The 87,870-nt window shown below is 73.7% G+C and carries 74 protein-coding genes and 2 pseudogenes (1 of these 76 cut by a window edge); 40 read left to right on the top strand and 36 right to left on the bottom strand.

Going from position 1 to position 87,870, the window contains the following annotated elements; genetic code table 11:
• Nucleotides 1-318 precede the first annotated feature (318 nt).
• The 6 genes from ACZ4W9_RS22145 to ACZ4W9_RS22120 all read right to left on the bottom strand — a co-directional run bounded on the left by ACZ4W9_RS22145 (nucleotide 319) and on the right by ACZ4W9_RS22120 (nucleotide 7,883).
• A complete protein-coding gene (locus ACZ4W9_RS22145; RefSeq protein WP_467938375.1) occupies nucleotides 319-810 on the bottom strand; it encodes a methylated-DNA--[protein]-cysteine S-methyltransferase in 492 nt (163 codons plus the stop codon).
• 124 nt (nucleotides 811-934) lie between these two features.
• A complete protein-coding gene (locus tag ACZ4W9_RS22140) occupies nucleotides 935-2,272 on the bottom strand; it encodes a bifunctional transcriptional activator/DNA repair enzyme AdaA (RefSeq protein WP_467938373.1) in 1,338 nt (445 codons plus the stop codon).
• Nucleotides 2,273-2,324: 52 nt separating this feature from the next.
• Nucleotides 2,325-3,419: a ribosome small subunit-dependent GTPase A gene (rsgA, locus tag ACZ4W9_RS22135; protein ID WP_467938371.1), complete on the bottom strand. Its 1,095-nt coding sequence runs from the start codon at nucleotides 3,417-3,419 to the stop codon at nucleotides 2,325-2,327.
• A 235-nt stretch (nucleotides 3,420-3,654) separates the two neighbouring features.
• The gene (locus ACZ4W9_RS22130) at nucleotides 3,655-5,244 is read right to left on the bottom strand and encodes a cellulose binding domain-containing protein (RefSeq protein ID WP_467938369.1); all 1,590 of its coding nucleotides are present in this window, start codon (nucleotides 5,242-5,244) and stop codon (nucleotides 3,655-3,657) included.
• A gap of 118 nt (nucleotides 5,245-5,362) precedes the next feature.
• The gene (locus tag ACZ4W9_RS22125; RefSeq protein WP_467938367.1) at nucleotides 5,363-6,721 is read right to left on the bottom strand and encodes a radical SAM protein; all 1,359 of its coding nucleotides are present in this window, start codon (nucleotides 6,719-6,721) and stop codon (nucleotides 5,363-5,365) included.
• 154 nt (nucleotides 6,722-6,875) lie between these two features.
• Entirely contained in the window at nucleotides 6,876-7,883 is a 1,008-nt protein-coding gene (locus tag ACZ4W9_RS22120) for a hydroxyacid dehydrogenase (protein ID WP_467938365.1), read from the bottom strand.
• Nucleotides 7,884-7,985: 102 nt separating this feature from the next.
• On the opposite strand from ACZ4W9_RS22120, the gene ACZ4W9_RS22115 reads away from it, so the two are divergent.
• The 9 genes from ACZ4W9_RS22115 to ACZ4W9_RS22075 all read left to right on the top strand — a co-directional run bounded on the left by ACZ4W9_RS22115 (nucleotide 7,986) and on the right by ACZ4W9_RS22075 (nucleotide 19,619).
• A complete protein-coding gene (locus ACZ4W9_RS22115; RefSeq protein WP_467938363.1) occupies nucleotides 7,986-9,239 on the top strand; it encodes an FAD-binding protein in 1,254 nt (417 codons plus the stop codon).
• A gap of 138 nt (nucleotides 9,240-9,377) precedes the next feature.
• The gene (locus ACZ4W9_RS22110) at nucleotides 9,378-10,619 is read left to right on the top strand and encodes an ROK family transcriptional regulator (protein WP_467938361.1); all 1,242 of its coding nucleotides are present in this window, start codon (nucleotides 9,378-9,380) and stop codon (nucleotides 10,617-10,619) included.
• A 306-nt stretch (nucleotides 10,620-10,925) separates the two neighbouring features.
• Nucleotides 10,926-12,188, top strand: a complete 1,263-nt coding sequence (locus ACZ4W9_RS22105; RefSeq protein ID WP_467938359.1) for an ABC transporter substrate-binding protein — start codon at nucleotides 10,926-10,928, stop codon at nucleotides 12,186-12,188.
• A 20-nt stretch (nucleotides 12,189-12,208) separates the two neighbouring features.
• Nucleotides 12,209-13,156 carry a carbohydrate ABC transporter permease gene (locus ACZ4W9_RS22100; RefSeq protein WP_467938357.1) on the top strand — a complete coding sequence of 316 codons (948 nt, stop codon included), beginning with the start codon at nucleotides 12,209-12,211 and terminating at the stop codon, nucleotides 13,154-13,156.
• A complete protein-coding gene (locus ACZ4W9_RS22095) occupies nucleotides 13,153-14,019 on the top strand; it encodes a carbohydrate ABC transporter permease (protein ID WP_467938355.1) in 867 nt (288 codons plus the stop codon). The genes ACZ4W9_RS22100 and ACZ4W9_RS22095 overlap by 4 nt, the downstream gene beginning before the upstream one ends.
• 12 nt (nucleotides 14,020-14,031) lie before the next feature.
• A complete protein-coding gene (locus tag ACZ4W9_RS22090; RefSeq protein ID WP_467938352.1) occupies nucleotides 14,032-16,911 on the top strand; it encodes a glycoside hydrolase family 2 TIM barrel-domain containing protein in 2,880 nt (959 codons plus the stop codon).
• A 40-nt stretch (nucleotides 16,912-16,951) separates the two neighbouring features.
• The gene (locus ACZ4W9_RS22085; protein WP_467938381.1) at nucleotides 16,952-18,268 is read left to right on the top strand and encodes a jacalin-like lectin; all 1,317 of its coding nucleotides are present in this window, start codon (nucleotides 16,952-16,954) and stop codon (nucleotides 18,266-18,268) included.
• A 57-nt stretch (nucleotides 18,269-18,325) separates the two neighbouring features.
• Nucleotides 18,326-18,910 carry a TetR/AcrR family transcriptional regulator gene (locus tag ACZ4W9_RS22080; protein WP_467938350.1) on the top strand — a complete coding sequence of 195 codons (585 nt, stop codon included), beginning with the start codon at nucleotides 18,326-18,328 and terminating at the stop codon, nucleotides 18,908-18,910.
• Complete coding sequence (locus ACZ4W9_RS22075) at nucleotides 18,903-19,619, top strand: alpha/beta fold hydrolase (RefSeq protein WP_467938348.1); 717 nt, start codon at nucleotides 18,903-18,905, stop codon at nucleotides 19,617-19,619. The genes ACZ4W9_RS22080 and ACZ4W9_RS22075 overlap by 8 nt, the downstream gene beginning before the upstream one ends.
• Before the next feature lie 79 nt (nucleotides 19,620-19,698).
• On the opposite strand, the gene ACZ4W9_RS22070 is transcribed toward ACZ4W9_RS22075, so the two are convergent.
• Together ACZ4W9_RS22070 and ACZ4W9_RS22065 are read right to left on the bottom strand one after the other, a co-directional pair.
• Nucleotides 19,699-21,402 (bottom strand): DUF2264 domain-containing protein, encoded by a 1,704-nt coding sequence (locus ACZ4W9_RS22070; protein WP_467938379.1) that lies wholly within the window; start codon nucleotides 21,400-21,402, stop codon nucleotides 19,699-19,701.
• Between the two features lie 70 nt (nucleotides 21,403-21,472).
• Nucleotides 21,473-22,522: a rhamnogalacturonan acetylesterase gene (locus ACZ4W9_RS22065; protein ID WP_467938346.1), complete on the bottom strand. Its 1,050-nt coding sequence runs from the start codon at nucleotides 22,520-22,522 to the stop codon at nucleotides 21,473-21,475.
• Between the two features lie 190 nt (nucleotides 22,523-22,712).
• Between ACZ4W9_RS22065 and ACZ4W9_RS22060 the strand changes: the two genes are divergently transcribed.
• On the top strand, nucleotides 22,713-24,392 hold the full coding sequence (locus ACZ4W9_RS22060; protein ID WP_467938344.1) for a rhamnogalacturonan lyase B N-terminal domain-containing protein: 1,680 nt from the start codon (nucleotides 22,713-22,715) through the stop codon (nucleotides 24,390-24,392).
• 7 nt (nucleotides 24,393-24,399) lie between these two features.
• Here ACZ4W9_RS22060 and ACZ4W9_RS22055 read toward each other — a convergent pair whose 3' ends face one another.
• Nucleotides 24,400-25,809, bottom strand: coding sequence for an RICIN domain-containing protein (locus tag ACZ4W9_RS22055; protein WP_467938342.1), 1,410 nt, complete (start codon nucleotides 25,807-25,809; stop codon nucleotides 24,400-24,402).
• Between the two features lies 1 nt (nucleotide 25,810).
• Nucleotides 25,811-26,920 (bottom strand): glycoside hydrolase family 43 protein, encoded by a 1,110-nt coding sequence (locus ACZ4W9_RS22050; RefSeq protein WP_467938340.1) that lies wholly within the window; start codon nucleotides 26,918-26,920, stop codon nucleotides 25,811-25,813.
• A 147-nt stretch (nucleotides 26,921-27,067) separates the two neighbouring features.
• Between ACZ4W9_RS22050 and mmuM the strand changes: the two genes are divergently transcribed.
• The 3 genes from mmuM to ACZ4W9_RS22035 all read left to right on the top strand — a co-directional run bounded on the left by mmuM (nucleotide 27,068) and on the right by ACZ4W9_RS22035 (nucleotide 29,716).
• The gene (mmuM, locus tag ACZ4W9_RS22045) at nucleotides 27,068-27,994 is read left to right on the top strand and encodes a homocysteine S-methyltransferase (protein ID WP_467938338.1); all 927 of its coding nucleotides are present in this window, start codon (nucleotides 27,068-27,070) and stop codon (nucleotides 27,992-27,994) included.
• Between the two features lie 352 nt (nucleotides 27,995-28,346).
• The gene (locus tag ACZ4W9_RS22040) at nucleotides 28,347-29,438 is read left to right on the top strand and encodes a LacI family DNA-binding transcriptional regulator (RefSeq protein ID WP_467938336.1); all 1,092 of its coding nucleotides are present in this window, start codon (nucleotides 28,347-28,349) and stop codon (nucleotides 29,436-29,438) included.
• 62 nt (nucleotides 29,439-29,500) lie between these two features.
• A complete protein-coding gene (locus ACZ4W9_RS22035) occupies nucleotides 29,501-29,716 on the top strand; it encodes a hypothetical protein (RefSeq protein ID WP_467938334.1) in 216 nt (71 codons plus the stop codon).
• Nucleotides 29,717-29,788: 72 nt separating this feature from the next.
• On the opposite strand, the gene ACZ4W9_RS22030 is transcribed toward ACZ4W9_RS22035, so the two are convergent.
• From ACZ4W9_RS22030 to ACZ4W9_RS22010, 5 genes are all read right to left on the bottom strand, one after another.
• Entirely contained in the window at nucleotides 29,789-30,046 is a 258-nt protein-coding gene (locus tag ACZ4W9_RS22030) for a hypothetical protein (RefSeq protein WP_467938332.1), read from the bottom strand.
• Complete coding sequence (locus tag ACZ4W9_RS22025; RefSeq protein ID WP_467938330.1) at nucleotides 30,043-30,906, bottom strand: isocitrate lyase/PEP mutase family protein; 864 nt, start codon at nucleotides 30,904-30,906, stop codon at nucleotides 30,043-30,045. Before ACZ4W9_RS22025 ends, ACZ4W9_RS22030 begins: the two co-directional genes overlap by 4 nt.
• A gap of 156 nt (nucleotides 30,907-31,062) precedes the next feature.
• Nucleotides 31,063-31,719 carry a ThuA domain-containing protein gene (locus ACZ4W9_RS22020; RefSeq protein ID WP_467938328.1) on the bottom strand — a complete coding sequence of 219 codons (657 nt, stop codon included), beginning with the start codon at nucleotides 31,717-31,719 and terminating at the stop codon, nucleotides 31,063-31,065.
• A gap of 197 nt (nucleotides 31,720-31,916) precedes the next feature.
• Complete coding sequence (locus ACZ4W9_RS22015; RefSeq protein ID WP_467938326.1) at nucleotides 31,917-32,507, bottom strand: membrane lipoprotein; 591 nt, start codon at nucleotides 32,505-32,507, stop codon at nucleotides 31,917-31,919.
• Nucleotides 32,508-32,696: 189 nt separating this feature from the next.
• Nucleotides 32,697-34,154 (bottom strand): amidase, encoded by a 1,458-nt coding sequence (locus ACZ4W9_RS22010; protein WP_467938324.1) that lies wholly within the window; start codon nucleotides 34,152-34,154, stop codon nucleotides 32,697-32,699.
• A gap of 127 nt (nucleotides 34,155-34,281) precedes the next feature.
• Here ACZ4W9_RS22010 and ACZ4W9_RS22005 point away from each other — a divergent pair, with 127 nt between their 5' ends.
• Complete coding sequence (locus tag ACZ4W9_RS22005; RefSeq protein ID WP_467938322.1) at nucleotides 34,282-34,917, top strand: TetR/AcrR family transcriptional regulator; 636 nt, start codon at nucleotides 34,282-34,284, stop codon at nucleotides 34,915-34,917.
• 374 nt (nucleotides 34,918-35,291) lie between these two features.
• Here ACZ4W9_RS22005 and ACZ4W9_RS22000 read toward each other — a convergent pair whose 3' ends face one another.
• Both ACZ4W9_RS22000 and ACZ4W9_RS21995 read right to left on the bottom strand, forming a co-directional pair.
• Nucleotides 35,292-36,218 (bottom strand): VC0807 family protein, encoded by a 927-nt coding sequence (locus ACZ4W9_RS22000; protein ID WP_467938320.1) that lies wholly within the window; start codon nucleotides 36,216-36,218, stop codon nucleotides 35,292-35,294.
• 618 nt (nucleotides 36,219-36,836) lie between these two features.
• Nucleotides 36,837-37,970: pseudogene (locus ACZ4W9_RS21995) on the bottom strand (YihY/virulence factor BrkB family protein); the annotation flags it as partial.
• Nucleotides 37,971-38,212: 242 nt separating this feature from the next.
• On the opposite strand from ACZ4W9_RS21995, the gene ACZ4W9_RS21990 reads away from it, so the two are divergent.
• The 15 genes from ACZ4W9_RS21990 (at nucleotide 38,213) to ACZ4W9_RS21920 (ending at nucleotide 53,344) form a co-directional block, all read left to right on the top strand.
• Complete coding sequence (locus tag ACZ4W9_RS21990; RefSeq protein WP_467938318.1) at nucleotides 38,213-39,847, top strand: acyl-CoA dehydrogenase family protein; 1,635 nt, start codon at nucleotides 38,213-38,215, stop codon at nucleotides 39,845-39,847.
• 325 nt (nucleotides 39,848-40,172) lie between these two features.
• Complete coding sequence (locus ACZ4W9_RS21985; RefSeq protein WP_467938316.1) at nucleotides 40,173-41,462, top strand: GAF domain-containing protein; 1,290 nt, start codon at nucleotides 40,173-40,175, stop codon at nucleotides 41,460-41,462.
• 158 nt (nucleotides 41,463-41,620) lie between these two features.
• Complete coding sequence (locus ACZ4W9_RS21980; RefSeq protein ID WP_467938314.1) at nucleotides 41,621-42,952, top strand: hypothetical protein; 1,332 nt, start codon at nucleotides 41,621-41,623, stop codon at nucleotides 42,950-42,952.
• 255 nt (nucleotides 42,953-43,207) lie between these two features.
• On the top strand, nucleotides 43,208-43,780 hold the full coding sequence (locus ACZ4W9_RS21975; protein WP_467938311.1) for a GNAT family N-acetyltransferase: 573 nt from the start codon (nucleotides 43,208-43,210) through the stop codon (nucleotides 43,778-43,780).
• A 127-nt stretch (nucleotides 43,781-43,907) separates the two neighbouring features.
• Nucleotides 43,908-43,991 (top strand): putative leader peptide, encoded by an 84-nt coding sequence (locus ACZ4W9_RS21970; protein WP_345942706.1) that lies wholly within the window; start codon nucleotides 43,908-43,910, stop codon nucleotides 43,989-43,991.
• 124 nt (nucleotides 43,992-44,115) lie between these two features.
• Nucleotides 44,116-45,816 carry a nitrite/sulfite reductase gene (locus ACZ4W9_RS21965; RefSeq protein WP_467938307.1) on the top strand — a complete coding sequence of 567 codons (1,701 nt, stop codon included), beginning with the start codon at nucleotides 44,116-44,118 and terminating at the stop codon, nucleotides 45,814-45,816.
• Nucleotides 45,813-45,995, top strand: a complete 183-nt coding sequence (locus ACZ4W9_RS21960) for a hypothetical protein (protein ID WP_467938305.1) — start codon at nucleotides 45,813-45,815, stop codon at nucleotides 45,993-45,995. Before ACZ4W9_RS21965 ends, ACZ4W9_RS21960 begins: the two co-directional genes overlap by 4 nt.
• Complete coding sequence (locus ACZ4W9_RS21955) at nucleotides 45,992-46,702, top strand: phosphoadenylyl-sulfate reductase (protein ID WP_467938303.1); 711 nt, start codon at nucleotides 45,992-45,994, stop codon at nucleotides 46,700-46,702. The genes ACZ4W9_RS21960 and ACZ4W9_RS21955 overlap by 4 nt, the downstream gene beginning before the upstream one ends.
• A gap of 26 nt (nucleotides 46,703-46,728) precedes the next feature.
• A complete protein-coding gene (gene cysC / locus ACZ4W9_RS21950; protein ID WP_467938301.1) occupies nucleotides 46,729-47,265 on the top strand; it encodes an adenylyl-sulfate kinase in 537 nt (178 codons plus the stop codon).
• Complete coding sequence (gene cysD, locus ACZ4W9_RS21945) at nucleotides 47,262-48,197, top strand: sulfate adenylyltransferase subunit CysD (RefSeq protein WP_467938298.1); 936 nt, start codon at nucleotides 47,262-47,264, stop codon at nucleotides 48,195-48,197. The genes cysC and cysD overlap by 4 nt, the downstream gene beginning before the upstream one ends.
• A gap of 2 nt (nucleotides 48,198-48,199) precedes the next feature.
• On the top strand, nucleotides 48,200-49,534 hold the full coding sequence (locus ACZ4W9_RS21940) for a sulfate adenylyltransferase subunit 1 (protein WP_467938294.1): 1,335 nt from the start codon (nucleotides 48,200-48,202) through the stop codon (nucleotides 49,532-49,534).
• 272 nt (nucleotides 49,535-49,806) lie between these two features.
• On the top strand, nucleotides 49,807-50,916 hold the full coding sequence (locus ACZ4W9_RS21935; protein WP_467938290.1) for an aliphatic sulfonate ABC transporter substrate-binding protein: 1,110 nt from the start codon (nucleotides 49,807-49,809) through the stop codon (nucleotides 50,914-50,916).
• A gap of 36 nt (nucleotides 50,917-50,952) precedes the next feature.
• Nucleotides 50,953-51,732 carry an ABC transporter ATP-binding protein gene (locus tag ACZ4W9_RS21930; protein WP_467938287.1) on the top strand — a complete coding sequence of 260 codons (780 nt, stop codon included), beginning with the start codon at nucleotides 50,953-50,955 and terminating at the stop codon, nucleotides 51,730-51,732.
• Nucleotides 51,719-52,597, top strand: a complete 879-nt coding sequence (locus tag ACZ4W9_RS21925) for an ABC transporter permease (protein ID WP_467938285.1) — start codon at nucleotides 51,719-51,721, stop codon at nucleotides 52,595-52,597. Before ACZ4W9_RS21930 ends, ACZ4W9_RS21925 begins: the two co-directional genes overlap by 14 nt.
• Nucleotides 52,598-52,603: 6 nt before the next feature.
• Complete coding sequence (locus tag ACZ4W9_RS21920; protein WP_467938283.1) at nucleotides 52,604-53,344, top strand: sirohydrochlorin chelatase; 741 nt, start codon at nucleotides 52,604-52,606, stop codon at nucleotides 53,342-53,344.
• Nucleotides 53,345-53,497: 153 nt separating this feature from the next.
• Here the strand turns inward: ACZ4W9_RS21920 and ACZ4W9_RS21915 are convergent, their stop codons facing one another.
• The 5 genes from ACZ4W9_RS21915 to ACZ4W9_RS21895 form a co-directional block, all read right to left on the bottom strand.
• The gene (locus ACZ4W9_RS21915) at nucleotides 53,498-53,800 is read right to left on the bottom strand and encodes a hypothetical protein (RefSeq protein WP_030607071.1); all 303 of its coding nucleotides are present in this window, start codon (nucleotides 53,798-53,800) and stop codon (nucleotides 53,498-53,500) included.
• Nucleotides 53,801-54,480: 680 nt separating this feature from the next.
• Nucleotides 54,481-55,695, bottom strand: coding sequence for a macrolide-inactivating glycosyltransferase (gene mgt, locus ACZ4W9_RS21910; protein WP_467938279.1), 1,215 nt, complete (start codon nucleotides 55,693-55,695; stop codon nucleotides 54,481-54,483).
• 77 nt (nucleotides 55,696-55,772) lie between these two features.
• Nucleotides 55,773-57,053, bottom strand: coding sequence for an ABC transporter substrate-binding protein (locus ACZ4W9_RS21905; RefSeq protein WP_467938275.1), 1,281 nt, complete (start codon nucleotides 57,051-57,053; stop codon nucleotides 55,773-55,775).
• A complete protein-coding gene (locus ACZ4W9_RS21900) occupies nucleotides 57,053-57,904 on the bottom strand; it encodes a carbohydrate ABC transporter permease (RefSeq protein ID WP_467938273.1) in 852 nt (283 codons plus the stop codon). The genes ACZ4W9_RS21905 and ACZ4W9_RS21900 overlap by 1 nt, the downstream gene beginning before the upstream one ends.
• Nucleotides 57,901-58,812, bottom strand: coding sequence for a carbohydrate ABC transporter permease (locus tag ACZ4W9_RS21895; protein WP_467938271.1), 912 nt, complete (start codon nucleotides 58,810-58,812; stop codon nucleotides 57,901-57,903). The genes ACZ4W9_RS21900 and ACZ4W9_RS21895 overlap by 4 nt, the downstream gene beginning before the upstream one ends.
• A gap of 157 nt (nucleotides 58,813-58,969) precedes the next feature.
• Between ACZ4W9_RS21895 and ACZ4W9_RS21890 the strand changes: the two genes are divergently transcribed.
• A complete protein-coding gene (locus ACZ4W9_RS21890; protein WP_467938269.1) occupies nucleotides 58,970-59,833 on the top strand; it encodes a phosphotransferase in 864 nt (287 codons plus the stop codon).
• Between the two features lie 58 nt (nucleotides 59,834-59,891).
• On the opposite strand, the gene ACZ4W9_RS21885 is transcribed toward ACZ4W9_RS21890, so the two are convergent.
• The 3 genes and pseudogenes from ACZ4W9_RS21885 to ACZ4W9_RS21875 form a co-directional block, all read right to left on the bottom strand.
• Entirely contained in the window at nucleotides 59,892-60,617 is a 726-nt protein-coding gene (locus ACZ4W9_RS21885; RefSeq protein WP_467938267.1) for an exonuclease domain-containing protein, read from the bottom strand.
• Nucleotides 60,618-60,718: 101 nt separating this feature from the next.
• The gene (locus tag ACZ4W9_RS21880) at nucleotides 60,719-61,957 is read right to left on the bottom strand and encodes an SAV2148 family HEPN domain-containing protein (RefSeq protein ID WP_467938265.1); all 1,239 of its coding nucleotides are present in this window, start codon (nucleotides 61,955-61,957) and stop codon (nucleotides 60,719-60,721) included.
• Nucleotides 61,958-62,070: 113 nt separating this feature from the next.
• Nucleotides 62,071-62,239, bottom strand: a pseudogene (locus ACZ4W9_RS21875) (copper amine oxidase); the annotation flags it as partial.
• A gap of 262 nt (nucleotides 62,240-62,501) precedes the next feature.
• Here ACZ4W9_RS21875 and glgX point away from each other — a divergent pair.
• Both glgX and ACZ4W9_RS21865 read left to right on the top strand, forming a co-directional pair.
• Nucleotides 62,502-64,619, top strand: a complete 2,118-nt coding sequence (gene glgX / locus ACZ4W9_RS21870; protein WP_467938263.1) for a glycogen debranching protein GlgX — start codon at nucleotides 62,502-62,504, stop codon at nucleotides 64,617-64,619.
• A 336-nt stretch (nucleotides 64,620-64,955) separates the two neighbouring features.
• A complete protein-coding gene (locus tag ACZ4W9_RS21865; protein WP_467938261.1) occupies nucleotides 64,956-65,207 on the top strand; it encodes a hypothetical protein in 252 nt (83 codons plus the stop codon).
• Nucleotides 65,208-65,236: 29 nt separating this feature from the next.
• Here ACZ4W9_RS21865 and ACZ4W9_RS21860 read toward each other — a convergent pair whose 3' ends face one another.
• Complete coding sequence (locus ACZ4W9_RS21860) at nucleotides 65,237-65,827, bottom strand: hypothetical protein (RefSeq protein ID WP_467938259.1); 591 nt, start codon at nucleotides 65,825-65,827, stop codon at nucleotides 65,237-65,239.
• A gap of 297 nt (nucleotides 65,828-66,124) precedes the next feature.
• Between ACZ4W9_RS21860 and treY the strand changes: the two genes are divergently transcribed.
• Both treY and ACZ4W9_RS21850 read left to right on the top strand, forming a co-directional pair.
• Nucleotides 66,125-68,491, top strand: a complete 2,367-nt coding sequence (gene treY, locus ACZ4W9_RS21855; RefSeq protein WP_467938257.1) for a malto-oligosyltrehalose synthase — start codon at nucleotides 66,125-66,127, stop codon at nucleotides 68,489-68,491.
• Nucleotides 68,492-68,856: 365 nt separating this feature from the next.
• Nucleotides 68,857-70,107: a M14 family zinc carboxypeptidase gene (locus ACZ4W9_RS21850; protein WP_467938255.1), complete on the top strand. Its 1,251-nt coding sequence runs from the start codon at nucleotides 68,857-68,859 to the stop codon at nucleotides 70,105-70,107.
• 105 nt (nucleotides 70,108-70,212) lie between these two features.
• Here ACZ4W9_RS21850 and ACZ4W9_RS21845 read toward each other — a convergent pair whose 3' ends face one another.
• On the bottom strand, nucleotides 70,213-70,626 hold the full coding sequence (locus tag ACZ4W9_RS21845) for an SSI family serine proteinase inhibitor (RefSeq protein ID WP_467938253.1): 414 nt from the start codon (nucleotides 70,624-70,626) through the stop codon (nucleotides 70,213-70,215).
• A 106-nt stretch (nucleotides 70,627-70,732) separates the two neighbouring features.
• On the bottom strand, nucleotides 70,733-71,284 hold the full coding sequence (locus tag ACZ4W9_RS21840; RefSeq protein WP_467938251.1) for an FHA domain-containing protein: 552 nt from the start codon (nucleotides 71,282-71,284) through the stop codon (nucleotides 70,733-70,735).
• Nucleotides 71,285-71,462: 178 nt separating this feature from the next.
• On the opposite strand from ACZ4W9_RS21840, the gene treZ reads away from it, so the two are divergent.
• Nucleotides 71,463-73,208: a malto-oligosyltrehalose trehalohydrolase gene (gene treZ, locus ACZ4W9_RS21835; RefSeq protein ID WP_467938249.1), complete on the top strand. Its 1,746-nt coding sequence runs from the start codon at nucleotides 71,463-71,465 to the stop codon at nucleotides 73,206-73,208.
• 15 nt (nucleotides 73,209-73,223) lie between these two features.
• Here treZ and ACZ4W9_RS21830 read toward each other — a convergent pair whose 3' ends face one another.
• The 5 genes from ACZ4W9_RS21830 to cyc2 form a co-directional block, all read right to left on the bottom strand.
• Nucleotides 73,224-74,159, bottom strand: coding sequence for an aminoglycoside phosphotransferase family protein (locus ACZ4W9_RS21830; RefSeq protein ID WP_467938247.1), 936 nt, complete (start codon nucleotides 74,157-74,159; stop codon nucleotides 73,224-73,226).
• Nucleotides 74,160-74,212: 53 nt separating this feature from the next.
• Nucleotides 74,213-75,340: an aminopeptidase P family protein gene (locus ACZ4W9_RS21825; RefSeq protein WP_467938245.1), complete on the bottom strand. Its 1,128-nt coding sequence runs from the start codon at nucleotides 75,338-75,340 to the stop codon at nucleotides 74,213-74,215.
• Nucleotides 75,341-75,554: 214 nt separating this feature from the next.
• Nucleotides 75,555-76,100: a PDZ domain-containing protein gene (locus ACZ4W9_RS21820; RefSeq protein ID WP_467938243.1), complete on the bottom strand. Its 546-nt coding sequence runs from the start codon at nucleotides 76,098-76,100 to the stop codon at nucleotides 75,555-75,557.
• A gap of 382 nt (nucleotides 76,101-76,482) precedes the next feature.
• Nucleotides 76,483-78,351 carry an O-aminophenol oxidase PhsA gene (phsA, locus tag ACZ4W9_RS21815; RefSeq protein ID WP_467938241.1) on the bottom strand — a complete coding sequence of 623 codons (1,869 nt, stop codon included), beginning with the start codon at nucleotides 78,349-78,351 and terminating at the stop codon, nucleotides 76,483-76,485.
• A gap of 113 nt (nucleotides 78,352-78,464) precedes the next feature.
• On the bottom strand, nucleotides 78,465-80,627 hold the full coding sequence (gene cyc2, locus ACZ4W9_RS21810) for a germacradienol/geosmin synthase Cyc2 (RefSeq protein ID WP_467938239.1): 2,163 nt from the start codon (nucleotides 80,625-80,627) through the stop codon (nucleotides 78,465-78,467).
• A 151-nt stretch (nucleotides 80,628-80,778) separates the two neighbouring features.
• Here cyc2 and ACZ4W9_RS21805 point away from each other — a divergent pair, with 151 nt between their 5' ends.
• Together ACZ4W9_RS21805 and ACZ4W9_RS21800 are read left to right on the top strand one after the other, a co-directional pair.
• Nucleotides 80,779-81,588, top strand: coding sequence for an alpha/beta fold hydrolase (locus ACZ4W9_RS21805; protein WP_467938237.1), 810 nt, complete (start codon nucleotides 80,779-80,781; stop codon nucleotides 81,586-81,588).
• The gene (locus ACZ4W9_RS21800) at nucleotides 81,585-82,850 is read left to right on the top strand and encodes a cytochrome P450 (RefSeq protein WP_467938235.1); all 1,266 of its coding nucleotides are present in this window, start codon (nucleotides 81,585-81,587) and stop codon (nucleotides 82,848-82,850) included. The genes ACZ4W9_RS21805 and ACZ4W9_RS21800 overlap by 4 nt, the downstream gene beginning before the upstream one ends.
• 117 nt (nucleotides 82,851-82,967) lie before the next feature.
• On the opposite strand, the gene ACZ4W9_RS21795 is transcribed toward ACZ4W9_RS21800, so the two are convergent.
• Both ACZ4W9_RS21795 and ACZ4W9_RS21790 read right to left on the bottom strand, forming a co-directional pair.
• The gene (locus ACZ4W9_RS21795) at nucleotides 82,968-83,615 is read right to left on the bottom strand and encodes a ScbR family autoregulator-binding transcription factor (protein WP_467938233.1); all 648 of its coding nucleotides are present in this window, start codon (nucleotides 83,613-83,615) and stop codon (nucleotides 82,968-82,970) included.
• A 410-nt stretch (nucleotides 83,616-84,025) separates the two neighbouring features.
• Complete coding sequence (locus ACZ4W9_RS21790) at nucleotides 84,026-84,676, bottom strand: Tat pathway signal sequence domain protein (protein WP_467938231.1); 651 nt, start codon at nucleotides 84,674-84,676, stop codon at nucleotides 84,026-84,028.
• Nucleotides 84,677-85,296: 620 nt separating this feature from the next.
• On the opposite strand from ACZ4W9_RS21790, the gene ACZ4W9_RS21785 reads away from it, so the two are divergent.
• The 3 genes from ACZ4W9_RS21785 (at nucleotide 85,297) to ACZ4W9_RS21775 (ending at nucleotide 87,061) form a co-directional block, all read left to right on the top strand.
• On the top strand, nucleotides 85,297-85,995 hold the full coding sequence (locus ACZ4W9_RS21785) for a DUF6230 family protein (RefSeq protein ID WP_467938228.1): 699 nt from the start codon (nucleotides 85,297-85,299) through the stop codon (nucleotides 85,993-85,995).
• 5 nt (nucleotides 85,996-86,000) lie between these two features.
• The gene (locus ACZ4W9_RS21780; protein ID WP_467938226.1) at nucleotides 86,001-86,450 is read left to right on the top strand and encodes a DUF6114 domain-containing protein; all 450 of its coding nucleotides are present in this window, start codon (nucleotides 86,001-86,003) and stop codon (nucleotides 86,448-86,450) included.
• Nucleotides 86,451-86,605: 155 nt separating this feature from the next.
• Nucleotides 86,606-87,061 (top strand): tellurite resistance TerB family protein, encoded by a 456-nt coding sequence (locus ACZ4W9_RS21775; RefSeq protein ID WP_467938222.1) that lies wholly within the window; start codon nucleotides 86,606-86,608, stop codon nucleotides 87,059-87,061.
• 81 nt (nucleotides 87,062-87,142) lie between these two features.
• Here ACZ4W9_RS21775 and ACZ4W9_RS21770 read toward each other — a convergent pair whose 3' ends face one another.
• Nucleotides 87,143-87,870: the 3' portion of an ABC transporter substrate-binding protein gene (locus ACZ4W9_RS21770; protein WP_467938218.1), read on the bottom strand. 226 nt of this gene lie beyond the right edge of the window; the window shows 728 of its 954 coding nt (coding positions 227-954); the start codon falls outside the window, past its right edge; the stop codon is at nucleotides 87,143-87,145.

The following is an 87,870-nucleotide window of genomic DNA, read 5'->3' as shown; positions in this document are numbered from 1 at the left end:
GGGGGGGGGACGCAACTGTGCCGGGGGGGGGGTGGGGGGGGGGGGGAGGGGGGGGGGGGGGAGGGGGGGGGGGGGGGGGGGGGGGAGAGACCCCCCCCCCCCCCCCCCCCCCGGCCTCGGTCCTGCTCCCGGTGCGGCTCCGGGGCGGACCGGGAGCAGGACCGGGCGGGCCGGGTGGAGACGACCGCGGACGTCACCGAAGTCGTTGTGGAGACGGGGCTGCTCGGGTGGGTCGGGCGGGGAGTCGCGGGCGTGGCGCGGCTGGTGGTACGGGCGCTCGACTGACCGCACGCTCACGAGTACCGCGGACGCGCACGGCTACTGGCGCAGGACGCCCTCCAGGGTGAGCAGCCGTACCTTGCCTTCGAGTCCCCCCGCGTACCCGGTCATCGCCCCGTTCGCGCCGACGACCCGGTGGCAGGGGCGCAGGATCAGCAGCGGATTGGCGCCGATCGCGCCGCCGACCGCGCGCACGGCGGCGCGGGGCGCGCCGACGCGAGCGGCGATCTCCCCGTAGGTGACGGTGGTGCCGTAGGGCACGTCGTCCAGCGCGGCCCACACCCGCTCGCGGAACGCGGTGCCGACGGCCCGCAGCGGCAGCCGGAACTCCGTCCGCTCGCCCGCGAAGTAGGCGGCGAGCTGGTCGGCGGCGGCCCGGAAGGGCCCGGCGTCCGGCCGCCAGCCGTCCAGTACGGTCCGCCCGCCCTTCTGCCCGGGCACGGACAGCGAGGTGAGCGCGCCGTCCGCGTCCGCGGTGAGCAGCAGCGGCCCGACGGGGGCGTCCAGGTGGGTGTAGTACACGGTGGTCATCGGGCCGGTGTTCCTCACTTCTCGGGTGCCGGGGAGTCCGACGGTGCCGGGGCGGGGCCGGGCTTCAGGGGATCCGCTCCCCCGCCACCCGCAGGTGCCGGACGGCGTACGAGCGCCAGGGCCGTCAGGCGTCGGGGAGGCCGGCGCCGGGCGGTGCCGCGTCGGGGTCGCCGAGGGCGCGGACGCGGAGGGTGGCGACGGTGTCCGGGTCCATGCCGGGCAGGGCGAGCAGGGCCTCCTCGGCGGTGTGCCGGTCGGCGCCCGGGTCCAGCCGTACCGTGCCGTCGGCGAGGGCGGCGGCGAGCGCGCCCAGCGGGCCGTCGGGCTCGGCCTCGGCGAGCGCGGCGGGCTCGGGGAAGAGGTGGGTGAGGCCGCGGTGCGGCGCGTCGAGCGGCTTGCCGTACCGGCGTGCCAGTTCCCCGGCGCCCTCGGGTCCGGCCAGGGCGCGGGCGGCGGTCTCCAGGGGGTCCACGGCGCCGGGCGAGCGCAGCCCGGGGCGGGCGGCGACCAGCGGGGCGAGCCGGGGGTCGGCGCCGAGCCGTTCGTCGACGGCGTACGGGTCGGCGTCCAGGTCGAACAGCCGGCGCAGCCGCTGCACGGCGGTGGTGAGGTCCCTGGGGTCGGTGAGGTGCAGCCGGGCGTCGAGCCAGCCGCCCGGGTGGGTGCCGCCGCCGGCGCGTGCCGCGCGGGCGCGTTCCCGGACGGCGGCGACCCCGGTGCCGTAGGGCAGCCGCAGGGTGCGCCGGTAGGTGCGGGTGCCCGGCGCGCCGGTCACCTCCTCGACACCGGGTACGGCCTCCCCGGCGAGCTGGTCGAAGACGGCGGCCGTCTGGTAGGGGCCGCGGTGGGCGAGCCGGAGCGGGATACCCGCGCCGGGCGCGGCCCGGCGGGCGGCGCGGTCCCCGAGGGCGGCGGCCCGCAGCTCGGTCGGCGTCGCGGCGTACACCTCGCGGATGGTGTCGTTGAACTGCCGCACGCTGGCGAACCCGGACGCGAACGCGATCTCGGTCACCGGCAGGCCGGTGGTCTGGAGCAGCACGCGCGCGGTGTGCGCACGCTGCGTCCGGGCGAGCGCCACCGGCCCGGCGCCCAGTTCGGCGGTGAGCTGCCGCTGGACCTGCCGGGCGCTGTAGCCGAGCCGCGCGGCGAGCCCGGCGACGCCCTCGCGGTCCACGACGCCGTCGGCGATCAGGCGCATGGCCCGGCCGGTGACGTCCGCGCGGACGTTCCACTCCGCGGAGCCCGGCACGGCGTCCGGCCGGCACCGCCGGCAGGCCCGGAAACCGGAGCCCTGCGCGGCGGCGGCCGTCGCGAAGAACCGCACGTTGTGCCGTTTCGGTGTGACGGCCGGGCAGCTGGGACGGCAGTAGATGCCGGTGGTCTCGACGGCGAAGAAGAACACCCCGTCGAACCGCGCGTCCCGGCTGCGTACCGCCTCGTACCTGCTGTCCTCGTCCTTCACGTCTCCCAGTGTGGTCCCGGCCGCGGGGCACGGGCCAGCGGGAATCGGACGCCTAGCTCCAGCGTCCGCGCTTGGCCTCCATGGCCGCCCGGCCCTCGGCTCCCTTCCGTTTCCAGTCCCGGCGCAGTTCCGCGCGGACCCGGGCGTCGGTCTTGGCCGCGATCCACTGGTTCTCCCGCATCAGCTTGCGGTAGCTCTCCAGCCGCCGCTCGGGAAGCGCGCCGTCCGCGACGGCGGAGCGCACCGCGCACCCCGGCTCGCTCTCGTGGGCGCAGTCGTGGAACCGGCACCGCCGGGCCAGCTCCTCGATCTCGGCGAACACCTGCCCGACGCCCTCCCCGGCGTCGAAGAGGCCGACGCCGCGCAGCCCGGGGGTGTCGATGAGCACCCCGCCGGTGGGCAGGGCGAGCAGGTTGCGGGTGGTCGTGGTGTGCCGGCCCTTGCCGTCGACGTCCCGGGCGGCCCGGACGTCCATGACGTCCGCGCCGACGAGCGCGTTGGCGAGGGTGGACTTGCCGGCGCCGGACTGGCCGAGCAGCACGCTCGTACCGGAGCCGACGAGCGCCACGAGCACGTCGAGTCCGTCGCCGTGCAGGGCGCTGACGGTGAGCACGGGCACGCCGGGCGCGCTGGTCTCCACGTCCTGCACGAGGTGGCCGAGGGTGGCCGGGTCGGGCACGAGGTCGGCCTTGGTGAGGACGACGACGGGCTGGGCCCCGGACTCCCAGGCGAGGGCGAGGAACCGTTCGACGCGGCCGAGGTCGAGTTCCACGGCGAGGGAGACGGCGACGACGGCGTGGTCGACGTTGGCGGCGAGGATCTGTCCCTCGGACCGCTTGGAGGAGGTGGAGCGGACGAAGGCGGTGCGGCGGGGCAGATAGGCCCGCACGTAGCGCGGGTCGCCCTCGGGATCGACGGCGACCCAGTCCCCGGTGCACACGACCTTCATCGGGTCGCGGGGCACGACGTACTCGGTGTCGGCGCGGAGGGTGCCGGCCGCGGTGACGACGTCGCACTGGCCCCGGTCGACCCGCACGACCCGGCCGGGCAGCAGCCCGTCGGCCGCGAACGGGGCGAACGCGTCGGCCCAGTCCTCGTCCCAGCCGTAGGGGGCGAGGGCGGAGAACACAGCAGAGGTGGAAGACAAGGGGAGAGACCCTTCACAAGGGTGGCCCCGGGCACACGCGCACGCTGCGCGGTGGGTTCAGCCGGCGGCCACGGAGGTGGACTTGAGGAGTTCCTGGATGCGGGCAGCGCCCGGCACAGTGACAGCCATCGGTCGACACCTCCTCGTTCTCTCTCGTGTTCGCACGCCGCCTCGGCGTGTGGGGCAACTGTAGCCCGCGGGCGGGTCGGTGCGTCAAAGCATTTTCGCCGGGTCCTCAACTCGCGGCGCAGGACGCCCCGTCGAGCCGGAAGTCGGACGGGACGCGGTTCTGTTGCCGCCAGGTGCCGAGGAACCCGAAGGACAGGGTGGAGCGGGCCGGGGCCGTTCCCGCGTAGTCGGCGGCGGTGGCGGTGACCCGGGTGCCGTCCTGGTGGGCGGTGGCGTTCCAGGTCTGGCCGATGCGCTGGCCGTCGGGGAAGGTCCAGGAGAGCCGGCGGCCGGTGGGGGCCCGGTCGGTGGTGACGGTGACCGTGGCCTGGAAGCCGCCGGGCCACTGGCCGTCCAGGCGGTAGACGACCCGGCAGCCGGCGGACGGGGCGGAGGCGCCGGCCCCGCGGGAGGCGGCGGAGGCGCCCCCGGGCCCGGGGCCCGGCGTCCCGTCGGCACCCGCCTTCCCGCCGGCGGTCGCTTCCCCGCCGGCGTGCGGTTTGTCTCCGGGGGACGGTTTCCCTTCGAGGGACGGTTTCTCTTCGGCGGACGGTGCCGCGTCGGCGGAGGGAATCCCGGTCGGGGTGGGCGGGGCGGCGGGGGTGCCGCCGCCGGTGGGGTGGGGGGCGGTGCGGGAGGCGTCCGAGGCGGCGGCCGGGGGGCGGGCGTCGCGGGCCGCGGTGTCCTCGCGCACGGCGGCGGTGTCCTCGGGGGGCGCCGTGCCGTCGCCGGAGCCGCCGAACCGTGTCAGTGACGCCCCGAGCGCCAGCGCCGACAGTACGACGGCGGTCAGCAGCGGCCCGCCGCGCGGCACCCGGCGGCGGCCCGGGGCCGCGTCGGCGGCGTCCGGATCGGGGCCGGCCGCGCCGAGGCGGACCTCGGAGGCGCGGCGGCGGCGTTCCAGATAGGCGAGGCCGCCCCAGCCGACGACTTGGCCGGCCAGCGCGGCGGGCAGTCCGCCGCCGTGCGGGCGCAGACAGGCGGCGGCCTCGGCGCACCGCGCGCAGGTGGCGAGGTGCCGGGAGAGGTCGGCGGGGATCTCGGCGGCCGGGGAGCGGGTGCCCCCCTCCAGCAGGCGGGCGTGGCCGCGGCAGGGCGCGGCCGGCGGGGAGTCGAGGTGGGCGCGGCGGCAGCGGTCCCGGAACAGGGCGCGGACCCGGTCCAGCGCACCGGCGGCGCCGGCCGGGTCCAGGCCGAGGCGGCGGGCCACGGTGGGCAGCGGGAGCGCCTCGACCTCGGCCAGCCACAGCAGCTCCGCGTCCGCCCTGGGGAGGTCCCTGAGGACGCGCAGGGCGATCGGGCGGCCCCGTGGCGGCCCGGCGAACCGGGCGGCGCCCTCGGAGTGGAGCCACAGCCTCAGGCCGGGGTCGAGCCGGTGTCCCCGGCCGTCGGCCTCCCAGGCCGCCGCGGTGTCGCGTACGGCGGTGAGCAGCGCCGGGATCGGCGGCAGCCCCGGGGCGCGGCGGCCCGGGCCGCGCACGGGGCCGCCGGCGGCGGCGCGGACCTCGGGCAGACCGGCGGTGAACGCCTCGGTGGCCAGGTGGTGGGCCGTCGGCGAGCCGGCGGTGCACAGGTCCGCGTAGGAGAGCACCACGTCCCAGTACTCCGAGAACGACGCGGCCTCGGTGTCGCTCCGGGGGGTCGGCAGGTCGGACATGGGACTCCCGCATCCACGAACGAGGTCAACTCTCCGGAGGGGGAAGGGGGAGTTGCGGAAAACCTCGCGGCGGGCACAGAGCCTTTCACGTCTTCGACACGACTGACAAACGGGCTGCTCACATACGGTCACCCACGGTGGCGACCGTCGTGCCCCCGGCCGGCTCCACCGGCTCGTCGGCGGGCAGGCTGTCCATGAAGGAGCTGACGGAGAACACGGCGCGGCCGGGTCCGGGCGGGCCGTAGCCGGGCGGGGAGGACAGGCCGAAGTCGTCCATGGTCCGCCGGTAGGCCTCCAGCAGCCGGATGTGGTACTCCAGCGGCGCGCCCTGCGGGTTGGCCTTGCCGAGCGGGGTGGTGGGCTCCGGGCACCAAGTGGTGAAGCGGGGCGTGATGCCGTGCGACATGAAGAAGCGCAGGCCCTCGGTGGTGGAGGCGATGGCCTCGTCGACGGTGGTGAAGCCGAACGGCTCGGCCATCTCCACGCCCGCCACGAAGTTCGGGATCACGTTCCGCGCGCCGAACACCTCGGCGGAGTCCAGGATCCGGCGGTGCCACTCGTCCCGGCCGACGTAGCGCTCCTTGCCGGGGCAGTACAGCTCGAACAGCCGGCGGTCCCACACCTCGAAGTTGGGGTGGTAGATCTGCACGCCGTAGTCCTTGAACCGCTGGACGTCCGCCTTGGGCAGCGCCTGGGCGACGACCTTGCCGATCCAGCGGCCCGGGAAGCGCTCCTCGATGGCCTTGGCGTAGTGGCCGTAGAAGTCGGCCTCGTCGCGGCCCGCCACCTTGGAAGTGATCGCGCCGCCGGTGAGGGTGTAGGCGGTGGACGCCTTCTGGGTGTCGTACCGGTCGATGATCTCCAGGGCCTCGAGGACCTCCTCGACGTCCTTCACCCCGGTGTAGGGCCGGCCGGCCGCCTTGTGCTGGCGCCAGTTGTGATTGATGTCGCAGTACTGGCACTCCTCCTTGGCGCCGAAGTACTGGCAGACCCGGAAGACGGTCAGGTAGATGAGGTAGCCCCACTGGATAGTCGGGGCGACCTCCATCACGGACTTCCCGTTGGAGAGGGTGTGCCGGTAGTACTCGGGCATCGGCGGCACGCCGACGTCGGCGATGCGGCGGCCGTCGAGGTAGAGCCCGAGCAGTCCCTCCTCGTCGGCGGCGACCCGGTAGGGCGAGGCGGGGTTCACCCGGACGGAGACGACCGTGCGCCGCAGGTCGTACGGGCCGCCGGTGAGGATGATCTCCTCCGGGGGCCGGCGCAGCGCGGCCTCGCCCAGCTCGGGCAGGGTGCCGTGGTCGAAGGAGAAGATGAAGTAGGACTTCGGCTTGACGTCCCCGTCCTCGTTGTCGCTCAGGGCGGACTCGTCGAAGGCGACACCGCCCCGGAGCAGGTCCTCTTTGAAGACGGCCTCCCGGGGGACGTGCGGGAACCGCTCCATCAGATCCTCGACCAGCGCGGTACGACTGCCCATTCGTCTTTCTCCTCCCGGTTCAGGCGTACGGCTCACACCGTATGCCCCCGTCCCGGGCCCGGCGGTGCCGGGTCCCCCGCCCGGCGCGTGACGCGGTCCGGCGCCGGGCCGGCCCGGGGGCGCCCCGGCCCCCGGTGGGCGGCGGTGCCGGGGGTCAGGCCGTCCGTTCCAGTGCCGCGTGGTCGACGGCGTGCCGCAGGGGCTCGCCGCGGGACAGCCGCTCCGCCTCCTGGACCACCGTCCGGCCGAGGCGGGCCACCTCGTTGCCCAGCGAGCCCGCCAGGTGCGGGGTGACGAAGGCGTTCGGCAGGTCGTACAGCGGGGAGCCGGCGGGCAGCGGCTCGGGGTCGGTCACGTCCAGCACGGCGCTCAGGCGCCCCGAGCGCAGGTGCGCGACCAGCGCCTCGTGGTCGACCAGGGCGCCGCGCGCGGTGTTGATCAGCACGGCCCCGTCGCGCATCAGGCCGAGTTCGCGGGCCCCGATCAGACGGCGGGTCTCGGCGGTCTGCGGGGCGTGCAGGCTGACGATGTCGCTGGTGCGCAGCAGGTCGTCCAGCGGCCGCAGCGGCACGCCGAGCCGGGCCGCCTCCGCCGTGTCCACGTACGGGTCGGCCAGGGTGACGTCGAGGTCGTGCGGGCGCAGCAGGTCGATCAGGCGGCGGCCGACCCGGGAGGCGCCGACGACGCCGACGCGGCGGCCGTGGTTGCCGACGCCGGGGAGGACGCCGTCGTAGGGGACGGCGCGCCGGGCGCGCATCGCGTCGCGCAGGGCGAAGACGTCCTTGCCGGCGAGCAGGATCATGGCGAGGGCGTACTCGGCGACGGGCAGGGCGTTGGCCTCGGCGGCCGAGGAGACGGCGATGCCCCGCCGCCACACCTCGGCCGTGGTGAAGCCCTTCACCGAGCCAGCCGCGTGCAGCACGGCCCGCAGGCGCGGTGCCGCGTCCAGGACGGCCGCCTCCAGGCGGGGGCAGCCCCAGCCGGTGACGAGGATCTCGGTCCGGGCGAGGGCCCGCCGTACCCGGGGGGCGGTGAAGTCCTCCGCCACCAGGGCGGGGTCGATGTCCACGCACGCCCGCAGCCGCCGCAGCAGTTCCGGCGGGAACACCGCCGGCACGTTCCGGGCTGTCATGGCGAACAGGGCGTACGGCCGCTCGGTCAAGGAAGGGGCCTCCCGGCTCGGTGACGCGCGGACAGCAACCGTTCTCTACGGTAGGTCCCGGCCGATGAGAGGGTCAACGGATCACCAGGTGAGGGAGTCAGGATGACGGACGTGACGGAGACGGTCACCAACTGGGCGCGCAGCGTCTCGTACACGGTCAAGGAGTTCCACCGCCCGGACACGTTCGAGGCGCTGCGGTCGGTGGTGGCCGGCAGCACGAAGGTGCGGGTCCTGGGCAGCGGGCACTCCTTCAACCGGATCGCCGACCCCGGCGAGGAAGGAGTGCTGGTGTCGATCGCCGGGCTGGAGCCGGTGATCGACGTGGACGCCACGGCCCGTACGGTCCGGGTCTCCGGTGGGGTCCGGTACGCGGAACTCGCCCGGGCGGTCCACGCCCGCGGGCTGGCCCTGCCCAACCTGGCCTCGCTGCCGCACATCTCGGTGGCGGGCTCGGTGGCGACCGGCACCCACGGCTCGGGGATGGGCAACGGTCCGCTCGCGGCGGCCGTACGGGAGGTGGAACTGCTCACCGCCGACGGCTCGGCGGTGTCGATAGGCCGCGGGGACCCCCGGTTCGACGGTGCGGTGACCTCGCTCGGCGCCCTCGGCGTGGTCACCGCGCTCACCCTGGACCTGGAGCCGGCCTACGAGGTCGAGCAGTACGTGTTCACCGACCTGCCGTTGGAGGGGCTCGACTTCGAGGCGGTGGCGGGGTCGGCGTACAGCGTGAGCCTGTTCACCGACTGGCGGCGGCCGGGCTTCGGGCAGGTGTGGGTCAAGCGCCGGACCGATCAGCCGGCGGTGGACTTCCCGTGGGCGGAGCCGGCGAGGCAGGCGCTGCATCCGGTGCCGGGGATGCCCGCGGTCAACTGCACGCTCCAGTCCGGGGTGCCGGGGCCCTGGCACGAGCGGCTGCCGCACTTCCGGGCCGAGTTCACGCCGAGCAGCGGCGAGGAGATCCAGTCGGAGTACCTGCTGCCGCGCGCGGCGGCGGTGGACGCGCTGCACGCGGTCGACGCCGTCCGGGAGACGGTCGCCGGGGTGCTCCAGACCTGCGAGGTGCGCACCATCGCCGCCGACGCGCAGTGGCTCAGCCCGGCACACGCCCGGGACTCGGTCGCGCTGCACTTCACCTGGGTGCGCGACGAGGCGGCGGTGCTGCCGGTGGTGCGCCGGCTGGAGGAGGCGCTGGCCCCGTTCGACCCGCGCCCGCACTGGGGGAAGGTGTTCGGCGTCCCGGCGGCGGACCTGCGCGAGCGGTACGCGCGGCTCGGCGACTTCCGCGCGCTGGCCCGTGCGCTGGACCCGGCGGGCACGTTCACCAACGCGTTCGTGCGCGAGCTGCTCGGGGAGTGACCCGCCCCGCCGGAGGACACTTCCTCCAGCCCCTTTCCTAACCCCTTGTCGAACGTCCCCGCAGCCCATAGCCTGACGCCCGCGCCGGTGCCCGCGCCGCCCCGGCCCGGGCCGGACGCCGATGGGAGGGGCAGCCGCGTGAAGCGCACATCGCGCGACATCCGCACCGCGAACCGCTACGAGGTGCTGCGCGAGATCATCGCCGGGTCCCCCACCTCCCGGCAGGAGCTGGCCGCGGCCACCGGGCTCAGCCTCGCCACAGTGGCCACCCTCGTCGGCGAGCTGCTGGACCTCCGCATGATCACCGAGGTGGGGTTCGAGGACTCGGCCGGGGGCCGGCCCCGGGGGCTGGTCGCCGTCAACGCGTCGGGCGGGGCGCTGATCGGCGTGGACATCGCGGAGACGTACGTCCACGTCGAGCTGTTCGACCTGGCGCTGAACGTGCTGGCCCGGGCCGAGGAGGAGACGCGGCCCGGGGAGAGCCGGCCCGAGCAGGTGGTCGGGCGGGTCGCCGCCGCCGTCGGCTCGGTGCTCGCCCAGGCCGGTGTCGAGCCGGCCCGGGTGCTCGGCGTCGGGGTGAGCGTGCCGGGGCAGGTGGACCGGGACACCGGGGTCGCCGAGTACGCCCCCAACTGGGACTGGCACGACGTGCCGTTGCTCGATCTGCTCGCCGAGCACATCGCCTACCCCCTCCACCTGGACAATCCGCTGCGCGCCTGTGCGGTGGCCGAGCTGTGGTTCGGGGCGGCGCGGGGCCGCGGGGACGCCGTCGTGGTCAACCTCGGCACCGGTGTCGGCGCCGGGCTCGCGCTCGGCGGCGGGCTGCACCGGGGGGTGAGCAACAGCGCCGGCGAATGGGGGCACACCACGCTCGTGCTGGACGGCCGGCTGTGCCATTGCGGCAACCGCGGCTGTGTGGAGACGTACGTCGGCGCGCCCGGCATCATGCGGAACCTGCGCGAACTCAGCCCGGATTCCGACCTGTTGCGCCCCGAGGACCAGACGGCGACCATCGACGCGCTGGCCCGCGCGGTGGCCGGGCGGGACCCGGTGGCGCTCCAGGTGGTCCGGGACACCGCCCGTTACCTCGGCGCGGGCATCGCCGACCTGATCAATCTGCTCAATCCCGAAGTGGTGGTGCTCAGCAGCTGGGTGGCCGCCCGGCTGGGCGAACCGCTGCTCGACGAGGTCCGGCAGGCGGTCGCCCGGCACGCGTTGCGCCGGCCGCTGGCCGCCACCGAGATCGTCCTCTCCCCGATCCCCACCGATCCGGTGTCCCTCGGCGCGGCCACGTTCGCGCTGGAGGGGGCGCTGCGGTCGGTCGGGCAGCGGGCGGTGCGGCGCACCCGGGCGGGCAGCCGCACGGCACCGCAGGCGTGACGCGCCCGGGAAGCCGCACGGCACCGTCCGCATGACGCCGCCGGGGAGCCCCGGCCGCCCTTCCGTTCCCGTGGCCCTCCTGTCGTAGCCGAGGAGGGTCCGCGGCTCCTCGAAGCCTGGCGCCCATCTCCCCTTGTCCGTAAGGCCGTTCGCGGTGCCGAACGGAGTGCAACAACTCGCGCGGGCTTCGTCCGACCCCTTGCCGAAGGATTGGGCGAAGGTTAGCGTCCCGCACCACGCCCCCTTCGGCCCACCGGCCGCCGGACGTGCGAGCCGCAGCCGCCCCCGACAGACAAGGACGTCAGCATGTCGGCACAGAGCAGCACCTGGGACCGCCGATCGATATTCCGGGCCGCCGCGGGCCTGGCCGCCGCCGGTGCGCTCGGCGCCTGCGGCGGCAACAACGGCCGTGGCGGCGGCGCGGGTCCGGGCGAGCACCTCGTCCAGTACTTCCACGCCTACGGCGAGCCGGGCACCGAGCAGGCGGTCAAGCGCTACGCGGCGGCGTACTCCAAGGCGGACGTGACCACGCGGTGGATCACCGGCTCCAACTTCGAGAGCAAGCTCTTCGCGGCCCTGCTCACCGACCAGGCGCCGGACCTGTTCGAGTTCCACCCCCAGATCCAGCTCGTCAGGAGCGGCCAGGTGGCGGACCTGACCGACCTCGTCGCGCCGGTGAAGTCCGACTTCAACCAGGCCGACATCCGGTCGCACACCGTGGACGGCAGGATCTACGGCGTGCGGATGATCGACGACCCGCAGTTCTTCTTCTACCGCAAGTCCCTGCTGGAGAAGGCGGGCGTCGAGCCGCCGCGGACGCTGGACGAACTGGTGGAGGCCGCCGCCAGGCTCACCACGAGCAAGGTCAAGGGCCTGTTCCTCGGCAACGACCTGCACGCGGTGATCAACCCGCTGTTCTGGTCGGCCGGCGCGGACACCCTGGACGAGAAGAACGAGATCGCCTACCACACGGACGCCGTGGTCGCGGGTCTGAGGACCATGCGGAAGCTGTTCACCAGCGGACATCTGCTGCTGGACGCCCCGGCCGACTTCTGGGACCCCTCGGCGCTGAACCAGGGCCTGTGCGCGATCCAGTTCTGCGGCATGTGGGCCATGCCGCAGTTCCAGCGGACCCTCGGCGACGACCTCGGCGTCATGCCGTTCCCGAAGACCGGCGACGCGGGCCGGCCGTCGGTGTACAACGGCGGCTGGTCGATGTTCGTCAACGCCAAGGGGCGGAACGTCGACGCGGCCAAGGAGTACGTGAAGTGGCTGTGGATCGACCGGAAGAAGTACCAGGAGGACTGGGCCACGTCGTACGGCTTCCACATCCCGCCGCGCGCCTCCCTCGCGCGGTCGTCCGGGAAGCTGAGGTCGGGCCTGCCGGCGGAGGGCGTGCGGCTCTTCAACGAGTACGGGCACTTCGACAACATCGGCTGGACCCAGGCGATGATCACCGCCACGGAGAACCTGTTCGCCGACTGCGTCCGCAAGGGCGGTGACCCTCAGGCCGCGCTCGACAGGTGCGACAAGACGGTGAACGCCGAGCTGAAGAAGCTGTTCGGATAGACCGGCGGACGGATCCCGAGATGCCGACCACCACCACACACGGGGCCGCGGCCCCCGCCGCGAAGACCCGGCGCCGGCCGCGCGACAGCCGCACCCTCGCCTTCTGGCTCTTCACCGGCCCGTTCCTGCTCGGGCTCGCCGTCTTCGTCTACGTCCCGATCGGCTGGAGCCTCTACCTCAGCTTCTTCGAGGCCCGCTTCACGGTGACGCCCAGCGACTTCGTGGGGCTGGGCAACTACCGGGAGATCCTGTCCGACAGCGGCTTCATGGGCTCGCTCGGCACCTTCACCGTGTTCGCCGCCTTCATCGTGCCCACCACCTGGGCGCTCGCCCTGGGCCTCGCGCTGCTGGTCGACCGGCTGCGGTTCATGCGGGCGTTCTGCCGCTCGGTGTTCTTCCTGCCGACCGCGTGCAGCTATGTCGCCGCCTCGCTGATCTGGAAGATGTCGATCTTCAACGGAGTGCGCTTCGGCCTGGCCAACACCGTCCTCGCCCTGTTCGGCGTGGACGACACCGCCTGGCTCGCCGACCCGGACCCGCCCTGGTACTGGCTGGTCGTCATCAGCGCCCGGCTGTGGCTCCAGTCCGGCTTCTACATGATCCTGTTCCTGGCCGCGCTGCGGAACATCCCCCGGGAACTGTACGAGGCCGCCGCGATCGACGGCGCCCGGCCCGGCTGGCAGACCTTCCGGCACATCACGCTGCCGCAGCTGCGGGCCACCTCGACGGCCGTGATCCTGTTGCTGCTCGTGGCCGCGTACCAGGCCTTCGACGAGTTCTTCAACCTGCTGTCCAAGACCACCTGGGGCCGCCCGCCGCTGGTCGAGCTGTACTACACCGCGCTCGGGCAGGACCAGAACTACGGCAAGGGCAGCGCGGGAGCGGTGGTACTGACCGTGCTGATCTGTGTCGTCACCCTGTTCCAGGGCCGGATCATGGGCTTCGGCAGGGGGGAGGAATCCAGGTGACCACCACCGCACCCGAGTCCCGCGGGCACGCCCGGCGCGGCGGGCTGATGAGCTCCACCGGGCTGTACCTCGCCACCGGCGTGGCCGCGCTGCTCTTCCTGGTCCCCTTCTATCTGCTGGTCCGCAACGCCCTGTCCACCGACCCCGAGATCACCGGCGAGAACTGGAAGTTCTTCCCCACGCACATCCAGTGGGGCAACATCACCGAGCCGTTCGACGACCCGACGGTGGACTTCGGCCGGGCGATGTGGAACTCGCTGGTCGTCGGCGTCCTGCACACGGCCGGCACGCTGGTCGTGTGCTCGCCGGCCGGCTACGCCCTCGCCCGCATCCCCTACCGGCACGCGGCGACGGTCTTCCACGCCGTCCTGGTGACCCTGATGGTCCCGGCCGCCGTCACCTTCGTGCCGAGTTTCGTGCTGGTGTCGTCGCTCGGCTGGGTGGACAGCTACCGGGGTCTGATCATCCCGGGGCTGTTCAGCGGTTTCACCTGCTTCCTGTTCCGGCAGTACTTCCTCGGGTTCCCCAAGGAGCTGGAGGAGGCGGCGCGCGTGGACGGGCTCGGGTACTGGGGCGCGTACTGGCGCGTCGTCGTGCCGAACTCGCTGAACTTCTTCGCGGCGATCGCCACGATCACCTTCATAGGCGGCTGGAACGCCTTCCTGTGGCCACTGGTCATCGGCCAGGACCCGAGCGCCTGGACGGTCCAGGTCGCGCTGTCGTCGTACATGACCAACCAGACCGTCAACTACCACCTGATCTTCATGGCGACCGCCATTTCGATCCTGCCCCTGCTGTTCGTGTTCCTCTTCCTCCAGCGCTGGCTGGTGCAGGGGATCGCGCAGACCGGCATCAAGGGCTGAGCGAGGAGAACCATGTCCGTGACCACCACGACCACCGAGTACGTCGAGGACGTCTCGCCGGGTTCCGGGGCGCTGCCGCCCCGCGCCTGGTACGCGTCCTCCGACGCCCCGTCCCTCTCCCTCGACGGCACCTGGCGCTTCCGGCTGTCGGACACGGCCGACGCCGAGGACGACTCCTTCGCCGAGGACGGGTACGACGCCCGTGACTGGGCCCGGATCCAGGTGCCCGGCCACTGGGTGCTCCAAGGCCATGGCTCCCCGGTCTACACCAACCACCTCTATCCGTTCCCGGTCGACCCGCCCCGGGTGCCGACCGAGAACCCGACCGGCGACCACCTGCGCGTCTTCGACCTGCCCGGCGACTGGCCGGCGGACGGCGGCGCGGTGCTGCGCTTCGACGGTGTGGAGTCCTGTGCCCGGGTCTGGCTGAACGGCACGGACATCGGCGCGTTCAAGGGCTCCCGGCTGCCGCACGAGTTCGCGGTCGGGCATCTGCTCAGGCCCGCCGGGAACGTGCTGGCCGTGCGGGTGCACCAGTGGTCGGCGGGCTCGTACCTGGAGGACCAGGACCAGTGGTGGCTGCCGGGCATCTTCCGCGGGGTCACCCTGCTGCACCGCCCGGCGGACTGCGTCCTCGACTTCTTCGTCCACGCCTCCTACGACCACACCACCGGCGCGGGCACGCTGCGGGTCGACTCCGACGTGGACGGCCGGGTCACCGTGCCGGAGCTGGGCATCGACGCGCCCACCGGGGAGCCGGTGACGGTGCCGGTCGAGCCGTGGTCGGCGGAGGCGCCCCGGCTGTACGAGGGGGTGCTGGCCACCGGGGGCGAGCGGGTGCCGCTGCGCATCGGCTTCCGCACGGTGGCGGTGACCGACGGGCTGATCAAGGTCAACGGGAAGGCGGTGCTGTTCAAGGGCGTCAACCGGCACGAGTGGCACCCGGAGCGGGGGCGGGCGCTGGACCTCGCGACCATGCGCGAGGACGTGCTGCTGATGAAGCGGCACAACATCAACGCCGTCCGCACCGCCCACTACCCCCCGCACCCGGCCTTCCTCGACCTGTGCGACGAACTCGGGCTGTGGGTGATCGACGAGTGCGACCTGGAGACCCACGGCTTCACCGAGCAGGGCTGGCGGGGCAACCCCGTGGACGACGACCGCTGGACGCCGGCCCTGCTGGACCGGGCGGCCCGGATGGTGGAGCGGGACAAGAACCATCCCTCGGTCGTCGTCTGGTCGCTGGGCAACGAGGCGGGCACCGGGCGGGGCCTGACCGCGATGGCCGAGTGGATCCGCCACCGCGACGCCTCCCGGCCGCTGCACTACGAGGGCGACGCCAACTGCCGTGACACGGACGTGTACTCCCGGATGTACGCGAGCCACGCCGAGGTGGAGCGGATCGGCCGGGGCCTGGACGGCGGGCCGCCGCACCGTCGCGAACTGCCGTTCATCCTCTGCGAGTACGCCCACGCGATGGGCAACGGCCCCGGCGGACTCGCCGACTACCAGTGGTTGTTCGAGGCCCACGCCCGGCTCCAGGGCGGCTTCGTCTGGGAGTGGATCGACCACGGCATCGCCCACCCCGCGCTGGGGTACGCCTACGGCGGCGACTTCGGCGAGGAGCTGCACGACGGCAACTTCGTCTGCGACGGCCTGCTGTTCCCCGACCGGCGGCCCTCCCCCGGCCTGGTCGAGTACAAGAAGGTGATCGAGCCCGTCGCCCTCACGGCCGACGGCGCGCAGGGCACGGTCCGGATCACCAACAAGTACGACTTCGCGGACCTGTCGGCGCTGTCGTTCTCCTGGTCGTACGAGGTCGAGGGCGAGCCGGTGGACTCCGGGGCGCTGTCGGTGCCCGCGCTGGCCCCGGGCGAGTCGGCCGAGGTCGGGCTGCCCGCCGTACCGGCCGGGGCGCCGTCCGGCGAGGCGCTGTGGACCGTCCGGGCGCGGCTCGCCGCCGGCACCGCGTGGGCGCCGGCGGGCCATGTCGTCGCCTGGGGCCAGGTCCCGGTGGCATGGCGCCGGGTGCCGTCCGTCGCGGCGAGCGCCCGGCCGGTGCCCGGTGACGGTGTGATCACGCTCGGCCCGGCCGTGTTCGACGCCCGGACCGGGGCGTTGCGGGCGATCGGCGGGGTGCCGGTGACGGGGCTGCGGCTGGACGTGTGGCGGGCCACCACCGACAACGACGACGGCGCCGCCTGGCAGAGCGATCCGCGCTACGGACTGCTGTGGCGGAAGCTGGGCCTGCACCGGATGCGGCACCGCCTGGACGCGGTCGAGGCGGACGAGGACGCCCTGACGGTCCGTACCCGGGTGGCGCCGGCCGCCCGGGAAGAGGGGCTCGCGACGGTGTACCGGTGGACGTCGGACGGCGACCGGCTCCGGCTGACGGTGTCCGTGGGCCCGCAGGGCGACTGGACCGTGCCGCTGCCCCGCCTCGGCATCCGCTTCGGGCTGCGGGCCGCCGACCGGGTGCGGTGGTACGGCGGCGGCCCGGGCGAGGCGTACCCGGACACCCGGGCGGCGGCGCTGACCGGCCGCTGGGAGGCGGCCGTGGACGACCTCCAGACGCCGTACGTCCGCCCGCAGGAGAACGGCGCCCGGATCGACGTGCGCTGGGCGGAACTGGGCGGACTGCGGATCGAGGGCGACCCGGTCTTCCAGCTCACCGCCCGCCGCTGGACCACCGAACAGCTGGACGCCGCCGCGCACCGCACCGACCTGGTGCCCGGGGACACGGTCTGGGTGAACCTCGACCACGGGCAGCACGGCATCGGCTCCCAGTCCTGCGGCCCGGCCCCGCTGCCCCGCTACCACCTGCGGGCCGAACCGGCGGAGTTCTCCTTCGTCTTCTCCCCGACCGACAGCGTTTCTGCAACCTCCCTTTGAAACCGGCGGTGCCGGCGTGACCATGGGTCGCATGCGACCCATGGGACGACTCCTCGGCACCCTCGCCGCCGGCCTGCTGACCGCCTCCGCGCTGTCCGCCTCCGCCGGTACGGCACAGGCCGCCGACTCGGGGACCTTCAGTGTCCTGACGTACAACGTGGCCGGACTGCCCGAGGGCCTCAGCTCCGGGCATCCGGCCGTCAACACCCCGCTGATCTCGCCCCGGCTGGCGGACTACGGCATCGTCAACGTCCAGGAGGACTTCAACTACCACGCGGCGCTCTACGCCGGCGACCACCACCCCCACCGCACGGCGACCAGCGGCGGCGCGGGCATCGGCGACGGCCTCAACACCCTGTCCGCCTACCCGCTCCAGGATTTCGAGCGGGTGCGGTGGAACGACTGCACCGGCACCAACTGCCTCACCCCCAAGGGCTTCACCCTGGCCCGGGTGCGGCTCGCCGAGGGCGTCTACGTCGACCTGTACAACGTGCACACCAACGCCGACGACAGCGCCGACGCCCTGGCCGCCCGGCGGGCCAACATCGCGCAGCTGTCGGCCTTCGTCCGGGACAACTCGGCGGGCAACGCGGTGATCGTGATGGGCGACACCAACACCCGCTACACCCGCGCCGGCGACACCATCCGCACCCTCGTCGACGACAACGGCCTGACCGACGCCTGGGTCCGGCTGGTCAAGGGCGGCAAGGCCCCCGCGCAGGGCGCCGATCCGCTGCTGTGCCCGGCGTCCGCGCCGCCCGACGACTGCGAGGTGGTCGACAAGGTGCTCTACCGCGGCGGCCCCCTCCTGTCCCTGACCGCCACGCGCTACCACGACGAGTGGGCGAAGTTCCTGGACGCGTCCGGCGGCAACCTCTCCGACCACTTCCCGCACACCGTCGACTTCTCCTACACGCCCGCCCCGGGGCTCCGGGCGAGCGACTTCGTCGGCGGACCGCACGGCACGGCCTTCAACGACGCCGACGACCTGCCGGCCGCGCCCGCCCCGCGCACCCTCACCCTGCGCGGCTCCGCCCGTCTGGACGCCGTGTCCCTCACCCACGACGGCGGTCCGGTCCTCGGCCACGGCGGCACGGGCGGCACGCCCGTCTCGCTCACCCTCGCCGCCGGGGAGCACCTCACCTCGGTCCGGCTCACCGAGGGCCGGAAGGACGGCCGTACCCGGGTCTTCTCGGCCGCCTTCACCACCGACCGGGGCCGGACGCTCTCGGCGGGCACCGCGACCGCCGACGGCACCACCCTCACCGCCCCGGCCGGCTGGCAGATCGTCGGCTTCACCGGCCGCTCCGGCGACGAGGTCGACAAGCTGGGAGTGCTGTACGCGCCGATCACCTGACGCGCCGCTTTCCTAGATGCTCTAGGCTGTGCCCTTGGAACTCAAGGGAGGTGGCCCATGGCCCGGGCGGGACTCACCGTCGAGCGGCTGGTGGCGGCCGCGGCGGAGCTGGCGGACGAGGCCGGATTCGACAAGCTCAGCGTCTCGGCGCTGGCCCGCCGCTTCGGCGTCAAGGACGCGAGCCTGTACTCGCACGTGCGCAATCTCCAGGACCTGCGCACCCGGCTCGCGCTGTACGCGGGCGGCGAGCTGATCGACCGGATCGCGGCGGCCGTGGCCGGCCGGGCGGGCAAGGAGGCGCTGACGGCGTTCGCCGGCGCCTACCGGGACTACGCCCTGGCGCACCCCGGCCGGTACGCGGCCACCCAGATCCGGATCGACCAGGCCCTGATCGCGGACTCCGCCGCGCTGCGCCGCACCGCCGAGATCACCTACGGCATGCTGCGCGGCTACGGCCTCGCGGAACCGGACCTGACGGACGCGGTGCGCCTGCTGCGCAGCACGTTCCACGGCTACTGCGTCCTGGAGGGCGCGGGCGGCTTCGGCGCGGACCGGGACGCACGTGCCTCCTGGGACAAGGCGGTCGACGCCCTGCACCTGGCCCTCACCCACTGGCCCCGGGAGGGGAAGAGCGATGACTGACACGCCGTACCACGACATCACGGGCCGGGGACCGGTGCTGCTGCTCCTGCCGGGCGGCGCCGGGCACCCGATGGGCCTCGGGCCGCTCACCGAGCGCCTGGCCGCGCGGTTCACCGTGGTCACGTACGACCCGCTGGGCCTCGCGCACGGCCGGCTCGGGCGGCCGGGCGGCGACCAGCGGGTCGCGGACTGGAGCGAGGGCGCGCGGCGGGTGCTGGACGCGGTCGCGCCGGCGGGCGAGCCGGCGTATGTGTTCGGCACCAGCTCGGGCGGCATCGCGGCCCTGGACCTGCTGGCGCGTCACCCCGGGCGGGTGGCGCACGCGGTCGCGCACGAACCGCCGTGCGTGACGGTCCTGCCGGACGGGGACGCGCGCCGGACGGAGCTGATCGAGCAGCTGGAGGGGGCCGGACGGCCGCCCGCCGAGGGCCCGTCGGCCACCCCGACGGGCGTCTTCCTGGCCCGTGTCCTGCGCCCCTTCACCGCGTACGTGCCCGCCGCCGCCCCGCCCCCGGGCCGGCTCACGCTCGCCTTCGGCGCCGACTCGCGCGGTCGGCTCCTGCACCGCACGGCCGAGGCCCTCGCCGAGCGGCTGGGCAGTGCGCTCGCCGAGTTCCCGGGCGGGCATCTCGGCACGCTGGACCACCCGGTGGAGTTCGCGGACCGGCTCACCGGGACGCTGCGGCCGAGCGCCCGGACGCCGGCGTAGGAGGGGGTCGTCCCGCCCGGTGGCACGGCCCTGCCGGGGCCCGGACGGTCGGTGCGCGCCGGAGCGTCCGCTTCCCCGGTCACCGTGGTGCCACCGACCACCCCGTGTCCCCGTCCGCGAAGCGGAAGGCGGCGGCCCGGCCGCCGGGCCGGTCCACCCGTACCTCCCGGTCGTCCTCCCGCACCGTCACGGACACCAGTTCGGCGAGCGGCCGGGGGCCCGTCTCCCCGGTGAGCCGGGCGAGCGCCACGAAGAGCGTGGGGCCGCCGTCCGCCCGGACGGCCCCGGTCAGCTCCGCCGACAGGCCGTGCAGCGGGACGAGTTCGGCGTTCACCCCGTCCCCGTCCGGCCAGCCCGTCACCCGGACCGGGGTCCCGGGGGCCGCGCCCGCCACCAGATGGGCCCGCACCTCCACGGCGCCGCGCACCGCCACCAGGCTGGTGACGGTGGTCCCGGCGCGCACGGTGTGCCGGGAGGCGATCCAGCCCTCGCCGATGCCGAGCGGCTCGATGCCCGTACGCCCCGGATCACCGCCGACGATCACGCTGTTGTCGTACGACGCGTCGGGCGCGGTGGCGGTGGAGTAGGCGAGCCGGGTGTAGCAGGGGTCGTACCGGACGTCCTCGCTGCCGTGGTTGTGCAGCCGGACCACGCCGTCCGCGGCGGTGGACTGGAGCAGCCAGTGGGGGGCGGGCAGCGGGTGGGCCGCGTCGGCGCGTTCGGCGGGGGCCGCCTCCTCCGGTGCCGTCCACACCTCGTGCCCGGGCGGCAGCAGCAGGCCGAGGAAGCCCTTGCTCGCCCAGTAGGGCGAGGCGGGGCCGGAGTAGCTCTGCACGAGCGAGGTGCCGGGGGCGAGCCAGCCGAGCGGGAGCAGGCCGCGCGCGTCGACCGCGCCACCGTCGAGGAAGTACCGCAGGGCACCCGAGGCCAGGCGCCGGGTCTGTCCCGGGGGCAGCGGGGTGTGTCCGCTCAGCGCGCCCAGCCACAGCGGGGCGGTGGTGGCGAACCGGTAGGTGAGGGAGCGGCCCTGGCGCAGCGGGGCGCCGTCGCCGCCGAACAGCCGGGCGTAGTCGGCGAGATGGCGGGAGAGCCGGTGGCCGTAGCGGGCGAGCAGGCCGGTGTCGCCCGCGAGCCAGGCGTGCAGGACCGGGTACAGGTGCATGGCCCAGCCGTTGTAGTAGTCGAACTTCCGGCCGTCGCCGTCGGTGTACCAGCCGTCGCCCACGTACCAGGTCTCGATCCGCTCCAGGCCCCGGTCGATCGCGGTGCGCGCCGCCTCCTGCCGGTGGCCGATCTCCGCGAGGAAGCCGCCGACGGTGACCGGGAACAGCTCCCAGTTGCACGGCCAGGGCGCGGCGGTGAGCGCGTCGGCCAGCCAGTCGGCGGTGCGCTGGCGCACGGCGTCGGCCAGCCGGTCCCACAGCAGCGGCCTGGTCAGCCGCAGGGCGAGCGCGATCGAGGCGGCCTCCACCAGCGGCTGGCTCCGGTCGGTGATCCGGGGCCAGACCCCGCCCGGCCCGGCGGCGAGGCCGTCGGCGTACCGGCCGAGGGCGGCCTCGTCGCGGCGTAACGCGGCCAGCAGCAGGGTGCGGGCGTAGCCCTCGAGGCCGTCGGAGAGGCGGCCGGAGTGGCTCACGTGGTCGCCGGGGAGGTGATAGAGGGCGCGGTCGGGGGTCGCGTACGGCTCGACGGCGGCGAGGAGGCCGTCGGCGGCGGCCTCCCAGTGGGCGCGGGTGTAGCCGGTGTACGGGCTGGACTCGCGGTCGTCGGCGGGAAGTTCGATCACGGCGGTGGCTGTCCTTCCTCGGCGGGAACCCGGGACGCCCCGGTTCCGGTCGGGGCGCCCCGGGGCCTCATTCCATCCGTACCCGGCCCGCGGGGACCAGGTGCCGGGCGAGCAGCTCGTCGCGGACCAGGCCCGCGAAGACGGTGGCGCCGTGCTCGGAGGTGTGCGTGTTGTCGCGTTTCTCGTTGTACAGGTAGAGCGCCTTGGAGCCCTCCGGGCCGAGGGACTCCACCAGTCGCCTGGTCTTCGCCGTGAGGTCGATCAGGGGGACGTCCTCGGCGGCGGCGACCGAGCGGATGACGGCCGGGTGGTCGACGCCGAGGCCGTTGACGAGCAGGGCGGTGTCGTTGTCCAGGGTGCCGTCGGCGTTGAACCAACGGCGCACGACGGGCGTGACGAGCACCGGTACGCCGCCCCGGTCCCGGACGCCGGCCACCAGGGTCTCCAGGTTGGCGCGGTAGGTGGCCCCGTCGGTGGTCTTGTCGTTGTGGGCGAGCTGGACGAGGACGAGGTCGCCGGGGCGGATCAGCGGCTGGACGGCGGCCCACAGCCGCGCGTCCCGGAGATAGGTGACCGTGCTCTCGCCGGAGTCGGCGTGGTTGGCGACGGACAGGCCCTCGCGCAGGTACTGCGGGAGCTGCTGGCCCCAGCCGGAGTAGGGGGCGGCGGGCTGGTCGCAGACCGTGGAGTCGCCGACGAGGAGGATCCGGCGGGGGTGCCGGGCCGGGGTGACCCGGATGGCGTCGAGGGCGGGTGCGGAGCCGCCGAGCACCAGGTCCAGGCCGGGGGTTCCGCCGGGTCCGGTCGGCTCGCCCTCGGGGGTGCGGACGTCGACGGTGAAGCTCCGGGTGGCGTGCCCGCCGGCCGGGACGGCGGTCTCCGGCAGCAGCGTGCGGCGCGTCTCGCCGGTGACGCGGGTGGCGGAGGCGGTGGCGGCGCCGAGCCGGACGGTCACGTCGTAGGCACCCGGCGGGACGTCGAAGTGGCAGGCGGTGGCGGTGCAGTGGTCGATGCCGGGCGGCCGGCCGGTGTGGGCCCGGGCGGGGGCCGCCGTGAGGGCCGTGCCCAGGGCGAGGGCGGCAAGGGCGGCGCCACGCAGGGCGGTGAAACGTCTCACTGGGGCTCCTCGGCGGTCGGCAAGGTCCGGCGGCTGGACGCTACCGCTTGCTGACAAGCGCTTTCTAGACCCGAGGACCAATTCCCGCGATCGCCGGCCCGGCCCGCGTGGAAGCCCTTTCGCGAAAACGATTCAACTGCCACCCTGCCAGTCACCCGCACATCCCGGACCTCCCGAAGGAGGCACCCCCATGCCCGGATCCCCCGACCGCGCGGTCACCCGCCGCGCCTTCGTGGCCGGCACCGCGGCCGTCGCCGGCTCGGCCGCCCTCGCCGGTCCGCTCGCCGGTGCCGCCGTCGCCGCCGGCTTCGGCTGGCGCGACGACGGGACGAACTACGTGGTCGACACCGGCGCGGCCCTGGTCTTCAAGGTCTCCAAGTCCACCGGCGACCTGACCTCGCTGGTCTACAAGGGCACCGAGTACCAGGGCTACGGCGGCAAGAACTCGCACATCGAGTCCGGCCTCGGCAGCTCCACGGTGACGCTGGCCCGGTCCGGCTCCACCATCCTGATCTCCGTCACCCACGGCACGCTGCGCCACTACTACGCGGCCCGCAGCGGCGAGGACCACGTCTATGTGTGGACCAACAAGGCCGACTCCTCGGTCAGCGCGACCCGCTTCATCCTGCGCGTCAGGGCGGGCCTGTTCCTGAACGACCAGCCCGACTCCTACACCTACACGACCAGCACCGTCGAGGCGTCGGACGTGTTCGCGAAGTCCGACGGGCAGACCCGCTCCAAGCACTACTCCAAGCTGCGGGTCGTCGACTACGACTACACCGGCTGGTCCGCCGGCGGCGTCGGCCTGTGGATCGTGCGCGGCAACCACGAGAAGGCCTCCGGCGGCCCCTTCTACCGGTCGCTGCTGCGCCACCAGAGCGCCGACGGCGGCGGTCTGTACGAGATCCTCTACTACGGGGAGAACCAGACGGAGCCCGAGCGCTACGGCCTCCAGGGCCCGTACGTCATCGCGTTCACCGACGGCGGGCCGCCCCCGGCCGCCCTGTACCCCGGCACGCTGACCACCCCGTGGGCCGACTCCCTGGGCATCGCCGGCTACGTGCCGGACAGCGGCCGGGGACGTGTCGCCGGGGTCGGCATCGCGGGGCGGGACCCGGCGTACCCGTACACCGTGGGCCTGGCCGGCCCCTCGGCCCAGTACTGGGCTCCGGCGCGCGCCTCGGACGGGTACTTCTCGGTCTCCCGCGTGCTGCCCGGCACGTACACGCTGACCGTCTACAAGGGTGAACTGGCCATCCACAGCGCCCAGGTGACCGTCACGGCGGGCACGACGACCACGCTGAACACGCTCACCATCCCCTCGTCCAACGACCCGTCCCGGGCGAGCGCGATCTGGCGGATCGGGGACTGGGACGGCACCCCGAGCGGATTCAAGAACGCGGACCTGATGACGTACGCCCATCCGTCCGACGTGCGGGCCGCGCCCTGGACCGGGAACGTGGTGATCGGCAGCGGCACCGAGACGTCCGGCTTCCCCTGCTACCTGTGGAAGGGCGTCAACAGCGGCCTGCTCGTCTACTTCCGGCTCACCGCCGCACAGGCCGCCGCCGCGCACACCCTGCGGATCGGCGTGACGACGGCCTACGCCAACGGCCGGCCGCAGGTCACGGTCAACGACACCTGGACCTCGGCGATCCCCTCCCCGCCCGCCCAGCCGGCCACCCGTTCCCTGACGGTGGGCTCGTACCGGGGCAACAACCACACCTTCACCTACAGCGTGCCGGCCGCCGCCTGGCGCACGGACACCGGCCAGTACAACGTGCTGCGGATCGACGTGGTGAGCGGTTCGGGGACGACGGGCTTCCTCAGCGCCGGTACGGCCGTCGACGCCATCGACCTCCTCGCCTGACGGTTTGTCAGCTACCGCGTGTCCACTGCTGATTGGCCGCACCGTTGCACGCGTAGGTGATGATCGCGGCCGAGTCGGCGGTGGACCCGCCGGAGACGTCCAGACACTCCCCGCTCACGCGGGAGGCGAGGGTGACGTACGAGCCGGACGCGGTGACCGACCACTGCTGGCCGGTGGCGCCGGTGCAGTTCTCCTGGGTGACACCACCCGCGTTCTCCTGGAGGCACAGGGAGCTGCCCCGGCCCACCAGTGCGCGGTAGCCGTTGCCGAGGTCCTTGAACCACCACTTCTGGTTGGCGCCGCCGTTGCAGGTGTACTGGCTGATCGCGGCCCCCTGCCACAGCGACTGACTCGGCACGTCGGCGCACTTGGAACTGTGCCGCGCGATCAGCGTGCTGTAGGCCGCCGAGGTGCCCGTGACGGTTCCGGCCGTGGTGTCGACGGTGATCTCCGGATACCAGGACATGGTCATCGTGGTGGCGGTCGGGAAGGCCAGCGGCAGCCACACGTACCGGGAGTCGTTCACCTTCCCGCCGAAGGAGTCGCCCCAGCGGTCGCCCAGGTACAGGTAGGAGGTGCCCGAGGTGCCCTGCACGGGAAGGACGTAGGCGGTCTGGGAGCCGTAGGCGGTGGAGTCGCCGACGTTCTTCCAGGACGTCCAGGGGCCGGCGAGGGAGCCGGCGGTGGCGTACTGCTGCTGGTTGGGGTTCCAGCCGGTGGCGCCCGAGGTGAGCATGAAGTACGTGCCGCCCCGCTTGAACAGGGCCGGTGCCTCGCGGTGGCCGCCGGGCCAGGGGTTGGCGACCAGGCCGGCGATGCCGGTGTAGTCGGCGGTGAGCCGGTAGATGTGCAGGTCGCGGTTCTCGTTGGCGGCCGAGACCATGTAGGCCGTGCCGTCGGTGTCGACGTAGGTGGTCAGGTCGCGGGACATGTACTGGCCGAGCGGGCGGAAGCTGCCCCGGTAGGTGTAGCTGCCGTCGACCGTGTCGGAGACGGCGACGGCGGCGCGGGCCTCGCCGTAGTCGGTGCCGTTCTCCTTGTGCATCCAGAGGACGAACTTCCCGGTGGCCGCGTTGTACACGACCTTGGGGCGTTCTATGTAGGCGGTGGCCAGTTCGGCGGCGGAGGTCCGGGTGAGGACGCGGGCGCGGAACTCCCAGGTGCGCAGGTCGGCGGAGCGGTAGGCGTCCACGGACCGGAAGGTGTTGTCGCTGTCGCGGTCCTCGCCGAACCAGTAGTAGTAGCCGCCGACCTTGATCACCCCGCCGCCGTGGGCGTGCACCAAATTGCCCGAGGTGTCGGTGAACTGCGTGCCGTTGGCGACGGTCCGCGGTGCCGCCTGGGCGGGTCCGGCGGTCGCCAGGGCGGCGGCGAGGGCGCAGCACAGGGCGAGCAGCAGGGCGTACGCGCGCCTCATCTCACGCTCCTTCCGGCACGGTGTCGGCCACGGGGACACCGAAGTCCGGCGTGCCGTCCGGCTTCCAGCCGAGCGTCTGGATCCGGGTGTGCCGGTTGGGGTCGTGCAGCGGGTCGCCGGTGATCTCCTTGTACTGGCGGGCGTGGTAGACGAGGACGTCGGTACGGCCGTCCTCGGCGACGGTGAAGCAGCCGTGGCCGGGGCCGTACTGCCCCGTGGCGTCGTTGCCGGTGAACACCGGGACGGGCGACTTGGCCCAGCTGCGCGCGTCCAGCAGGTCGCTGTGGGCGTCGGCGGTCAGCAGGCCCATGCAGTAGTGCCAGTCGGTGGCGCTGGCGGAGTAGGTGAGGAAGATCCGGCCGTTGCGCCGGAGGACGGACGGGCCCTCGTTGACCTTGTAGCCGACGCACTCCCAGTCGTACTCGGGCGTGGACAGGCGCACTTGGGGGCCGGTGAGGGTCCAGGGGCCGGCCATCTCCGAGATCCACAGGGCCGTGTTGTTGTCCATGCCGGGCTCGTGCTGGGCCCAGACCAGGTAGCGGGTGCCACGGTGCTGGAAGGTGGTGGCGTCCAGGGAGAAGGTCTCCCAGGCCGTCTTGATCTGCCCCCGTTCCACCCACGTCCCCTTGAAGGGGTCGGCGTGGGCGTTCTCCAGCACCCAGATGCGGATGGCCCACACGTCCTCGGCGGGGGCCGAGGCGAAGTAGACGTACCACTTGCCGCCGATGCGGTGCAGCTCGGGCGCCCAGATGTGGGCGGCCATCGGACCGGTCGCGTGGGCCCGCCAGATCACCGACTCGGCGGCCGTGGACAGCCCGTTCAGGGTGCGGGAGCGGCGCAGGACGATGCGGTCGTACTCGGGGGCGGTCGCCGTGAAGTAGTACGCGCCGTCGGTGTGGCGGGTGATGTGCGGATCGGCGCGCTGGAGGACGAGGGGGTTCACGTACGGGGCCGGCTTCGGGTTCCCCGGGTGCGGCTTCGGCTCGGCCGCCCGCGCGGGGGCCGCCTGGGCGAGGCCGGGGGTGACGGCCAGGGCACCGGCGGCGAGCGCGGCGCCCTTGAGCACCACCCTGCGGCCGGGAGAGTCGGGCAGGTCGTGATCGCGGCTCATGCGGGCTACCTCTCTGTTGTTCGATATTCCGTACAGCATCTGTGATTACGAACGCCGAAAAGGTAAGGGCGGCCCACGGGAGGGTCAATGGGGCGGACGCGTGGACTCCCCGTCCGGCCCCCTTCCGGTTCGACTAGCGTCGTGACCATGACCAGCGACACCTCCCCCAGCCTCGCCGACGCCCTCGCCGCCGGGACGGTCGTGCTCGACGGCGGCATGTCCAACCAACTGGAGGCGGCCGGGCACGACCTGAGCGACGAGCTGTGGTCGGCGCGGCTGCTCGCCGAGCGGCCCGAGGCGGTCACCGAGGCGCACCTCGCCTATTTCCGCGCGGGGGCGAGCGTGGCGATCACGGCCAGCTACCAGGCCACCTTCGAGGGCTTCGGCAAGCGCGGCGTCGGCCGCGCGGAGGCGGCGCGGCTGCTCGCGCTCAGCGTGGACCTGGCCCGCACGGCGGCCCGGCGTGCGGCGGACACCGGCATCCGGCGCCCGCTGTGGGTGGCGGCCTCGGTCGGGCCGTACGGGGCGATGCTCGCGGACGGCTCCGAGTACCGGGGCCGCTACGGGCTGGGCGTGGCCGAGCTGGAGCGGTTCCACCGGCCCCGGCTCGAGACGCTGGCCGCCGCCGCGCCGGACGTGCTGGCGCTGGAGACGGTGCCGGACGCCGACGAGGCCGCCGCGCTGCTGCGGGCGGTGCGGGGGCTCGGGGTGCCGGCCTGGCTGTCGTACACGGTCGACGGGACCCGCACCCGGGCCGGCCAGCCCCTGGCGGAGGCGTTCGCCCTCGCCGCCGACGCGGAGGAGGTGATCGCGGTCGGCGTGAACTGCTGCGCGCCCGGGGACGTGGAGCCCGCCGTGGAGATCGCGGCGCGCGTCACCGGCAAGCCGGTCGTGGTCTACCCCAACAGCGGCGAGGGCTGGGACGCCGGGGCACGCGCCTGGCGGGGCGGTACGACGTTCGGCGCGGACCGGGTCACAGCGTGGCGGGAGGCGGGCGCGCGGCTGATCGGCGGGTGCTGCCGGGTGGGTCCGCGGAGCATCGGGGAGATCGCTCGGGCGCTGGACGCGGGCTGAACGTGCCCCGCCGGGGGAGCACGGGGCACCGGGGCACCGGGGGGAGCACCGGTCGGCGCGCGGGAGAGAACGGGCGCCCTCGGCGGCGCCCCCTGGTCGAACAACGACACCGGGCGCCGATGACGTTACGTGCCCGAGTCCGTACCGTGTGTATCCGCCCGGCCTCCTCGAAAGCTCCGGCCGCCCGGACCCTCCCACCGGGCGGCCGGCTCGTTCGTCTTCCCGCCGCGTTGAGGCCCACCTATCGTAGGAAGCGCTTTCTGTCCGTGGTCGGCGATCCGTACCGGCCGCGACAGCGCGTCGGTCGCAGGTGTCGACGGCCCACGGGCGGGCCGGAGGGAGGCGGTTCGCTATGGTCCGTGCGCGGGGTGGGAACGTGGTGGCCGGGCCGACGCTGGCGGTGGTGGCCCGGGAGGCGGGCGTGTCCGTGCCCACCGCGTCGAAGGTGGTCAACGGCCGTGAGGACGTGGCGCCGGAGACCCGCCGCCGGGTGACCGAGGCGCTGGAGCGGCTCGGCTATGTGCGCCGCCCGCGCTTCGACGCGGCCCGGGCACCGGGCCTGGTGGACCTGGTGCTGCGCTCGCTGGAGAGTTCCCGGTCGGGCGCGGTGCTGCACGGGGTGGAGGCGGCGGCGTACGAGGAGGGCCTGGACGTGGTGGTGTCGGCCGCGCCCGCCCGGGGCCGGGACGCCCGCCCGGAACAGGGGTGGCTGGACAGGCTGACCGCGCGCGGCTCCTCGGGGGTGCTGTTCCACCTGGCGGAGCTGTCCGCCGCGCAGTACGCCTGGCTGGACCACCATCGCATTCCCTACGTGCTCATCGACCCGGCCCACGAGCCGCCGGCCGGCGTGGTGTCGGTCGGGGCGGCCAACTGGCAGGGCGGGGTGTGCGCGACCGAACATCTGCTGGAGCTGGGCCACGAGCGGATCGGGGTGATCGCCGCGCACCGGCGCACGATGGCCGGCGAGGCCCGGCTGGCCGGCTACCGCTCGGCACTCGCCTCGGCGGGCGTGCGGTACCGCGCCGAGTACGTGCGGCACGCGGACTCCGACGAGTCCACCGCCCGGCTGCGCACCCACGAGCTGCTGGACCTGCCCGAGCCGCCGACGGCCGTCTTCGTGTGCTCGGACCGGATGGCGCTCGGGGTGTACACGGCGCTCGCGGAGCGGGAGGTGCGGGTGCCCGACGCCATGAGCGTGGTGGGCTTCGACGACCTGCCCGAGGCCCGCTGGGCCGCACCGGCGCTGACCACCGTCCGCCAGCCGCTGGCGGAGATGGCGGCCACGGCGCTGCGGCTGCTGGTCCGCATGACACACGGCGACCGCCCCGAGGGCACCCGGACGGAGCTGTCGACCCGGCTGGTACGGCGGGCGAGCACGGCCCCGCCGGCGCCGCGCCGCCCCACCGCGTACGCGCCCGTCACCGCGGAGCGGCCATCCGCGTGACGCCCCCGGCGCGTCGGCCCCTCGTCCGGTGACCCCGTCCCCGCGGGGGTCGTTGGCCGGGCATGAACCACAGCACGCGTACCGCCACGGCCCTCGCCGTGGCCGCAGTCGCCCTGACCACCGCCTACGGCACGGCCCATGCCGCCCGGCACACCCTCGCCCCCGGACAGCAGCGCGCCACCGTGGCCTCGCCCGCCGCTTCGCCCGGCGACGAGCACGACCCGAAGGAGGACGTGGAGCTCGACGAGAACGGCCGTCCCGACACCGGGGAGGACTGAGCCCCGGCACGCGTCACACGACGACGGCCGGGCATCCCCCGCGAGGAGGTGCCCGGCCGTCGTCCGTCCCGCTCAGTCTTCGTCGTCCTGGTCGGGACCGGTGAAGAGGGCCTCCACCACGTCCACGGCGCTGCCGTCGTGGTCGCTGCCGGCGGTGCCGCTGCCGGCCTGGAGGTTGGCCGTGCGGTCGACCTCGAGCCAGGAGTCGGCCTCCGAGTTGTCGATCACGGTGATCAGGCTGTCGGACGCCGCGGCCGGCGCGGCACCGGCCCCGAGGAGCGCGGCGGCGACCGCCGCGGCCGTCCCGAGCCCGGAGACGGCACGGATCACACGCCCACGCCCTCGGGGACGAGCCGCTCACGGGCGATGTTGCGCTCCAGCAGGCTGGTGGAGGCCTTCACCCCCACACCGCTCGCGGGGTCGACCTCCGGCAGCCGGCCGTCGGCCGCCTTGAGGCCGGCGAGCGCGGAGTCCATCGCCTCGTGCGCGGCGAACAGGCACGGGGTGCTGTAGATGGCGACGTCCACGCCGAGGTCGGACAGTTCGCCGAGGGACAGGCGGGGGGACTTGCCGCCGGCGATCTGGTTGAACAGCAGCGGCTTGTCCCCGACGACCTCGCGGATCCGCTTGATCCACTCGACGCTGCGCACCCCGTCGACCAGCACGACGTCGGCGTCGGTGGCCGCCAGCCGCTCGGCGCGGTGCAGGATGTCGTGCTCGTCGGTGGCGTCCGTACGGGCGACGACGACCAGGTCCCTGCGGGTCTCCAGGACCTTCTCCAGCTTCTCCAGGTACTCGTCCAGGGGCAGCACCTGCTTGCCGTCGGCGTGGCCGCAGCGGCGGGGCCGCTTCTGGTCCTCCAGGATCACCCCGGAGGCGCCGATGCGTTCCAGCCCCTCCACGACGTGGCAGGCGACCTCGGGGTCCACGTACCCGTCGTCGATGTCCACCAGCAGGTGGTGGTGCGGGAACGCGCCGCGCAGCCGCTGGACGAAGGCCACCATGTCGGGCCAGGCGATGAACCCGATGTCGGGCAGCCCGTAGTACGAGGCCGCGAAGCCGAAGCCCGAGACGAACATCCCGTCGTAGTGCTTGGCGGCGATCGACGCCGAGTACATGTCGTACACGCCGATCAGCGGTGTTGTCCCGGGCCCGGCGATGCTCTCGCGCAGCTTCTTACCGTAAGTCAAGGTCCGGCTCCTTCTGTGGGTGGGTGACGCGGGCAGGGTGGGTCACGCGTCTCGACGCCCTTTGCCAAGACAAGAGCATCTCTAGGTAGACACATGACCATCCCTCTACGCGAGCTTTAGTCACCCCAACGGGGTAACCGGTTCACCGCAGAAACGTCACTGAGCCGGTACTGCCACCCATTCGAGTCCGCCGTTCAGGTGGGCCAGGAAGTCCGGGTCGCGGTACGCGCCGGAGGCGTGCCCCAAGGCTGTGTAAAAGACACGGCCGCCCGCCGGGCCCCGCTCGCGGCACCAGGCCAGCGGATGGTCCGCGCCCATCCCACCGCCCGCGTACGACGTCTCGTCCGCGCACAGCAGCACCCGCTCCCGGCCGCCCGGGACGCGGTCGAAGTCGTACCACTCGTCGGTGAATTCCCACGTCGGCGGCAGGTGCCGGGTGGCGGGGTGGGCGGGGTCGGCGACGAGGACGCGGCCCGGCTGGTAGGCGGGGTGCCGGGTGAAGCGGGCGCCGAGGAGTTCGCCGTAGTACGGCCACCCGTACTCGGTACAGGCCGCCGCGTGCACCCCGGCGAAGCCCCCGCCCGCCCTCGTGTACCGCTCCAGCCGGGCCCGCCCGGCCGGGGTCAGCACCTCTCCGCTGGTGGACAGGAAGACCACGACCGCGAATTCGTCCAGCGGGCGTTCGAGGTCCTCGGGATCCTCGGTGTGCTCGACGGCGAACCCGCCGAGCGCCCGGATCGCGGCGACCGCGTCCGGGATGGACTCGTGGCGGTAGTCGGCGGTGCGGGTGCAGAGGAGGAGGCGAGAAGGCATGGCAGGGCTCCGGGGGGACGAGGGAGCCGGCCGGCGTCCGGGGGTGTGCCGGCCGGATGGCGGGCGACAGCGTGGCGGCGGTCCCGGTGGCCGGTCGCGGTGGGCGGGTGGGTGTGAGGGGCCCGGTGGAGGACGGAGCGGGTGGGCGTGAGGGGCCCGGTGAGGGGCGGGAGCCGGCTCGCCGTGGACGGGGCCGGTCAGTCGCCGCCGGGGACGCTGTTGTCGGGGGCTCCGTCACCGTTGGGCGGGAGGTCGCCGCGCTCCACGGGGGCCGTCGCCGTGCGGGGCGGCGGCAGGAGGGGTGCGAGTTCCTCGGGGGCGGGGCGGTGGATGGCGTCGGCGGCCCGGCGGAGCACGTCGGCCGCGACCTTCTCCCCGTAGACCCGGACCACCTGGCCCTGGGCCGGGGCCCGGCAGACATGGCCCTCGGGGCAATCGGCGGCGCTGCCGCGTTCCGCGTAGAGGTGCAGGATGGCACCGTCCTTCGCCCAGTACGCGACGGAGAAGCCGTCGTCGCCGTTCACCCCGATGGACTGCTGGGCGAGCGTGAAGCCGGGCACGTCGGTGACGTAGACGAGTTCCGGTGCGATGCCCAGCGCCCGCAGGCGCTCGTCCATGTCGGCCCGCCCGGCGTCGGCGGACGCCGGCTGCCGGGTGCTCCCGGCAGCCGCCCTCCCGGGAGCCGAGGCAGCCGGCTCGGGACCGGAACGCTCCTTCTCGGTGCCGCACGCGGTGAGCAGTGCGGGGAGGAGCAGGAGCAGCGGCAGGGCGCGTGCGGCACGGATCATGCCGCCCATCGTGCCGCACAGGCGCACCGCGGGGCACTTCCGTTCCCACGACCTCTCGCCCGATGCACGTCGTTCCGCCGCTTCCGGACCATCTGGCGATCGCCGCACCGGACTTGGGTGGTACGGTCCCGGCCCGGAGCAGCCCGAGTCCGCCGGGCCCCGGCCGTTCGGTGGACCGGCCGGCCGTCCTCACCGGCCCCGGTCCGTGGGGTGTCCCGCCCACACCGCAGGGGTCCGGCCCGACCACGGGCCGGCCTGTTCGAGTTGGCCGGCGAGGCGGAAGAGGCGGCCTTCGAGCCCGTAACCGGCGGCGAACTGCATGCCGACGGGCAGTCCGGTCCCGGGGTCGGCCGTGACCGGTACGGACATGGCGGGGGTGCCCGTCACGTTGAACACCGCGGTGAACGGCGAGAGGTCGAACAGCCGGCGCAGCCAGCCCGGACCGTCCAGCGTCTCCGCGCCCTCGGCATGGGTGCCCAGCGGCACGGGCAGGTCGGGCAGCGTCGGGGTGAGCAGCAGGTCGTACGCCTCGAAATACCGCCCCAGGCTCCGGGCGATCCGGTTCCGGAGCGCGAGAGCGGCGACGAACTGGGCGCCGCTGACCCGCTGTCCGTAGCGATAGGCGGCGAGGACGGGCGGTTCGAGGGTCGAGGAGTCGGCGGGCCGACCGAGCGCGGCGGCCAGTTCGTCGACCGAGGCCGTGAGGTTCGCACTCCACTGGCGGGCACTGGCCAGCACGAACTCCTCCCAGTCGGCGCCCAGTCCGACTTCGGCCTCCTCCACGCGATGGCCGAGGGATTCGAGCAGGCGCACGGTGCGGGAGAGGGCGCCGACCACGGGTGCGGTGGTGCGGTGCCCGCCCCACGCCTGGGCGAGGACACCGATCCGCAACGAGCCCGGAGAGCGGGTGACTTCCTCCGCGTACGGCCGGGGCGGTTCCGGTGCGACGTAGGGGTCGCCGGGCTCCGGGCCGCGGATCTGGTCGAGCAGCACCGCGCTGTCCCGTACCGTGCGGCTGACCCCGCCCTGCACGGCCAGGCCGTTGAAGACCTCGTCGGCGTCGGGCCCCATGGAGACCCGGCCACGGGTGGGCTTCAGCCCGAACAGGCCGTTGCAGGCGGCGGGTATGCGAAGGGAACCGGCGGCGTCGGTGGCGTGTGCGACCGGGACCACCCCGGCGGCGACCGCCGCGCCCGCGCCCCCGCTGGACCCGCCCGCGCTGCGCGCCGGGTCCCAGGGGTTGCGGGTCGCGCCGTACAGCACCGGTTCCGTCGTGGTGCTGTAGGCCATCTCCGGGGTCGCGGTACGCCCGAACGTCACGAGGCCCGCGCGGCGGAAGCGCCGCATCAGGAAGGAGTCGGCGGCGGCGACGTGCCCGGCCGCGAGACGGCTGCCCAGTTCCGTCCGCCGTCCGGCCATGGTGACCCCGAGGTCCTTGATCAGGAAGGGGACACCGGCCAGCGGGGCGCTTCGGGGGGCGGGCTCGTCGTCGGCCGGCCAGGTCTCCACGACGGCGTTGATCCGCGGGTCGACCGCCCGCGCGGCCTCGCGTGCGACCGCTTCCAGCTCGGCGGGCGTCACGTCGCCCTTGGCCACCAGTTCCGCGAGCCCGACGGCGTCGAAGGTCACGTACTCGGCAACTCTCACCTGTTCACTCCCGCCAAAGAAGGATACCGAAGAGTCCCTCACGATACCGACCGGTATCGTGAGGGACGGGCTGGTACCGTAGCAGCGGGTGGAGGTCGTCACAACGGACCCAGGTCACGGAGCAGTCATGGCATCGACGGTCAGCAGGCCGACCAGGGTGGCGAAACTGCCGCCCCGCGAGCGCATCCTCGACGCGGCGGAAGAGCTCTTCCAGCGCGAGGGGATCCGACGGGTGGGCGTGCAGGCCATCGCCGAGAAGGCGGCGACCACCAAAATGGCGATCTACCGGCACTTCGAGACCAAGGACGCGCTGGTCGCGGAGTGGCTGCGGATCGTCGCCGCCGACTACCAGGCGGTGTTCGACCGGGTCGGGGCCGACCATCCCGGCCGGCCCAGGGAGCAGATCCTGGGCATCGCCCGGTTCATCGCCGAGGGGCTGCCGGCGATCTCGCACCGGGGCTGCCCGTTCATCAACTCCCTCGCCGAACTGCCCGACCGCTCCCATCCCGCCCGGCAGGTCGTCGAGCAGCACAAGGCCCTCCAGATGCGCAGGCTGGTCGGCATGTGCGCCGAGGCGGGGCTGCCCGACCCCGGACAGGCCGCTGCCGAGATCACCTTCCTCCTCGAAGGCGCGCAGGTCTGCGCCCAGAACGGCAGCGTCGATCAGGCCGGGGACCGGCTGATGGACATGGTGCGGCGGATCCTCGATCAGCCCGGTTCCTCCGTTTCCTCGCACGACGGATCGCGCACGACCACTGCCTGACGGCCCTCGGCCGCCCGTCCCCCGGACTTCGCCGTCCGGGCCCCCGAGATGCCGCAGTGACACCGCGTGGCACCCGCCAAGGGGCCGGCCAAGGACGGGTCGGGTCGGGTCGGGGGCCGCGCTACGGCAGTCGGCGCGGGCGCGGCCTCCGGTGTGAGCGAACCGGCGGCTCACCGGGACGAACCCCCGCGCGGGGCCGGACGGGCAGGGCACCGCCCCCGTACGGCCGGGTGGCCGCGGCCGGTGTCCGTTTTCTTCACGACCGGCCCGCCGGCCGCCGCCCACGGTGGTGCCATGACCGTACGTGTCGCCGTGATCGGCCTGGTCGCTTCCGGCCTGGCCGCCTCCCTCGTTCCGCGCACACGGGAGCCGGCCTACGGGCTTCCCGGCCCCGCCTGCGGTGCCGTCGCCTGCGCGGGGGCGCCGAACAGCGGGAGGGCGTGGCGTCTGCGGAAGCGGTGGGTGTGGACGGCGGTGATCGCGGCGGTCAGGGCCAGCAGGACGAGGGAGGCGGCGCGGTCGAGCAGCGGCACCGTGTCGGTCGGCAGGGTCGCGGCGGCCACGGCGCCCAGCGCGCCATCGAGGAGTTGCCCGGTTCCCCAGAGCACGGTGAGGGTGCGGAGCGCACGGCGGAAGGGCGCACTGTCCCGCCAGAGCGCGGCCCGTGCGAGGACCGCGTCGCCCCGGTGCAGCCGCTGGCCCAGCCGGAACGCCAGGGGCCTGCGGGTGAACGCGGTGGCGAGTGCCCAGCCGCCGACCGCCAGGGGCAGCGCCGCGTTCTTGAACAGCAGGACGCGGGGGCCGCCGCCGGTCAGGGACACCAGCGCGGCGGCGACCAGCAGCACCGTGAGGAGGAGGTCCACCCCGTCGGTCCGGCGGTGCCGCACGGCACCGGCCAGCAGGCGCAGGGCCGGCGGTGCGCCGCTGAGCAGCAGGGCCGGACCCTGCTCGGCGCCGACGGCGCGGGCCGCGTAGAACACGAGGAGCGGGAGGAGGACGTCCACGGCGAGGGGCAGCAGGGGGCCGTGGAAAATGCCGGGTGGCTTCGGGTGTCCCGGGGGCCTCGCGGATCCGTCCGGCCTTGGTGGCAGGGGCGATGACGGCGGCCGGGGAGACGTGGGCAGGCCGGCCGGTTCGCTCGACTCGGCTGCCCTGGTGTACCTGGTCGACAGGGGCGTCGCAGTCGGCCCGGCCGCCCCGGTCCGCCTGATCGGCCCGGCGGCGGCGCTGATCACCCCCGCTGTCCCGGCCGGCCTCCCCGTCCTGCCGCGCCGACCCTCGCGTACCGTCCGCTCCGTCATGTCCGCTGCCTCCTTGCCCGGTGCCGGAGGCCGTGCCGGGCGATGCGCGACGGCGACACCCGGCTGTCCTGCTGCGGCCGTCCGGTTCCGGCCTGTGCGATCACGCTAGGCGCGGGGCGGTCTCCGGCGGATCGGAGCACGGGTGGAGCAGCGGGTGGAGAACGAGTGGAGGGGCAACGGCGTGTTCTCCACCGACGGACCCAGCCCTCGGGTGGAGACGGTCGGCCGTCGGACGCCGGCCCTTCAGGGGGCGCCGGGCAGATGGGCGGCCGGGCTCACCCCTCACCACTCGGGGTGTGCCGGATTCCTGCCGTCCCCACCGCCGTCCACAGCGGCCGTCCCGCTGCCGTCACCACTGGCGTCGCCGGTGCGGCTGCCGCCGCCGTGGTTCCAGTGGCCCCCCTCACCGGCGCCACCGCCACCCCCGGCCCAGTACCCACCGGCCCCGCCGAAGCCGCCGCTCCCGGCATCCCCGCCGCCGCTCCCGAAGCCGCCGCCCCCGCCGAATCCACCGGAACCGCCGGCTCCACCGACGCCTTCGGGGCCGCCGGCACCCCCGGCGCCCGGACCGTCCTCGGGGCCGCCCGTGCTCCCGTTCTCCCCATCCCCCTTCGCGTTCCCGTTGCCCCGGTGCGTGTGATGCGGGTTCCGGGCATGGCCGCGCAGGCGCGCGGTCACGTCTTCCGGAGGCAGGAAGCGGGACCAGCGCTCGGGGTACTCGGAGGGCATGTCGGGGTCGTCGGGGTCGGTCTCGCGGGCCGCCGCCGCGGCACGGGCCACGTACTCGGCGACCTGTGCCTCCCGCATCCGCTCGTTGGCCTCGCGCGCCGCGGCCGTGGCCGCGGCCGGCCACACCCGGTCGATGGCCGCGTTCACGGCCGCGCCGACGAGCACGGCGAAGGCGCCCACGCCGATCCACAGCAGGACCGCGACGGCGGCGGCGAGGGAACCGTAGATCGTGGCGCCCTCGATGGTGTACGTGAGATAGATGCGCAGCAGGAAACTGCCCAGGACCCACATCGCGAGGGCGACCAGCGCGCCGGGCACGTCCTCGATCCACGGGGAGCGGACCGGCACCGAGACGTGGTACAGCGTGGTCAGGAAGGCGATGGACAGGACGATCACGACCGGCCAGTACAGAACCTGGACCACCGTCTCCGACCAGGGCACGATCCGGACCACCGCGTCCGGCCCGGCCACCATCAGCGGCAGCGCCACCGAGCCGATCAGCAGCGCCACGATGAACAGCAGGAACGCCATGATCCGGGTCTTGACGATGCCCCGGACGCCGTCGAGCCCGTACATGACGGTGATGGTGTCGATGAAGACGTTCACCGCGCGCGAGCCCGACCACAGGGCGAACAGGAAGCCTATCGAGATGACGTCCGGCCGGCCGCCTCGCATCACGTCGTGCAGGATCGGCTCGGCGATCTCCTTGACGCCCTTGTCGGACAGCACCGTGCGGGAGGCGTCCAGGAGGTTGGTCTCCAGGCTGTGGATGGTGTCCGCGCCGGTCCAGTCGTCGACGTAGCCGAGCAGGCCGATCAGGCTCAGCAGCAGCGGCGGCACGGACAGCAGCGTGAAGAACGCCGCCTCCGCCGCCAGGCCGAGGATGCGGTACTCCATGCAGGAGTTGACGGTGTCCTTGAGCAACAGCCAGGCGGTCCTGCGTTTGGAGACGTTCCGGTAGAGAGCTCTGGCCCGGTGGAAGCGGCCGGCCGGGCGCTCGGGGGATTCACTTGCTGGCTGCACGAGCCAAAGGTATCCGCAGCACGGGACCGCCCTCACCTTCCGGGGCCCGCGACCGGTTCCCCGGGGTCCGGGAATCCGGTTCCGGCCCGCCGCGCGACTCCTTTGTGCCACTCTGGGCACGGTCTCGCCGGAGAAGTCCCCCACTCCCTCCCCCGAGAAGTCCCTTGCCCCCTGCCCGGAGAAGTCCCCCATCGGCCTTCCCGGACAGGTTTCCCTTCGCCTTCCCGGGTAGGTTCCCCACCATGGCAGGCACTCCCACCCACACCGTGACGAACCAGCCGCCCCCGCTGGTCGGCTACGACGTCTTCACCGCCGACCGCGCCCTCACCGAGGCCGTCGACCGGTACACCGGAGCGGACGTGCTGGAGGAGGTGCGCGCGGAGCTGTCCGCGCTCGGCCGGGCCGTGGGTTCGGCACAGGTGCAGGAGTGGGCGGTGCGGGCGAACGAACGTCCGCCCCGGCTGCGCGGCCACGACCGGTACGGCCACCGGATCGACGAGGTGGAGTTCGACCCGGCCTGGCACCGGCTGCTCGGCAAGGGGGTCTCGGCCGGGCTGACCGGCGCCTGGAGCCGGCCCTCCGGGCAGGTGCGCCGGGCGGCCGGGTTCCTGCTGTGGACGCAGGCCGAGGCGGGCACCTGCTGCCCGCTGTCGATGACGCACGCGGCCGTGCCCGCGCTGCGCGCCGACGCGGAGCTGGCCGCCGAGTGGGAGCCCCGGCTGACGTCCACGGTCTACGACCCGCAGTTGCGGCCCGCCGGGCAGAAGCCCGGGGCGCTGTTCGGGATGGGCATGACGGAGAAGCAGGGCGGCAGCGACGTCCGCGCCAACACGACCGTCGCCCGGCCCCTCGCGGAGGCGGGCGCGTACCTGCTGACCGGGCACAAGTGGTTCTGCTCGGCGCCCATGTCCGACGCGTTCCTGGTGCTCGCGCAGGCCCCGGGCGGGCTCACCTGCTTCCTGGTCCCCCGGGTCCTGCCGGACGGCGGACGCAACGTCTTCCTGATCCAGCGGCTGAAGGACAAGCTGGGCAACCGCTCGAACGCCTCCGCCGAGGTCGAGTTCGACGGCACCTGGGCGCGCCGGGTCGGCGCGGAGGGCGACGGGGTGCGGACGATCATCGGGATGGTCGCCGCGACCCGGCTGGACTGCGCGCTCGGCTCGGCGGGGCTGATGCGGCAGGCGGTGGCCCAGGCGGTGCACCACTGCGCCCACCGGGAGGCGTTCGGCGGGAAGCTGATCGACAAGCCGCTGATGCGCAACGTGCTCGCCGATCTCGCGCTGGAGTCGGAGGCGGCGACGGCGCTCGCGCTGCGGCTCGCCGCGGCCTGCGACGACGGCGGGGAGCAGGAGCGGGCGTTCCTGCGGCTGGCGGTGCCGGCCGCCAAGTACTGGATCACCAAGCGGTGCGCGCCCGTGGCCGTGGAGGCGGCCGAGTGCCTGGGCGGCAACGGGTACGTCGAGGAATCCGGTCTGCCCCGGCTGGTGCGGGAGTCGCCGCTGAACTCCATCTGGGAGGGCGCGGGGAACGTGCAGGCGCTGGACGTGCTCCGGGCGCTGCGCCGGGAGCCGGGCGCGCTGGACGCCTGCCTGACCGAGATCGGCCGGGCGCACGGCGCGGACCACCGGCTGGACCGGGCGGTGAAGGACCTGTTCACCGAACTCGCGGACCTGGAGGGCGTCGAGGGGCGGGCCCGGCGCCTGGTGGAGCGGCTCGCGCTGGTCCTCCAGGGATCGCTGCTCGTGCGGCACGCGCCGGCGGAGGTCGCCGACGCCTTCTGCGCCTCCCGGCTGGGCCGCGACCACGGCGCGTCCTTCGGCACCCTGCCCGGGGGCCTGGACCTGGAGGCGGTGGTCGAGCGGGCGCGGCCGTCCTGACCCGCCCCGGGGCCGCTCGGTCGGGCCCCGGCCGGACCGTCATCGGCAAGGGGTGGTGCTGCGCCGACACGGCACCACCCCCACCGCACGGGCCTGTTGGGCCCCCGCGGACGCGCATCGCGTCGTGGTCAAGTCTCGGCCGCCGCCCTGTGGACCACCAGGGTTGCGGGGGGTTGCAACTTATGCGGGCACATGCGCGGAGTCTGTGCCTCCGCCATGAGCGGAGCGGCACTATGTGAGGACAGTCGGACCGGAAACCGCCGCCCGGACGGCTTGACAGGAGTGTTCGACGCCTTCCGGGAGGACCGCAGTGGGGAATCCGCCGATGAATCTGACGCGCCTGGCCGCGCGGGACGCGGCGCAGGCGGCGCGGGTGCTGAGCGAGGTGCGCGAGGCCGCGCTCGCCGGGCGGCGTGCGCGGATCGCGCCCCGTCCGGTGATCGAGCAGTCGTGGCACCGGGTGCTGCGCAGCGGTGTCGATCCCGAACGCGATGTCCGCTCCGGGCTGTTGCCCTCCGACGAGGTGCGGCGACGGCGGGAGGAGTCCCCGCTGCGGCAGGTGCTGCCGGTGCTCCGGGAGGGGCTTCTTTCGGTCGCGGACGTGGCACAGCACATCATGGTCGTCGCGGACGCCGACGGGCGGGTGCTGTGGCGGGAGGGCGCGCCCCCGGTGCTGCGCAAGGCCGACGGGCTGGGGTTCGAGATCGGCGCGGACTGGCGGGAGGACGTCGTCGGCACCAACGGGGTGGGCACTCCCGCGGTGGTGCGGCGGCCCGTCCAGGTGTTCGCCGCCGAGCACTTCGTCCGGTCGCACACGTCCTGGACGTGTACGGGCGCGCCGATCACCGACCCACGGGACGGCCGGCTGCTCGGTGTGGTGGACGTCAGCGGCCCGTTGGAGACCATGCATCCGGCCACCCTCGCCTGGGTGGACTCGGTGGCCAAGCTGGCCGAGGCCCGGCTGCGGGAGCTGCATCTGACCTCGCTGGAGCGGCTGCGGGCGGTGGCGGCGCCGGTGCTGGCCCGGCTGGCCGGACGGGCCGTGGTGGTGGACCGGGACGGCTGGGCGGCGGCGGTGACCGGGATGCCGTACGTGCGGCGGGTGCGGCTGCCCAAGTCACTGGCGCCGGGCCACCGGTGGCTGCCCTCGCTGGGCGCGTGCGCGGTGGAGCCGCTGGCCGGGGGCTGGCTGCTGCGGGCGGAGGACCGGCCGCCCGCCCCGGCCCGGATCGTGCTGGACCTCGCCGGGCGGGACCGCCGTACGGTCACGGTCACCGGCTCGGCGGGTTCCTGGTCGCGGGAGTTGAGCCCGCGCCACGCGGAACTGCTGTTCCTGCTCGCCGAACACCCCGCCGGGCGGGGGGCGGCGGGGCTGGCCGAGGATGTGTTCGACGATCCCTCCCGGACGGTGACCGTGCGGGCGGAGATGTCCAGGATCCGGCGGTATCTCGGGGAGCTTCTCCGCCATCGGCCGTATCGTTTCTGCGAGGATGCGGACGTGGCGGTCGTCCTGCCGGACGACCCCGTTGACCTGCTCCCGCACTCCTCGGCGCCCGCAGTGGTCCGGAAACGGAATGCCGGGCCCGTGGGCCGGAGCGCGCGGCCCCCGGCGTAGACACCTTCCCGGCGCGGCGCTCCCCGGCCGCGGCCGACCCTGCGGTCCGGGCCCTGTCCGGCCCGTTCCTGCCGTAGCATCCGGTACGGCCGCCCCCGCTGCTCCTCGCGTCAAGGTACGGACCATCAGGCGCGGTTGGACCGGCCACTGGAGGAGAGATGAAGCATCGCGGCAGACACCGGCGGCGCAGGCACGGCGCGGCCCTGCGCGCCGTCCTGGCCGGGACCGCGCTGGCGCTCACCGCCGCCGCCACCGTGATCAGCACCTCCCAGGCGGGGGTCGCCGAAGCACCCGGCGCGCTCACACCGCTGACCTCCCCGGCGGACACCGGACGGCTCCGGCTCCAGGAGCACCCGGTGCCCGCCCGGTCGCTCGACCGGCTCGCCGCCGCGATGGGCCGCCCGGTCGGCGTGGACGCCGTCCTGCGCGGCGCCGACCGCCGGCTGCGCGCGGCGGACGACTGCTCCGCCGGCGACCGCGCGTCGCTGCCGGTCGCCCCGGCCGCCGCCCGTGCCTACTGCTGGGACGCGGCCGACACCGGCGGCGACTGGCGGCCCGCCTCGGTGACCACCTCCGGGGACGCAGGCGACGACGGCCTCTGGGGCACCCACCGGGTGCTCCTGGCCGGCTGGACCCACAGCACCACCGCCGGCCGCCCCGGTGAGCGGGGCCTCGCCCGGGTCGCCTTCGTCGACGCGGACGACCCGGCGCACCTCGTGTACCGCTGGGCGCTGCTGGTGGTGCCCGTGGACGGCGGCCGGGACTACCGGGGACTGGTCTCCGGCGTCTCGGGCATGGTCTGGCACGGGAACAAGTTGCTGGTCACCACCACGGCCGGGGGCGCCGACGCGCTGTACGTCTACGACCTCGACCGCATCCAGCGCACCACGGTCGACGGCCCCGAGGTCGGCCGGGTGCCCGGCGGCTGGTCCGCCGGCGGCCACGGCTACGTCCTGCCCGCCGTCGCCTCGTACCGCTTCGCCGCCGGCCGCTGCTCCCCCACCGGGCCGCCCTGCCCCGGGGCGCTCGCCCTGGACCGCGGTACGGCACCCGACAGTCTGGTGGCCGCGGAGTGGACCGAACCGGACGGCGACCGGCCCGCGCGGCTGTGGCGGTACGCGTTCGGCACCGACCCGGCGCGGCCCGGGCCGCTCGCCACGGACGGCGCGGGGCGGGTGGAAGCGGTGGAGGCGTACCGCACCCGGGCGGCCGGGATCCGGGGCGTGCTGTCGTACCGGAAGGCCGGGGCGGACCGGCCGTCCTGGTATGTGGGACGGCTGCCCGGTACGCAGGACGGGCACGGCGGGCTGTGGCGGCAGGACACCGAGGGGACCCGGGCGGCCCGCTGCGGCGCCGACGCCTCCGACCGCTGCTGGGCGCGGGACGCGGGCACCCTGTCCTACTGGCGGGAGACCGGCGAGGTGTGGTCGCTGTCGGACCGCATGCTGTTCGCACTGCCCCTGGCCGACCTGGACGGTGCGCTGGACTGACCCGGCCCGCCGGGCGTCGCCACCGCCGCCACCCGGGCGCCGGCGCCGGCTCGGCCGCCGGATCGGGCTCGCCACGACCGGGGGCGCCAAACCGGTCCGGCCCGCCGGGGCCGGACGAGTCCGACGGCGTGCGCCCGGCGCTCCCACCGGCCCGGTCACGCCGCCCGCGCCCGGCATCCGGCAGACCGCCGGCCGGTGCGAACCCCCGCCGGCGGACGTCGACAGACGACACGGCGGGATGATTCCCTGGCCCGCATGAACAGCGTCCCTGTCACCACGTGGTCGCTGGAGCAGACCGCTCCGGCCGACCTCCTTCCCGCCGCCGCCCCCGACGGCGATGTCCGGATCGTCCGCGCCGAGGTGCCCTCCCCCGAGTTCAGCCGGTTCCTGTACGCCTCGGTGGGCGGTGACATCCGCTGGACCGACCGGCTGGGCTGGACGTACGCGCGCTGGCGGGAGTACCTGGAGCGGCCCGGCGTGGAGACCTGGGTGGCGTACGACCGGGGCACCCCGGCCGGCTATGTGGAGATGGAGCCGCAGGACGACGGCGCGGTGGAGATCGTCTACTTCGGGCTGGTCCCCGCCTTCCGGGGCCGGCGCATCGGCGGTCATCTGCTCGCGTACGGCGCGGCCCGCGCCTGGGACCTGGCCGAGCGGTGGCCGGGGCGGGCGCCGACCAAGCGGGTGTGGCTGCACACGTGCAGCAAGGACGGCGAGCACGCGATGGACAACTACCTGCGCCGGGGCTTCAAGTTGTTCGACACCAAGGTGGAGCTGGAACCGGACGTGGCCACTCCGGGGCCGTGGCCCGGGGCCTACCCCGCCTGACCTGCCGGGACAAGCCTCCCGGCACCACATGTGAGCGACACCACTCTCGTTTCACATAGCGGGACAACTACGTCCGGATGATGGACGAAGCTGGACTGTGTCCAGATCGCCGTGACACGCTTCCGTCATGTCCGGAACTGGAGTTGCCTTGGTGAGTCGGCGGCACGTCGACCTCGGCCGCATGTCCAGCGCCATCTGTCCGGCGAGCTGACGCCTCCAGCACCGCCGCGCAACCCGTCCCCCCGCCTCCCGCGCAAAGCCGCGCACGCCTGCCCGCGTGCGCGCATCGGCGCAGGTCAGAGCTGATTCCCACCGGTCCCGAAGGACGTAGAACCATGGCCGCCACCCCACCGAACCCCGCCGCCTCCGCGCCCCGCCGCAAGGTGAGCCGTCACCGCGGCGAGGGCCAGTGGGCCGCTGGCCATTTCACGCCGCTCAACGGCAACGAACAGTTCAAGAAGGACGACGACGGTCTCAATGTGCGGACACGCATTGAGACGATTTACTCCAAGCGCGGCTTCGACTCCATCGATCCGAACGACCTGCGCGGCCGGATGCGCTGGTGGGGGCTGTACACCCAGCGCAAGCCCGGGATCGACGGCGGCAAGACCGCGATCCTGGAGCCGGAGGAGCTGGACGACAGCTACTTCATGCTGCGCGTCCGCATCGACGGCGGGGCCCTGACCACCCGGCAGCTGCGGGTGATCGGCGAGATCTCGCAGGAGTTCGCGCGCGGCACCGCGGACATCACCGACCGGCAGAACGTCCAGTACCACTGGATCCGGATCGAGGACGTGCCCGAGATCTGGGACCGGCTGGAGGGCGTGGGCCTGTCCACCGTGACCGCCTGCGGCGACACCCCGCGCGTGATGATCGGCTCACCGGTGGCGGGCATCGCCGAGGACGAGATCATCGACGCCACCCCGGCGCTGGAGGAGATGAAGCGCCGCGTCCTGGACAACAAGGCGTACTCCAACCTCCCCCGCAAGTTCAAGACGGCCATCTCGGGTTCGCCGCTGCTGGACGTGGTGCACGAGATCAACGACGTCGCGTTCGTCGGCGTGCGCCACCCCGAGCACGGACCGGGCTTCGACGTGTGGGTCGGCGGCGGCCTGTCGACCAACCCCAAGCTCGGTGTGCGGCTGGGCGCCTGGGTCCCGATCGAGGAGGTCCCGGACGTCTACGAGGGCGTCATCTCGATCTTCCGCGACTACGGCTACCGCCGGCTGCGCAACCGGGCCCGCCTGAAGTTCCTCGTCGCCGACTGGGGCGCGGAGAAGTTCCGGCAGGTGCTGGAGGACGAGTACCTGGGCGGGCGCAGGCTCGTCGACGGGCCCGCGCCCGAGCAGCCCGTCCAGCAGTGGCGCGACCACATCGGTGTGCACCGGCAGAAGGACGGCCGGTTCTACGTCGGTTTCGCGCCGCGGGTCGGCCGGGTCGACGGGGCCACGCTGACGAAGGTCGCCGACCTCGCCGAGGCACACGGCTCGGGCCGGGTGCGCACCACCGTCGAGCAGAAGATGATCATTCTCGACGTCGAGCAGGACCGGGTCGACTCGCTGGTGGAGGGCCTGGAGGCGCTGGACCTCACCGCCCGGCCGTCCTCCTTCCGGCGCGGCACCATGGCCTGCACCGGCATCGAGTTCTGCAAGCTCGCCATCGTGGAGACCAAGCAGCGCGGCTCCCAGCTGATCGACGAACTGGAGCGCCGCCTGCCGGACTTCGACGAGCCGCTCACCATCAACCTCAACGGCTGCCCGAACGCCTGCGCCCGCATCCAGGTCGCGGACATCGGTCTCAAGGGCCAGCTGGTCCTGAACGACCGGGGCGAGCAGGTCGAGGGCTACCAGGTGCACTTGGGCGGCGCCCTCGGCCTGGAGGCGGGCTTCGGCCGCAAGGTGCGCGGGCTGAAGGTGACGTCCGAGGAACTGCCCGACTACATCGAGCGGGTGCTGAAGCGCTTCCAGGCGGAACGCGAGGACGGCGAACGCTTCGCGGCGTGGGTGGCGCGTGCTTCCGAGGAGGCGCTGTCGTGAGCGAGCGGGCGGCGCCCTTCCACTGCCCCTATTGCGGCGACGAGGACCTGCGCCCGAGCGGCGAGGGTCACGGCGCCTGGGAATGCGGGGCGTGCAACCGCGCATTCCAGCTGAAGTTCCTGGGACTGCTGGCCCGGGGCGTTCAGCGAGCCGACAACGGAGGGGACGAGCGGATATGACGACGACTCAGGACGAGCGGTCCACCGAGGAGTGGAAGGCGCTCGCCGAGCAGGCGGGCCGTGAGCTGGAGGACGCCTCCGCGCTGGAGATCCTCCGGTGGGCGGTGGACACCTTCGGCGACGGGTTCTGCGTCACCTCCTCCATGGAGGACGCCGTGGTCGCCCATCTCGCCTCGCGCGTACGCAAGGGCGTGGACGTCGTCTTCCTGGACACCGGCTACCACTTCCCGGAGACCATCGGTACCCGGGACGCGGTCGAGGCCGTGATGGACGTCAACGTCATCACCCTCACCCCGCGGCAGACGGTCGCCGAGCAGGACGCCGAGTACGGCGCGAGACTGCACGACCGCGACCCCGACCTGTGCTGCAGGCTGCGCAAGGTCAAGCCCCTCGAAGAGGGCCTGGCGAACTACCGGGCGTGGGCGACGGGCCTGCGCCGCGACGAGTCCCCGACCCGGGCGAACACCCCCGTCGTCGGCTGGGACGAGAAGCGGCAGAAGGTCAAGGTCTCCCCCATCGCCCGCTGGACCCAGGACGACGTGGACGCGTACATCGCCGAACACGGCGTGCTGGCCAACCCGTTGCTGATGGACGGTTACGCGTCCATCGGCTGCGCCCCGTGCACCCGCCGGGTCCTTAAGGGCGAGGACGCGCGCGCCGGCCGCTGGGCCGGACGCGCCAAGACCGAGTGCGGACTGCACGGATGACGAACGACTCGATTCAGGAGAACGACGTGACGACCGGAGCCACCGTCTGGCTCACGGGTCTGCCGAGCGCCGGCAAGACCACCATCGCCTACGAGCTGGCGGGCCGGCTGCGTGCCGAGGGCCACCGCGTCGAGGTGCTCGACGGCGACGAGATCCGCGAGTTCATCTCGGCCGGCCTCGGTTTCTCCCGGGAGGACCGGCACACCAACGTCCAGCGCATCGGCTTCGTCGCCGAACTGCTCGCCCGCAACGGCGTCAAGGCCCTGGTGCCGGTGATCGCGCCGTACGCGGACAGCCGGGAGGCGGTACGCAAGCGGCACGAGGAGAACGGGACGCCGTATCTGGAGATCCATGTGGCGACCCCCGTCGACGTGTGCAGCGTGCGCGATGTGAAGGGGCTGTACGCCAAGCAGGCCGCGGGCGAGCTGACCGGGCTCACCGGGGTCGACGACCCGTACGAGGAGCCCGAGACGCCTGATCTGCGGATCGAGTCGCAGCACCAGACGGTCCAGGAGTCCGCGGCGTCGGTGTACGCGCTGCTGAGCGAGAGGGGACTGGCATGACCACGGTCGCCAAGGCGGAGGACGGCACGGAGAGCCCGTACGCCCTGTCGCACCTGGACGCGCTGGAGTCCGAGGCGGTGCACATCTTCCGCGAGGTGGCGGGCGAGTTCGAGAACCCGGTGATCCTGTTCTCCGGCGGCAAGGACTCCATCGTCATGCTGCACCTCGCGCTGAAGGCGTTCGCCCCGGCCGCGGTCCCCTTCTCGCTGCTGCACGTGGACACGGGACACAACTTCCCGGAGGTCCTCGAGTACCGGGACCGCGTGGCCGCCGCACACGGGCTGCGCCTCCATGTGGCCTCCGTCCAGGACTACATCGACCGCGGTGTGCTCAGGGAACGTCCCGACGGCACCCGCAACCCGCTGCAGACCCTGCCGCTGACGGAGAAGATCCAGAGCGAGAGGTTCGACGCCGTGTTCGGCGGCGGGCGCCGGGACGAGGAGAAGGCCCGCGCCAAGGAGCGCGTCTTCTCCCTGCGCGACGAGTTCTCCCAGTGGGACCCGCGCCGCCAGCGCCCCGAGCTGTGGAACCTGTACAACGGCCGGCACGCCCCCGGCGAGCACGTGCGGGTCTTCCCGCTGTCCAACTGGACCGAGCTGGACGTGTGGCAGTACATCGCCCGCGAGGGCATCGAGCTGCCGCAGATCTACTACGCGCACGAGCGCGAGGTCTTCGAGCGTTCCGGCATGTGGCTGACCGCCGGAGAGTGGGGCGGCCCGAAGGACGGCGAGACGGTGGAGAAGCGGCGGGTGCGCTACCGCACCGTCGGTGACATGTCCTGCACCGGCGCGGTCGACTCCGACGCCGACACGATCGAGAAGGTCATCGCCGAGATCGCCGCGTCCCGGCTGACCGAGCGGGGCGCGACCCGCGCCGACGACAAGCTGTCCGAGGCCGCGATGGAAGACCGCAAGCGCGAGGGGTACTTCTAAGCATGAGCACGACCACGACCGAGGCGCTCTCGGCCACGACCCTGCTGCGGTTCGCCACCGCCGGCTCCGTCGACGACGGCAAGTCCACCCTCGTCGGGCGGCTGCTGCACGACTCCAAGTCGGTCCTCGCCGACCAGCTGGAGGCCGTGGAGCGGGTCTCCGCGAGCCGCGGCCAGGACGGCCCCGACCTCGCCCTCCTCACCGACGGGCTGCGCGCCGAGCGGGAGCAGGGCATCACCATCGATGTCGCCTACCGCTACTTCGCCACGCCCCGGCGCCGGTTCATCCTCGCCGACACCCCCGGCCACGTGCAGTACACCCGGAACATGGTCACCGGGGCCTCCACCGCCGAGCTGACCGTCGTCCTGGTCGACGCCCGCAACGGCGTGGTCGAGCAGACCCGCCGGCACGCCGCCATCGCCGCCCTGCTCCGGGTCCCGCACGTCGTGCTGGCCGTGAACAAGATGGACCTCGTCGGCTATGAGGAGCGCGTCTTCGCGCGGATAGCCGAGGAGTTCACGGCGTACGCGACCGAGCTGGGCGTGCCCGAGGTCACCGCGATCCCGATCTCCGCGCTGGCCGGGGACAACGTGGTGGAGCCGAGCGCGAACATGGACTGGTACGGCGGCCCCACCGTGCTGGAGCACCTGGAGACGGTGCCGGTCAGCCACGACCTGGCGCACTGCCACGCGCGGCTGCCCGTGCAGTACGTGATCCGGCCGCAGAGCGCCGAGCACCCGGACTACCGGGGCTACGCGGGCCAGATCGCGGCCGGCACCTTCCGGGTCGGCGAGGAGGTCACGGTCCTGCCGTCCGGGCGGACCACCCGCGTCGCCGGCATCGACCTGCTGGGCAAGCCGGTCGACGTGGCCTGGACGACCCAGTCGGTGACGATCCTGCTGGCGGACGACATCGACGTCTCGCGCGGCGACCTGATCGTGCCGACGAAGGACGCCCCGCCCACCACCCAGGACGTGGAGGCGACCGTCTGCCATGTCGCCGACGCGCCGCTCACCGTGGGCCACCGGGTCCTGCTCAAGCACGGCACCCGCACGGTCAAGGCGATCGTGAAGGACATTCCGTCCCGGCTCACGCTCGACGACCTGTCCCTGCACCCGCACCCGGGCCGGCTCGTCGCCAACGACATCGGCCGGGTGAAGATCCGTACCGCCGAGCCGCTTCCGGTCGACTCCTACGCCGACTCCCGGCGCACCGGCTCCTTCATCCTGATCGACCCCGCCGACGGCACCACGCTGACCGCGGGCATGGTCGGCGAGTCGTTCGCCGCCCCCGAGCCGGTCAAGGACGAGGCCGACGACGACGGCTGGGACTTCTGACATGAGGACGCCCGACGTCTACTCCACGTTCGCGAAGGAGGGCGGCCGTGTCGGCAGCGGCGCCCTCGGCAGCGGGCAGGGCGGGGTGGCGCGATGTGTGCGCTGACGTACGCGCACCGCTCGCGCGCCCGCTCCCCCCACCCTGCCCCACACGCTCGACTTCGCTCGCCCGCGACGGGATACCCGTCCCGGAAGCGACGAAGACCTCTGCCGAACTCCCGGCCACGACCCGAGAGACCGTGACCGCCGGGCCAACGAGAGGAAACCCTCCCGTGCCTGCCATCCGCTCACCGTTCCTGCGCCGCGGCATAGCCGCGTTCGCCGCTCTCCCCCTGCTCACCCTGGCCGCCTGCGGCTACGGTTCCGAGTCCAAGGACACCGGCACCGCCAAGATCGCCGACGGCGCCGAGAAGACGGACGGGCTCGACTCCGTCAAGATCGGGTACTTCGGCAACCTGACCCACGCCACCGCGCTGGTCGGCGTGCAGAAGGGCTTCTTCCAGAAGGAGCTGGGCGCCACCACGGTCAAGCCCGCCGTCTTCAACGCCGGGCCGTCCGAGATCGAGGCCCTGAACTCCGGCTCCATCGACATCGGCTGGATCGGCCCGTCCCCCGCCATCAACGGCTACACCAAGTCCAACGGCAAGAGCCTGAGGATCATCGCGGGTTCGGCCTCCGGCGGGGTGAAGCTGGTCGTCAACCCGAAGAAGATCAAGTCGCTGAAGGACGTCGAGGGCAAGAAGATCGCCACGCCCCAGCTCGGCAACACCCAGGACGTGGCGTTCCTCAACTGGGCCGCCGAACAGGGCTGGAAGGTCGACGCGCAGAGCGGCAAGGGTGACGTCACCGTCGTCCGCACGGACAACAAGATCACCCCGGACGCCTACAAGTCCGGCTCGATCGACGGCGCCTGGGTGCCGGAGCCGACCGCGTCCAAGCTGGTCGCCGAGGGCGCCAAGGTGCTCCTGGACGAGTCGACGCTCTGGCCCGACAAGAAGTTCGTGATCACGAACGTCATCGTGCGGCAGGGCTTCCTGAAGGACCACCCGAAGGCGGTCGAGGCCGTCCTGAAGGCGGCGGTCGAGACCAACAAGTGGATCAACGACCACCCGGACGAGGCGAAGGCCGCCGCGAACAAGCAGCTGGCGGCGGACTCCGGCAAGGCGCTCCCGGCGAAGATCCTCGACCCGGCCTGGCAGTCCGTCCAGTTCACGGACGATCCGCTGGCCGCCACCCTCGAGACCGAGGCCGGGCACGCGGTCAAGGCCGGCCTGCTGGAGAAGCCGGACCTGAAGGGGATCTACGACCTGACGATCCTCAACAAGGTCCTGAAGGCAGAGGGCCGCCCCGCGGTCGACGCCGCCGGCCTCGGCACCAGCTGACGCCCCTCCCCGACGCGTCCCCAGGAGGTGACGACCATGGCCACGACCCTCGCCAAGGCCGACGAGACCGTCGAGTTCGCGGCACGCATTGAGCACGTCTCGAAGTCCTTCGCGACCCCGGCCGGGCAGCAGCTCGTCCTGGACGACATCAGCATCGATGTCGCGCCGGGCGAGTTCGTCACCCTCCTGGGGGCCTCGGGCTGCGGCAAGTCCACGCTGCTGAACCTGGTGGCCGGCCTGGACCGGCCGAGCGCCGGCTCCATCACCACGGACGGCCGCCCCGCCCTGATGTTCCAGGAACACGCCCTGTTCCCCTGGCTGACGGCGGGCAAGAACATCGAACTGGCCCTCAAGCTGCGGGGCGTGCCCAAGCCCGAGCGGCGCGAGAAGGCCGAGGAACTGCTCGAACTGGTCCGGCTGAAGGGCGCCCACGGCAAGCGGGTGCACGAGCTGTCCGGCGGTATGCGCCAGCGGGTGGCGCTGGCCCGCGCGCTGGCCCAGGAGAGCAACATGCTGCTGATGGACGAGCCGTTCGCCGCGCTCGACGCCATCACCCGGGACGTGCTGCACGACGAGCTGACCCGCATCTGGTCGGAGACCGGGCTCTCCGTCCTGTTCGTCACCCACAACGTGCGCGAGGCGGTGCGCCTCGCGCAGCGGGTGGTCCTGCTGTCCTCCCGGCCGGGCCGGATCGCCCGCGAGTGGCGCGTCGGCCTCCCGCAGCCGCGCCGCATCGAGGACGCGCCCGTGGCCGAACTGTCCCTTGAGATAACCGACGTACTGCGTGGGGAGATCCGCCGCCATGGCCAGCACTGAGACGACACCGGTCCAGGACGCCGGGAGCGTCGAGGCCGGCCTGGACGCGCTGGAGACCACGGCCACCGGCCGCCCGCCGCTGCGCGAGACGCTCGTCAACAAGATCCTGCCGCCGGTCGCCGCCATCGCGGTGGTCCTGGTGGTCTGGTACATCCTGTACCCGGTCGTCGACGACCCGACGAAGCTGCCCTCGCCGGGCGCGGTGGGCGGCGCGTTCCGGGACGCCTGGCTCGAGGGCGATCTGCTCGGCTACATCTGGACCAGTGTCTCGCGCGGCCTGCTGGGCTTCGCGTTCGCGCTGGTCATCGGCACCCCGCTGGGTCTGCTGGTGGCCCGGGTGAAGTTCGTGCGCGCGGCCATCGGCCCGATCCTGTCCGGGCTGCAGTCGCTGCCGTCGGTGGCGTGGGTGCCGCCGGCGGTGATCTGGCTGGGCCTGAACAACTCGATGATGTACGCGGTCATCCTGCTCGGTGCCGTGCCCTCCATCGCCAACGGACTGGTCTCCGGCGTGGACCAGGTGCCGCCGCTGTTCCTGCGCGCGGGGCGCACCATGGGCGCCACGGGTGCGAAGGGCGTCTGGTATGTCACCCTGCCGGCCTCGCTGCCCGGCTACGTGGCGGGCCTGAAGCAGGGCTGGGCGTTCTCCTGGCGTTCGCTGATGGCCGCGGAGATCATCGCCCAGTTCCCCGATCTCGGCGTGGGTCTCGGCCAGTTGCTGGAGAACGGCCGCACCGCCAGCGACATGGCGATGGTGTTCGAGGCGATCCTGCTCATCCTGTTCGTCGGCATCGCCATCGACCTGCTGATCTTCAGTCCGCTGGAGCGGTGGGTGCTGCGCAGCCGCGGTCTGCTGGTGAAGAGCTGACGTCTCGTGCGCACCAGGCCCGTTCTCCTCGTCATCGCCCACGGCAGCCGTGACCCGCGGCACGCGGCGACCGTGCACTCCCTCGTGGAGCGGGTACGGTCGCTGCGGCCCGGGCTGCGCGTGGAGACCGGCTTCCTGGACTTCAACGTCCCGTCGGTGCACGGGGTGCTGCGGTCGCTGGCGGCGGAGGGCGTCCGGGACGTCGTCGCCCTGCCGCTGCTGCTGACCCGCGCGTTCCACGCCAAGGCCGACATCCCGGCCGTGCTGCGGGACGCCCCGGCGCGGCTGCGGATCCGGCAGGCGGAGGTGCTCGGCCCGTCGCCGCTGCTGCTGTCCGCGCTGGAACGGCGGCTGTACGAGGCGGGGCTCGCGCCCGCCGACAAGTCCTCGACCGGGGTCGTGCTGGCCTCGGCGGGGTCGTCCGACCCGGAGGCGATCGCAGTGATCGCGGCAATCGCGCGGGAGTGGCGGCACACCGGTTGGTGCGCCGTGCGGCCTGCGTTCGCCTCCGCCTCCCTGCCCCGCACCGAGGACGCGGTGCGGGAACTGCGGCGCCTGGGCTGCGAGCGGGTCGCCGTGGCGCCGTACGTACTGGCCCCCGGCTTCCTGCCGGACCGCATCGCGCGCGGCGCGGCGGAGGCCGACGTGCGCGCCGAGGTGCTGGGCGCGGCCCCCGAGGTCGCCCGTCTCCTGCTGGAGCGCTACGACCGGGCCCGGCGGCCGGCTTTGGCGGCGCTCGGCGCGTGACCGGGGGCGTGTCGGCCCCGGCCGCGTTCCGCGGGCGGGCCGTGGGCCGGTCGGTGTCTCGGGCATCTCGCGTGGCGCCCTCGGACCCGCCGGTACGACGGCGCCCGGCTCCCTGACACCGGCCGGCGGCGCCCGTCCGCCGGCCGCGGGCGGTCAGAGGTCGAGGGCGTGCAGGAGGTGCCGGGTGTAGTCGAGGCTGGCGGTGCCGGCCGAGGCCGCGATGGCGATCGTCTCCAGCGCGGAGCGGATCCGGCCGCGGTTGGGCGGCAGGCCGTCCTCGGCGGACTGCGCCAGCTGCTCCTGGATGGTCTCGCCGCTGCTGACGAGCCCGGGGTACTCGGCGCGCAGCGCCTCGGTGAGCCGGTCGGCGGCCTCCATCAGGGTCTCCAGGTCCGGGGTGGTGCGGTCGCCGAAGCGGGCCGGGCCGTTGACGTTTCCGAAGTTGTAGGTGCTCATGTCCTGTCCTCGCTCGCGGGCCGGAGGAGCCGTCGGGTGGCCGGCGCCGCAGATGTCGCCGATGGCGTGGGTGTGCGTGCCGCCGGCCCCGTACGGCCGTGTCGTGGGAACGGTGCCGAGGCCGGCGGGTGGTGGGTAAGTTGGCGTGTTTTCACCGGTCCGGGGCGGCCTCGGTGGCCGGCTCCGGAGGCGTACACGGTCCGTTCGGGCGGAGCCGCGGGTCGGGCTGGGCCGGAAATTGCCACCCGTCCGGGTGACCGGTGCGCGTTGACCCTCCCTGCTGGTGCCGGTGCGGGAAAGGGCGTACCGCGCGCGGGTGCCCGGTGGCCGGGTCACGCCGTCCTCGCGGTGGCGCGGCGCCGCCGGTAATGGCCTGCTCCTCACCCTGATCCGCCCCTTCCGGCCTTCCGTGGGCTTCACCCTAGGAACAGCCTGACGGGTTTGTCGCGCGCTTCGGCGAGCCGGGCCCACGGGGGGCGGGTGTGTGGTATCGGCGGCCGCGGTCCGGCGTTCCCCTGTGACGTCGGACCGCGGCGGCGTCTGGTTCTGCGCCGGCCGCGGCTCCGGTGTCACCGGCCGACACGCCGAGGGACGATTATCGGCCAACTCCCGTCCGTGCGACCGCGACACGGGGGCCCGCGCCGGCCGGAACGGAGATCGCCCGTCGGCCGCCCGGGGTCCTACCGTGCGCGGTGCCCGGGCAGTTCGGCCTCGATGAGGTCCGCCGCCCGCCGGGTGCCGCCCTCCCGGGCCGTCTCCGCCTGGATCTCCTCGAGCCGGCGTGCGACCTCGGGGTCGTCCACCAGGGCGAGGGCCGCCTCGCGGAGCCGGCCGGCGGTGGCCTCCTCGGTCGCCAGCTTCCGGGCGACTCCGAGCCCCTGGAGCATGTCGGCGTTGCCGAACTGGTCGACGGCCTGCGGTACGGCGATCATGGGCGTCGCCGTGGCCAGCCCCTCCTGGCTGCCGCCGGCGCCCGCGTGGGTGACGAACAGGTCGGCTTGGCGCAGGATCGCGAGCTGCGGCACCCAGTCGCGCACCTCCACGGTGTCCGGCACCTCTCCCAGGTCGGCGCGGGTCACATGCCGGCCGACCTGGAGGACGACGTGCCAGCCGGGCAGGTCCCCGAAGGCGCGGACGCACTCCCGGTAGAAGGCGGGCTGCCTGGTGAAGGCCGAACCGAGCGACACCAGGACGACCTTGTCCGCGCCGGCGGGCCGTTGCCAGTCGCCCTGGTCGGCGCGGTCGCCCTGGCAGGCGCCGACGAAGGTGTGGACGCGTTCGTCGACCCGGTCGGCGTGCGGCTGGAGCGCCTTCGGCATGAGGACCAGGGAGCGTGCCGGGCGGCCGGTGAACGGGTCCGGGTGCTCGGTGATCCCGTTCTCCGCCAGCCATGCCCCGAACCGGGCGTAATACGCCTTGCCGCGCTCGGTCTGCCGGGGTTCGCGCCACATCGGCTCGGCGACCTCCTCCTCGTAGCCCTCCCAGGCGACGAGGTTCGGGGAGAGGGAGATCGCCGGGACGCCCCAGCGGTGGGCGAGGACGCGGGCCGGATAGGAGGTGATGTCGTGCAGGACGAGGTCGGGTGTGTCGTCGGCGTAGGCCTCGACGAGCTGCGGGAGCGCCTGGATCGCGTCGTCCAGGAACGGCTCGACGTTGTCCAGCAGGGTGCTCCCCCACGCCTCCGGGTCGGCGTCGGGGCCGGGCAGGGTGGAGTGGTACGGGACGGGCCGGGCGCCGGTGGCGGCGACCTTGCCGGCGAAGACCGGCGGAATGGCGTACGTGACCCGGTGGCCGCGGGTGACCAGTTCACGGATCACCTCCAGGCTGGGGTTCACATGGCCGTGGGCGGCGACGGAGAACATGGCGATGTGCGCGGGGGTGGTCTCTGGGGTCATGCCACCGACCCTAGGCGAGACGATACGTCTCGTCTAACGCATTTTCCGCGCACCGCCGCGCGGCGGGGGCCGGTCGCTCAGCGCTGGTAGCGGGCCAGCACCAGGTTCCCGTCCCGTTCCAGGCGGCGGCGCAGTGCAGCGAGGGTGATGGCGCCGCTGTAGTACTCCTGGTAGGCCGGGGTGGCGACCTTGTCCTTCCACTCCGGGTAGCCGCGCACCGACTGCGCCGGTGCCGGGCGGAGCCGGGCCGCGAGGGCGGTGCCGGTGGCCCAGCCGTGCCGTGCGGTGTGCAGGGCCGGGTCCTTCAGGGCCTCGGTGCCGGTGGGCAGCATCCAGTCGCCGAGGGCGAGGCATACCATGTTCGCCGGCCGCAGCAGGAAGTCGATGAAGGCGACGGCCTCCTTCTTGTGCGGGCAGTCGGCGGCGACGGACAGCGTCTGCGGGCTGACGCCCTGGGTGAGCCCGCCGGCGCCCGCCGGGGCGGGCAGCACCTGCCAGTGGAATCCCTCGGGGGCCTGCCGCGCGATCTGCTGACGGTAGGAGAAGCCCAGCGGGACCATCGCGTACCGGCCGCCGAAGAGGCCGGGCAGGGTGTCGGAGCCCCCGCTGCCGAGCGTCGAGGCGGGGGCGCTGCGGTCGACGGCGACCTGGTCGTGGATGGTCCGTGCCACCACCGCGTCCCCGGCCGTGAACCGCACGCCGACCTTGCCGTCCGCACCCCGGTGGAAGAGCCGGCCGCCCGCCGAAAGGGACAGGTTGAGCGTGGCGGAGACGGGTTCCTTCAGCGGCCAGGCCACGCCGTACCGCCCGGGCCCGCTGAGCTTCTTCGCGACCTGCCGGAACTCCGCCCAGCTCCAGGGGTGTTCGGGTGTCGGTATGCGCACCCCGGCCGCGCGCAGCCGGTCGGCGTCGGCGATCAGCACCCGGGGTTCCTGGAGGAACGGCACGCCGTAGACACCGCGGCCGAAGGCGGCCGTTCGCCAGCTGTCGCGCGGGATGTCGGCGGTGAGCCGGGCGGGGAGCAGGCCGGTCAGGTCGGCGAGGTAGCCGCCGTAGGCGAAGTCGGCGAGGTCGTCGGAGGCGTCGTGGATGACGTCCGGGGCCTCGCCGCCCTCGAAGGAGGTGAGCAGTTGGTCGTGCACGCCGTCCCAGCTGCCCTGGACGTACTCGACCCGGACGTCCGGGTGGGTGGCGTTCCACTCCCGCACCAGCTTCTTGGTGGCGGCGACGGACTCCGGCTGCCAGGCCAGGGACTGGAAGCGCAGGGTGATCCGGCCGCCGTCCGCGGGGCCGCCCGGGGAGCAGCCCGCGAGGAGGAGCAGGAGCACGGCGAGCGCCAGGGTGATCCGGGTCCGCATCAGTTCTTCACCGCCCCGGCGAGCAGGCCGCTGGTGATCCGGCGCTGGACCAGTGCGAAGAACGCGAGGGAGGGAAGGGTGGCGAGGAACGCGGCGGCGGCCAGCGGGCCGAGGTCGGCCACGCCCTCGGCGCCGATGAAGTGGGTGAGGACGACCGGCAGGGTCTGCCGCCGCGGGCTCTTGAGCAGCACCAGGGCGAAGAAGAACTCGTTCCACGCGGTGACGAAGGCGAACAGGGCCGTCGCCGCGATGCCCGGCGCGAGCAGGGGTGCCGTGACCGACATCAGCGTCCGGAGCCGTCCGGCCCCGTCGACGGCCGCCGCCTCCTCCAGCTCGGCGGGGACCGCGCGGACGTGACCGGCGAGCATCCACAGCGCGAACGGCAGCGACCACACCACGTAGACCAGCACCAGTCCGGTCAGGGAGTCGATCAGCCGCAGCCGCTTCAGCACCAGGAACAGCGGGATGATCAGCAGGACGAAGGGGAACGCCTGGCTGACCACCACCCAGCCCGTGGCGGCCCGGGCGGCCCGGGTGCGGTGGCGGGCCATGACGTAGGCCATCGGGGTGGCGATCAGTACGGCGACGGCGGCGGTGGCGAGCGCCACGAGCAGGGAGTTGAGGGCGGCGTGCGCGAGCGGCTGCTCGGCGAAGGCCTGCCGGACGTTGGCCAGGGTGGGGTGGCGCGGGATCCAGGCGGGGTGCGGACCGCCCAGCTCGCGCGGGGACTTCAGCGCGGTGGACAGCAGCCACAGCAGCGGGAAGGCGAGGAACAGGAGGTAGGCGAGCAGGGCGGTGTACTGGCCGGCGCGGGCGGCGCGGCGGGCCTTCGGGGTGCGCGCGGTCCTCACGCGTCCTCACCGCCGCGCAGCCGGCCGGCCAGGAACACCGCGAGCAGGAGGGAGACCACGGCGACGAGCACGCAGCCCATGGCCGCCGCGTAACCGAACTGGCCGTAGCGGAAGGCCTCTTCGTAGGCGAAGAGCATGGGCAGCCGGGTCTTGCCGCCGGGTCCGCCACCGGTGAGGACGTAGACCAGGGCGAAGGAGTTGAGGTTCCAGATCAGGTTGAGCGCGGTGACGGCGAGGGCCACGGGTCTGAGCGCGGGCCAGGTGACCGTGCGGAAGCGGCGCCAGGCGCCCGCGCCGTCGACCGCCGCCGCCTCGTGGAGTTCGCGCGGGACGTTCTGCAGTCCGGCGAGCAGGGCGACCGTGGTCTGCGGCAGGCCCGCCCAGACGCCGACGACGATCACCGCGGGCAGCGCGGTGGCCAGACCGCTCAGCCAGACCCGGCCGTCCCCGAGGCCGAGGTCGCGCAGGGTCTCGTTCAGGACGCCCGCGTCCGGGTTGTAGACGAGCCGCCACATGATGCCGACGACGACCTCGGGCATCGCCCAGGGCACGATCGCGAGGGTGCGGGCCAGGCCGCGCAGCCGTAAGTCCTGGTTCAGCAGCAGGGCCAGGCCGAGCGCCAGCAGGAACTGGGGGAGGGTCACGCCCACCGCCCAGACCAGGCCGATGCGGAAGGACTCCCAGAACAGGGTGTCGTGCAGCAGGTCCCGGAAGTTGAGGGCACCGATCCACCGGGTGGCGGTGGTCCGGCCGGACTGGGCGTCGGTGAAGGCCAGCAGGATGCCGTAGAGCAGCGGGCCGACGCTGAGCAGGAGGATCGGCAGGAGGGCGGGCAGGACCAGGAACCAGGCGCCGCGGCCGGCGGTCCGCAGCCTGGCGCGGGCATGCGCTTCGGCCACCTCTGTCACGGAATCAGCCCCTTTGCCTGCTCCGATTGGCGTGTTCATGGTCGTGAAGGCCCGTTACCCCGTCAAGGGCCCGTGCACCACCGCCGACCTGTGCGGATGCGAGACTGGCCGGGAACCGGACGGTCACGGCACGGGACGACGGCACGGAGGCGGGACGATGGACGAGGCACGCGCGCGGGACGTACTGGCCGCGGCGGGGGTGCTGCGGGGACCGGCCGGGGACGCGCGGCTGATGGCCCTCGGCGAGAACGCGGTGTTCGCCGCCGGCGGCCTGGTGGTGAAGGTCGGCCGGGACGCCGAGCTGCTGGCGCGGGCCGGGCGCGAACTGGCCGTCGCCGGCTGGCTGGCCGAGGCGGGCGTGCCGGCGGTGCGGGCGGCCGAGCCGGAGCCGCTGCTGGTGGACGGCCACCCGGTGACCGTGTGGCACCGGCTGCCGGATCCCGTGCGGCCCGCCGAGCCCCGGGACCTGGCCGCGCTGCTGCGCGTCGTGCACACCCTGCCCGCTCCCCCGTTCACGCTGCCGCCCCGCGATCTGCTGAGCGGTGTGGAGCGCTGGCTGCGGCTCGCGGGCGACGCGATCGACCCGGAGGACGCGGCCTGTCTCCGCGTGCGCCGCGACGACTTCGCGGCCCGGGCGGCGGCGCTGACGCCCCGTCTGCCGCCGGGGCCGATCCACGGCGACGCACTGACCCGCAATGTGCACGTCGGGCCGGACGGACCGGTCCTGGTGGACCTGGAGACCTTCTCCGCCGATCTGCGCGAACACGACCTGGTGGTCATGGCCCTCTCCCGCGACCGGTACGGGCTGCCCGCCAAGGCGTACGACTCCTTCACCGACACCTACGGCTGGGACGTGCGCGAGTGGGACGGCTGCGCGGTGCTGCGCGGCGCCCGGGAGACGGCGAGCTGCGCGTGGGTGGCCCAGCACGCCCCGTCCAACCCGAAGGCCCTGGCCGAGTTCCGGCGCCGGGTGGCATCGCTGCGGGACGGGGACGAGACCGTGCGGTGGTATCCGTTCTGACCGGGTGCCGCGCCCCGAAGGGGTGCGGGGGCCGACGCGACCGGCGGCGGCGCACCCGCTACGCGCGCCGGCCCTCGGTCGGCTCCCGCAACGGCCACGCCCCGTCCACCACCGCGTCCGTCTCGCCCTTGCGCCGCAGGAACGCCTGGAAGTCCGCCGCCCACCGCGCGTACCACTGGATCTGGCACCGGTGCAGTTCGGCCGGGCCGAGGGCCGCGATCTTCGGGTGGCGGTCGGCTATCGCGGACGCGAGCCGCGCCGCGGCCAGGGCGTCGGCGGTGGCGTCGTGGGCCGCGCCCAGGACTATGCCGTACTCGCCGCAGACCGCCTCCAGGTTCCGCTTGCCCCGGCGGTAGCGGTCGACCCAGCGGTCGATGGTGTACGGGTCGACGACCGGGGCGGGGGCGGCGCCGCCCAGCCGCTCGGCCAGGGACGGCAGGCCGTGCCGGCGCAGTTCGGCGGAGAGCAGGGTGAGGTCGAAGGCCGCGTTGTAGGCGACGACCGGGACGCCCGTCTTCCAGTAACCGGCCAGGACGTCCGCGATGGCGTCGGCCACCTGGTCGGCCGGGCGGCCCTCGGCCGCCGCGCGTGCGGTGCTGATGCCGTGGACCGCGACCGCGTCGGCCGGGATCTCGACGCCCGGATCGGCCAGCCACTCCCGGCGGCCGAGGGGCTCGCCGGCCCTGACCTCGATCACGGCACCCGTGACGATACGCGCCTCGCGCGGATCGGTCCCGGTCGTCTCCAGGTCGAAGCCGATCAGCAGCTCCCGGTGCCAGCCCATGGGCGGCCCCCCTTCTTGGTGGTGCTTTCCCCCAGTGCCTCCACCATCGCACGCGGCACTGACAATCCGCCGACGGCCGTCCGTCGGCGGGTGCCGACGGGTCAGGACACCGGGCGCGAATCCACCCAAGCCAGCTCGAATTCCTCGCGGTATGTCGGGAAAAGACCGGATTCTCCGACGTCGTCCGACGTGACCAGCCGGCTGCCGTTGCGCAGCACGAGCACCGGCGACTCCATCCCGCGCGCCCCGCGCAGATAGGACTGGACGACGGCGACACCGTCCGCGCCGTCGCCGTCCACCAGGTAGGCGGTGAAGCGGGGCGTCTCGTCGTACACCTGGATCTCGAACGCGCCCGGGTCGCGCAGCCGGGACCGCACCCGGCGCATGTGCAGGATGTTCATCTCGACCGAGCGGCTCAGTTCGCCCCGTTTCATCCCCAGTTCGCGTTCGCGGCGCTTGACCGAGCTGGAGGCCGGGTTGAGGAAGAGCAGGCGCACCCGGCAGCCGGACTCGGCGAGCCGGAGCAGGCGGCGCCCGGAGAAGTTCTGCACCAGCAGGTTGAGGCCGATGCCGATGGCGTCGAGCCGGCGGGCGCCGCCGAAGATGTCCTCGGCCGGGAACTGGCGCATCAGCCGCACCCGGTCGGAGTGGACCGCGACGACGTCCGCGTACCGGTCGCCGACCAGGTCCTCGACCGCGTCCACGGGCAGCCGGCGGGCCGAGGGCACGTCCCCGCCCGCGCCGAGCATCTCCAGCAGCCGGGCGGAGGCCCGCTCGGCCTGGCCGAGCACCGCCTCGGACAGGGCCCGGTTGCGGGAGACGACGTTGCGGGTCACCTCCAGCTCGTCCAGGGCGAGTTCGAGGTCCCGGCGCTCGTCGAAGTACGGCTCGAAGCACGGCCAGTGCTGCACCACCAGCTCGCGCAGCTGGGGCAGGGTGAGGAAGCTGAGCACGTTGTCGTCGGCCGGGTCGAGCAGATAGCCCTTGCGGCGGCTGACCTCGCGGACGGCGACCGCGCGCTGCACCCACTCCTGTCCGGCCGGGCCGGCCGCGGCCACCACCCACTCGTCGCCGTGGACGGGTTCGTAGACGGGCCGCAGCACGGCGGCCACGACCGAGCGCAGCCGCTGTTCGACGAGGTTCAGCCAGATGTAGGCCCGGCCCGCCCGCTGGGCGCGGGTGCGCACCTCGCGCCAGGCGTCGGCGTCCCAGTCCAGCTCCGGCCCGATGGACCCCGCGTCCATCGGCCGCGCCAGGGACACCGCGCCGGGCGGGACGTCTGCGGAGTTCCCCTCGTGACCCTCGTCACCAGGAGGCAGCTCCAGCCCTCCCGAGCCCACCCGTGCACCGCCTTCCGCTCCCGGGCCTTCCCATCTCAACGATCAAGGAAGCCTACTCCGCGAGCGGTCGGCGGTGCAGCCGGATGGACAGGTCGGTGTCCCGGCCGCTTGGCTCAACTGCGCCATCGCCAGTGGCCGTTCCGCCATGCCGGTTCCTCGGGAGTGAGCGGATTCATAGCCGTGACGTCCCCGGGGGCGAGGGAGAAGCCCTGCCGGTGCGCGGGCAGGGGCCGGGCCGGGCTGCTGGTCCTCGTCCCGGGCGATGTGCCGGAAGCCGGCGTCCCCCGGGGCACGAGGCGGATGGCGGTGCGCCTCCTCACGCACGTCTTCCCCCTGCTCCCCCTGCTCCCCCCCTGCTCCCCCTTGTTTCTCCCGGAGTACGTCTTCGCCCCGCTGATTCGGCGCGTGGCGGGTACCTGAACCGCCGCACGCACTGGTCACCTCGCGAGAAGGCGGGTGGACGACGGGAGGTTGGCTCACTTTCGGACGAGACTCGGGGCCGACCCGGCCCCAGGCGGACGGCACACCTGGGAGAGTCGTATCCATGCAGGTCTGGCCTGGAGAGGCGTATCCGCTCGGCGCCACCTATGACGGCGCCGGAACCAACTTCGCGGTCTTCACGGAGGCCGCGGACCGAGTAGAGCTGTGTCTGCTGCACGACGACGGCTCGGAGACGGCGGTGGAACTGCGCGAGAGCGACGCGTTCGTGCGGCACGCGTACCTGCCGGGCGTGATGCCGGGGCAGCGGTACGGGTTCCGGGTGCACGGCCCGTACGACCCCGGGCGCGGGCTGCGCTGCAACGCGTCGAAGCTGCTGCTCGACCCGTACGCGAAGGCGGTCAGCGGGTCGATCCGGTGGGGCGAGGAGGTCTACGGCTACCACTTCGGGGAGCCGGAGCGGCGCAACGACCTGGACTCGGCGCCGCACACCATGACGTCGGTGGTGATCAACCCGTACTTCGACTGGGGCGACGACCGCCCGCCGCGCACCGAGTACCACCACACGGTGATCTACGAGGCCCACGTCAAGGGCCTGACCATGCGTCACCCGGGACTGCCGGAGGAACTGCGCGGCACCTACGCGGGGCTCGCCCATCCGGCGGTCATCGAACACCTGACCAAGCTGGGGGTGACGGCGCTCGAACTGATGCCCGTGCACCAGTTCGTGAACGACCACCGGCTGGTCGACATGGGCCTGAACAACTACTGGGGCTACAACACCATCGGCTTCTTCGCCCCGCACAACGCGTACGCCTCCTGGGGCGACCGCGGCCAGCAGGTGCTGGAGTTCAAGTCGGCGGTCCGGGCGCTGCACGAGGCCGGGATCGAGGTCATCCTGGACGTGGTCTACAACCACACCGCCGAGGGCAACCATCTGGGCCCGACGCTGTCCTTCAAGGGCATCGACAACCCGTCGTACTACCGGCTCACCGACGATCCGCGCTACTACATGGACACCACGGGCACCGGGAACTCGCTGCTGATGCGATCCCCGCACGTGCTCCAGCTGATCATGGACTCGCTGCGGTACTGGGTCACCGAGATGCACGTCGACGGCTTCCGCTTCGACCTGGCGGCCACCCTGGCCCGGCAGTTCCACGAGGTGGACCGGCTGTCGTCGTTCTTCGACCTGGTGCAGCAGGACCCGGTGGTCTCCCAGGTGAAGCTGATCGCCGAACCGTGGGACGTGGGCGAGGGCGGCTACCAGGTGGGCAACTTCCCGCCGCTGTGGACCGAGTGGAACGGCAAGTACCGGGACACCGTCCGGGACCTGTGGCGGGGCGAGCCGCGCGCGCTGGCCGACTTCGCCTCCCGGCTGACCGGCTCCTCCGACCTCTACCAGGACGACGGCCGGCGCCCGCTGGCCTCCATCAACTTCGTCACCTGCCACGACGGTTTCACGCTGCACGACCTGGTGGCCTACAACGACAAACACAACGACGCCAACGGCGAGGACAACCGGGACGGCGAGAGCCACAACCGGTCCTGGAACTGCGGAACGGAGGGCGACACCGACGACCCGGAGGTGCTGGGGCTGCGCGCCCGGCAGATGCGGAATCTCATCGCCACGCTGATGCTGTCCCAGGGCGTGCCGATGATCAGCCACGGGGACGAGTTCGCGCGCACCCAGCGCGGCAACAACAACGCCTACTGCCAGGACAACGAGCTGTCGTGGATCGACTGGCCGGAGGAGGACGGCGCGCTGCTGGAGTTCACGCGCGCGATGGTGTGGCTGCGCCGGGACCACCCGGTCCTGCGGCGGCGCCGCTTCTTCCACGGCCGCCCGGTGGAGGGCGAGGGCACCCACGACGAGCTGTCCGACATCGCCTGGTTCACCCCCGAGGGCGCCGAGATGACCCAGCGGGACTGGAACTCGGCGCAGGCGTCGGCGCTGACGGTGTTCCTGAACGGCAACGCCATCTCCGAGCCCGGCCCGCGCGGGGAGCGCATCACCGACGACTCCTTCCTGCTGATGTTCAACGCCTCTCCCGAGCCGCTGGACTTCGTGGTGCCGGTCGACCACGGCCGGCAGTGGCAGGTGGTGGTGGACACGGCCCGCCCGGACGCGGTGGAGCCGGGCACGGGCGACAAGGTCGCGGCCGGGGACCGCGTCACCCTGCCGGACCGCAGCCTGACGGTGCTGCGGGGCCCGGCGGAGTGAGCGCGCGGCGGAGTGGGCACGCGGCCTCCTGGCGGGGCCGCGTGTCCGCTCACGCGCGCGTGGAGCGCGTTTCCGGGCTCGCCCGCGTACGTCGTCGGGCGCACCGCCAGGGCGAGGACGAACGCGAGCCCGGCCGCCGTGCTCGCGGCGGCGAAGGCCGCGGCGGGGCCGTGCGACTCCGCGAGGCGTCCGGTGACGGCGACGGCCAGGGCCTGGCCCCCGACGAGGGCGCTGGTGGCCACGCCCATCGTCTCGGCCAGCCGGGACGGCGCGACGGCGCGTTCCAGGAGGCCGAAGACGGTGATCAGATGCGGGGCGTAGGCGACGCCGAGGACGGTGACGACGGCGTACAGGCCGGGCAGGCCCCTGGTGGCGAGCAGCGGCAGGGACAGCGCGAGCACGGCGCCGGTCGCCAGCCGCCGGCGCGTCCTGGCCCCGACGCGCTGCGGTACGGCGGCCATGGCGAGCCCCGCCGCCGCGCTCGTCACCCCCATGGCGGCGTACACCAGCCCCGCCTGGTCCGCCTGCCCGAGCCGCCCGGTGAACGCCGTGATCCCCGCCTGGCAGGCCCCGGACACCGCTCCCTGAAGCGCCGGCGCGGCCAGCAGTCCGGGCACTTAGCGGGGCACCGGGGGGCGCCTGCCGGAGTCGCCCGGGTTTCCGGGCAGGGGTGAGGCCGCGCCGGACGCGCCGGCCTCCACGTCCGCGCACGCGTGCGCGGACGTGCCGGGCGGGCCCGGTGGCCGCGCGGGCACGTCACGGGCCGGGCGTTCGCCGGCGGGGGCCTCGGGCCGGGCGGGAGCCGTCGCGCGGGCGGTCGGGTGGAGGGCGAAGGCGGTGCCGCAGGTGGCCACCAGGGCCGCCGCGGCGGCCGTCGCGTAGGCCGGATGGGCGAGGACCGCGGCCAGGCCGACGAGGGCCGGTCCGAGGACGAACGACAGTTCGTCCACGGCGCTCTCGAAGGACAGCGCGGCACCGGCCGTCGCCTCGGAGGCGCCCGAGCGGCGGGCGAGGGCGACCAGGCGGGCGCGGGCCGGCGGGCCGACGAGCGGCACGGTGGCACCCGCCGCGGCCCCCAGGACGGCCAGCGCGGGCGCCGGCGGCCCCGCGAGCGCGCCGGCGACGAGCGCGGCCACGGCGACGGCGTCGGCGAGCGAGAACGCGAGCACCACCGTCCGCTGGCCGTGCCGGTCCGCGAGCCGCCCCACCAGCGGCCCGCAGGCCCACCTGGCCGAGCGCGAGCGCGCCCCCGGTCACGCCGGCCGTGGCCAGCGAACCGTCCGTGCGGGCGACGAGCAGCACGCTGCCGAACTGGATGGTGGCCGTGGGCAGCCACACGCAGGGCAGCAGCGGCCCCGTCAGCCCGATCACCCGCCGGTAGGCGTCCCCCGCGCGGCCCCGCCCCGGCTTCCCCGTGGTCCCCATCGCTCGAACCCGGACACGCGGGCGTGATCCGGGCACCGGCCGATGACACGAAAGGCGGCGAGCGGGGTACGTAGGTTCCCATGACTTCTGCGCGACCCGGACCGGGAGTGCCCACGGCCACCTACCGACTGCAGCTCCAGCCCGCGTTCCCGTTCGCCGCCGCCGAGGCGGCCGTACCGTACCTGGCGTCGCTCGGCGTCTCGCACCTGCATCTGTCCCCGGTCCTGGAGGCCGTCCCCGGCTCCACGCACGGCTACGACGTGGTGGACCACGGCCGCGTGCGCGAGGAACTGGGCGGTGAGGAGGGCCTGCGCGCGCTGGCCCGCACCGCGCGGGCGCACGGTCTCGGCCTGGTGGTGGACATCGTGCCCAACCACATGGCGATGGTGCCCCGCTACAACCGCGCCCTGTGGGAGGTGCTGCGCGAGGGACCGGGTTCGCCGTACGCGCGCTGGTTCGACATCGACTGGGAGGCGCAGGGCGGCCGGGTGCTGCTGCCGGTGCTCGGCGGTCCGGTCGGCTCGGAGCTGGAGCGGCTGCGGGTGGACGGCGACGTGCTGCGCTACCACGACCACGCCTTCCCGCTGCGCCCCGGCACCGAGCGGCTGCCGTTGCCGCAGCTGCTGGACGCCCAGTGGTACCGCCCGGTGTGGTGGCGGCTGGCCCGCACCGAGCTGAACTACCGGCGGTTCTTCAGCATCTCAGAGCTGATCGGGCTGCGGGTGGAGGACCCGGAGGTGTTCGACGCCACCCACGCCATGATCCTGCGGCTGCTGGACGAGGGCGTGTTCGACGGGCTGCGGATCGACCACCCCGACGGCCTGGCCGACCCCGACGGCTATCTCGCGCGGCTGCACGGGGCGACCGGCGGGCGCTGGACGGTCGTGGAGAAGATCCTGGCCGACGGCGAGCGCCTGCCCGCCTCCTGGCCCGTCGCGGGCACCACGGGCTACGACGCCCTGCGGCACATCGACGGCGTGTTCACGGACCGCACCGGCGCGTACGAGCTGCTGGGGCGCTACCGGGCCTACGCGGCGCCGCAGACGGACCGCGGCGGCAACTGGGAGGCCACGGTCCGGCGCGCCGCGTACAAGGTGCTCACCCACGAGCTGGCCACGGAGGCCGACCGGCTCACCCGGGTGGCGGCCCGGCTGTGCGCCGCCTCGCCCGACCTGTCGCTGCGCGACCGCGCTCCCTGGGCGCTGCGCACGGCCGTGGAGGAGCTGCTGGTCCGGATGCGGGTCTACCGGCCGTACGCCTCCACCGACGCCTCCGCCGTGATCACCGAGGAGGCCGCCGAGGAGGCCCGGCTGGCGTTCGTGGTGCCGGAGGAGGCCGAGGCCGTCTCCGTGGTGCGCCGGCTGCTGGTCGAGCCGCCCGACCCGGCGGCGCCGGACCACGCCGACCGGGTGGAGTTCCGTACCCGGTTCGCGCAGACCGCGTCGGCGCTGCGGGCCAAGTCGGTGGAGGACACGGCCTTCTACCGCTACGTGCCGCTGCTGTCGGCGACCGAGGTGGGCGGCGACCCGGGCAGCCCGGGCGTGTCCCCGGAGGAGTTCCACGCGTACTGCGCGGGCGTGCGGCGCGACCGGCCGCTCACCGGCACGGTCGTCACCACCCACGACACCAAGCGCAGCGCGGACGTGCGCGCCGCGCTGGCCGTGCTCACCCAGTGCCCGGACCGCTGGGCGACGCTGCTCGCCGAGGTGAGCCTCGCCGAGGAGGGCGCGCCGGACGGACAGCTGGCCTGGGCGGCCTGGCAGACCGTGTTCGGGCTGGGCCCGGCCGAGGAGGACCGCGTCCGGGAGGCGCTGCTCAAGCACGTCCGCGAGGCCGGCATGTACACGAGCTGGACCGAGCGGGAACCGCCGTACGAGGACGCGGTGGCGGCCTTCGTCACCGCCGGGCCGTGCGGTCCGCCCGGCATGCGGGTGGCCGCTTTCCGCAAGGCGCTGGAGCCGCACGTGCGGGCCAACGTCCTCGGCACCGCGCTGGTGCACCTGACGATGCCGGGGGTGCCCGACGTGTACCAGGGCACGGAGGGCGAGTACCGGGCGCTGGTGGACCCGGACAACCGGCGGCCGGCGGCGCTGCCTCCCGAGGCACCCGGCGAGAAGGGCGCGCTGACCGCGGCGGCGCTGCGGCTGCGCGCCCGGCGCCCGGACGCGTTCGGCGCGGACGCGTCGTACGACCCGCTGACCGCCGAGGGACCGGCGGCCGACCACTGTCTGGCGTTCGCGCGCTCGGGCGAGGTGGTCACGGCGGTGACCCGGCTGTCGCTGCGGCTCGCGGAGGCGGGCGGCTGGCGGGAGACGCTGCTGCCGCTGCCGCCCGGCCGCTGGGCCGACGTGCTCGTCCCGGGCCGGGAGTTCACCGGCCACGCGCGCGTGGCGGACCTGCTGGACGGACTCCCGGTGGCCCTGCTGGAACGCGTCCCGGAGGACTGAGGGGACGGGCGGGGTACGGCGGACGAGCGACCGGCGCTCGCGGGACACCGGGCGTGCGGGGCGCGTTCACGGCCGTCGCGGTACCGGTGGCGTGCCCGGGACACCGGCCGTACCGGTCGCCCGCCCGGACCCGCCGTACCGGTGGCGCGCCGGTGGACGGCCGCCGTGGCCGGGGCCGTCGGCCGTACCCCTCGCGCGTCCGGGGGCGCCTGTCGTACCGGTGGTGCGCTCGTGGCACACAGCGGAGCGGGTCCTACCGGTTCCGCGCCCCCACGCGCCCCCGAGAGCCTCCCCCGCCGACTGCTTGACAGTTCCCCCGTGGCGTGCGGGACTGGGAGGGCGAAGCCGGGCGGACCAGTCGGGGGGTGAGTCCTCTGCCGGAGCTGCGCTATCCCAGCGTTCCCGAACTGGTCGCCCGCGCCCGGGCGTTCGCGAACCTGGAACCCGGGCTGTGCGCCTTGCGCCAGGTGGGTGTCTCGCGCGCGGGAAGACCCCTGCACCTGCTGTCGGTGGGGCACGCCCGCCGCGCGGTGCTGGTCGTCGCCGGTGCCCACGCGAACGAGCCGACGGGCGGTTCCACCCTGCTGGTGCTCGCCGAACGTGTGCTGTACGACCGGGAGTTGCGGACGGACACCTCCTGGCATTTCCTGCTGTGCGCGGACCCCGACGGCGCGAGTCTGCACGTGACCCCGGCGCCGCGCAGTCTGCTCGACTACCACCTCGGCTTCTACCGGCCGACGGGCGCCGAGCAGCCGGAGTGGTCACCGGCGGTGCTGCCGCCGGACCGGCTGCCACCGGAGACCCGGACCCTGACGAGGGTGATCGACGAACTGCGGCCCTACCTCCAGGTGACGCTGCACGGCACCGATCTGGGCGGCAGCTGGGTGCAGCTGACCAAGGAGGTGCCGGGCCTCGCCGAGCCGTTCGCGAAGTCAGCGGCGGAGCTGCACATCCCGGTGGAGACGGGGGCGTCGGACGCGGCGGGCTGGCCGGCCTCCGGCCCCGGGGTGCATGTGATGCCCGGCCCGGAGACGGGCGTGCCCTATCCGAGCATGCCGGACGACGCGCGGCACAGCACCTGGTACCACGCGCACCGGTACGGCGGTCTGACGGCCGTGGTGGAGGTGCCGATGTGGGCCAGTGACCTGGTGGACGATCCGGCCCCGCACCCGGAGCCCGCGGCGGCCCTGCGTCACCTGGCCGCCCGGCTGCTGCGGGACGCGCGGCAGGTGGAGCGGGTCCTCGCCGAGGCGCTGCCCCGGCTGGAGGGCGTGGACGGACCGCTGCTGCGGGCCGCGCGGTGGGCGCTGGAACTGATCCCGGGCCTGGCCGAGGACTGGGCGCACACCGCCCCGGCGGGCACCACGATGGCGTACGTCGGCAGCGTGGACGCCTTCGGCCGGCGGCTGCCGCTGCGGGCCGCGGCGATGCTGCTGCGGGTGCTGCGGGAGGCGGACGACCGGGCGGCGCCGCGTCTGGAGCGGCTCGTGGCCGCCTGGTGCGACGCCTTCGCGCAGCGGTTCCGGGCCCGCTGGGTGCCGTTGGAGGACCAGGTGGAGCACCAGTCCCGGACGGTGCTGGTGGCGGCGCGGCAGGCCCGGGAGCGGGTGGCGTGAGCCGGTACGACCCGCCCACGCCACCGGCCACCGCCCCGCGCCCCGTCCACCGCGCGACCGCGGCCCGCCGCCGGGTATGAGCCGCGGGACCTCGGCCGCCGGGCCTCAGCCGTCGAGGGCGAAGACGTGCCGGGTGCGCGCCCGCATGACGCACGCGCTGGTGTACGTCTCCCGGAAGTCGACCGCCCTGCCGTTCCACCGCCCGAGCGCCCGGGTGGTCACCGGGGCGTAGATCATCGGGCAGAAGACGTTCTCGGCCGGGATGCGCCCGATGTCACCGCCGGCGGCGCCGAGTTCGGCGCACGCCTCGGTCGCGCGGGCGTGCCACCGGGGCGGGTCGCAGCGCAGCAGCGCGCCGCGGGGGGCGCCCGCGCGGGCGTTGCCCTGGGTGACCGTCAGGTAGAGCCAGGTGTCCGCGCGGGCTTCGCGGGTGGCCGCCCGGGCGGGTCCCGCGGTGAGGAGTGCCGCGACGGCCAGGAGGGCCGCGGCCATCGCCTTCGCTCTGGTGAGGTGAGTCATGCCGGTTGCATCGGCACGGCGGCCCGCCTTCCCGAGGGCCCCTCACCCGATCGGGACGGCAAAAAAGCCTTGCCGGTCGCCCGTTCGAACGGAACCGGCCGGCGTTCTAGCCCACCGAGAGCCGGAACGCCATCCTGCCGAAGGCGACCTGGTCGCCCTCGCGGACCACGACCGCACCGGTCACCCGGCGGCCGTTGACGGTGGTGCCGTTGGTGGAGCCGAGGTCCTTGAGCACCCACAGGCCGCCCTGGCGGCGGAGTTCGGCGTGCACCCGGGAGACCGTCTCGTGGTTCAGGCGCAGCCCGTTGGCGGGGTCGCGGCCGATGCGCAGCGGGTGCGTGTGCTCCGGGTGCGGCAGCAGCAGCTTGGGCAGCCGCTCGGCCTGCCAGGCGCGGCGCAGCCGTACGGTGAACCCGGACACGGCCTCGACGGTGCCGAGGACCGCGCGGGAGAACCGGTTCTCCTGGGGCAGGTCGGCGACGAGGACGGCGAGTTCGTCGGAGCGGCGCGCGGCGAGCGCCAGTTCCATGCGGCGGACGAACGTGTCGTGCGAGAGCCGGCCCATGGCGACGCCGTCGCGCAGCACCCGCAGCGCCTTGTCGCGCTCCGTGTCGGACAGCCGCGCGGGGTAGGTGGAGAACTCGAAGGACGACGTCACGCTGGTGATTGTCGGACAGTGAACCCCGGGTGTCCAGAAAACGCGGAATCGGTGCCGCCGGGGCGGTACTTCCGCGACACCGGCTCGCCGGGGGCGAATTGACGAGCGGAATGATCGTCCGGGGCGGCACGATGGGGGGCGCGGGACATCACGGTGAGCAGACGAAGGGGAACCGTCCGTGCAGTTCGAGGTGTGGGCACCGCAGGCAGACCGAGTGACGCTCCATTGCGAGGGCGCCACGCGCGCGTTGGCGCGCGATCCCGCGCGCGAGGGGTGGTGGACGGGTGAGGCGGAGGCGGCGGACGGCGCTCGGTACGGGTTCGCGCTGGACGACGGTCCGGTGCTGCCCGACCCGCGCTCGCGCCGCCAGCCGGACGGCCCGGACGGGCTGAGCGCCGTCGTGGACCACGGGCGCCACGAGTGGCGTGCGGGGTGGCCGGGGCGCGGGCTGCCGGGCGCGGTGCTGTACGAGCTGCACGTGGGCACGTACACCCGCGAGGGCACCCTGGACGCCGCCGCGGACCGGCTGGAGCACCTGGTGGAACTGGGCGTCACCCACGTGGAGCTGATGCCGTTGTGTCCCTTCCCGGGACGGCACGGCTGGGGCTACGACGGGGTGGCGCTGTGGGCGGTGCACGAGCCGTACGGCGGACCGGAGGCGCTGAAGCGGTTCGTGGACCGGGCGCACGGACTCGGGCTGGGCGTCGTCCTGGACGTCGTCCACAACCACCTGGGCCCGTCGGGCAACCATCTGCCCCGGTTCGGGCCGTACTTCACGGACACGCACACCACCCCGTGGGGGGCGGCGGTGAACCTGGACGCGTCCGGCTCGGACGAGGTGCGCGCGTTCCTCCTCGGCAGCGCGCTGGCGTGGCTGCGGGACTACCGGATCGACGGGCTCCGGCTGGACGCGGTGCACGCGCTGTACGACACGCGTGCGCGCCACTTCCTGGAGGAGCTGTCGGCGGCCGTGGACGGCCTGGCCGAGGAGGTGGGCAGGCCGCTGTTCCTGATCGCCGAGTCGGACATGAACAACCCGCGGTTCATCACTCCGCGCGCCGAGCAGGGGCTCGGGCTGCACGCGCAGTGGAACGACGACTTCCACCACTGCCTGCACACCGCGCTGACCGGCGAGGCCCAGGGCTACTACGCCGACTTCGCGCGGGAGCCGTTCGCCGCGCTCGCCAAGACGCTCACCCGCGGCTACTTCCACGACGGCACGTACTCCTCGTTCCGGGGCCGGCACCACGGCCGTCCGCTGGACCGCGCCCGGGTGTCCGGGCACCGGCTGCTCGGCTACAGCCAGACCCACGACCAGATCGGCAACCGTGCCCAGGGCGACCGGCTCGCCGCGCTGCTCTCCCCCGGCCTGCTGGCCTGCGCGGCCACGCTCACGCTGACCGCGCCGTTCACGCCGATGCTGTTCATGGGCGAGGAGTGGGCGGCGGGCACGCCCTGGCAGTACTTCACCGACCACACCGACCCGGAGCTGGCCGAGGCGGTACGGCGGGGCAGGCGGCGGGAGTTCGCGGCGCACGGCTGGGCCGAGGAGGACGTGCCGGACCCGCAGGACCCGGCGACCCGGGAGCGGTCCTGCCTGGACTGGTCGGAGCCGGGACGCGAACCGCACGCGCGGATGCTGGACTGGTACCGGCGGCTGATCGCGCTGCGCCGTGCCCAGAGCGACCTCACCGACCCCGACCTCGCCGCCACGCGGGTGGCGTACGACGGGGAGGCCCGCTGGCTGGCCTTCAGGCGCGGGGACGTGCGGGTGGCGGTGAACGCCGGCAAGGAGAGCGCGGCGATCCCGCTGGGCACCGGCCGGGTGGAGGTCCTGGCGGCCTGGGAGCCGGTGCCGGCGCCGGGCCCGGACGGTCTGCTGCACGTGCCCGGCGAGTCCTGCGTCGTGCTGACCGGGGGCTGAGGGCCTGGCGCCTGCTCAGGGCCCCGGCTCGTCCTCCGGGAGGTCGGTGACCCGCTCCAGCAGGATCGGTTCCCAGGCGCGGCGCAGCCGGGTCCGCAGCAGGGGCAGGTCACCGCCGGCGCGGCCCTCCAGGCGGTCGGCCAGCCCGATGACGGTGTCGCAGCGGGCCAGCCACAGGCCGCGGAGGCAGGGGCGGGCGCCGTAGCCGGCGAGGGTGGCGGCGCGGACGGCCGCCGGGGAGCCGACGGCGACGGCGAGCCCGGCGATGTCCTCGGCGGGGTCGCCGAGGGCCGCCCGCGTCCAGTCCAGGACGCCCCGCACCCGGCCGTCGGCGCTGACCAGCACGTGTGCGCCGGTCAGTCCGTGGTGGGTGAGGACGGCCGGGCCGGGCTGCGCGCCGAGCCGGGCCGCGTTCGACGGGGAGAACTGGTGCAGGCGCGCGGCGTCGAACTCGTCGGCGGTGGCGAGCCCTTCGGCCGCGTGCGCGGCCATCCGGCGCAGCGCCTCCAGCGAGCGCGGTGCGGCGCGGGGCACGCCGAGTGCCTCGGCCTGGCGTGCGGACACCGCGCGCAGCCCGGTGAGCAGCCCGGCGAGGTCGGCCTCGCCGACGGCGGAGACCTCGTGCTCGTCGGCCGTGCCGCCGGGCACCCGGGTGTCGAGGGTGTAGGCGAGGCCGGGCGCCCAGTCGCCGTGCGCGACGCTGACCGGAACGGCGACCGGCACCTGCGGGCGGACCAGGTCGCGCAGCCGCAGCTCCCGGCGGCGGCGCGCGGACGCCTCGCGGTCGGGGGCGAGGCGCAGCACATGGCGGGCGCCGATCCACCAGGTGTGCTCGCGCTCCTCGGTCACGGGCCGCACGTCGGGCCCCCCGGTGCCGTCGCGGCCCTCCTTGAGCAGCGAGCGGACCAGTCGGCGGACGGTGTCCGCGGTGGGTGTCGGTGCCTGGGTCATGGGTGCGGGCGTCGCCGTTCCGGTGTCGTCGGGGTGGGGTCTCGCGGGCGTCCTCAGTCCACTGTGACCAGCTCGCGGGTGGTGTTGTTCAGCCGCCGTCCGCCGTCCCCGGTGACCGTGACGATGTCCTCGATGCGCACCCCGAAGCGGCCGGGCAGATAGATCCCGGGTTCCACGGAGAAGCACATGCCGGGCACGAGGGGCCGCTCCTCGCCCTCGATCATGTACGGCGGTTCGTGCGTGGTGACGCCGATGCCGTGCCCGGTGCGGTGGATGAAGTACGGGCCGTACCCGGCGTCGGTGATCACCGCGCGGGCGGCACGGTCGACGTCCTGGCAGGCGGCGCCGGGGCGTACGGCCTGGTAGCCGGCCTCCTGGGCGGCGCGCACCACGTCGTGCACCCGGCGCTCCTCCGCAGTGGGTTCGCCGACGTGGACCGTGCGGGTGGTGTCGGAGCCGTAGCCGTCCTTCAGGCCGCCGAAGTCGAGGACGACCATGTCGCCGGGCCGGATGACGCGGTCGCCGACCTCGTGGTGCGGGTTGGCGCCGTTGGGGCCGGAGCCGACGATGGTGAAGTCGACCTGTTCGTGGCCCAAGCGGCGCAGCAGGGCGGCGAGGTCCCGGCCGACGTCGGACTCGCGGCGGCCGGCGAAGGGCAGCTTCCGGATCTCCTCGAACGCCTGGTCGGCGGCGGCTCCGGCGGCCGCCAGGAGGTCCAGCTCGGCCTCGTCCTTCACCGCGCGCAGCATGGGCAGGGCGTCGGTGAGGGCGGCGTAGGAGGTGCCGGGCAGGGTCCGCTGGAGGCCCAGCAGATGCATCGCCCAGGCGTTGTCGCTGATGCCGAACCGGCCGCGGTCCTCGAGGAGGGCGGCGGTGACGGCGTAGGGGTCCGTGCCGTCGGTCCAGTCGCGCAGGGTCAGCGCAGGCGCGCCGGGGGCCTGCTCGGCGTCCGGGGCCTCCAGGGTGGGCACGACGAGGACGGGGTCGCGGCCGGGGGCGAGGACCAGCACGGTCAGCCGTTCGGTGACGGCGGTGGGCGCGTAGCCGGTGAGCCACACCAGGTCCGGGCCCGGGGCCACGAGCAGTCCGGCGAGGCCGGCGTCGGCCGCGGAGCGCACGGCGCGTTCCATGCGGGCCCGGTAGTCGGCGGCGGTGAAGGGCGCGGGCGTGGTACCGGTCATCCGGGCCTCCGGGCACTGCGGGGGAAAGGGCGCGCTGACGTCTCGGGCAGCATCCTGCCCGCCCGGCCGGATCCACGCGACCCGATGCCCGGAACGGGCGTTCGGCGGTACGCGGGGAAGGCGCCGGGCATGGGCCCATGATGACGCGTGGGACGGATGGTGACCAGCGGTTTCACCGGGTACGGCGCGGCGCTGTGCCGGTTCGCGGAGGGGGTCAGGTGACCAGCCCGGGGGTCACCGTCAACTGCTGGTAGGCACCGCTGTGGTGGCGCACGGTGAGCGGCAGCGCCTTTCCGGGCAGGGAGCGGGTGACGGCGCGGGCGAGGTCGGCGGCGGTGTCGACGCGGGCCGCGCCGAGCTGGAGCACCACGTCCCCGCGGACCAGGCCGGCCGTGTAGCCGGGGCCGGGCACATGGACGGCGACGACCAGCGCGCCCGTCTTCCCGCCGTCGGCCACCTCCACGCCGAGGGTCGCGCCGGGCGGGGCGGCCATGGGGGCGGCGTGGGACGCGGGGCCGGGCGGCGGGCTCTGGCGGGGCGGCCCGTCGGGTCCCCCGATGCCGGTCATCGTGGCGCCGGCCATGCCGATGCCGATGCCGCAGAGCAGCAGTACGGTGCCGGCGCCCGCGCCGAGCAGCAGGGTCCGCAGCCGCCGCGCACGCCGGGACGCGGCGTGCGGGCGGCGGGCGGGGCCCGGGGTGCCCTCGTCCTGCCGGTGCTGACCGGGGATCGGCTTGGGCCGCAAAGCGGTCTGTTCCATGGTTTCGCTCGCCTCCGGCTGGTGCTCTACCCGGACGGGCGGGCCGTGACGAGACACGAAAGAGTGAGATTGCCCGGAGGGCGGCGGAGGGTAGCCATGCCCGACGGGCCGGCACCCCGTCCCCACGGGCATCCCTCGCCCCAGTCCGCGGCGCCCGGCAGGCGCCCGCGGCAGGCTCACCGCCGCTCGCCCCCCTCAGGCCCTCCAGCCGGAGCCGGCGGGCGACGGCGCGGACTCGCACCCGATGGTCCGGGCGCCGGCCCGCGCCGTGGTCGAGCACGCGGCCGCCCGGCCCGCCCGCACGGCGTGACCCCGGCCGGCCGCGCACCGCGCCCCGGCCGGGGTGGCCCTGGCCGCCGTCCCCGGCCCGGACCGCCGTCTCTCAGCCCGTGTGGCCGTGGCCGTCGTGCGCCCCGTCGTGGGAGAACCTCAGCGCCTCGGGCGGCATGACGACGAAGGGCCGCATCATGCCCATGTCCTCGTGCTCCAGCAGATGGCAGTGGTACATGAACCGGCCGTACGCGCCGTCGAAACGGCCCATGATCCGCAGCATCTGGTTGCCCGGCACCCGGAAGACGTCCTTGTGGCCGCGCTCGTTGGGCGCGAGCGGTATCACCGTCCCCGCGTCGTACCGGATCGGGGTGCGGGTGCCGCCGGCCGCCGGGTCGAAGCCGGAGACGTCGTAGGCGTCGCGGCCGAGCAGCTGGAAGTCGGCCAGGTGGATGTGCATCGGGTGCTCGATGGGGGCGAGGTTGAGGAAGCTCCACTGCTCGTGGTCGCCCTCGCCGATGGTGAAGCCGAGGGCGTCGTTGAACGTGCGCGCGGTGCGCCGGTACGTCTTCGTGACGCCGTCGGGCCCGGTGACCTGCACGATGCCGTCGGCCGGGAGCCGGAGGCCCGCCGGGCGCTCGGTCTCGGTCATCTCCCAGATCTCCGGGTGACCGCCGGCGCCCTTGGTGGCGGGCGGGGTGAGCAGGATCAGGCGGTGGCCGTGCGGGATGTCGTGGGTGAGGCGGCGGAAGGAGCCGGAGAGCACCTCGGGCAGTTCGAAGGTGTCCTCCTCGCACGCCTCCCCGACCCGGAACTGGAGCACGTCCGGGTATGCCACGTCCCCCTGCGGGTCGGGCTCCCCGGCGGGCCGGTTCGGACCCTTGTTCACCAGGCGCAGGGTCCGGCCGGCCAGGCCGCGGAAGTCGATCAGCAGGTCGAACCGCTCGGCCGGCGCGGCGGTCAGGTCGGGCAGCTCCGCGTCGAAGTCGACCGGCACCGGGCGCGGCAGCAGGCCGCCGTCGCTGCCGATCTGGTGGACGATCCCCGGCACCGGCTCGCCGTCCTCGTCGATCAGGACGAGGTGGAAGATGCGCGCGTTGGAGGCGTTGACCAGCCGGAAGCGGTACCAGGCCGGGTCCACCTCGGCGTACGGCCAGATCCGGCCGTTGACCGTGGTGTACGGGCCGGTGAACGGGAGGGAGACCGGCTTGCCCGTCTCCGGGTTGCGGTCCTGGACGATCACCGTCTTGTGCAGCAGCCGGCCGTTGAGCCGGCCGTCCTCGTCGGTGTCGATGTTGCGGTCGGCGAGGAGCAGCGGTATCTCCCGCTCCCCGGAGGGCAGGCGGAGGGCGTCCTCCTCGTCGTCCCGGACGAGGTAGGTGCCGTACAGGCCCGCCATCACGTTCCAGCGGGTGATGTTCATGGCGTGGTCGTGGTACCACCACTGCACCGCCTGGTGGTCGTTCGGGTACTCCGACAGCTGGGCGTCGCCGGTGCCGACGGCGTTGTCCGTCCAGCCGTCGTTGCCGCCGCCGGTCTGCGCGCCGTGCAGGTGGGTCACCACCCAGGCGGGCAGGGCGGCGACGTCCTTGTTCGGCTCGGCGCCCCCGCGGCCGGGCTCGGTGCCGGGCTGCGGACGGCCGTCCGTGCGCAGCTTCACCTCGACCGCGGTGACCGGGTACTCGCTGTCCCTGGGAATGCGGTTGGTCCAGGCGATGCGGACCCGCCTGCCGCGCCGCACCTCGATGGTCGGCCCCGGCACCTGTCCGTCGTAGCCCCACATCAGGGTCGGCGGCAGCTGCGGGTGGAGGCGCACCCAGGTCGGGCGCAGCGCGATCTCGGTCTCGCGCAGGACGTCGTCCGCGGCGGGCCGCAGGACGGGCGGCACGGTCAACGGCGCCAGGTACGGCGTCAGTTCGTTCGTGGTCGGTGCGGGCCCGCGCCCGGTTTCTGCGGCGAGCCTCTCGATTGTCTCGGTCAAGGCCGAACACCCCCCGTGTTGGCGACTTGTTGTTCCCCTTGCTCCTGAAGACTCCCGAGAGCGCACCGAAGTTCCCTGAATGCCCCGTTCCGTACGAGGAGATTCGGCGACCGTCAGCCGAGCGACAGGACGGGCACGGCGGGCGGCCGGTCGGGCAGGAAGCCGTGGGCGCGGCGGCCCAGCCACTCGGCCTTGTAGCGGTCGACGGACCGGTGCCAGTTCAGGATGCCGGCCAGCCAGTTCTGCAGATCCAGCACATAGGCGGCCATGGCAGTCCGGGCCTCCTCGGACAGCGCCAAATCGTCGTAGAGGAGGGGCAGTTCGTGGGCGATGACGTGCTCGAACTGCCGCATGCGCTGGGTCATCAGGTCGTGGACGACGGTCAGCGCGGCCGGGTAGTCCACACCGAAGAAGTTCTGGACCACCAGGACGGCGTTGTGGATCTCGCCCTCGTACTCGATCTCCTTCTGGTAGGAGAAGACGTCGTTGAGGAGGCAGGCGTAGTCGATGGCGGCGTTCTCCAGGGAGCGCACCGGGCCGCTGGCGTACACCTCGGCCGGGACGGCGGGGCCCTGTCCCATCCGGCACAGGCTCAGGGTGAGGTCCGAACCGAAGGTGGCGCGCCGCATCTCCAGGTAGTCGACCGGGTCCGGGACGCGGTTCTGGAGCTGGTTGGACAGCTCCCACACCCAGCTCTCGGTCATCGCGTCCACGGCCGTCCTCAGGGTGCGCCGCTGGTCGGTGGTCATGGTGGCCGTGGTGCGCGTCCACAGGTCGATGAGGGCGCGCTCCATGGCGTTGCCGGGGACGACGGGCGGTCCGCCCTCGACCGGCATGCACTGGGAGAGCCGGGCCGTGGTCAGGCGGGCGGCGGCCAGGTCCCTGCGGTGGCCGTACACCAGCGGGTAGTAGTCGTCGCCGTAGGTGCCCCAGGCGAGCCAGTGGGCGCTGAGGTCGAGGGCCTCGGGGGTGGCGTCCGGGTCCAGGCCGGCCGAGCACAGCGCGAGGTCGTAGGCGGCGAGCTTGTCCTCGTCCCAGACTCCCTCCTGGAGGATGCCCATGCGCCGGCACCAGTCGACGAGGTGGCCGCGGGCCTGGTCGAGGTGGGGGCTGAGCTGGAGTTCGTAGGGCATGTGGAGGTCGGGGACGCGGGACGGGCCGACCTTCTGGAAGGGCACGTGCGCGTAGGCGCGCAGCCGGCTCTGCGCGGCCGAGGCGAGGATCGCGCCGATGTCGGCGGCCGAGGTGCCGGGGCCGCTCGGCGTCTGCCACGGCGAACGGGACCGCGCGCCCTTGTTCATGTAGCGGCTGGAGCGCAGGTGCCACTCGTGGCCGCCGGACTGCCAGTCCTGGAGTCCCTTGGCGTAGGCGGCGACGGCGGCGACCTCGCCGGGAGTGAGGCCCTTCTCCAGGGCGACGGCGGGGACTTCGGTGAGCGCGGTGTGCTCGAACTGGTGCAGCCGGGAGGTGAGGACGTCGTTGACGGTGTCGGCGGCCTCCTGGGTGGTGCAGCCGAAGAACGTCTCCAGCACCAGGACGCCATTGCTGTTCTCGCCCTCCTCCTCGACCTCGCGCTGGTAGGAGAACAGGTCGTTGCGCAGGTGGACGGCGTCGGAGAAGGTCTCCATGAGGACGCGCAGCGGCCGGGTGCCGGCGACGGCGGCGGGGACCTCGGCGGTCGCGTACTCCACGAGCCCGGCCGACCAGGGGGCGCCGCCCACCTTGCGGCGCATCTCGATGTACTCGACGGGGTTGGCGATGCGCCCCTCGTTGATGTTGGACAGCTCCCACATCGACTCGTTGAGCAGGTGTTCGGTGGCCGCGGAGAAGCGGCGCCGCCAGTCCGCGGACATCGCCGGCACGGTGCGCGCCCACAGGTCCTCCAGGCCCGCCTCCACCGGGTTCTCCGGCTCGGGCACGGGCGCGCCGGGGTCGAGGGGCATGAACAGCGGCAGGCGGTCCAGGTGGGCCTTGCCGGCCGCGCGGTCCTGGGTGCGCTTGAACATGTCGAGGAAGTGGTCGTCGAAGAAGAACACCCACACGTACCAGTCGGTGATCAGCGACAGGGCGGGGCCGTCGCAGTCGGGGTGGGTGTAGGCGCACAGGAGTCCGTAGTCGTGTGCCTCCAGGTCGGCCTGGTCCCAGATCCCGGAGCCCTCCAGCATGCCCATCTCGCGCGCCCACCGGGTGGAGTGGGCGCGGGCCTCGTCCAGGTGCGGGTTGAGCCGCGCGGGGTACGGCATGTAGAAGTGCGGGAGTTCGAACGGTTGCGTCATGGCCGGGCCCTACCCGCGCCCCCCGACTCGCATCCAGCCCAAGGCACATGATCACACCATCGCGTGAACCCCCCGGGAAATCGGCAACGCGGGCGGGGGTTGTGGCGTTCACTGCCTTGCCGCGCCCGCGGGCGGGGGCCACGGTAGGCGCATGACCTCCTTCGTGCTGCCCCATGAGGTGCACGGCGACGGCGCCCACCGGGTGTTCGCCGTGCACGGCTGGTTCGCCGACCGGTCCGCGTACGCGCCCGTGCTGCCGGACCTGGACCGTACGGCGTTCACCTACGCGCTGGTCGACCTGCGCGGCTACGGCGAGGCCCGAAGCGTCCCGGGCCCGTACACGACCGCGGGGGCCGCCGCGGACCTGGTGGAGCTGGCGGACCGGCTCGGCTGGCGGCGGTTCTCGGTGGTCGGGCACTCGATGGGCGGCGCGGTGGCCCAGCGGCTGCTCGCGGTGGCCCCGGAACGGCTGCGCCGGATCGTGGGGGTCTCGCCCGTGCCCGCCTCGGGCCTGCCGCTGGCCGGGGAGCAGGCGGAGCTGTTCGCACAGGCGGCGCACCGCGCGGAGAACCGGCGCGCGATCATCGACTTCACCACCGGGGGCCGCCGCCCGGACGCCTGGCTGGACCGGATGGTCGCCCGCTCGCTGGAGCGCAGCGACGCCACGGCGTTCCGGGCCTGGCTCGACTCGTGGTCGGGCGAGGACTTCAGCGCCGAGGTCGCCGGCGGCGGGGTGCCCGCGCTCGCCGTGGCCGGCGCGCTCGACCCGGCGCTGTCGCCGGAGGTCATGCGGCGGACCTGGCTGTCCTGGTACCCGCGCGCACGGCTGGCGGTCCTGCCCGGCGCCGGACACTGCGCCATGGACGAGACCCCGCTCGAACTCGTGCGTACCGTGGAGGACTTCCTGCGCGCGGACCAGGAGGAAGAGGCGGACGGCGCGGGCCCGGGCGGACGGGCGTGAGCGGGCGCGCGGCCCCGCCGGTGCCGGACGTCTTCGATCCGCGCCGGTACGCCGAGGGCGTGCCCTACGACGACTACCGCGTGCTGCGCGACCACCATCCGGTGGCCTGGCAGGAGGAGCCGGAGGTGCTGGGCTGGCCGGCCGGGCCCGGGTTCTGGGCGGTGACCCGGCACGCGGACGTCGTCCGCGTGCTGAGGGACGCGGGGACGTACTCCTCCCACGCGGGCGCGACCCAGATCCGCGACCCCGATCCGGAGGACCTGCCGTTCATCCGGCGGATGACGCTCAACCAGGATCCGCCGGACCACGGGCGGCTGCGCAGGCTGGTGAGCCGCGCCTTCACGCCGAGGCGCGTGGAGCGGTTCGCGGCCATCGCCCGGGAGCGGGCGCGGGCGCTGCTCGCGGGCGCCCTCGCGCGGGCGCGGGAGGGGGACGGCACGGTGGACCTGGTGGCCGCCGTGACCGACGAGTACGCCCTGCTGAACCTGGCGGACCTGCTGGGCGTCCCGGCAGGCGACCGGGGGCTGCTGCTGGACTGGACGCGCCGGGTCATCGGCTATCAGGACCCGGACGAGGCCGGCCCTCCGGTGCGGGACCGGACGGGCAGGCCGGTGAACCCGCGCTCGCCGGCGATGCTGCGGGACATGTTCGATTACGCCGGGCGGCTCGCGGCGCACAAGCGGCGGTATCCCGCCGACGACATCGTGACGACGCTCGCCCACGACGCCGAACTCGCGGGCGCGGAGCTGGAGATGTTCTTCTTCCTGCTCACCGTGGCGGGCAACGACACCGTGCGCGCCGCGGCTCCGGGCGGGCTGCTGGCACTGGCGGAGCGTCCGGGGGTGTACGAGGCGCTGCGCGCCGACAGGGCCGGGCTGCCGTCGGCCGTCGAGGAGTTGCTGCGCTGGCATCCGCCGGTGCTGACGTTCCGCCGGACCGCCGTGCGCGACACCGAGCTGGCGGGCCGGCGGATCCGGGCGGGCGACAAAGTGGTCGTGTTCCACGCCGCGGCCAACCGGGACGAGCGGGTGTTCGCCGACCCGGACCGGCTCGACCCGGCGCGCTCCCCCAATCCGCATGTCTCGTTCGGGGACGGCCCGCACGTCTGCCTGGGCGCGCACTTCGCCCGCCTGCAACTGCGGCTGCTCCTCGAGGAGGTGCTGCGCGTCCTGCCGGACCCGCCGGTTCTCGCCGGACCGGCCGGTCGGCTGGTGTCGAACTTCGTCAACGGCGTCAAGTCGCTGCCCCTGCACGTGATGTGACGGGCCGGCCCTCGTCGACGGGCGGGCGTCGGCGCGGGCCCGGCCGTCGGTCCCGGCACGGGTGGTCACGGGGACGAACGGGGCTTCGGGGCACGGCCGTTGCCGTGCCCTGGAGATTCACGCGGCGCGGACCTCCCGTTCCAGTTGCGTGGCCAGGGTGACGTAGCGGGGGCGCCGGTGCACCGGGACCAGGCCCCGGATCACCAGGTGCCACATCTCGGCGACCCTGCGCGGCAGCCGTCCGACGGGTTCGAGCGAGCGGCCCGCGACCCGGGTGCCGATGAAGAAGCAGACGAGGGAGCGGGCGACCACCGAGACGTCCAGGTCCCCGTGCACATCGGCTTCCCGGACGGCTCCGTTGAATTTGCGGGTAGCGAAGTCCAGCCACTCCGTGAACGGATGCCGCAGCGGCGGCCGTACGGCGATGTCCGCGGTGGCGAGGCGGAGTCCGGCGCGCGGCACGGGATCCTCGACGGCGAGCCGGGCGATCCCGAAGGTGGTGCGCATCAAGGCCTCCAGCGAGGAACAGCCGCGGCCCTCGATGTCGGCCACGAGCTGCCGCGCGGCCTTCGCCTGGAGTTCCAGTATCGCCTGGGCCAGGTCCTCCTTGGCCGCGAAGTGGAAGTACAGGGCACCCTTGGTGACCTTCGCATGTGCGACGATGTCGCTCAGGCTGGTGGATTCATAGCCATGCCGGTCGAACAGGTCGGCGGCGGCCGTGATGATGGTTGCGCGGGTCTGTTCAGCGCGTAACTGCCTCGCCATCCCGTGACCCCTCCTCGCACCTCAAAAGAACAGGACATGCGGTTTGTTTTCCATCCCCCGCATACGATAACTCACCACACGGGTTCGGGAGTCCAGAGGTCCACGCGCGCGATACGACACGTGTCAGCGGTGGGGCGGCACCCGGCGGGCCCCGGGCGACGAGCGCCGGCTGCCCGGCCGGCACGGTTCGAGGCGGACGTCCGGTATTCAACGAAGCATCGGAGCCGGCGCGAAACAGCAGAACCGGTCGGTGCTTTCGTGCCCCTTGAGAGCCGAACGCGCCCCGTCACGCCCCCTGAACACGGCGAAGCCGCCGACGCGGCCGTGTACCCACGGGCCGCGCCGACGGCGGTATGTGCGGCGAGGAGTCCCGGTTCGCGGCTACGACGCGAACCGGGCGCTCCGGTCGGTCAGTTCACGTAGACCCGGGCACCGGCGTCGGTGACGGGCGCGTACTTCGCCGTGAAGTAGCCGTTGGCGAAGCACAGCGACGATCCGGAGAACTTGGTGAACTGCTGGTTGGTGAAGGTGATGCTGCTGTCGGCGTTGTCGGCCTTGCCGGTCAGGCCGGGCGCCTGGTACACGCAGGACACGGAGCCCAGCAGGGTGCGCAGCTGGACCGTGGCCTGGATGACGGAGCCGCTCGGCGGCGTGACCGTGAGGGCGCCGCTCGACGTGATCGTCGCCGAGTACGGCAGGTTGTTGATGGTGATGCCGTTGACACCGAGGACACCGGTGACATTGCTGGTGCAGGTGCTGCTGTCGAAGGTGTGCGCGGTGACGGACTCGGTGGCCGTGCCGGGCGCGGCCGGGTTGGACGTGGCCTTGGCGGTGAACTGGGACGCGGTGCACTTGACGCCACTGGTGCCGGTCGCGCTGGAGTAGAACGTGGCGGCCGTGCCGGTGGCCAGGGGCGCGGTGAGGGTGTCACCGACGGCGACCGCGGTGCCGCCCGTGCTGCCGGTGGTCAGGACCGTACCGGCCGCGGACGCGGGGGTGGCCCACACGAGGCCGAGCGCGGTGGCGGTGCCGGCGAGGGCGAGGAGGGAGCGCGTACGCATGCGGGTGCCTCTCTTCCGAGGTGGGGGACAGATGAGGTGCGGTGGGGGGTGGCGGGCGGTGCGTGCGATGCCGCCGGCACGGGTCCGTAACGCCTTCTCCGTACGCTGCGGACCCGCGACGGCGGCACACCGGGTCCCGGCCACAGGTTTCGGGGGAAGACCTTGGGCCGGGCCGGGCGAAGGGGCGGGCGGCACGGCGGAAAAAGAGGGAAAGCGACCCGTGCCGGAGCCGCGCTGCGAGGTGGAGCGGTTGCCGTACAGGGCCGGGAACGCGGCCGGTGCAGCGCCGCTGGACGCGACTGGCGCGCCTGCCGGATCCGGCGCCACGGATCCGTGGAAACTGGGGAAGTTGTAGACCTGATCAACCGTCAGAGTCAAGCCGTCGCACCCGAGTTGATGCATGCGGCGACGGCACGCGCAGGTCCGTCACCGGTTTTCCACATCTCCCTTGACCCTTCAAGCTAACCGGCGGTAACTTCGCCGGAGGCTACTGCCGCGTAACCAGAAAACCCTCGCACCCGCCGGGAGTCGCGAGGAGGTGCCCGGCATTCGCTGTCCGCGCCAGGACACCGCGCCACCTGAAGCCCAATCCGCATTGATTCATGCACATGGGAGCAGACATGGCCTCGTCCCCGGACATCCCGTCCGCCGGCAAGACCCCCGAGAACTCGGGGAGCGACACCCCGTCCGAAGCCCCCGGCTCCGCCGGTACCGGCACCGGCGGAGCGAGACGAGGACGGGTCAGGGCCCGCCGGGCCGCGATGATGGCGATTCCCGCCACCCTCGCGGCCGCGGGTCTCGCGGTCCTCACCGCCCAGGGAGTGCTGGGTGTGCAGTTCGCCATCTCCGGCATGCCGTTCACGGTCACCGCACAGGACCTGGACGGCAGCGGATTCGAGCAGTTCGGCGCGCTCGACAACATGGCGGAGGGCAGCCCGAACGCCGGGGACACCGGCGGACAGGTGCTCGTCGTCACCTCCGCGATCAAGGAGGCCACACTCACCAAGCTGTGCCAGAGCGTCGACCTCGGCGGCACCAACCTGCTGATCACCGCGGGCAACGGCAAGAAGAAGGTCACCGCGACCGATCTGACCACCGACTCCACCGTGCTGTCGGGTGACGCCGAGTTCAACAAGATCGAGATCGGCAACGACGCCAGCACCCTGGACAAGGCGGGCGTGAAGGGCCCGATCGGCGTGTTCAGCCAGCAGGCCGACCACGTGCACATCGCCGACCTGCGCCAGACCAACTACGCGACCACGGCGGCGGTGTTCCGGCTGCCCGGGCTCAAGCTGCGCTTCAGCGACTCGGGTTGCTGATGGCCATGCCGGACCGTACACGCCGGGGACCGAGGCCCGCCTTCCGCGGATGGCGGGCCCGCCGGCCGTTCTGGGGCGGACTGCTGCTCGCCCTGGGCGGCGGCGAGATCCTGCTCACCGAGAAGGCCTCGCTGAAGGTCGTGCTGCACATCGGCATGCAGGGCCTGGCCGGATATCTCCTGCCGACCCTCATGCTGCTGCTCGGCCTGCTGATCCTCTTCAACCCCTCCCAGCGGCTGTTCTACTCCATCACCGGCATGCTGCTCTCCCTGGGCAGCTGGCTCACCTCCAACCTGGGCGGCTTCTTCATCGGCCTGCTCCTCGGCGCCGTCGGCAGCTGCCTGGCCTTCGGCTGGCTGCCGGACCAGGAACCGCGCGTCAGCCGCCGCGAACGCCGCAGGCGGGCGCGGGCCCTGGCGGCGCGGCGGACGGAAGGAATGGAGAGGGCGGCCTGACACTGCCGGGAGGCCGGGCACCACGGCGTCCCACCTCGCCAGGACTCGGTGGGGATGCGCGGAACTTCCCGGCCGCTCCGTTAGTTTCTACGGTGCTGTAGAAGTTTCCGCCGGGTGCCGCGAGAGGTGTCCGGCGGCTCGTACTAGGAGTGGACATGGCCCTGTGGGACCGCATCAAGGAGTCGGCGTCGCAGATGCAGACCCAGTTGGTGGCGAGGAAGAACGATCTGAAGAGCGGCGCGTTCCGCGACGCGAGCATGGCGATGTGCGCGCTGGTGGCCGCCGCCGACGGGACGGTGGATCCCTCGGAGCGGCAGCGGGTGGCCCAGCTCATCGCCACGAACGAGGTGTTGCAGAACTTCCCGGCGGACGATCTCAGGCGCCGTTTCGAGGACAACCTGAACAAGCTGACGACCGACTTCGCGTTCGGCAAGGTGAGCGTGCTCCAGGAGATCGCCAAGGCGAAGAAGAAGCCCGCGGAGGCGCGAGCCGTCGTACAGATCGGCATCGTCATCGGCGGCGCGGACGGCGACTTCGACAAGACCGAGCAGGCCGTGGTGCGTGAGGCCTGCTACGCGCTGGACCTGCCGCCGCACGAGTTCGACCTCTGAGCCGCGGCCCGCGGCCCGCGCGGGTGCCCCCGGGAATCGGGGGCCACCCGCGCGGGCCGCGGCTGTCCGGACCGGGGGGTGTCAGACGAGCCCGGCGGACTTCAGCCAGGTCCGGGCGATGTCCAGCGGGTCCTTCTTGTCCGCCTGCACCCGGGTGTCCAGCTCCAGCAGGGTCTTGGTGTCGAGCTTGGCGGAGACCGCGTTCAGCGCGTCGACGCCCTTCTTCGGCAGCGCGCCCTTGCGGACCAGCGGCTGGACGTTCTGGAAGCCGAAGAGGTTCTTCGGGTCCTGCAGGACGACGAACTTCTCCTTGGTGATGTGCGGGTCCGTGGTGAAGACGTCCGCGACCTGCACGGCGTTCTGCTTCAGCGCCGCCAGCGTCAGCGGGCCGCCCGTGTCCAGCGCCTTGAAGGACTTGAACTCCAGGCCGTAGACGGACTTCAGGCCCGCCAGCCCCTGCTGCCGGGCCTGGAACTCCGGCGAGCCGCCGATGACCAGGTCCTCGGCGACGTCCTTCAGGTCGGCGATGGAGGACTTGTCCGTGAGGTGGTACTTCTCCGCGGTGGCCGCGTTGACCGTGACGGAGTCCTTGGACTGCGCCGACGACGGCTGGAGCAGCGTGAGCCGGGAGTCCAGCCTGGCGTTGATGGCGTCCCCGGTCTCCTCCAGGGTCTTCGGCGTGGCCTTCTTGTCGAGGTGGGCCAGCAGGGCGCCGTTGTACTCGGGCATCACCGAGAGGGAGCCGTTCTTGATCAGCCCGTAGGTGGTCTCGCGGCTGCCGATGTTCGGCTTGTACGTGACCTTGATGC

The organism is Streptomyces sp. NPDC029296 (assembly GCF_055569255.1).
Note: the sequence above shows the minus strand (reverse complement) of the source record. Positions and strands in the feature narration are given on the sequence as shown.

Coding starts and splice junctions, on each gene's coding strand:
- ACZ4W9_RS22145 (WP_467938375.1), bottom strand. CDS start 810: ATGACCACCGTGTACTACACCCACCTGGACGCCCCCGTCGGGCCGCTG.
- ACZ4W9_RS22130 (WP_467938369.1), bottom strand. CDS start 5,244: ATGTCCGACCTGCCGACCCCCCGGAGCGACACCGAGGCCGCGTCGTTC.
- ACZ4W9_RS22125 (WP_467938367.1), bottom strand. CDS start 6,721: ATGGGCAGTCGTACCGCGCTGGTCGAGGATCTGATGGAGCGGTTCCCG.
- ACZ4W9_RS22115 (WP_467938363.1), top strand. CDS start 7,986: ATGACGGACGTGACGGAGACGGTCACCAACTGGGCGCGCAGCGTCTCG.
- ACZ4W9_RS22105 (WP_467938359.1), top strand. CDS start 10,926: ATGTCGGCACAGAGCAGCACCTGGGACCGCCGATCGATATTCCGGGCC.
- ACZ4W9_RS22100 (WP_467938357.1), top strand. CDS start 12,209: ATGCCGACCACCACCACACACGGGGCCGCGGCCCCCGCCGCGAAGACC.
- ACZ4W9_RS22090 (WP_467938352.1), top strand. CDS start 14,032: ATGTCCGTGACCACCACGACCACCGAGTACGTCGAGGACGTCTCGCCG.
- ACZ4W9_RS22085 (WP_467938381.1), top strand. CDS start 16,952: ATGGGACGACTCCTCGGCACCCTCGCCGCCGGCCTGCTGACCGCCTCC.
- ACZ4W9_RS22080 (WP_467938350.1), top strand. CDS start 18,326: ATGGCCCGGGCGGGACTCACCGTCGAGCGGCTGGTGGCGGCCGCGGCG.
- ACZ4W9_RS22075 (WP_467938348.1), top strand. CDS start 18,903: ATGACTGACACGCCGTACCACGACATCACGGGCCGGGGACCGGTGCTG.
- ACZ4W9_RS22060 (WP_467938344.1), top strand. CDS start 22,713: ATGCCCGGATCCCCCGACCGCGCGGTCACCCGCCGCGCCTTCGTGGCC.
- ACZ4W9_RS22055 (WP_467938342.1), bottom strand. CDS start 25,809: ATGAGGCGCGCGTACGCCCTGCTGCTCGCCCTGTGCTGCGCCCTCGCC.
- ACZ4W9_RS22050 (WP_467938340.1), bottom strand. CDS start 26,920: ATGAGCCGCGATCACGACCTGCCCGACTCTCCCGGCCGCAGGGTGGTG.
- mmuM (WP_467938338.1), top strand. CDS start 27,068: ATGACCAGCGACACCTCCCCCAGCCTCGCCGACGCCCTCGCCGCCGGG.
- ACZ4W9_RS22040 (WP_467938336.1), top strand. CDS start 28,347: ATGGTCCGTGCGCGGGGTGGGAACGTGGTGGCCGGGCCGACGCTGGCG.
- ACZ4W9_RS22035 (WP_467938334.1), top strand. CDS start 29,501: ATGAACCACAGCACGCGTACCGCCACGGCCCTCGCCGTGGCCGCAGTC.
- ACZ4W9_RS22020 (WP_467938328.1), bottom strand. CDS start 31,719: ATGCCTTCTCGCCTCCTCCTCTGCACCCGCACCGCCGACTACCGCCAC.
- ACZ4W9_RS22015 (WP_467938326.1), bottom strand. CDS start 32,507: ATGATCCGTGCCGCACGCGCCCTGCCGCTGCTCCTGCTCCTCCCCGCA.
- ACZ4W9_RS22005 (WP_467938322.1), top strand. CDS start 34,282: ATGGCATCGACGGTCAGCAGGCCGACCAGGGTGGCGAAACTGCCGCCC.
- ACZ4W9_RS22000 (WP_467938320.1), bottom strand. CDS start 36,218: ATGACGGAGCGGACGGTACGCGAGGGTCGGCGCGGCAGGACGGGGAGG.
- ACZ4W9_RS21990 (WP_467938318.1), top strand. CDS start 38,213: ATGGCAGGCACTCCCACCCACACCGTGACGAACCAGCCGCCCCCGCTG.
- ACZ4W9_RS21985 (WP_467938316.1), top strand. CDS start 40,173: ATGAATCTGACGCGCCTGGCCGCGCGGGACGCGGCGCAGGCGGCGCGG.
- ACZ4W9_RS21980 (WP_467938314.1), top strand. CDS start 41,621: ATGAAGCATCGCGGCAGACACCGGCGGCGCAGGCACGGCGCGGCCCTG.
- ACZ4W9_RS21975 (WP_467938311.1), top strand. CDS start 43,208: ATGAACAGCGTCCCTGTCACCACGTGGTCGCTGGAGCAGACCGCTCCG.
- ACZ4W9_RS21970 (WP_345942706.1), top strand. CDS start 43,908: ATGTCCGGAACTGGAGTTGCCTTGGTGAGTCGGCGGCACGTCGACCTC.
- ACZ4W9_RS21965 (WP_467938307.1), top strand. CDS start 44,116: ATGGCCGCCACCCCACCGAACCCCGCCGCCTCCGCGCCCCGCCGCAAG.
- ACZ4W9_RS21955 (WP_467938303.1), top strand. CDS start 45,992: ATGACGACGACTCAGGACGAGCGGTCCACCGAGGAGTGGAAGGCGCTC.
- cysD (WP_467938298.1), top strand. CDS start 47,262: ATGACCACGGTCGCCAAGGCGGAGGACGGCACGGAGAGCCCGTACGCC.
- ACZ4W9_RS21940 (WP_467938294.1), top strand. CDS start 48,200: ATGAGCACGACCACGACCGAGGCGCTCTCGGCCACGACCCTGCTGCGG.
- ACZ4W9_RS21930 (WP_467938287.1), top strand. CDS start 50,953: ATGGCCACGACCCTCGCCAAGGCCGACGAGACCGTCGAGTTCGCGGCA.
- ACZ4W9_RS21925 (WP_467938285.1), top strand. CDS start 51,719: ATGGCCAGCACTGAGACGACACCGGTCCAGGACGCCGGGAGCGTCGAG.
- ACZ4W9_RS21915 (WP_030607071.1), bottom strand. CDS start 53,800: ATGAGCACCTACAACTTCGGAAACGTCAACGGCCCGGCCCGCTTCGGC.
- mgt (WP_467938279.1), bottom strand. CDS start 55,695: ATGACCCCAGAGACCACCCCCGCGCACATCGCCATGTTCTCCGTCGCC.
- ACZ4W9_RS21905 (WP_467938275.1), bottom strand. CDS start 57,053: ATGCGGACCCGGATCACCCTGGCGCTCGCCGTGCTCCTGCTCCTCCTC.
- ACZ4W9_RS21890 (WP_467938269.1), top strand. CDS start 58,970: ATGGACGAGGCACGCGCGCGGGACGTACTGGCCGCGGCGGGGGTGCTG.
- ACZ4W9_RS21885 (WP_467938267.1), bottom strand. CDS start 60,617: ATGGGCTGGCACCGGGAGCTGCTGATCGGCTTCGACCTGGAGACGACC.
- glgX (WP_467938263.1), top strand. CDS start 62,502: ATGCAGGTCTGGCCTGGAGAGGCGTATCCGCTCGGCGCCACCTATGAC.
- treY (WP_467938257.1), top strand. CDS start 66,125: ATGACTTCTGCGCGACCCGGACCGGGAGTGCCCACGGCCACCTACCGA.
- ACZ4W9_RS21845 (WP_467938253.1), bottom strand. CDS start 70,626: ATGACTCACCTCACCAGAGCGAAGGCGATGGCCGCGGCCCTCCTGGCC.
- ACZ4W9_RS21830 (WP_467938247.1), bottom strand. CDS start 74,159: ATGACCCAGGCACCGACACCCACCGCGGACACCGTCCGCCGACTGGTC.
- ACZ4W9_RS21825 (WP_467938245.1), bottom strand. CDS start 75,340: ATGACCGGTACCACGCCCGCGCCCTTCACCGCCGCCGACTACCGGGCC.
- ACZ4W9_RS21820 (WP_467938243.1), bottom strand. CDS start 76,100: ATGGAACAGACCGCTTTGCGGCCCAAGCCGATCCCCGGTCAGCACCGG.
- cyc2 (WP_467938239.1), bottom strand. CDS start 80,627: ATGACGCAACCGTTCGAACTCCCGCACTTCTACATGCCGTACCCCGCG.
- ACZ4W9_RS21805 (WP_467938237.1), top strand. CDS start 80,779: ATGACCTCCTTCGTGCTGCCCCATGAGGTGCACGGCGACGGCGCCCAC.
- ACZ4W9_RS21795 (WP_467938233.1), bottom strand. CDS start 83,615: ATGGCGAGGCAGTTACGCGCTGAACAGACCCGCGCAACCATCATCACG.
- ACZ4W9_RS21790 (WP_467938231.1), bottom strand. CDS start 84,676: ATGCGTACGCGCTCCCTCCTCGCCCTCGCCGGCACCGCCACCGCGCTC.
- ACZ4W9_RS21785 (WP_467938228.1), top strand. CDS start 85,297: ATGGCCTCGTCCCCGGACATCCCGTCCGCCGGCAAGACCCCCGAGAAC.
- ACZ4W9_RS21780 (WP_467938226.1), top strand. CDS start 86,001: ATGCCGGACCGTACACGCCGGGGACCGAGGCCCGCCTTCCGCGGATGG.
- ACZ4W9_RS21775 (WP_467938222.1), top strand. CDS start 86,606: ATGGCCCTGTGGGACCGCATCAAGGAGTCGGCGTCGCAGATGCAGACC.